This window comes from Gracilibacillus xinjiangensis (assembly GCF_042651765.1).
GTDB lineage: Bacteria > Bacillota > Bacilli > Bacillales > Amphibacillaceae > Gracilibacillus > Gracilibacillus xinjiangensis.
The window spans coordinates 576,716-692,058 of record NZ_JBHSDT010000004.1 but is presented as its reverse complement, the minus strand read 5'-3'; the positions used below and the strand labels follow the sequence as shown (position 1 = coordinate 692,058).

At 38.5% G+C, this 115,343-nt stretch carries 109 protein-coding genes and 2 pseudogenes (2 of these 111 running past the window's edge); 21 read left to right on the top strand and 90 right to left on the bottom strand.

The features are described from left to right. The 4 genes and pseudogenes from ACFOY7_RS07460 to ACFOY7_RS07445 form a co-directional block, all read right to left on the bottom strand. On the bottom strand, positions 1-357 hold the 5' portion of the coding sequence (locus tag ACFOY7_RS07460) for an immunity 22 family protein (protein WP_390250944.1). 18 nt of this gene lie to the left of the window's left edge; the window shows 357 of its 375 coding nt (coding positions 1-357); its start codon is at positions 355-357; its stop codon lies beyond the left edge, outside the window. A gap of 536 nt (positions 358-893) precedes the next feature. Further along, positions 894-1,064 (bottom strand): annotated as a pseudogene (locus ACFOY7_RS07455) (IS110 family transposase); the annotation flags it as partial. Between the two features lie 556 nt (positions 1,065-1,620). Further along, positions 1,621-2,097, bottom strand: coding sequence for a DUF600 domain-containing protein (locus ACFOY7_RS07450; protein ID WP_390250942.1), 477 nt, complete (start codon positions 2,095-2,097; stop codon positions 1,621-1,623). An 11-nt stretch (positions 2,098-2,108) separates the two neighbouring features. Beyond that, positions 2,109-2,540: a DNA/RNA non-specific endonuclease gene (locus ACFOY7_RS07445; protein WP_390250939.1), complete on the bottom strand. Its 432-nt coding sequence runs from the start codon at positions 2,538-2,540 to the stop codon at positions 2,109-2,111. Between the two features lie 291 nt (positions 2,541-2,831). Between ACFOY7_RS07445 and ACFOY7_RS07440 the strand changes: the two genes are divergently transcribed. Then, positions 2,832-2,975 (top strand): helix-turn-helix domain-containing protein, encoded by a 144-nt coding sequence (locus ACFOY7_RS07440; protein ID WP_390250937.1) that lies wholly within the window; start codon positions 2,832-2,834, stop codon positions 2,973-2,975. 334 nt (positions 2,976-3,309) lie between these two features. On the opposite strand, the gene ACFOY7_RS07435 is transcribed toward ACFOY7_RS07440, so the two are convergent. Continuing rightward, entirely contained in the window at positions 3,310-3,810 is a 501-nt protein-coding gene (locus ACFOY7_RS07435) for an SMI1/KNR4 family protein (RefSeq protein ID WP_390250935.1), read from the bottom strand. Positions 3,811-3,815: 5 nt separating this feature from the next. After that, a pseudogene (locus ACFOY7_RS07430) lies at positions 3,816-4,184 on the bottom strand (sugar-binding protein); the annotation flags it as partial. 326 nt (positions 4,185-4,510) lie between these two features. Between ACFOY7_RS07430 and ACFOY7_RS07425 the strand changes: the two are divergent. Then, positions 4,511-4,792 (top strand): hypothetical protein, encoded by a 282-nt coding sequence (locus ACFOY7_RS07425; RefSeq protein WP_390250933.1) that lies wholly within the window; start codon positions 4,511-4,513, stop codon positions 4,790-4,792. Positions 4,793-4,954: 162 nt separating this feature from the next. On the opposite strand, the gene ACFOY7_RS07420 is transcribed toward ACFOY7_RS07425, so the two are convergent. Both ACFOY7_RS07420 and ACFOY7_RS07415 read right to left on the bottom strand, forming a co-directional pair. Further along, positions 4,955-5,311, bottom strand: a complete 357-nt coding sequence (locus ACFOY7_RS07420) for a histidine kinase (protein ID WP_390250931.1) — start codon at positions 5,309-5,311, stop codon at positions 4,955-4,957. A gap of 11 nt (positions 5,312-5,322) precedes the next feature. Further along, positions 5,323-7,383, bottom strand: coding sequence for a PrsW family glutamic-type intramembrane protease (locus ACFOY7_RS07415; RefSeq protein ID WP_390250929.1), 2,061 nt, complete (start codon positions 7,381-7,383; stop codon positions 5,323-5,325). 162 nt (positions 7,384-7,545) lie between these two features. On the opposite strand from ACFOY7_RS07415, the gene ACFOY7_RS07410 reads away from it, so the two are divergent. Then, the gene (locus ACFOY7_RS07410) at positions 7,546-7,797 is read left to right on the top strand and encodes a helix-turn-helix domain-containing protein (protein ID WP_390250927.1); all 252 of its coding nucleotides are present in this window, start codon (positions 7,546-7,548) and stop codon (positions 7,795-7,797) included. Between the two features lie 17 nt (positions 7,798-7,814). After that, entirely contained in the window at positions 7,815-8,261 is a 447-nt protein-coding gene (locus ACFOY7_RS07405) for a competence protein ComK (RefSeq protein WP_390250925.1), read from the top strand. Between the two features lie 156 nt (positions 8,262-8,417). On the opposite strand, the gene ACFOY7_RS07400 is transcribed toward ACFOY7_RS07405, so the two are convergent. Both ACFOY7_RS07400 and ACFOY7_RS07395 read right to left on the bottom strand, forming a co-directional pair. Further along, positions 8,418-9,446 (bottom strand): replication protein, encoded by a 1,029-nt coding sequence (locus ACFOY7_RS07400; protein WP_390250923.1) that lies wholly within the window; start codon positions 9,444-9,446, stop codon positions 8,418-8,420. 867 nt (positions 9,447-10,313) lie between these two features. Beyond that, complete coding sequence (locus ACFOY7_RS07395) at positions 10,314-12,899, bottom strand: S-layer homology domain-containing protein (protein ID WP_390250921.1); 2,586 nt, start codon at positions 12,897-12,899, stop codon at positions 10,314-10,316. A 609-nt stretch (positions 12,900-13,508) separates the two neighbouring features. Between ACFOY7_RS07395 and ACFOY7_RS07390 the strand changes: the two genes are divergently transcribed. Both ACFOY7_RS07390 and csaB read left to right on the top strand, forming a co-directional pair. After that, positions 13,509-15,521, top strand: a complete 2,013-nt coding sequence (locus tag ACFOY7_RS07390; RefSeq protein WP_390250919.1) for a DUF5693 family protein — start codon at positions 13,509-13,511, stop codon at positions 15,519-15,521. After that, positions 15,521-16,603 (top strand): polysaccharide pyruvyl transferase CsaB, encoded by a 1,083-nt coding sequence (gene csaB, locus ACFOY7_RS07385; RefSeq protein WP_390250917.1) that lies wholly within the window; start codon positions 15,521-15,523, stop codon positions 16,601-16,603. Before ACFOY7_RS07390 ends, csaB begins: the two co-directional genes overlap by 1 nt. A gap of 318 nt (positions 16,604-16,921) precedes the next feature. Here csaB and ACFOY7_RS07380 read toward each other — a convergent pair whose 3' ends face one another. From ACFOY7_RS07380 to fabZ, 7 genes are all read right to left on the bottom strand, one after another. Next, positions 16,922-17,047 carry a hypothetical protein gene (locus ACFOY7_RS07380; RefSeq protein WP_390250915.1) on the bottom strand — a complete coding sequence of 42 codons (126 nt, stop codon included), beginning with the start codon at positions 17,045-17,047 and terminating at the stop codon, positions 16,922-16,924. A 389-nt stretch (positions 17,048-17,436) separates the two neighbouring features. Then, on the bottom strand, positions 17,437-18,486 hold the full coding sequence (locus ACFOY7_RS07375; protein ID WP_390250913.1) for a glycosyltransferase family 4 protein: 1,050 nt from the start codon (positions 18,484-18,486) through the stop codon (positions 17,437-17,439). A 287-nt stretch (positions 18,487-18,773) separates the two neighbouring features. Then, positions 18,774-21,842, bottom strand: coding sequence for an efflux RND transporter permease subunit (locus ACFOY7_RS07370; RefSeq protein ID WP_390250911.1), 3,069 nt, complete (start codon positions 21,840-21,842; stop codon positions 18,774-18,776). A 2-nt stretch (positions 21,843-21,844) separates the two neighbouring features. Then, entirely contained in the window at positions 21,845-22,705 is an 861-nt protein-coding gene (locus ACFOY7_RS07365) for an efflux RND transporter periplasmic adaptor subunit (protein WP_390250909.1), read from the bottom strand. A 23-nt stretch (positions 22,706-22,728) separates the two neighbouring features. Beyond that, the gene (locus tag ACFOY7_RS07360; RefSeq protein WP_390250907.1) at positions 22,729-23,583 is read right to left on the bottom strand and encodes a TetR/AcrR family transcriptional regulator; all 855 of its coding nucleotides are present in this window, start codon (positions 23,581-23,583) and stop codon (positions 22,729-22,731) included. Positions 23,584-23,879: 296 nt separating this feature from the next. Beyond that, positions 23,880-24,239 (bottom strand): hypothetical protein, encoded by a 360-nt coding sequence (locus ACFOY7_RS07355; protein ID WP_390250905.1) that lies wholly within the window; start codon positions 24,237-24,239, stop codon positions 23,880-23,882. A 100-nt stretch (positions 24,240-24,339) separates the two neighbouring features. Further along, positions 24,340-24,756: a 3-hydroxyacyl-ACP dehydratase FabZ gene (gene fabZ, locus ACFOY7_RS07350; RefSeq protein ID WP_390250903.1), complete on the bottom strand. Its 417-nt coding sequence runs from the start codon at positions 24,754-24,756 to the stop codon at positions 24,340-24,342. 213 nt (positions 24,757-24,969) lie between these two features. Between fabZ and ACFOY7_RS07345 the strand changes: the two genes are divergently transcribed. Then, positions 24,970-26,226 (top strand): methyl-accepting chemotaxis protein, encoded by a 1,257-nt coding sequence (locus tag ACFOY7_RS07345; RefSeq protein WP_390250901.1) that lies wholly within the window; start codon positions 24,970-24,972, stop codon positions 26,224-26,226. Positions 26,227-26,273: 47 nt separating this feature from the next. Here the strand turns inward: ACFOY7_RS07345 and ACFOY7_RS07340 are convergent, their stop codons facing one another. From ACFOY7_RS07340 to ACFOY7_RS07155, 38 genes are all read right to left on the bottom strand, one after another. Further along, positions 26,274-26,579 carry a DNA-directed RNA polymerase subunit beta gene (locus ACFOY7_RS07340; protein ID WP_390250899.1) on the bottom strand — a complete coding sequence of 102 codons (306 nt, stop codon included), beginning with the start codon at positions 26,577-26,579 and terminating at the stop codon, positions 26,274-26,276. A 24-nt stretch (positions 26,580-26,603) separates the two neighbouring features. Next, positions 26,604-27,425 carry a flagellar hook-basal body protein gene (locus ACFOY7_RS07335; protein ID WP_390250897.1) on the bottom strand — a complete coding sequence of 274 codons (822 nt, stop codon included), beginning with the start codon at positions 27,423-27,425 and terminating at the stop codon, positions 26,604-26,606. Between the two features lie 21 nt (positions 27,426-27,446). Beyond that, positions 27,447-28,274, bottom strand: coding sequence for a flagellar hook-basal body protein (locus ACFOY7_RS07330; RefSeq protein ID WP_390250895.1), 828 nt, complete (start codon positions 28,272-28,274; stop codon positions 27,447-27,449). Positions 28,275-28,341: 67 nt separating this feature from the next. Continuing rightward, positions 28,342-29,340, bottom strand: coding sequence for a rod shape-determining protein (gene mreB, locus ACFOY7_RS07325; RefSeq protein WP_390250893.1), 999 nt, complete (start codon positions 29,338-29,340; stop codon positions 28,342-28,344). A 243-nt stretch (positions 29,341-29,583) separates the two neighbouring features. Then, on the bottom strand, positions 29,584-29,886 hold the full coding sequence (spoIIID, locus tag ACFOY7_RS07320; protein ID WP_390250891.1) for a sporulation transcriptional regulator SpoIIID: 303 nt from the start codon (positions 29,884-29,886) through the stop codon (positions 29,584-29,586). 358 nt (positions 29,887-30,244) lie between these two features. After that, positions 30,245-31,276: an AimR family lysis-lysogeny pheromone receptor gene (locus ACFOY7_RS07315; RefSeq protein WP_390250889.1), complete on the bottom strand. Its 1,032-nt coding sequence runs from the start codon at positions 31,274-31,276 to the stop codon at positions 30,245-30,247. Positions 31,277-32,747: 1,471 nt separating this feature from the next. Then, a complete protein-coding gene (locus ACFOY7_RS07310) occupies positions 32,748-33,620 on the bottom strand; it encodes a peptidoglycan DD-metalloendopeptidase family protein (protein WP_390250887.1) in 873 nt (290 codons plus the stop codon). 77 nt (positions 33,621-33,697) lie between these two features. Further along, the gene (spoIID, locus tag ACFOY7_RS07305; protein WP_390250885.1) at positions 33,698-34,765 is read right to left on the bottom strand and encodes a stage II sporulation protein D; all 1,068 of its coding nucleotides are present in this window, start codon (positions 34,763-34,765) and stop codon (positions 33,698-33,700) included. 224 nt (positions 34,766-34,989) lie between these two features. Beyond that, positions 34,990-36,294, bottom strand: a complete 1,305-nt coding sequence (gene murA / locus ACFOY7_RS07300; protein WP_390250883.1) for a UDP-N-acetylglucosamine 1-carboxyvinyltransferase — start codon at positions 36,292-36,294, stop codon at positions 34,990-34,992. A 35-nt stretch (positions 36,295-36,329) separates the two neighbouring features. Continuing rightward, positions 36,330-37,028 (bottom strand): YwmB family TATA-box binding protein, encoded by a 699-nt coding sequence (locus tag ACFOY7_RS07295; protein WP_390250881.1) that lies wholly within the window; start codon positions 37,026-37,028, stop codon positions 36,330-36,332. Positions 37,029-37,152: 124 nt separating this feature from the next. Further along, positions 37,153-37,389 (bottom strand): DUF1146 family protein, encoded by a 237-nt coding sequence (locus ACFOY7_RS07290; RefSeq protein WP_390250879.1) that lies wholly within the window; start codon positions 37,387-37,389, stop codon positions 37,153-37,155. A 294-nt stretch (positions 37,390-37,683) separates the two neighbouring features. Next, positions 37,684-38,082 (bottom strand): F0F1 ATP synthase subunit epsilon, encoded by a 399-nt coding sequence (locus tag ACFOY7_RS07285; protein WP_390250877.1) that lies wholly within the window; start codon positions 38,080-38,082, stop codon positions 37,684-37,686. Positions 38,083-38,133: 51 nt separating this feature from the next. After that, a complete protein-coding gene (gene atpD, locus ACFOY7_RS07280; RefSeq protein WP_390250875.1) occupies positions 38,134-39,537 on the bottom strand; it encodes a F0F1 ATP synthase subunit beta in 1,404 nt (467 codons plus the stop codon). A 46-nt stretch (positions 39,538-39,583) separates the two neighbouring features. Beyond that, positions 39,584-40,450, bottom strand: a complete 867-nt coding sequence (locus ACFOY7_RS07275; protein ID WP_390250873.1) for a F0F1 ATP synthase subunit gamma — start codon at positions 40,448-40,450, stop codon at positions 39,584-39,586. A gap of 118 nt (positions 40,451-40,568) precedes the next feature. Beyond that, the gene (gene atpA, locus ACFOY7_RS07270) at positions 40,569-42,077 is read right to left on the bottom strand and encodes a F0F1 ATP synthase subunit alpha (RefSeq protein ID WP_390250872.1); all 1,509 of its coding nucleotides are present in this window, start codon (positions 42,075-42,077) and stop codon (positions 40,569-40,571) included. Positions 42,078-42,098: 21 nt separating this feature from the next. Next, complete coding sequence (locus ACFOY7_RS07265; RefSeq protein ID WP_390250870.1) at positions 42,099-42,641, bottom strand: F0F1 ATP synthase subunit delta; 543 nt, start codon at positions 42,639-42,641, stop codon at positions 42,099-42,101. Beyond that, a complete protein-coding gene (gene atpF, locus ACFOY7_RS07260) occupies positions 42,638-43,165 on the bottom strand; it encodes a F0F1 ATP synthase subunit B (protein WP_390250868.1) in 528 nt (175 codons plus the stop codon). Before atpF ends, ACFOY7_RS07265 begins: the two co-directional genes overlap by 4 nt. A 178-nt stretch (positions 43,166-43,343) precedes the next feature. Continuing rightward, complete coding sequence (gene atpE, locus ACFOY7_RS07255) at positions 43,344-43,556, bottom strand: F0F1 ATP synthase subunit C (protein ID WP_089742974.1); 213 nt, start codon at positions 43,554-43,556, stop codon at positions 43,344-43,346. 49 nt (positions 43,557-43,605) lie between these two features. Then, positions 43,606-44,331, bottom strand: a complete 726-nt coding sequence (atpB, locus tag ACFOY7_RS07250; protein ID WP_390250866.1) for a F0F1 ATP synthase subunit A — start codon at positions 44,329-44,331, stop codon at positions 43,606-43,608. Positions 44,332-44,341: 10 nt separating this feature from the next. Further along, positions 44,342-44,722, bottom strand: coding sequence for an ATP synthase subunit I (locus tag ACFOY7_RS07245; protein ID WP_390250864.1), 381 nt, complete (start codon positions 44,720-44,722; stop codon positions 44,342-44,344). Next, positions 44,722-44,949, bottom strand: a complete 228-nt coding sequence (locus ACFOY7_RS07240; protein ID WP_390250862.1) for an AtpZ/AtpI family protein — start codon at positions 44,947-44,949, stop codon at positions 44,722-44,724. Before ACFOY7_RS07240 ends, ACFOY7_RS07245 begins: the two co-directional genes overlap by 1 nt. A gap of 290 nt (positions 44,950-45,239) precedes the next feature. Then, positions 45,240-47,324 (bottom strand): S8 family serine peptidase, encoded by a 2,085-nt coding sequence (locus tag ACFOY7_RS07235; RefSeq protein WP_390250860.1) that lies wholly within the window; start codon positions 47,322-47,324, stop codon positions 45,240-45,242. Between the two features lie 81 nt (positions 47,325-47,405). Further along, entirely contained in the window at positions 47,406-48,545 is a 1,140-nt protein-coding gene (gene wecB / locus ACFOY7_RS07230) for a non-hydrolyzing UDP-N-acetylglucosamine 2-epimerase (protein ID WP_390250858.1), read from the bottom strand. Positions 48,546-48,565: 20 nt separating this feature from the next. Then, on the bottom strand, positions 48,566-49,195 hold the full coding sequence (gene upp, locus ACFOY7_RS07225; protein WP_390250856.1) for a uracil phosphoribosyltransferase: 630 nt from the start codon (positions 49,193-49,195) through the stop codon (positions 48,566-48,568). Beyond that, a complete protein-coding gene (locus ACFOY7_RS07220; RefSeq protein ID WP_390250854.1) occupies positions 49,195-50,211 on the bottom strand; it encodes a hypothetical protein in 1,017 nt (338 codons plus the stop codon). Before ACFOY7_RS07220 ends, upp begins: the two co-directional genes overlap by 1 nt. 52 nt (positions 50,212-50,263) lie before the next feature. Further along, a complete protein-coding gene (locus tag ACFOY7_RS07215; RefSeq protein ID WP_390250853.1) occupies positions 50,264-51,169 on the bottom strand; it encodes a nuclease-related domain-containing protein in 906 nt (301 codons plus the stop codon). 93 nt (positions 51,170-51,262) lie between these two features. After that, the gene (gene glyA, locus ACFOY7_RS07210) at positions 51,263-52,501 is read right to left on the bottom strand and encodes a serine hydroxymethyltransferase (RefSeq protein WP_390250851.1); all 1,239 of its coding nucleotides are present in this window, start codon (positions 52,499-52,501) and stop codon (positions 51,263-51,265) included. Between the two features lie 182 nt (positions 52,502-52,683). Beyond that, complete coding sequence (locus ACFOY7_RS07205; protein WP_390250849.1) at positions 52,684-53,226, bottom strand: TIGR01440 family protein; 543 nt, start codon at positions 53,224-53,226, stop codon at positions 52,684-52,686. Between the two features lie 25 nt (positions 53,227-53,251). Then, on the bottom strand, positions 53,252-53,692 hold the full coding sequence (gene rpiB / locus ACFOY7_RS07200) for a ribose 5-phosphate isomerase B (RefSeq protein WP_390250847.1): 441 nt from the start codon (positions 53,690-53,692) through the stop codon (positions 53,252-53,254). A 33-nt stretch (positions 53,693-53,725) separates the two neighbouring features. Next, positions 53,726-55,024 (bottom strand): methyl-accepting chemotaxis protein, encoded by a 1,299-nt coding sequence (locus tag ACFOY7_RS07195; RefSeq protein WP_390250845.1) that lies wholly within the window; start codon positions 55,022-55,024, stop codon positions 53,726-53,728. 25 nt (positions 55,025-55,049) lie between these two features. Further along, positions 55,050-55,613, bottom strand: a complete 564-nt coding sequence (locus tag ACFOY7_RS07190) for a low molecular weight protein arginine phosphatase (RefSeq protein WP_390250843.1) — start codon at positions 55,611-55,613, stop codon at positions 55,050-55,052. Positions 55,614-55,665: 52 nt separating this feature from the next. Next, entirely contained in the window at positions 55,666-56,211 is a 546-nt protein-coding gene (locus ACFOY7_RS07185) for a manganese efflux pump MntP (protein WP_390252058.1), read from the bottom strand. A gap of 80 nt (positions 56,212-56,291) precedes the next feature. Beyond that, positions 56,292-57,302: an L-threonylcarbamoyladenylate synthase gene (locus tag ACFOY7_RS07180; protein WP_390250841.1), complete on the bottom strand. Its 1,011-nt coding sequence runs from the start codon at positions 57,300-57,302 to the stop codon at positions 56,292-56,294. A 280-nt stretch (positions 57,303-57,582) separates the two neighbouring features. Then, the gene (locus tag ACFOY7_RS07175) at positions 57,583-58,002 is read right to left on the bottom strand and encodes a hypothetical protein (RefSeq protein WP_390250839.1); all 420 of its coding nucleotides are present in this window, start codon (positions 58,000-58,002) and stop codon (positions 57,583-57,585) included. A gap of 56 nt (positions 58,003-58,058) precedes the next feature. Then, positions 58,059-58,667 carry a stage II sporulation protein R gene (spoIIR, locus tag ACFOY7_RS07170; protein WP_390250837.1) on the bottom strand — a complete coding sequence of 203 codons (609 nt, stop codon included), beginning with the start codon at positions 58,665-58,667 and terminating at the stop codon, positions 58,059-58,061. A gap of 76 nt (positions 58,668-58,743) precedes the next feature. Beyond that, entirely contained in the window at positions 58,744-59,619 is an 876-nt protein-coding gene (prmC, locus tag ACFOY7_RS07165; RefSeq protein ID WP_390250835.1) for a peptide chain release factor N(5)-glutamine methyltransferase, read from the bottom strand. A 1-nt stretch (position 59,620) separates the two neighbouring features. Continuing rightward, complete coding sequence (gene prfA / locus ACFOY7_RS07160; RefSeq protein ID WP_390252057.1) at positions 59,621-60,691, bottom strand: peptide chain release factor 1; 1,071 nt, start codon at positions 60,689-60,691, stop codon at positions 59,621-59,623. A 798-nt stretch (positions 60,692-61,489) separates the two neighbouring features. Continuing rightward, positions 61,490-62,602 carry an SDR family oxidoreductase gene (locus ACFOY7_RS07155; protein ID WP_390250833.1) on the bottom strand — a complete coding sequence of 371 codons (1,113 nt, stop codon included), beginning with the start codon at positions 62,600-62,602 and terminating at the stop codon, positions 61,490-61,492. A gap of 162 nt (positions 62,603-62,764) precedes the next feature. On the opposite strand from ACFOY7_RS07155, the gene ACFOY7_RS07150 reads away from it, so the two are divergent. After that, positions 62,765-62,950 carry a type Z 30S ribosomal protein S14 gene (locus ACFOY7_RS07150; protein ID WP_390250831.1) on the top strand — a complete coding sequence of 62 codons (186 nt, stop codon included), beginning with the start codon at positions 62,765-62,767 and terminating at the stop codon, positions 62,948-62,950. Positions 62,951-63,024: 74 nt separating this feature from the next. Here the strand turns inward: ACFOY7_RS07150 and ACFOY7_RS07145 are convergent, their stop codons facing one another. The 9 genes from ACFOY7_RS07145 to ACFOY7_RS07105 form a co-directional block, all read right to left on the bottom strand. Next, positions 63,025-63,597: a thymidine kinase gene (locus ACFOY7_RS07145; protein ID WP_390250829.1), complete on the bottom strand. Its 573-nt coding sequence runs from the start codon at positions 63,595-63,597 to the stop codon at positions 63,025-63,027. A 248-nt stretch (positions 63,598-63,845) separates the two neighbouring features. Beyond that, positions 63,846-64,091 (bottom strand): type B 50S ribosomal protein L31, encoded by a 246-nt coding sequence (locus tag ACFOY7_RS07140; protein WP_390250827.1) that lies wholly within the window; start codon positions 64,089-64,091, stop codon positions 63,846-63,848. Positions 64,092-64,236: 145 nt separating this feature from the next. Further along, the gene (gene rho / locus ACFOY7_RS07135) at positions 64,237-65,520 is read right to left on the bottom strand and encodes a transcription termination factor Rho (protein WP_390250825.1); all 1,284 of its coding nucleotides are present in this window, start codon (positions 65,518-65,520) and stop codon (positions 64,237-64,239) included. Positions 65,521-66,040: 520 nt separating this feature from the next. Continuing rightward, on the bottom strand, positions 66,041-67,327 hold the full coding sequence (locus tag ACFOY7_RS07130) for a UDP-N-acetylglucosamine 1-carboxyvinyltransferase (RefSeq protein WP_390250823.1): 1,287 nt from the start codon (positions 67,325-67,327) through the stop codon (positions 66,041-66,043). A gap of 328 nt (positions 67,328-67,655) precedes the next feature. Next, a complete protein-coding gene (gene fba / locus ACFOY7_RS07125; protein WP_390250821.1) occupies positions 67,656-68,510 on the bottom strand; it encodes a class II fructose-1,6-bisphosphate aldolase in 855 nt (284 codons plus the stop codon). Between the two features lie 243 nt (positions 68,511-68,753). Continuing rightward, positions 68,754-69,122 (bottom strand): response regulator, encoded by a 369-nt coding sequence (locus tag ACFOY7_RS07120; RefSeq protein ID WP_390250819.1) that lies wholly within the window; start codon positions 69,120-69,122, stop codon positions 68,754-68,756. 176 nt (positions 69,123-69,298) lie between these two features. Then, complete coding sequence (locus ACFOY7_RS07115) at positions 69,299-70,897, bottom strand: CTP synthase (RefSeq protein WP_390250816.1); 1,599 nt, start codon at positions 70,895-70,897, stop codon at positions 69,299-69,301. Positions 70,898-71,165: 268 nt separating this feature from the next. Beyond that, the gene (gene rpoE / locus ACFOY7_RS07110; protein WP_390250814.1) at positions 71,166-71,714 is read right to left on the bottom strand and encodes a DNA-directed RNA polymerase subunit delta; all 549 of its coding nucleotides are present in this window, start codon (positions 71,712-71,714) and stop codon (positions 71,166-71,168) included. Positions 71,715-72,201: 487 nt separating this feature from the next. Beyond that, positions 72,202-72,789, bottom strand: a complete 588-nt coding sequence (locus ACFOY7_RS07105; protein WP_390250812.1) for a P-loop nucleotide/nucleoside kinase family protein — start codon at positions 72,787-72,789, stop codon at positions 72,202-72,204. A 146-nt stretch (positions 72,790-72,935) separates the two neighbouring features. Between ACFOY7_RS07105 and cls the strand changes: the two genes are divergently transcribed. Beyond that, a complete protein-coding gene (gene cls / locus ACFOY7_RS07100; protein WP_390250810.1) occupies positions 72,936-74,093 on the top strand; it encodes a cardiolipin synthase in 1,158 nt (385 codons plus the stop codon). Between the two features lie 161 nt (positions 74,094-74,254). Here the strand turns inward: cls and argS are convergent, their stop codons facing one another. The 5 genes from argS to speE form a co-directional block, all read right to left on the bottom strand. After that, a complete protein-coding gene (argS, locus tag ACFOY7_RS07095) occupies positions 74,255-75,922 on the bottom strand; it encodes an arginine--tRNA ligase (RefSeq protein ID WP_390250808.1) in 1,668 nt (555 codons plus the stop codon). A 16-nt stretch (positions 75,923-75,938) separates the two neighbouring features. Beyond that, on the bottom strand, positions 75,939-76,370 hold the full coding sequence (locus tag ACFOY7_RS07090; protein WP_390250806.1) for a YwiB family protein: 432 nt from the start codon (positions 76,368-76,370) through the stop codon (positions 75,939-75,941). A gap of 15 nt (positions 76,371-76,385) precedes the next feature. Further along, the gene (locus tag ACFOY7_RS07085; RefSeq protein WP_390250804.1) at positions 76,386-77,435 is read right to left on the bottom strand and encodes an AimR family lysis-lysogeny pheromone receptor; all 1,050 of its coding nucleotides are present in this window, start codon (positions 77,433-77,435) and stop codon (positions 76,386-76,388) included. A 105-nt stretch (positions 77,436-77,540) separates the two neighbouring features. Beyond that, a complete protein-coding gene (gene speB, locus ACFOY7_RS07080) occupies positions 77,541-78,416 on the bottom strand; it encodes an agmatinase (RefSeq protein WP_390250802.1) in 876 nt (291 codons plus the stop codon). 13 nt (positions 78,417-78,429) lie between these two features. After that, positions 78,430-79,260 (bottom strand): spermidine synthase, encoded by an 831-nt coding sequence (gene speE / locus ACFOY7_RS07075; protein WP_390250799.1) that lies wholly within the window; start codon positions 79,258-79,260, stop codon positions 78,430-78,432. A 170-nt stretch (positions 79,261-79,430) separates the two neighbouring features. On the opposite strand from speE, the gene ACFOY7_RS07070 reads away from it, so the two are divergent. After that, positions 79,431-81,575: a transglycosylase domain-containing protein gene (locus tag ACFOY7_RS07070; RefSeq protein WP_390250797.1), complete on the top strand. Its 2,145-nt coding sequence runs from the start codon at positions 79,431-79,433 to the stop codon at positions 81,573-81,575. 207 nt (positions 81,576-81,782) lie between these two features. Here ACFOY7_RS07070 and ACFOY7_RS07065 read toward each other — a convergent pair whose 3' ends face one another. Next, a complete protein-coding gene (locus ACFOY7_RS07065; RefSeq protein WP_390250794.1) occupies positions 81,783-82,307 on the bottom strand; it encodes a YwhD family protein in 525 nt (174 codons plus the stop codon). Between the two features lie 109 nt (positions 82,308-82,416). Between ACFOY7_RS07065 and ACFOY7_RS07060 the strand changes: the two genes are divergently transcribed. Both ACFOY7_RS07060 and ACFOY7_RS07055 read left to right on the top strand, forming a co-directional pair. Beyond that, complete coding sequence (locus ACFOY7_RS07060; protein ID WP_390250792.1) at positions 82,417-82,599, top strand: 2-hydroxymuconate tautomerase; 183 nt, start codon at positions 82,417-82,419, stop codon at positions 82,597-82,599. A gap of 90 nt (positions 82,600-82,689) precedes the next feature. Further along, on the top strand, positions 82,690-82,884 hold the full coding sequence (locus ACFOY7_RS07055) for a DUF4083 domain-containing protein (RefSeq protein ID WP_390250789.1): 195 nt from the start codon (positions 82,690-82,692) through the stop codon (positions 82,882-82,884). Between the two features lie 48 nt (positions 82,885-82,932). Here ACFOY7_RS07055 and ACFOY7_RS07050 read toward each other — a convergent pair whose 3' ends face one another. After that, complete coding sequence (locus tag ACFOY7_RS07050) at positions 82,933-83,427, bottom strand: YwgA family protein (RefSeq protein WP_390250787.1); 495 nt, start codon at positions 83,425-83,427, stop codon at positions 82,933-82,935. A gap of 18 nt (positions 83,428-83,445) precedes the next feature. After that, complete coding sequence (locus tag ACFOY7_RS07045) at positions 83,446-84,747, bottom strand: HD domain-containing protein (RefSeq protein ID WP_390250784.1); 1,302 nt, start codon at positions 84,745-84,747, stop codon at positions 83,446-83,448. 77 nt (positions 84,748-84,824) lie between these two features. Between ACFOY7_RS07045 and ACFOY7_RS07040 the strand changes: the two genes are divergently transcribed. Beyond that, positions 84,825-85,646, top strand: coding sequence for a lipoate--protein ligase family protein (locus ACFOY7_RS07040; RefSeq protein WP_390250782.1), 822 nt, complete (start codon positions 84,825-84,827; stop codon positions 85,644-85,646). Here the strand turns inward: ACFOY7_RS07040 and menC are convergent. From menC to pta, 3 genes are all read right to left on the bottom strand, one after another. Then, positions 85,639-86,751, bottom strand: coding sequence for an o-succinylbenzoate synthase (menC, locus tag ACFOY7_RS07035; RefSeq protein WP_390250779.1), 1,113 nt, complete (start codon positions 86,749-86,751; stop codon positions 85,639-85,641). The genes ACFOY7_RS07040 and menC overlap by 8 nt on opposite strands. A gap of 136 nt (positions 86,752-86,887) precedes the next feature. Continuing rightward, positions 86,888-87,838 carry an NERD domain-containing protein gene (locus ACFOY7_RS07030; RefSeq protein WP_390250776.1) on the bottom strand — a complete coding sequence of 317 codons (951 nt, stop codon included), beginning with the start codon at positions 87,836-87,838 and terminating at the stop codon, positions 86,888-86,890. 64 nt (positions 87,839-87,902) lie between these two features. After that, positions 87,903-88,874 (bottom strand): phosphate acetyltransferase, encoded by a 972-nt coding sequence (gene pta / locus ACFOY7_RS07025; RefSeq protein WP_390250774.1) that lies wholly within the window; start codon positions 88,872-88,874, stop codon positions 87,903-87,905. A gap of 215 nt (positions 88,875-89,089) precedes the next feature. Here pta and hemQ point away from each other — a divergent pair, with 215 nt between their 5' ends. The 3 genes from hemQ to ACFOY7_RS07010 all read left to right on the top strand — a co-directional run bounded on the left by hemQ (position 89,090) and on the right by ACFOY7_RS07010 (position 90,856). After that, positions 89,090-89,836: a hydrogen peroxide-dependent heme synthase gene (gene hemQ / locus ACFOY7_RS07020; RefSeq protein ID WP_390250772.1), complete on the top strand. Its 747-nt coding sequence runs from the start codon at positions 89,090-89,092 to the stop codon at positions 89,834-89,836. Positions 89,837-90,041: 205 nt separating this feature from the next. Next, positions 90,042-90,521: a spore coat protein GerQ gene (gerQ, locus tag ACFOY7_RS07015; protein WP_390250770.1), complete on the top strand. Its 480-nt coding sequence runs from the start codon at positions 90,042-90,044 to the stop codon at positions 90,519-90,521. A gap of 89 nt (positions 90,522-90,610) precedes the next feature. Continuing rightward, positions 90,611-90,856, top strand: a complete 246-nt coding sequence (locus tag ACFOY7_RS07010) for a hypothetical protein (RefSeq protein ID WP_390250768.1) — start codon at positions 90,611-90,613, stop codon at positions 90,854-90,856. On the opposite strand, the gene ACFOY7_RS07005 is transcribed toward ACFOY7_RS07010, so the two are convergent. The 3 genes from ACFOY7_RS07005 to ACFOY7_RS06995 are packed head-to-tail and all read right to left on the bottom strand — an operon-like array spanning position 90,849 to position 92,870. Beyond that, positions 90,849-91,217, bottom strand: coding sequence for a DUF423 domain-containing protein (locus ACFOY7_RS07005; protein ID WP_390250766.1), 369 nt, complete (start codon positions 91,215-91,217; stop codon positions 90,849-90,851). The two genes, ACFOY7_RS07010 and ACFOY7_RS07005, sit on opposite strands and share 8 nt — an antisense overlap. A gap of 15 nt (positions 91,218-91,232) precedes the next feature. After that, positions 91,233-91,502: a DUF5327 family protein gene (locus ACFOY7_RS07000; protein WP_390250764.1), complete on the bottom strand. Its 270-nt coding sequence runs from the start codon at positions 91,500-91,502 to the stop codon at positions 91,233-91,235. Positions 91,503-91,532: 30 nt separating this feature from the next. Beyond that, positions 91,533-92,870: a sodium-dependent transporter gene (locus ACFOY7_RS06995; protein ID WP_390250762.1), complete on the bottom strand. Its 1,338-nt coding sequence runs from the start codon at positions 92,868-92,870 to the stop codon at positions 91,533-91,535. 93 nt (positions 92,871-92,963) lie between these two features. Here ACFOY7_RS06995 and ACFOY7_RS06990 point away from each other — a divergent pair, with 93 nt between their 5' ends. After that, the gene (locus tag ACFOY7_RS06990; RefSeq protein WP_390250760.1) at positions 92,964-93,821 is read left to right on the top strand and encodes a fructosamine kinase family protein; all 858 of its coding nucleotides are present in this window, start codon (positions 92,964-92,966) and stop codon (positions 93,819-93,821) included. A 15-nt stretch (positions 93,822-93,836) separates the two neighbouring features. Here the strand turns inward: ACFOY7_RS06990 and ACFOY7_RS06985 are convergent, their stop codons facing one another. Both ACFOY7_RS06985 and ACFOY7_RS06980 read right to left on the bottom strand, forming a co-directional pair. Continuing rightward, positions 93,837-94,859 (bottom strand): acyltransferase family protein, encoded by a 1,023-nt coding sequence (locus ACFOY7_RS06985; RefSeq protein WP_390250758.1) that lies wholly within the window; start codon positions 94,857-94,859, stop codon positions 93,837-93,839. 233 nt (positions 94,860-95,092) lie between these two features. Continuing rightward, positions 95,093-96,325, bottom strand: a complete 1,233-nt coding sequence (locus ACFOY7_RS06980; protein WP_390250757.1) for an aminopeptidase — start codon at positions 96,323-96,325, stop codon at positions 95,093-95,095. A 155-nt stretch (positions 96,326-96,480) separates the two neighbouring features. On the opposite strand from ACFOY7_RS06980, the gene ACFOY7_RS06975 reads away from it, so the two are divergent. Beyond that, positions 96,481-99,534 (top strand): efflux RND transporter permease subunit, encoded by a 3,054-nt coding sequence (locus ACFOY7_RS06975; RefSeq protein ID WP_390250755.1) that lies wholly within the window; start codon positions 96,481-96,483, stop codon positions 99,532-99,534. Between the two features lie 102 nt (positions 99,535-99,636). Here ACFOY7_RS06975 and ACFOY7_RS06970 read toward each other — a convergent pair whose 3' ends face one another. From ACFOY7_RS06970 to ACFOY7_RS06955, 4 genes are all read right to left on the bottom strand, one after another. Beyond that, complete coding sequence (locus tag ACFOY7_RS06970) at positions 99,637-101,031, bottom strand: L-cystine transporter (protein WP_390250752.1); 1,395 nt, start codon at positions 101,029-101,031, stop codon at positions 99,637-99,639. Positions 101,032-101,171: 140 nt separating this feature from the next. Further along, positions 101,172-101,618, bottom strand: coding sequence for an OsmC family protein (locus ACFOY7_RS06965; protein WP_390250750.1), 447 nt, complete (start codon positions 101,616-101,618; stop codon positions 101,172-101,174). Between the two features lie 61 nt (positions 101,619-101,679). Continuing rightward, positions 101,680-102,609, bottom strand: a complete 930-nt coding sequence (locus tag ACFOY7_RS06960; protein ID WP_417398448.1) for a TerC family protein — start codon at positions 102,607-102,609, stop codon at positions 101,680-101,682. Between the two features lie 130 nt (positions 102,610-102,739). Beyond that, a complete protein-coding gene (locus ACFOY7_RS06955; protein ID WP_390250747.1) occupies positions 102,740-104,473 on the bottom strand; it encodes a phospho-sugar mutase in 1,734 nt (577 codons plus the stop codon). Between the two features lie 137 nt (positions 104,474-104,610). On the opposite strand from ACFOY7_RS06955, the gene ACFOY7_RS06950 reads away from it, so the two are divergent. Further along, complete coding sequence (locus ACFOY7_RS06950; RefSeq protein WP_390250745.1) at positions 104,611-105,693, top strand: AI-2E family transporter; 1,083 nt, start codon at positions 104,611-104,613, stop codon at positions 105,691-105,693. A 72-nt stretch (positions 105,694-105,765) separates the two neighbouring features. Here ACFOY7_RS06950 and ACFOY7_RS06945 read toward each other — a convergent pair whose 3' ends face one another. From ACFOY7_RS06945 to ACFOY7_RS06930, 4 genes are all read right to left on the bottom strand, one after another. Beyond that, positions 105,766-106,281 carry a GNAT family N-acetyltransferase gene (locus tag ACFOY7_RS06945; RefSeq protein ID WP_390250743.1) on the bottom strand — a complete coding sequence of 172 codons (516 nt, stop codon included), beginning with the start codon at positions 106,279-106,281 and terminating at the stop codon, positions 105,766-105,768. Positions 106,282-106,537: 256 nt separating this feature from the next. Next, positions 106,538-107,653, bottom strand: a complete 1,116-nt coding sequence (dctP, locus tag ACFOY7_RS06940; protein WP_390250741.1) for a TRAP transporter substrate-binding protein DctP — start codon at positions 107,651-107,653, stop codon at positions 106,538-106,540. A 105-nt stretch (positions 107,654-107,758) separates the two neighbouring features. Next, the gene (locus ACFOY7_RS06935; RefSeq protein ID WP_390250739.1) at positions 107,759-109,033 is read right to left on the bottom strand and encodes a TRAP transporter large permease; all 1,275 of its coding nucleotides are present in this window, start codon (positions 109,031-109,033) and stop codon (positions 107,759-107,761) included. Between the two features lie 35 nt (positions 109,034-109,068). After that, on the bottom strand, positions 109,069-109,638 hold the full coding sequence (locus ACFOY7_RS06930) for a TRAP transporter small permease (protein WP_390250737.1): 570 nt from the start codon (positions 109,636-109,638) through the stop codon (positions 109,069-109,071). Positions 109,639-109,978: 340 nt separating this feature from the next. Between ACFOY7_RS06930 and ACFOY7_RS06925 the strand changes: the two genes are divergently transcribed. Continuing rightward, complete coding sequence (locus tag ACFOY7_RS06925) at positions 109,979-110,155, top strand: SE1832 family protein (RefSeq protein ID WP_390250735.1); 177 nt, start codon at positions 109,979-109,981, stop codon at positions 110,153-110,155. A 25-nt stretch (positions 110,156-110,180) separates the two neighbouring features. On the opposite strand, the gene ACFOY7_RS06920 is transcribed toward ACFOY7_RS06925, so the two are convergent. Next, complete coding sequence (locus ACFOY7_RS06920; RefSeq protein WP_390250733.1) at positions 110,181-112,028, bottom strand: cation:proton antiporter; 1,848 nt, start codon at positions 112,026-112,028, stop codon at positions 110,181-110,183. 248 nt (positions 112,029-112,276) lie between these two features. Here ACFOY7_RS06920 and recQ point away from each other — a divergent pair, with 248 nt between their 5' ends. Then, on the top strand, positions 112,277-114,379 hold the full coding sequence (recQ, locus tag ACFOY7_RS06915; protein ID WP_390250731.1) for a DNA helicase RecQ: 2,103 nt from the start codon (positions 112,277-112,279) through the stop codon (positions 114,377-114,379). 131 nt (positions 114,380-114,510) lie between these two features. On the opposite strand, the gene ACFOY7_RS06910 is transcribed toward recQ, so the two are convergent. Continuing rightward, positions 114,511-115,343: the 3' portion of an aminopeptidase gene (locus ACFOY7_RS06910; RefSeq protein WP_390250729.1), read on the bottom strand. Its footprint extends 409 nt past the window's final position; the window shows 833 of its 1,242 coding nt (coding positions 410-1,242); its start codon lies beyond the right edge, outside the window; the stop codon is at positions 114,511-114,513.

The following is a 115,343-nucleotide window of genomic DNA, read 5'->3' as shown; positions in this document are numbered from 1 at the left end:
AGCAATAAAATCAAAAGCACCTGTTGAACTAATTTCATTTTTATATTCAAAATTATATATTAAAATGACTGCATTATATGATTTCTTTAGGTTTATACTTTTCTGGATTTTTGAGATGACAATTTCTTCATATGAACACCCATCTAATAATGCTGAAATATCACTACTACTATTCTTATACACCGCTTTTTCTATAGTATCCTCATCTGTTTCATCCATATCAATATTAAAATCGATAAAGAATTGGGAAGGGACAGACTCGCCATCCTCATCATACGCTAAATCAACATACTCTCTTATTGAGTCCTCACCGTTAATATTCCCTAACCAAATTGAAACCCATCCTTGTTTTTCCATTATAGTATCCTCCTACTTTAATCTTAGACCTTGTGGTAAAGACGAAACTCCACCCTCTAATCTATAATTAGCCCAATTATTAAGTCTTCTAACAAATGTATTATAGTCGCTAGAAGTATCTATTATTGCTAACAATTCATTATGTGCTTTAGTTGAGCCTAACCCTCCATGAACACCGTTTGGATTGACAAAATTTTACATCGGATATAGCTGTTCTTAAATCTTTAATCTCTTCAGCACCAATATTCCAATACTTAAATTGAGGAGCCCTCGAAACTAAGTGCCACTCATGTAAACCTCCAGGTTCTCTAAGTTGACGTTCAATTTTCTTTCTAATCTTTTTATCTTTCCAAAGTTCGTCTAGTTCACTACTTGTAAGGGAATTGAAGAATTTATTAAAATTCCCACTCTTTGCAGTTGGTATATCATCAACAGTTAATTTTGTTATATCTTTAGCATTATCTATACCCTTAGGAATATTTAATAATGTACCATATGAAAGGATGGGAGTTTATTTCAACCACCACCCAAATTGATTAACTAGCCATTGTTTTAGGTTGATCTGGCATGATATATGCCGTTTTATGTTTCATCATACCATAGATTATTCTGACTAATCTTCTCATAATGCAAAGAAGGGCTTGAGACTTGGATTTCCCTTCATTCAACTTCAGATTATAGTAAGCATAGTACACAGGATTACGAGGGATTTCACTCCCTTTTCTTGGTAAGCAAGGCTATATCCATCCCTTGCTTGTCCTTATGTAGATACTCGAATATATCCAATAACTTTCATGGTATTTCCCCCTCCGTTACGCTAATCGTAATTTGTGTAACGCTTTTTTTACGAATAGCTAGTATGATACGACCGTCTCTTGTAAAAATACAACACAATTTTTGTCTGCTCTGTTGCTAAACTAGTAACCTTCTTAAGTAACCTACCTTTTATCGCCAAGAGCTTAGTCATTTTCATTAGTTTGTGGGTTTTGCAGTATAATAAGTCTTCCTGCCACTTAAAATGTCATTTCACCTGTTTATCGCACTTCTTAAAAATCAAAATATTAAATCAATACTCCATGATGGTACTACCTTCATGAGCTATGAATTTCACAAAGCATAATCAAATGTTGCCCAAAGTTAACAATTTCTAACACAAAAAGAAAAACACCTGTTGCCTAATAAGACAAACAAGTGCTTGTAGTTAATTCTAAAACATAATTCTGAATACTGCTGAACTCTTATACTAATTAAGACATTTCCACTTCAGTAATTTCCATTTTTTACCTCTTCAAACCAAAAATTGAAAATATCATCTGGTAAAAGCTCTTCGTCATTTGAATAAACTAAATCATATCTATATTTTCCTTTTAAACTATTCTGCTTCACATTATAATGTAACTTTATCTCTGTAGGCATTTCTTTTCCATATTCTTTACATTTTTCATGAATTTTTTCTAAATTTTCAAGTCCAATATCTAAAACAGCTTCTTGCCTTTGTTCAGAGGTATCATAAATCAATGCTTTCTTACCTATCGTGCTTGTGCTATTTACTGCATCATTTAAGTTATGCTTAAAAACAAATTGACTATTTATTTTAAAAAATACGTCAAAAACATACATTTCTGGCTCATAGGAACAGTAAATGTAAATATCCTCTGCTTTATTTTCAACGTATTCTAAACAAATAGCTACCATATCTGCTTGTAATTCAGAAAAATAATCTTCAAATACTTTACTCAAGTTTATCACCCCTAATTTTTTAATCTTACTTTCTTAATAACACCATCTATATTATATTTTATTTCAAAGCTTGTCGGCCTTAATCCAGTTCCGTCATAATTGACTTTAACATTAACGGAAACCTTCTTCCCTTCTTTTATGGCTGTAACCCATTGATTTTCTAACTTCTTGTATTTACTCAAATTCACATTACTTGATTGAGATACAAGATTATCCAAATCTGGAGAACCTCCAAATCTATCAGCTGCTAGATGTCCTGCGTGGTCTCCAGGTTCTTTTCCAGGTGTATTGGACTTATGAGACAATCTATTATTACGTTTTGTTAGTTTTAAGTCATCCGCATTAAAATCAGTAAGTCTTCCTAAACCATCTGTCTTATATTGATAATTATATTCACCTGCTTGATATTTAACATTTGGTTTTAATTTACCACCTTTAACCAAATGACTACCATCCTTAATGATATCACCAGATAGCTGTCTAGTACCATTATCTATACCCTTAGTTATTTCTTAAATTATACTATATATGAGATAAGGTGACAGTTGAATAACACCGCCACCTTTACAATTAACTATAGCTTTAGTTTCTACTTGTATAGGCATGATATATGTTGTCTAATTTTTCATCATGCCATAAATGATGTTCACATGCCTTCTCATAATAGTGAAGTTGGTTTTTCAACGAGCCAAATGATTTAACAAGAACATCTCTACGCCCAACTAATGTAGAGATTGTCCAATGAGGGGGCTGCATCAGGAAGTTGTATAAAAGGGTTAGACATCGACATTAATGTAGACAGGGTTTATTTATCGACATTAGAAACGGTATGCAAAGTGTTAGTCATCGACATTCAGGAGTTAATCGAGGTGGAGTAGTCCTCACTCTAGTAATCGTTCTATGTACGCCAAAGTTGCGAAAAATTTATAATGCTATGGGAAAACAAAGGTATAGTATTTGAGAATATAGATGGTGGTAACTGATGGTTTTGTGATTACTTTTAAGAGGTAGAATACATTAATTAGGTTATCCGTTTTATAGGTTTTGTACGTACTAATATATTTCGTACAACATAATAAAGGACTTGCAAGGGTTACTCATATTCTCTGTATAAAAAATGAACTATTCGTCACTAGATAGCCCCACACCAATAAAAAAGAAACCTTGAGTGGCATGGAGCCAACCAAGGTCAATTTTTTCTAATAAAATTACTTAGTTATCAATTTCATCATATGCATCACCTAGAGAAATAAAATCATCTTTTAACCAATACCAATACTGACCTTTATTATTTAATAGTCGCTCTAGTAAATCAGTAAAGGATGTGGCTATTATTTGAGACTCACCTACAAGTCCATGACGGTCAAAAAAACTATCATAGCATTTACCTAACCTGTCTTTATGAAGGTCAATAGTTAAGTATTCATCCGTTCCATCATTACAGATAATATACCAATTAGATGAAATATCTTCTTCACATAATTCTCCCACAATTATTGGATTGGCTAATATAAACTTTTCAGGAGACACAAAATAGATTGAATATTCCTCATTTTCAAATAGAACTAAGCCACCACAGAGACTATAAAATTCTTTTAAATCATTAGGTAAAATATGCTTTGTTTCGTCAATAATGGGTAACCCAGTAGGTTCAAAGATACGACAATTTGGTAAAGTTTCTATTTGTGTGACCAACTGCTTAATCTTCTCCATCTGCTTCACTCCCGATAATTATATTTATTAAAGAAGTTATAATATTCTTGTCTGGCTGATTTGGGGACTTTTGCAGCATCAAACATTCTTTCTGTTAGTTCTTGTATTTCCCTTGGTGACACTGATTGCCATTCAACTTTACCCCCAACCTTCTTACCAGTTTTTTCATATAACCACTGTCTATAAACTGCTTTTGTAGCGTTATGTTGTTCTTTTGTTAGTGCTACTGTCGGGGTATTCCCACCTCTACTTACATAGTTTGGAACATTATGTTTAGCCCATACATCCATAACACCATGATGATTTTCTAAAGGTGAATTACTAGGTCTATATGGTACTACATCATTAGGTTTAAAAGTTTTATCTATACCCTTAGTTATTTCTTAAATTATACTATATATGAGATAAGGTGACAGTTGAATAACACCGCCACCTTTACAATTAACTATAGCTTTAGTTTCTACTTGTATAGGCATGATATATGTTGTCTAATTTTTCATCATGCCATAAATGATGTTCACATGCCTTCTCATAATAGTGAAGTTGGTTTTTCAACGAGCCAAATGATTTAACAAGAACATCTCTACGTCCAACTAATGTAGAGATTGTCCAATGAGGGGGCTGCATCAGGAAGTTGTATAAAAGGGTTAGACATCGACATTAATGTAGACAGGGTTTATTTATCGACATTAGAAACGGTATGCAAAGTGTTAGTCATCGACATTCAGGAGTTAATCGAGGTGGAGTAGCCTCTCACCATAGTCATCGTTTTATGTACGTAAAAGTTGCGAAAAATTTAAAAGGCAGGGAGAAAGCGAAGGTAAAGCATTTGAGGATGAGAATGATGGTAACTGACGATTTACAGGTTATTTATAAGAAAAGAAACAAAGTAAATGGGGTATATGTTTTAAAGGTGGTGTACGTACTAAAGAATTTGTTAAAACATCATATAGGGATTAGAAGTGTTATCTCTTTTCTCTAAATAAATAGGAGTTTATTCGGCACTGGGTAGCCCCTCATAAAAGAAACCTTGAGGTAAATAACCCTTCAAGGTAAGATAAGAAATTTTAAATCTTCGTCTTTTGTTAGACACCCTATACATTAAAAACCTCAAGAAAGTAAAAACTCTCTTGAGGTTGTTTTCTTAGTCTTCTACATCAAGTAGATAATCATAAAACTCTTCATGTAAAGCACCACTTGTTTTCAACGACTTATTGTTCTTTTCAACTACTAAATCAACTGTATATTTATCTGCTAAGTCATCTCCACCATCTACCATCACTAATATAGAGTGAATAGCACCTTTTATCAGCTCATTTAATATTTTCTCATATGCTTCTTTTTCTTCATCATTTTTTAATAAATGTTGTAATTTTTGATACTCTTCTTCATAATCAGACCAAATTAAGTCAGCATTTTCATCTAAACTTTCTAATGAAGTCTTCACCCAATAATCCTTAATAGATTTTAATTGCTCAAATAATTGCTTTTTTTCTTCCACTGCAACCCCTCCTATTTATTGTGCCAATACTTTCCGTATTTACTCTCAATAGTATTTGCAAAATCTATTATATCTTGTGAAGTAGGTGTTCTCCCTAGCTTCTTATCCCATTTACTCCATTCATTTGTTATTTTTGAATGTATTTTTGGGTCTATACCTTTTAAATGTTGTACTTCATGAATATTAATTCCTGCATTTTTCATTATTGTTTCGTATTTTTGTGGTAAAGTATGATGAACTTGCCACCTTTTAGGTAAATCTGGGAATTGTTCTAAATACAACTTTCTGTAATTATTTTTAGTAGCATTAGTAATACCCTTATTACCTTCCCCGCCACCCCCTTGATCCTCATCCACCGATGCTTTCGGTTTCCCTTCATACTGCCCGTGTCCATCCATCTTCGTCTTTTTTCCAAACTGTTGTGATTTTGACTGCAGGTTAGAGAGCCAATCGATTCCGGCTTTTCCACCTGGTATTCGACGGGAGGCAAAGTCCAAACCTAGACCGGATAATTTGATCAATAGTTCCTGGGGCGGCATTTCTTTGACATCTGCCTGTAATTGTTTAAGAAAAGATTTCGGATCTCGCAGGAAGTCGGCTATTTGCCTAGAATTTTCCAGGGTATCTTTGGCTAACATCCCTGTTCCGAAAGCCGTGAAGCCCGCTCCTAAAATACCGCCGCCTGTTGCTACAGTTAGTAACAAGGTGGCAGCCCCTGTGGTAATAATCACGCCTGTTTTCTCAAAGGATGACAAACTTCCCCACCATGCCGATAAACCATCAAATAATCCTGCTAAATAGTAGGGCTCTTCTATCGTCATACTGGTTACTGATGAAATGCAGAGTAATAGAAGGGCACTAAATCCTAACAAACGATACGCATAATGCACTTGATGGCGAAACTTCTGACGAGGTTTTTCTCGCTCCTTTAAAGCAATGGCAAATCCATACGCACGGCGTTCTCTGAGAAATAGCATCGTGGTTGCCCATTTTTTGGGACTGCGCAGGATGCTTTTTATCAGTTCTATTCCTTCCGTTAAAGGTTCCAGCAAAGTTTCATGAGGTAAAAGCGGTAAAGATAATTTATGTCTGTTCAACGTTCGATAGTCTAAGTATACGGCAAAGAGGAGGGTAAAGACAAATAACCATTTATACCCGTGCCCATTTCCTGTGAAGAAATGCAGGAGTCTTATTAACACATCAGATGTAAAAAAATCGACTTGAGCATTATAAGCAGCATGTTCGAATATCGACCATAATAATAGGAAAACGGGGACAAACCACATCCATTTTCCTAGACTGTGACGAAAATGAATGGCAAATCCGATCCCTAATGCAACAAAGCCTGTCCATACATGATGGCCTGCTGCTATCACATCACCATATGCAAAGTACCCTGGAAACAGCTCTTGAAATCCCCACGCCTTAAAGTTGTTGTGAAATAAAGAAATAAACATACCAAGCATTGATTCGCGGGAAGTTACCCACATGCGAATGACTTCCTCCATGAATTGAAAGCCTGTTCCCAATGCAAAACCAAACAGTGCATAATCCGTTAAACTTAGTTGTCGTTCCTTGCCTGTTACAAATAAAAAAATTATAAGCGGCAGCAGTTTGATTACTTCTTCTACAATCGGTCCTAATAGGACGGCACTCCATGACTCTTGTATGGAAGCAGCACCATCTGCAAAGACATAATGAAAGGACCATAACAAGCCTGCACATAATGGACCGACCAGCCAGATCCCTACAACAAAAAATCGCGCGACATGAGTCCACATGACTGTTTTACTTCTTGCAAGTATCCATACTTGCCATAATGCATAATAACTCCAGAACCATACCAGTAATGCACTGCGGCTTACCGGTAGAAACAACCAGAAAAAAATAGCTACAGGCAATAGAAGCCAGATAACCCAAATATATATTTTTCTTATTCGTTTCAGTAACAAGGCATGGCTTTCTTTCCATTGCTGGATCCGTTCCAGGCCCTGTTCATATCGTTGTATCACGTTTCCTCTCATTGTTTGCTGAATGGGAATATACCTCCTAGCATTAATTACTATCTTCATACTAGAATGGAAATAAATTGTTGTCTAGATACTATTTTCCTTATTTTTAGTTTTACTACAAAAAGGTAGTCGCAAAGACATAGGTATAATGGATTGATTATATGTTCACAATCCCCACTGCAGTTGGTGTTCTTTTCTACCTCTGCTTAAGAAAATAGAAACATGGATAATAAATCTAGTAAACACTTATCATTTAATCAAGCAATTGGCCTATATATACGACATCAACGCGAAAATCAAGGAATGACGAGAGATGATATTGCTAATGTGACTGGATTAAGCATTAATGGTATTGAGAAGATTGAGAAAGGAAAAGGGCGCCCATTCTTCTCAAGTGTGATGGCCTTATGTGAGGCGATTGGAATTGATGCGAATGAATTACAGCGGATTTACCGTGATTATCATCAATCGTGATTCAGGAAGGTAGAATAATGTATCGTATTAGTAATAACACTTTAGTCATTCTCCCTTATTATGATCTAACTTATCAGTCGAAGGTAATTGAGAAAGATAAAAAGGTGTTCATTACGGAGGCACCTCTTCGTGTTATTCGTGAAAATTGCCTTCATTACGGCTCTAGTTATGAAGGGAGGAAACAATCGGTAACTTATCATTTAGGATACACTCAAAAATTGCCAATCCCGATTCACCCAGCCACTCTAATTTATGCTTTTCCAACCCAGTCACCTGTATCTTATGATTGTATCTGGTTATTCTATCAGGGGATTCGAGGTATCCGTCCACTGGAAACCAATAGCAAGACAGCGATACAATTTATTAATGGGACTGAGTTCATCTTGGCTCAATCGTATCATACGATTCATACGCAATTCGAACGTACCGGTATGTGTAAAGTTATTTTTGATCAATTGAAGTAATTGCTAGATATGGGGAGTACATATATTTCCGTTATTTAAAACGATCCACTTTTATAAAGGGGGGATCGTTTTTATTTACTAATATCTGTACGAAAGCAATTTTTAGATGCAGTATTTTGAAATTCTTCGAGGAGTGACAGTCACCTTACTTCAACTTCACCCTTGATTCGCTAAATATTCTGCCAGCATACGATCAGATTTGGCTGCAAGTATATCTTTCTCTTCCTGTGTGGGTTCCAGCTTTTTTTGTATGTGTTCTTTTCGATAGTCTGCATACCAGTCTGGAACTATATTTTCCCTCGACGATCGCTGTTGGGTCTTTTGCTTTTTGGAATGGAACTGTTTTTCATATTGTCTGGCAGCTTCTATTGTTGTGATCCCGGCATCTTTCCAGTTGTACAAAACACTCTCGATGTAATTGACCCCTTTTGCTTCTCGTTTGGCAGCGACTTTCATTGCGGCGAGCAATAATTCATCCCCAAATTCGTCATACCATTGTCTGAGTAACTCAGAGTTAAACGGAGAATCTGTGCTGCCTTTTTGTAAATTGTTCCGGTAAAAATTCATCACCTCATGAAATCGGGCGTTATTATTATTATATTCTTTTATGTCTTTCTTCTTTACTGTCTTTAAAGATGTCTTTACGGAAGCTGAATCCTTTGCAATGACTGGGTTCCGGCTATTTTGCGATACGTGTTTTACGAAGGTGCCGATTCGTGGATTACTTACCTTTTCCTGTCGATCCGTTCGTATATTACGAGCCTTACTATTTATTGGTGTTCGCAGTTTACGAACCTTTTTAGCAGGTTCAGCGGAAGATTTGCGCTTGATATTCACAGCAATTAAATCATTAAATTGATCAGCGTCCCAGTTCGTATGTGGGGTGATTTGCCATTGATGATAATCTTTATTGATGGCAAATACCATTGTTACTTCATTCCAATCCAGCACAGCACACTCAGTTAGAAATCTTAACTCCTTTCGAATATCCTGCTTATGTATCCCAGCTAGTTCAAACTTTTTCAGTGTGGGAATAGTACAGGCTTTTTGACCTGTGCCATACGACAAGCGCCAGATAAAATAGATAATATTTAACTGTCGTTTGGAAAAATTCCGGCGTAATACCTCATTCCATAGATCATTTGCAATACGAATATACCCTTCTTCTACTTGCGGATTTGCCATTTGATTCACCTCATCCTTTAAAATAAGAAATCTTACTTCATAGGATAGGAAAAGGAAATACAATATGCATCCTGCCGTATTTAAAGGAGATTATGTGAAATTCTGTGAAATGGTAATAAAATATGGCGTTTTCTCTATGAAAATCCGTTTTTTTGTACCTTTTATATAAGTACGGGAGGAATATTACTTAAGCTTTTATTATGGTTATAAAAAGGTTCCATACAAATTTATTACATGCTCTTACTATTTTCATTGAACATAGTAATGGATCGAAAGAATTAGTCAGAGGCGCTGTTGAGGCATAGATAAGCATTCCTTGGGAATGTATTTTCTATAGATAAATTCGCTACATTTTCCCAGTGTTGATATGGAAGGGGGTTATAACTACTTGATGGATTGGATGATGAATACATTCTATCTTAAGGGTGTTTGTTGAGTAATATTGATATAACTGGAAGTACTCCTGACAGGAATTTTTTAGGATATTTATCTTATCCTTAATAATAATGGTACTCATTTATTCTCCTTGGTAGAAATTCCTGTTTTACTTTTTCTCTCGCAATGATACATAATTGCACCATTCTATAAAATTAAATATTATTAGGAATATAAGTTATACACGGAGTGTTTTTTTATCGATTGATCCTGTTGTTATTTAACCTTTTCCTTTTTGTTAAATGTAAGTTATTAGATTCTTATTAAAAAAACATACTGTTTTGAAAATAATCATGGTGATTTTATGAAACCTCATATTGGGGGAACTTGGAGATAAGCCGAAGATAAAAGAAAAGTCTCGCAAGGCTATTTGCCCTACGAGACTTTCTTGTTGAAACTCGAGATCCATATCTCTATGTTTCAAATAATTTATTAGTTTACATCAATGTTAAGTGTAGATGATGCTCTTACTGTAGCATTAGTATCGTTATCTGTTACAGTAAATACTAACTGCCCCTTGTCACCAATAGCTGTAGGACCAGAAAGAATATTGTTTGTCCAGTCAAGCGTACCAGCTAAAGCTAAGTCAGTATTTGATGGGTCTGCCAATCTAACACCAAGCTCACCTAGATACACATCATCTGCATCGAATACACCACTATCATCCGTATCTAGATATAATACTGGCGCAGCTGTAGTACCAGTTGCCGTAGTATCAATACGAACTTTTGAAGTTGTATTTTCTGATAAATTAACACCTTCAATAATAGGATCTACACCAGCAGCTGTCGATGTAACTGTAAATACATCTTCAAAAGTGATTTCTTCTCCTATATTAGAGATCGTACCACCACTGTTTTTCCACTGAATGGAAGTAATTACAGGAGCTTCTTCTTTAACTGTGATAGTTGCAGTTGCTACTTGAATTCCATCTTTCTTCAAGACGATTTGAGTAGATCCAACTTTCACACCTGTTACCTCGATTATTCCGTTTGCGTCAGGAGCTGCAACAACAGTAGCAATAGTTGGATTTGCTGATACTACTTCAAAACTAGCGATATCACCGTCACCACTGTCTAACGTACGTAAGAAGCCACCACTTTTAGTGAATTCATTTGCATTTAATTCTACAGTATTATCTCCAGCTAAGTTAGCAATACCATTTGATGAATCCGCTACTTCTAATTTATAATTATCAGCAACATTATCACTTGAAATTCTTACAGTGAATTGGCCAAGGTTTTTAAGTGTAGTTAAATCTTTAACAACTACTGTATATGAACCAGCAGCTGCATCTGTTGCAGGAGCGATTGTTACTGGTAATTTACCATCTTCTGCTGCAGCAAAATCAGCAGTTACGTTTGTTTCTCCAGTTACTTCTGATACCTCAATATTAGCTGCAGTAATATCAGTTGCCTCTACTTTTTCACCGAATTGGTCAGTGATTGCTACATTAGTTGTGAATGATGCACCTGGAGCTACAGTAGCAGTGTTAGCAGTTGCTTTAGTTGCAACACGCTCTTCGTTAACAACTGTAATTGATTTAGAATAAGTAACATTTCCAGCAGTTACAGTAATAGTTGTTTTACCTGCTTTAATAGGTGCAATCTCACCTGTAGATGCATTAATTGTTGCAACTTCAGGATTTGAAGAAGCATATGACGAGATACCAGATGTATTAATAACATCACCAGTATTAGAAACAACTTCTTTAACTGCTACAGCAGTATCTTTTGTAGAAACTATATCTTTCGTTAATTCTAAGTTACTAGTTTCAAGTACAATATTACCAATTGCAGGAGTTGCTGAACTTACTACCTTCACAGTAACTGTTTCAGACTCTGCAGTCTTACCATCTTTTGTAAGGACAGCTTTTACATTAAATGACTTATTTAATTCTGTTTCAGCTACTGTTTCATCAATTTCTCCTGTAGCAGAAGTATTAGTAGTGATTGGATTGCCCATAGCGTCTTCACCTACAAATACATCTTTGTCAGCTTGGAATTCAATCTCATATCCAAGTGAGTCAATTGTAGATAAGTCTGTAACTGTGCCATTAAGCGTTACTTGTAAGAATTGTTTATCTTTATTAGCCTCAATTGTAGGAGTTGTGATAGCTACACTTGCAAGAGTGAAAGTGTATTTCACTGTAAATTCTTGAGTACCTTCGTCTGTCTTAAGAGTTACATTGTACTCTTGACCATCTACTAAAGGTGTTTCAAGTGTTACAGTAGCTGTTTCTCCATTTGCTGAAGCGTTGAATCCTAGTACTGTGTTACCTTCTACAGTTACATCTTCAGCACTAAGTTTATCAAGGTTTTTACCAGTTACACTTAGAATTTTTGGATTGTCCGCACTTACACTATATACACCAGAGTCTAATAAACTATTTAAAAGTGTACCATACTCATAATCTGCATTTGCTAACAATCTAGCAAAGTCAGCACGTTTGATGTTTAGATCTGGAGCAAATCTGTCTACACTAACACCTTTAATAAGCTCATTAGCGAAAAGTGTTTCAACATAATCAGTATACCAAACACCCTGTGGAACATCATTGAAAGAATGGTTAGCATTAGTAATTTCGATATCATATGCCTTTACAACCATTACAGCGAACTCAGCACGAGTTAAAGTTCCAGATGGATCAAAAGTTCCGTCAGTGAAACCTTTGATGATACCTTCGTTTGCAAGTGCATTTACATACTTCGCATACCATGCATCAGAATCTACATCAGAGAATCCTGCATCAGCAGCAGAATCAACATCAAGTTCTAGTATTTTAGAAAGCATTACAGATGCTTCCGCACGAGTTACTTGGTTACCTGGTTTGAAAGAACCATCTTCGTAACCAGTGATAACACCAGCTTCAACTAGTGCAATAATTTCATCAGCTGCATAATCGTTAGGTGTTACGTCAGTTAGTGATGCAGCTGCAACAGACGGTACTACAGCAGTAGCTGCAACAGCTGCTGTGATAGATGTTGCAAATACTTTAGACTTTTTAGAAATAGCCATTTAAAAATTCCTCCTTGTATTATACAAAAATATTACTTACTTTACTCTCTGAAACTATTAACCTATGTAAAAAGAGATGAAAACAGTTTCTTAGAAAAGTAAAAATTAAGCAAAAATTTCCTTCACTAATCAGTTTACTTAGTGCACCGACTAATGTCAAGTATTTTCGCTAATTTTATAGATTAATAAGTTTACAACTTTTAACAGTTTTGAAGCGGTTGAAATATGCTGGTAAATGAACAAAAATGATTACGAAAAGATGTCATTATAGTATTTCATACCTACTCTAGATGTCAAAAGCTAAAAATATTCTAACAAAACTATTTAATAAAGTAAATAGATTTCCTCAATTATTTTCAATTTTTGCAATATTGCCTAAATGTTGACTTTGCTCTGCTACTATTTCATTACGGATTACTACATTGTTCCTCTCTTACTTGTTTTTTCTTACATTATTTTAATAGAATTTTCAATCTAAATCAACCTATCCTATTCCCTAATATATCTGTTATAATATCGTGTGAAGAGATTAAACGATAAAAGCATATCATTCTTCATTAAAACAAAGGAAAATTTACAACCTATAATAAAAGGAAAGGAAGTAACACGTTGTTTAAATTAAAAAGATGGGTATGGATTGTAACAATTATTCTTATTCTAGCTGCTATTCCTGGGATAATCGAAAGATGGGAAACGGAAACGAATAGCAATACATATAATATGATTATTCCGTTCAAAGAAATATATGAATTATCGAAAGATGAAAGTATGGATCTTGATGAAATATTAACAGAGTTACAGGAAGCTGGTTTGACGACAATATCCTTTGAACCTGATTCTTTATCCAAATGGGCTCGGCAAGATATTATAAGTAAATATGAAGTGAAAGAATTAAGAGATATTATTCGATTCCACGAGGATCCAAACGAACTTCTGGATGATGAGACAGGATTTTATATTACGGTACCGGAAGATCCTTATTATGATGGAAAAATTAAAGAGTTCTTTCAGCCAACGGAAATTACTGTCGGTTCTGAGCGACTTTATTTTATTGATGAACCAAATCAAACCGAAGATTCAGTAACAGAAGACGATCAAGAACAAGTGGTGGATAGTGAAAATCCGGAAGATGAAGCAGCATCTGAAACAGAAGGTACATTAGATTCCAATTCTGTTTATGAATCGTATCTCGGATATAATGAAGCACTAATTAATGAAGTGAAAGATTACGGCTTTGATTATGTAGTACGGATTGAGAATCAAGGACCAAGTAATGGCAAGATTATTGAAGACTTGATTCATTTGAAGGATGACCAGATTTCTACCTTATTATTCTCCGGTGATGAAGTGATTGGCTATCCTGATTCCAATAAAATGAAAAATTATACTGCACAATTAGAGCAGGCTGGTTATAATTTCTATTCGATTGAATTAGTCAACCAGTTAGGGATGCCTACCTTTGCCTATACAAATAATTTTGATTTTATCCGTCTTCATAGTATGTCTGTTGAAAAATCGATCGCAACATCTGTTGATCGTGCTGTTCGGGCTGTGAAAGAGAGAAATATTCGTTCATTATTTATTCATGTGGCAACAGATGGCGAAGCATATGAAAATCTAGAAGCGACGACGACATTTTTAAAACGGGTGCAACAGCATATGCCCGGGCAATTCAGTTTAGGGGAACCTGAACCATTTGATGAAATTAATGTACCATTATGGTCAACGATCGCTGTATTATTAGCTGGGATTGGCTTTACATTTCTTGCGTTAGAGTTTATTAAAGTGATCTGGATCCGCATTGCCGGGGTAGCTGTTACTGCTATATTAACAGTTGGGTATCTTGTTACAAATATGACCATGTTATTACAGGGATATGCATTAGGCATTGCATTATTAACCGCAATTTTTGCGACGATTCCTGTCAGGAAAGTGACTGGCGGACTGAAGCAGATTGCATGGATTTATCTAAAGTCGATTGCGATCAGTTTTGCAGGTATTGCCATTATGATTGGAATATTAAATGGCAATGAATTTATTACAGGGTTTGCTCAGTTTAGAGGTGTCATTCTAATCTATGTGGTGCCAATGGTTGTTGTTGCATTGTGGGCATTGGCAAAACCAATTGCCGGAATGTATCATAATGTGAGAAAAAGCTCTGCCTTAGAGTTAAGCAAGCTCCTCTCGAAAATTGTGAACACACAAGTAAAGTATTGGCATTTAATTGTATTAGCGATTGCAGGCGGTATTCTCTATTACTATATTACCCGAACCGGTAATGCAGGGGTTGCCTCGGATTTCGAAATCCTCTTCCGTCAGAAATTAGAAGAGTTATTATATGTACGTCCAAGAACGAAAGAATTCCTTATTGGAATCCCATTGTTTGTATTTGGTTTATATGTGATGGGACAACATGAAAAATGGGGACGGTTCTTATTAATACCTGGAAGTATTGGCTTCCTGTCGATTGTTAATACATTCTCCCATTTGCATATACCAGTCTATATTTCTTTAGTGCGTACCGTGTACAGTTTAGTGTTAGGATTTTTGCTTGGTCTGGTACTTATCTTCATTTATCGGTGGATCTATCGTAAAGTAACGACGATTATAAAGGCAGGGTGATGGCTAGAATGCATGTTGTATTATCAGGTTATTACGGTTTTAACAATGAAGGCGATGAAGCAATACTTACAGCTATCATTCAATCATTGCGTGAGATCAATCAAGGGATCGACTTGACTGTCCTGTCTAATGATCCCCGTTCTACTGCGAGCAAACATCAAGTGCAGGCAGTGAACCGCTGGAAGCTGAAAGATGTAAGTAATGCATTAAAAACAGCAGATGGATTAATCAGCGGCGGCGGCAGTCTTCTCCAGGATAAGACAAGCATGAAGTCTGTTCCCTATTATTCCGGGATCATGAGAATCGCGAAATGGCATAAAAAGCCTGTCTTCGTCTACTCTCAAGGCATTGGTCCTGTCGATCATCCGATAAGTAAATGGATCGTGAAATCTACATTGAACAAAGTGGATCAAATTACAGTGAGGGATCATGACTCGCAACAATTATTAACATCACTTGGATTAAAAAAGGATTCGATCATTGTACCAGACCCCGTATTTGGCCTTGATGCTCGGACTTTTTCAAGTAAATGGGTGGAGCGTGCCGGTATTACTGGTCCGTTTGTGACAGTAAGTGTGAGGGATTGGCCTTCTGATCAGCCGTTTAAGGAGCGAATTGCCGGGTGTTTGGACGGGCTTGTCAGTGAGGGATATTCGGTTGTGTTTGTTCCATTCCATGGTGAGGAGGATTATCAGACTTCGAAAGAGGTTGCGGGTCTGATGGATAAGGATAGTTATGTGATGACAGCAGATATCCCAATGGAAGAGAAGATTGCAGTGATTCGTGAGTCTGCCTTGCTGATTGGGATGAGACTTCATTCGCTGATCTTTGCCAGTATTGTTTATACACCGTTTGTTGCACTTAGTTATGATCCGAAAGTGGATTCTTTTGCGAAGTTGATGGATCAGCCTGTTGGCGGGCATGTGAATCATGGCAATTGGGATGAGTCTTCATTGCTTGAGATGGTGAAGCGCCAATTGGCGGAATTGGATGATGTGCAGCAGTTATTGAAGGATAGAGCTGTTATTCAGCAGGCTAAAGCTGTAGAGACTGCTGAGATGGCGATTAAGACATTTGAATAAAGTGTGGAACTATGCCGGGTCCTTTCTTGGGGCCTGGCTTTTTCATTCGATTAAGGTGTAGCTATTATTAGTTTTTCTACTGAAGTTTCTGCTAAGATAGTGATTTGCTGGCTTTGTCACAATCTTAACGCGAAATGCTTGATCACGGTAGTAAGAAGAAATCTAGTCTCTTTCTTTCTGACATTTGTACTTAATCGCACTATGAATACCAAATCTGCTTTCTCCTCTGCTAGCATTTGTACTTAATCGTAGTATGAATACCAAATCTGCTCTCTGCTCTGCTGACATTTGTACTTAATCGCACTTTTAATACTAAATCTACTTTCTTCTCTGCTGGCATTTGTACTTAATCGCACTTTTAATACCAAATCTGCTCTCTACTCTGCTGGCATTTGTACTTAATCGCACTTTTAATACCAAATCTGCTTTCTGCTCTGCTGACATTTGTACCTAATCGTACTATGAATACCAAATCTGCTCTCTCCTCTGCTGGCATTTGTACTTAATCGCACTTTTAATACTAAATCTGTTCTCTGCTCTGCTGTCATTTGTACTTAAATGCAGTATGAATACCAAATCTGCTCTCTGCTCTGCTGACATTTGTACTTAATCGCACTTTTAATACTAAATCTGCTTTCTTCTCTGCTGATATTTGTACTTAATCGCAGTATGAATACTAAATCTGCTCCTTCTCTGCTGACATTTGTACTTAATCGCAATAATAACACGAAATCCCCTTCTAAAGCTTATTGCTGAGAATCCCTTATGCTATACCTGACTCTGAATATTAAAAAAAGCCTGTGATCATTCCTAATGATCACAGGCTTTCTTATTTATGAACGTTTTTTCATATTATCTACTAATGATAGTAACGGTCGATATTTTTCACTGATTAATCCTGTTACTTCGATGATGATTTCGATCAGAATGAGTAATAAGAATAATGTTATGGCAGATCCCCATACTGTTGAGCGTGTAAAGATAATCGCCGCAGCACTGAACAGACAGCTTAATGCATATATGAAGATTACTGTTTCTTTATGAGAGAAACCTAATCGAATTAAGCAATGGTGTAAGTGATATTTGTCTGGCGCCATTAGCGGCTTACGTTGGATAGCACGACGGATAATTGCTAACATTGTATCCAGGATTGGTACACCTAAAACGATAATCGGTACCATGATGGAGAAGAATGTTACGTTTTTGAATAACCCCATAATTGATAAAACACTAATCATGTAGCCAAGGAATAATGAGCCTGTATCACCCATAAATATTTTGGCAGGGTTAAAGTTATATACTAAAAATCCTAATGTACTTCCAAGTAATAAGAAGGCAACGAATGCAACGAATGTGTTCCCCATCATTAATGCCATTCCGGAGATTGTCATTAATACAATCGATGAAACACCTGCTGCCAAGCCATCTAATCCATCTATTAAATTAACTGCATTTGTTATCCCTATAATCCAAATTATTGTAATTGGTATGGTTAAATAACCAAAATCGATTCTATCCCCAAACGGTACGATGATAAAATCCATTTGAATACCGCCAGCTACTGTAACAACAGCTGCCGCTACCTGGCCTAGCAATTTCAATTTTGCTGGTAATTGGAATAAGTCATCTAAAAATCCGACAATTGTAATAATTAACCCACCGACAATAATTGGCCATGCTTGTTCGCCGTACGGTGTAAAAATTAGGAATCCAAGAAAGAAACTAAATACGATAGCTAATCCACCCAGTCTTGGCATTACTTTCTTATGCACTTTTCGTTCGTTTGGCTGATCGACAGCACCGATACGAATAGCAAGCTTAATAACAAGTGGTGTAATAAGGACCGCTACTAAAAATGTGACGGCTAAAGCTAAAAATCCCATATGTTCCTCCTATTATTCTATTTCCTGTTAAAATATAGTATTCTCTTTTTTATTTATAATCAGCATGCACAAACCTCTGATTCATTATATATAACAATACTATAAATATCAACAGTTCTATATAACTAAAATAAAAAAATATTAGCAAACATTGGTATGTCGCCCAATTTCTTGTGTGATAAACTCTAAGCAAAAGTGTAACAGGATTGGGATTCAGACCAGGTGGTTTTATACTAGTTTAACCACCCAGTCTATCAATACTATTGGCAAAAAAATGAAACAGTCTGTTATGCTTTCTTCGTAAACATTTTTTTAATCCGTTCTGATAAGTTGTCAAAGTACGTATAAACGACTGGTATCAGTACAAGTGTGAATATACTGGAAACAGCTAAACCGAATATAACGGTAATGGCCATTGGCTGCTGTGTTTCCGCACCTTCTCCGTATCCAAGTGCTAGTGGCACCATTGCCAGGATTGTCGTTAATGTTGTCATTAGAATTGGGCGCAATCTTGTTTTACCTGCTTCCATTATTGCTTCATGACGATCGATTCCGCGTTTACGGAGGATGTTAATGTAATCAACCAGCACAATCGCATTGTTAACAACAATCCCTGCGAGCATAATCACCCCGATAAATGCGGTAATGGACAACGGCTGACCTGTAAGGAACAGTCCGCCAAATACCCCAATAACTGTTGCCGGCATGGAGAACATAATAATTAATGGATGCAGGAAATTCTCGAATTGGACAGCCATTACTGCATATACTAAGAAAATCGATAAGATGAGTGCAAGTCCCAGGTCAGTAAATGCCTCGATCATATCTTCTGCTTGCCCGCCAATACTATACGTATATTCATCACTTGGAAATTGCATGCTAGCTAAAACTTTTTCAATATCCTGTGATACACTTCCAAGATCTCTGTCAACAATCTCTGATGTAATATTGACCTGGCGTTGTTGATTGTTTCTTGTAATCGTTGCAGCACTCTGTTCCTGTTCAAAATCGGCAATTGTTAATAATGGAACCTGCATTCCCTGCTGGTTTTGGATCATCAAATTTTCTAGATCATTTATCGTCGTTCTTTCTTCTTCCGGATAAATGAGTCGAACATTGCTTTCATCCCCAGCTTCGCGATATTGCATCACCGTTTGACTTGTAAAGCCTAACTGTATCTGACTCATTACTTCCTGATAGGATAACCCATATTGTGCCGCTAATTCACGATTGACGATAATGTTCATCTCTGGCTGTGTTTCTGAAACGGATGTTGAAGGATTATATACCCCATCCACATCTTCAATTGCTGTTAACACTTGATTCGCTAATTCTTCTAACACATCATGCTCGGGTCCTGAGATCTGGATCTGAATAGGATCTCCCGAACTAATTCCGGAACCCATTGTACTTACAGTAATTTCTGCCCCTGCAATTGTTGCCAGATCGGCATCTAATTTTTGGACAACTTCATCCGTTGATTGCGTGCGTTCATCCTGCGGTACGAGCTGAATCGTATACGATCCGCTGCTGGCACCGGACATCATTGCAGAGGAAGAATCCCCACTGCCTACTGTCACATAACTAACATCAATCACATCATTGTATTCCGCTAACTTTTCATTAACCTGATCAGTTATTTGGAGAGTTTTATCCTCTGAAGTACCTGTTGGTGTTTCAACAGAGATGCTTATTTGACCTTGATCACCTTCAGGGATAAAGGCGGTACCGATGAACGGGATAAGACATAAACTTCCGATGATCGCTGCAACCGTAACAGCAATCGTTGTTTTGCGAAGTCTCAATGCTTTTGCTAACACTTTTCCATACCCATTTGATACCCGGTCAAGGAAGCGGTCAAACCAATACCTTCTACCATTGCCTTCTGTCATTTTTGATAAAAGTTTTGATGAAAGCATTGGAACTAATGTTACCGCAACAATAAGTGATGCAATTAATGAGAATGAAATCGTAATCGCTAATGGTGTGAACAACTCTGATGCAATCCCATCAACGAAGACGATTGGCAGAAATACAACTAATGTTGTCGTTGTTGAGGCGATTACTGCTGGTGCTAATTCGGACGCACCTTTTGTTGCAGCTTCTTTCAATGAATAACCTCTCTGCCTGTATGAGGCAATATTCTCCAGAATAACAATCGAACTGTCGACCATCATCCCGATACCAAGAGCCAGACCACCCATTGTTAAAATATTCAATGTCTCACCAGTAAAATACAATAGAACAAATGTGGAAATAATCGCAATCGGGATCGATACACCAATAACAATGGTTGCCCGGAAACTTTTCAAGAATAGTAACAGGACGAGCAATGCAAAAATACCACCAAAGATCATATTCTGAATAACGGAATTGATCGATTGTTTAATGAACTGAGAGGTGTCTACTACCAGCTCCAGCTCTATGTCTGATGGCAGATCTTTCTTCAGATCATCGATTGCTGAAATAATGTTGTCGGAAACTTCTACCGTATTACCATCTGATTGTTTTAAAATGCTTAAAACCACTGATTCTTCGTTGTTGACAAGGGTTGTACCATTTTTCTGAACGGTATCATGAACTGTTGCGATATCTTCTACCGAAATTTGTGCGCCTTGCGGTGTAGTTAATATTGTGCTGGCAATATCGTCAACAGAATCGAAGGAACCGTCAATTCTTAATTGTAGATCTTTATCCCCTTTTTGGATCGATCCGGCAGATGCGGATTGATTCGCTCCACCAAGTGCCTGCTGGATCAACTGTGGACTCACACCATACTGATTCATTGCAGACCGATTTAATTCAAGGTCAATAACTCTGGTTTCTCCACCCTCGATGCTGACAGAGGCAACCCCGCCTTGTCGTTCAAAATATGGCTGTATTTGATCTTCAGCAATATTTTGCAATTTTGCTACATCCGCACCTGATAAACCAACCCACATAATTGGCATTTGATTCGGGTTGAAACGTAACACACTTGGATCATTTGCTCCCTCTGGTAAGAAGGATTTTACTTGATCAACACTTTCCCTGACTTCCAACAGTGCATTATCGAGATTGGTCCCATTTTGGAACATAATAATTACAAGGGATGACCCTGATTGTGATTGTGATTGAATCGTCTCTACCCCTTCAATTGAGCTTAATGCCCCTTCGATTGGAACGGATACTAAGTTCTCCACTTCTGTTGGTGCGGCATCTGGATAACTTGTTGCAACAACGGCAATAGGCAAATCAATTTCAGGAAAGAGATCAATTGCTAAGTTCCGAACAGAGATAACACCCATTGCAATAATGGCGAGGACAATCATGATTACCCCAACCGGGCGTTTCACCGATGTATTAACAATCTTCATGATTATTCCTCCCCTATTACTTCAATTTTGCTGCCATCTGTTATGGTTAAGTGGCCACTTGTAATTACTTGTTCACCTTTTTTAAGTTCTGCTTTCACTGCGGTTGTTTCTGATTGTGTTGCCTGCACAGTTACATTTACTCTTTTCGCTTGGCCGTTTTCGATTGTAAAAACATATGTTTCATCATCTGATTCCACTAATGCTGATGTGGGAATTAATGTCGCATTTTCGACAACTGTTTCATTTAAATTAACTGTTGCAATCACACCAGCATTGTAATGGGTTGTTGCATTATCGAAGGACAAGTCTATCGAGAACAAACCGGATTCATTGGCAGTTTTCGCGACATACTCAATGGTTGCTTCATGTGTTTCTTCTTCCGCACTCTTTAAGTTTAAGACAACTTGTTCACCTTTTTTAAATAAAGGCAGTTGAACATCCGGTACTTGTAATTGAACTGTTAATTGTTCCAAATCGACAATAACAGCAAATGGCTCTTGATTAGAGACAACGGAACCTTCGTTTGCGGATAATTGGGTAACTGTTCCATCATTCGTTGCTTTAATATTGATATTCCCTTGTGGACTTTGGACAGTTGCCAGTGTGTCCCCTTCTTCTACTTCATCGCCATTGACCACTTCTAATTCTGTTACTTCACCAGCAACTGGCGGAATTACTGGTATCGTCCGGTTCGGAACTGTTCGGCCGTAAAAAGTTCGAATCATTTCAAGATTTCCTTCTGTTACTTCACCCGTCTCAACTGGTGTGACACGATCTGCCTCTCCTGTTTCTCCCTTTTTGTTTTCTGAACATGCAACTAGTGTTAATACGGTAATCATCAATATTAATAATAATCGTTTCATGCTTTTGTCCCCTCTCCATCTTTTTATAATATTTTTTTGCTTAACTGTTCACTTAATTGGCTTAATTGCTCATATTGTCTGATATGTTCTACCATCGTTTTTAAGATGATTGTCTTTGGTGCTTCTTTTGCTGCTTCCTCTTTAATAACCGTAATCGCATCAATTAATTGCTGCTTTTCTTTGTTGTTTAATGGTATTTCATCCATTTTGGCGGAAAGTTGTTCGGATAATTGTGATATTTCATCCGTTTTTCTGTTATCTGTTAATCTTGGAACATCTTCGGCAGTAAACAGCGGGGAATTCTCATCAGTCAGAATGTCCTCAACTAAGGCATCTAACCTTCTAATAATGGTTTTCGCCACAAGTTCCGGGTTAAACGTAAAATTATGTAATGCGATCCATTTAAAGTAACTATTCATTAGTCCATCGAAATTAATCGCAATATCAACAATGTAGTGGTTCACTTTATCCCCGTATATTGCACAAACCTGCTCACTCACCCAATCAAACCCTTGTTTATGTATTTGATAAATTAAGGCATCTAATTTGTCGCCAATATGGATATTGTCCCGAAAGTGAACGAGCAAATACTCTTTGTGATCACGGAATAATGTCAGTAATTCCGCAACTTGCTTTTCCAGCTGTGCGTAAGGATCTGTTGTGGTTTCCCTTACTTTTGCTAACTTTTCAAAAACAATTGTTGCGTAATAATCGAAAATGGCAATTAACAAATCATCTTTGGATTCAAAATATAAGTAAAAGGCCCCCTTTGAAACATCTGCTTTTTGAACAATTTCCTGAATCGAAGTCGCATGAAAACCTTTGTCAGCGAATAATTTCATACTTATCTCAATAATTCTTTCTTTTTTTTCATGCATGTGTAACAAGCCCCACTTTCTAATACGAATGATTCACTCATTGGTTTCACTTTTTCGGAATGACCGGTCAGTCAGTATGTGGAAAATATAACATTTTCCCGTAGTGGAAGCAAAGATTCTGATTTTGTATTGGGTCGGTCCTGTTTTTATGGTTCTTGCTCGGATGGAAACTTCAGGATTAGGATAGACTGCTGTTTTGGCTGGGTGTTCTTCCTTTAAGTCGTTCCTCAGCTGTCATCATTGGTACTCACCTCACACATGAAAAAAGCCACCTTTGAGAGGAGGCTTTTTTAGCATTATTGATTTTCATCTTTATTTTGTTGGTCTTGTTGGTTGCCTTGCTCATCTTCGCCATCTATAGCGTCTTCCATATTTTCTTCTGTTTCATTAAGACCTTCTTCGACACTGTCACCTAAACCTTCACCATTGTTATCCATGTTTCCGTCAGGCTCTTGTTGTGTCTCACCCTGATCTTGCTGATCTTGAGGTTGTCCTTGTTGTTGCCCTTCTCCTGTAGTACCATTTTCCGGAGCTTGTTCCTCTTGAGGTGCTTGTTCTTCTGTTGGTTGTTCTTCGTTATTGTTACCACCACAACCAAATAATAGACCAGCTGACAGAAGCATTACACCTAAAAATTTAACGTATTTAAATTCCATAGTAAAATCCTCCTTTCCTACATATCTTCCTTGTTAGGATAACCAACATGGAGAAAGAATATGCTTGAAAGGAGGAAATTTGTTTTCAAAAATTATGTAATTACTTTACAGCAAAAGTTATCTCTGCTTCACATGCAAGTTCTGATCCAACCATCGCAATTGCTTTTCCTTTCCCGATCGGACCTTTTATGCGGATAATTTCCACTTCCAGTGTTAACTGGTCACCAGGTTTTACTTGGCGTTTAAAACGGCATTTATCAATTCCTGCAAGAAAACCGATTTTTCCTTTGTTCTCTTCTTTACTTAAAATGGACACTGCACCAACTTGTGCAAGTGCTTCGACAATCAGGACACCAGGCATTACTGGATAATCAGGGAAATGCCCTTGGAAGAATGGCTCATTTATTGTGACATTTTTTATTCCTACAATTCTTTTCTCATCTTGTTCCTTAATTGCATCAACCAATAAAAATGGGTATCGATGCGGAATGGTTGCTTTAATCTGTTCTATATCCATTTGAATAACTCCTTCCGGTTTCTTGTATCGTGCTAGAAAAAGTATATCAAAAAGATGCTCAGAATCCTATTGTAAAATAAGCTAGATTATTTCAATTATTCCAAAAATGTTGATATAGTAATAATATGTTTTAGGACTATAGACATCATGTGTATAACCTCAGTGGTTACTATGCACTAAAAAATAAGGGGATAATCAGGAGGATTTACCAATATGAACAATAAGGTATACTTTTGGAATAGACTACAAGTACGAATGGTTTTTACATTAATCGTCGTACTATTGCTCAATTCCTTTCTATCAAATGTAATTATCGATTTAATCAGTATGACTGGTGTCGAATTAGGTATTGTGGGCATTTGGCTCAATAATTTTATGAATGTGATTACAGCAACTATCATCATTAGTGTTCTCGTACGCTATCTCATCATCCAGCCAATTAAGAATATCGAGAAAGCGATGAGAGTATTTCAAAATGGTGATTATGATGCAAGGCTAAGAATGAAGGATAATCATGAAATTGCCCAATTAAGCAGAAGAATGAATCGTCTATTTGAAAATATAGCTACCTATCACAAAACACAGCAAGAACAAATCAATCTTGTTGAAGAAAAATCAGAGGTTATTTCAAGTAAAGTAAAACAAATTACCAATGGATTAGCTAAAATTAATCAAAATCAAGAAAATCTTACTACATACTCCCAACAAAATGTTCGATCATTTGAGGAAACCACCTCTATTACAGAAAATATGAACAATGCTTTTCAAACAATTGCAAATGAATTAGAAGAGGTAACCGTCAGTTTCAAGAAAATGCGTGAGAAAGCTGAAAACAGCATTTCAAAAATAGAAAACTCTTCTGAGGTAATGAAAGGAATTGCAGCACAGTCAGATGCTACGAAGACTTCTATCACTACTTTAGCTGATGAAATTGGGAATATAAAAGACATTGTCACACTGATTAATGATATTTCCGAGCAGACAAATTTGTTAGCACTAAATGCATCCATTGAAGCAGCAAGAGCTGGGGAACATGGAAAAGGATTCTCAGTAGTGGCAGAAGAAGTCCGAAAATTAGCTGAACGCTCAGTGGAAGCAACAAATCAAATCAATGGGACCGTTGAAGGAATTTTGTCAGAAGTAGATATTATTGCATCCCAAACGGAAAACCGTGCAGAGAATATACATAAAGAAGCAAAGCAAATCTTAACAATAAATGATGGATTCACCGAAATGGTTGACCAAATTGTAGAGAATATTGAACATACCGAACAAATCAATCAACAAACACACTCGATAGCAGAATCAAGCACGGAAATTACTGCAACAATGGATAAGCTTGCGAACAATACAGAAGTAACAAACCAGCATATCATTAATATGAAGACAGCATTAAATGAACAATTAGATGATACAGAAGAAATGGAGCAAGAAATTATTTCACTAAGGAAGGCATTTGTGACAGGATAGATGATATATTTTATACAAACAGAAAGCCCAACCAACCGGTCGGGCTTTTACTTTTCGATTCGCACGAAATCTATGATATGTTGCCATGTTTCGAAGCGGAGTACGTCTAAAGGCTTGCCATCTCCAAGTATACTAAATCCGACGATTAGCCCAATGAAAAGTGCAAATAAACTTAGCACTAAAACGATTAACAATTTCAGCCATACAGGGATCAGACGACGAATATACTGTTTATCTTGCGATTTCTGACGCCGTTTTTCTCCGCTTTCAGCTGTTTTTTCTGTGCGCCTTTTTACTTCAGCACGTTTATTTGGCTTATTTTTTGGTTGTTCTGATTTAATTTCCTTAGACATTGAAATGGCTCCTTACTTCAATAACTAGCGCAGCTGATTAATTAACCCGCGCATTTGATCATGCATGGAAATGCTTTTTGCATTAAATTGGTACGCTCGTTGTGTTTGTATTAACTCTGACATCTGTTCAGATAAATCCACATTAGATGCCTCTAATGCGCCGCTTTTTACCTGAATATCCTGCTGAGCAACTTCCTGAATAATTTCCGCTTCATTATAATTTGCAAGAGAGTCTGCAGATAAACGAAACATATTGTCACCTGTTGCTTCTAACATTCTTGGACGAATGGCTTCCACGATAGTAAGTTGTCCTTCTACTTGCTGGACACCATTACGTGTTACTTCAATCTGTCCGTTTTCATTGATCTTCAAGTCCTCCATATTATCTGCTAAAATAATCGGACCATTATTCCCAATCACTGGATTGCCGTCACTTGTCACAAGCATGGACTGGCCCTCTGCCTCTGTCGGGGTCAAATAAAAATTACCAGCTCTTGTATATCTGGTTTCCTGAATCCCATTTTCCACCACACTAATTTGGAAAAGCTGATTTTCTTTCATTAACGCAACATCAAGTGCCCGGCCAGTATCCTGAAGCGAACCCTGTTTCAAATTAAGGTTGGTATGTCCCAATCTTGCCCCTGCACCTACTCGAATACCGTCTGGTGTAAGTCTCTGGTCATTTACTTCTTCTGCATTTATTTGCTGTGTCAGCAATGAAGAGAAATTTACTTCTCGATTCTTATAACCATGTGTATTTAAGTTAGCAATATTATTTCCAATTGTGTCTATTTTTTGCTGTAATTGTCCCATTGTAACAGATGCTTGAATTGACATTCTACTCATCGATGTACAGGTCCCCCTTCATTAACTTAACCTGGCAATTTCGTTCACTGCTTTATCTAAGCTTCGGTCATATGCCTGAATGACTTTTTGATTTGCTTCAAATGCTCTGTAGGCTTCCATCATTGCCGTCATTGTTTCGGATGTATCCACATTCGAATTCTCTAAATAGCCTTGCTGCACATTAAATTGCAAACCAGCTGTTGCCCTGGCATCAACTAGTGGATCAGCACCTTCCCCTAATTCAAGAAGATCGTCACCATTTTTCTGCAGCTGGTTGGCATCATTGCTGTAAGCTAATCCCAGCGGAATTTGTGCCCCGCCATCTAATTGGAGAATACCTTCTGGAGTTAGTTCAAATTCCAAACCATCTGTATTAATCGTATTGCCATTTGTATCTAACACATAAAAGCCTTGGTTTGTCGTTAAGTTGCCTTCTCCATCAACAGTGAAATTACCATTTCTCGTATAACGTACCTCTCCTTCACCGTTTTGAACAGTGAAAAAGACAGAACCATTTTCATCAGGTGTTTCCCCTTGTACTAATGCAAAATCTGTGGTCATCTCCGTTTGTTGTAATGTTCCCTGGGCGAAATCAGGAATTGTCTCTTGGACATATACCCCTGTATTAATGGCACCTATTTCTGTCATTGTTCTCACTTTGCTCTGTGTACTTGCAGGTATATTCTGATTTTCCATACGTTGAATTAAAAGCTCGGGAAATGCTCGCAATGCTGTTTGATCTTGTTTATAACCAGGTGTCAGAGCATTTGTCATATTGTTGGAAAGAACTTCCTGTTTACGCTGCTGTGCCATCATCCCGGTTGTTGCTGTATAGAATCCTCTTAACATTATTTGGACACCTCTTATTTCAATGAAATTTCGTTCTTATGTACGTTCCAGAAAGTATGTACAATAATTAAACAATTGATTTCTCTAATTTATCAATATTATCTAACATAATGCCAGTACCTTTGGCTACACAGCTCATTGGCTCTTCCGCTAATAGAACTGGTACTCTTAACTCTTCTGCTAATAACTGATCCAGTCCGTTTAATAACGCACCGCCACCTGTTAAAATAACACCTCTGTCAATGATATCTGCTGACAATTCCGGTGGTGTTTTTTCTAAAACTGTCTTAGCACTTTGAACAATAAGTGCAATGGACTCTCGTAATGCTTCTTCGACTTCTTCTGAATAGATCGTAATCGTTCTTGGCAACCCGCTCACCATATCACGTCCGCGAATATCGATTTCTTCATTGCGTGCACCTTGGAACACTGTTGCCACGTTAACCTTAATATCTTCTGCCGTTCGTTCACCAATTAATAATTTATATTTCTTTTTAACATATTGAAGAATTTCAGAATCAAATTTATCTCCAGCCATTTTGACCGATTGGGCTGTTACGATATCTCCCATTGATAATACAGCGATATCAGTAGTACCACCGCCAATATCTACAACCATATTACCACTTGGTTGAAATATATCCATTCCAGCACCGATCGCTGCGATTTTAGGCTCTTCCTCTAAATAAACCTTCTTGCCGCCAGATTTCTCAGCTGCTTCTCTAATTGCCTTTTGTTCGACTTTCGTAATGTTAGTCGGGCAACAGATTAGCATTCTCGGTTTTGATAAAAAGCCTTTTACATTAATTTTATTGATAAAATATTTTAACATCGCTTCCGTTACATCAAAATCTGCGATAACCCCATCTTTTAATGGACGAATTGCTTCAATATTACCAGGTGTACGACCAACCATTCGCCTGGCCGCTTCCCCTACCTCCAGAACTTTCCCAGTGTTACGATCCATCGCAACAACAGACGGTTCATCTAGTACGATACCTTTTCCTTTTACATGAATAAGTACATTCGCTGTACCTAAATCAATACCAATATCCCTTGAAAACATGTTATTTGATCCTCCCTGCTTACTAATTGCTTCGTATCCGTACCGTATATGTCAAAAGTCACTAATTTTCATAGTAGAACACAATGCCTCTAAATATATATAATAGCACAAAATAAAATAATTAGTTACTAATTTTGTAGAAAAAAGGAAAGAATTTTACTTTTATTCTGCTGGAATTCGTCAATTAGTGGATATATATATACATGGATAGAAGTTATGTAATAGGAGAGGATCATTTGGCTTCTATTTATTCAATAAGAGCTGATCTGTGTCTTCAGGTTTTGGAGGTTCTTTTTTCCCATGCAACTGGTACTTCATCTTCGTTGCTTCTCCACCGCGCAAATGCCTGATCGCTTTGTGGTGGCTCAGGACTTCCTTTACTTCATTCGCCAGTTCCGGGTGTATTTCCGGTAATCGTTCGGTTAAGTCTTTATGCACAGTGCTTTTGGACACACCGAATTCTTTTGCAATGACTCGAACGGTTTTCTTTGTTTCAACGATATGTTTCCCAATTTTTAATGTGCGTTCCTTAATATAATCATGCATTACACTCGCCTCCCTATGTTGTCAGTCCAAGGTGTGAACAGAGACAAGTTACTAGACGTTATATGGTTTATAGAGAAATAATGAGTAACAAAATTAGTATCAGGAGGAATTCGTTAGGTAAAATCACACATTTGCAGTAAATTCGGATATTCTCACCTTAGACAATTTGTTCATGATTTGTACCATTGTATTAGCAGAGGCTTCGCATTATGCCTATTTCCAAATAGAAAAAGGCAAGGACATTGCGCCCCTGCCTTTTTCTATCAGCCTATATCGCTAAAATCCGGATCGGCTTTTTTTCTGCTGCAAGACTTTTCAAACATATCCCACAACTCCTTATCATCTATTTTATAAACAGTTATATGCCAATCATTTCACAGGCATGCAAAGGCAATTTAGCAAAAAAGTGATCCCCCTGCTTATTCATAAAATCCTGGTAGGAACGAATAAGATATTGTTGCTTATTCGTTACAAGGCCAAGGTAGTATTTCGTGAACGGTGTGGAAGTGGGTAATCTCTCCAGAATAGCCTTGGCAGTGCGTTGATTGCCCCGTGCTATTTCTATATGAGCTTTTTCCACTGGATCATCTGTCTCTACACCATCTACTTCACCAAAATGTGCACATATGAAAGGGTAAGCATATGATGAAATGAATCGGTCAATATCCTTGTCTTGAATTGTCTTTACAATGTTACGAGCTTCTTCTATATGATAAATAGCTGAAGCGAAATCTTCGTATATATAGGTGAATGCTAAATAAATATGCAGTGTTGCTTTTTGTCTGATATGATTTGGATGCTGAAGAACAATATATGCATTTCTTCTAGCTAAAATTAATTCATTCCGTTTCCAATAATACATAAATAAAAATTGGTGAGTTCTAATGTTGAAGGATGAAGCTAGCAGAGGGTTGTCGATATCCTGAAGCAGTGGTTGTAATTTATTTAAATAATAGCCAATTCTATCATATAGATGGAGACATATATCGATATCCATCTTAATAAAATACTTTAAACATCTTAATTCCACACTGTCTGTTGGTAAAAGTTGAGCAATGTCTCTGATCATCTGTTTATTCTTGTTGCATTTAATATCTGTCATTAACTCATAATAAATGGCATACTTTTGATTCAATAAATTATCGCTTGTCCTGTTTTTCTCTATAAAATATTGCAATTCTTTCGTACACCCGTTCACATAAAATATTTCGAGTGCTAGTCGATGATCTAAATCGGATGTAGACTGCATGCAAAACTCTTTAACAAGCTCTAATACCTTCCTTTCATCATGGTTTATGCTAATCATTGTCATAAACTGATGAAGTTCTAATTGATGATTTGTTTCTAAATAGTTATCGATTATCCCGTCATATCTATTTTTAGTACTCATTTTCCTTCTCCTTTCACATTAATAAATTATTTCATAACAGGGAAATTTTGCAATAGCTTTCCTGCATATTTCGTTCGCCAAATGGTCGCCATAATCGACAAACAAAGGCAGGGTATTAGAAAAAGTGACGTTTTCCTTTAAGGAGATGTGCAAACGAAGGGGAATAATAGAACATTCAGCAGACATCATGCAAATGCTTTCAACTGAATGTAATCGAAAATAATAGATGTTTCGGAGTTTTTGAAGGGTTGCTGAAGTTGTGGGGTTTAGGACCTTTCTTAACTGCATAACTTATCGGGAGCCTGGGCGTTTTGATGGTATGACGGGTTCTTAACTGCATAACTTATCGGGAGCCTGGGCGTTTTGATGCTATGACGGGTTCTTAACTGCATAACTTAACCGGAGCCTGGGCGTTTTGATGCTATGACGGGTTCTTAACTGCATAACTTACCGGGATGCCCAGCGTTTTGATGGTATGACGGGTTCTTAACTGCATAACTTATCGGGAGCCGCAGCGTTTTGATGCTATGACGGTCTCTTAACTGCATAACTTAACGGGATCTTGGGCGTTTTGATGGTATGACGGGTTCTTAACTGCATAACTTAACTGGAGCTCGGGCGTTTTGATGCTATGACTGGTTCTTAACTGCATAACTTAACCGGAGCCTGGGCGTTTTGATGCTATGACGGGTTCTTAACTGCATAACTTACCGGGATCTTGGGCGTTTTGATGGTATGACGGGTTCTTAACTGCATAACTTATCTGGAGCTCGGGCGTTTTGATGCTATGACAGTCTCTTAACTGCAAAACTTAGCGAGAGCCTGGGCGTTTTGATGGTATGACGGGTTCTTAACTGCATAACCTACCGGGATCCCCAGCTTTGATGGTATGACGGGTTCTTAACTGCATAACTTACCGGGATCCGCAGCGTTTTGATGCTATGACGGGTTCTTAACTGCATAACTTACCGGGATCTTGGGCGTTTTGATGCTATGACGGGTTCTTAACTGCATAACTTAACCGGAGCCTGGGCGTTTTGATGCTATGACGGGTTCTTAACTGCATAACTTAACCGGAGCCTGGGCGTTTTGATGCTATGACGGGTTCTTAACTGCATAACTTACCGGGATCTTGGAACGTTTTGATGGTATGACGGGTTCTTAACTGCATAACTTATCTGGAGCTCGGGCGTTTTGATGCTATGACGGGTTCTTAACTGCAAAACTTAGCGAGAGCCTGGGCGTTTTGATGGTATGACGGGTTCTTAACTGCATAACTTAACCGGAGCTCGGGCGTTTTGATGCTATGACAGTCTCTTAACTGCAAAACTTAGCGAGAGCCTGGGCGTTTTGATGGTATGACGGTCTCTTAACTGCAAATCCCGCCTTGATCCCCAGTATTTTGATGCTAGGGCGCTCGTCTGATTAATAATAAAAAAAAAGACAAGCATAGTCACTTGTCTTTTACTTTTTATGCATTTTCCATTGAACTGGAGGATGATGGTGAATTTTCTTCTTCTGCAGCGTCATCTTCTTCTTCGCGTTCATTATCTGATTCTTCTTCTGTTTCAGAATCATCTGTTGTGTCTTCTTCTCGCTCATCTGCTGGTGCATCTTCTTCGTTTGATTCTTCAGAAGCTTCTGGTGCAATAATTTCATTAATCGGTTTATTGATGAATGATTCTGGATTTACCGGCACACCATCTTTTCGGACTTCAAAATGTACATGAACACCATTTTCCTGGCCTAAGCTGTTTTGACCAGCAGTACCTATTGTTTGTCCTTGTTTTAATTCTGCGCCTTGTTCTACTAGCACTTCGCCTAAACTAGCGTAATAGGTTGTTACACCATGTTCATGTTCCATTTTGATTACATTTCCTAATAACGGGTCATTTTTAACTTCAGTAACTGTACCTGTAAATGCCGCCATTACATCAAAAACTTGCTGATCCTCTGTAGAAATAGCAATCCCATCACTTTGCTGGTATCGATTTTGATGCAGGATTAATCCTTGTTCTTGGGTTGCTTCATCTGCAGCATAATCATAGAACTTTGTCACAATTTCAACTTGCAGATCTTCTGCTACTGGCAATTCCAATACTTCCTGTTGTTGCATTACTGGTTCTGCGTCTTCGTGATCATTTGCATCAGGACCTGATTGATTTTCTTCTAATTGATTTTTCATATCCTGTGCTAAATCAGGTACTTGGTTTGCTGCGTTTTGATACCAAAGTACACCGGAAATCAACAGTGCAGCAACAGTTAAATATAGTGCTGGAAAGAACCATTTTTTCTTAAAGATACGTTTCCAATCCTTTTTTGAAACGTTTTTGTTTTCCTCCATTATGCATCACCTCAGCAACCATTGTGATCAAATGGAGGAAAATTTATACATGAATAATATATTTTTTTTTGAAAAAACTAACTATTTGATTGTACGAGCAGTTTCGATGCTGCTTGTTCTAATGTTTCAATCGCTGTTCCTTTGTAATAATACGTAATAATATCTTGATACGTTTTTCCTTCTAATGCCATTCCATTTGCTCCATATTGACTCATCCCGACACCATGTCCATAGCCTTTTGTTGTAAAAACAAAATGATCATTTTTTCTTGTTATGGTGAAATCATTCGAGGGAAGGTTCAATTTCTCTCGTACTTCTCTTCCTGTAAATGTTTCTCCAGCAATTGTTGCTGTATCCACTCGATTGCTATCTGTTCTTGTTATTTGAAAATCTTGTACATTTGCTGATAAGTTAACCCCTAACTTCTGTTCCACTTCACTTGTCGTTAAGATAATCTGATCAAGAAACTTCGGTGACAGTTCCTCATCCCATGGACTTTCCACAATTTTTAAATATGGCAACTCATTTTGCCAGTAATCTTCCGCATTTTCTGTATACCCATTGCTTGTTGAGAAAAAGGCAGGAGTAATTGGTTCTTTATTATATGTGATGATTTCTCCTTGGGTTTCCACAACGGCTTCCGTAATTTTGTCCATTTTCCAGTGATAATCAGATCCCCAGATTTGACGGAGTTCATCATTGTTTTTAAATACTTGGTGTTGAACAGTGTCTGTTACATCTGCTTCCCCTGGTAATTGCTCCATGTTTGCCTGCATTAAATAACGTACAATGTAAGTCCTTGCAGCCAGTGCCTGTGCTTTTAATGCTTCCAGCTCGAAATCTGCAGGCATTTCTGATGCTACAACATGGACAACATAATCTTCTAAAGGAACTTCTTCCACTTCGTTACTCTCTGTCCGTAATACATTAACATGGAATGGTGATTCTAGCGTTTTTGTTGCGGCTTCTGCTGGTGCTTGTTGGTTAGTCACTGTTTCTACAGAACTAGCTGTCGTCTCACTTCCTTGAAATGGAATGACGACAATTGTTGGAATGAGAAACATAATCATTAACAATGCTGCTGCACTAATAACGATCAACAGCCTCCAATTAGTGTTGCTTGTATTCATTTTTCTTTTCGACATGTATAACCTCCTCTAATCTTTCATTCCATCTAATCTATCTATATTGTGTTAGATGAAAGATTAGAACATAGTACATGCTATATTTTTTGATAGAATGACGATGGCTTTTTCATTCTCGTGTTGATAGTAACAAATAAAGGCTCAGACGATGGATTCATTTTAATAGTTTTCCATAAAAAAAAAGAATTAGCTGCTATTCAGCTAATCCTTCTTACTCTATCGTATTATTGCACTTCTAATTTATTTAATAAAATTGGTTCAATAATTACTTGATCATTTACTCTTTCAATATCTGCGCCTAATTTCGCAAACTTTTCAGTGATATCTACATATCCTCGATCAATATGATGCAATGATGTTACTCTTGTGTGTCCATCTGCTACCAATCCTGCCAAAATAAGCGCCGCTCCTGCACGTAAATCAGTTGCAGCTACTTCTGCCCCTTGCAAGCTGACAGGACCTTCTACAATGACGCTGCGGCCTTCTATTTTAAGCTTAGCATTCATTCTGCGGAATTCTTCTACATGCATGAATCGGTTTTCGAAAACTGTTTCTGTTATCACACTTGTTCCTGTTGCACTTAACATTAATGCCATCATTTGTGATTGCATATCTGTTGGGAATCCCGGATGCGGCAATGTCTTTATATCCGTTGCTTTCAATCTTTTCGGACCGATAACACGAACTCCATTGCCTTCTTCAATAAATCGTACTCCCATTTCTTCCATTTTCGACACAACTGAGCGTAAATGGTCAATTTCTGCATTTTCAATTAATACATTTCCACCTGTAATTGCTGCAGCTACCATGAAAGTGCCCGCTTCAATCCGATCAGGAATAATTGTATGTTCTACCCCGCGTAATGTATCAACGCCATCAATTTTGATTGTTTCAGTACCGGCGCCAATAATGTGTGCACCCATTTTATTCAGGTAGTTAGCTAAGTCTACTATTTCCGGTTCCTTAGCTGCATTTTCTATCGTTGTTCTTCCTTTTGCTAAGGCTGCGGCCATCATAATATTCTCTGTGGCACCAACACTTGGCATATCTAGATAAATTTTCGCCCCTCGTAATCTACCATTTGTTGTCACTTCAACAAATCCGTTGCCGACATGGACATTTGCCCCCATTGCTTCAAAACCTTTTAAATGCAAATCAATTGGGCGTGAACCGATTGCACAACCACCTGGTAATGCCACTTTTGCATGCCCGTATCTTGCGAGCAGTGGTCCTAAAACAAGCACAGAGGCACGCATTTTTCTTACATACTCAAATGGAGCTTCTGTTAGTAATTCATTGGTTGCATCAACAGTAACTGTGTTATTTTCATATTTTACGTCTACATGCATATGTTTTAATACTTGATTGATTGTGTGTACATCTGCTAATGCAGGTACATCATGGATCGTACTTTTTCCTTCACTTGCAATTATACTGGCTGCGATGACAGGCAAAACGGCATTTTTTGCACCTTCCACTTTAACAGTGCCATTTAGTTGCCTTCCACCACGGACGATGATTTTTTCCAAGGCTCATTCTCCTCTGTAGTCCATATTCATTATTATTAATATTCAGTAACTAGGATAGGTGTTCCTATTATGAGAGTTGTTCGATTGTCTTCTGCATTTTTGACTGCGATTTGTGCATTAATAGAGTGGTTGTCAATCTCAATTTCCTGGTCCCATTTAGGGGTATGACCTGTCCATGTAGTAAAATTTGAATCTTTTAATTGCGTATATGTGGATATTTGTAATTTTTCTGTAATCTTATTAATTAAGCAAACAATATCAATAATATCATCAGTTATAGCCTCAACACAAGTAAAATTTTGAGCATTTGACGTAAATAATCCATCAGTAATCTGGCTGATTTTCGAATTATAGTCATTTCGTACTTCCTCAGACCAAGCGGATGACGCTATTTCATAGATAATTTGATATTGTTGGATACCGGTCTCCACAATAAGAATACTTTCGTTCACTCCATCATTATTCTGACCGTCAGCCACAAATTTTTTCGCACTCTCATTTTTAATCTCTTTAAACGAATACCCTTCAACATTTGTAATAAAACTATTAATATCTGGGATTTCTCTTTTTTCTCGTATAATATGACTCCAGCTTTCTAGTCCGAAACCATTTGCTTCACTCGTTTCAATCATGTCTTCCAGTTCTGTAAGTGTGTCACCTTGTCCACTTATATTTTTGTTATTCCATATAAAAATCGCTGAGAATAATATAATTGCAATGAAATAATACTTCATTTCCCGCACTCCCTTGTTTTAGTAGTAACCCTTCTGTAAAGGAAAGGTCACTCTTTAAAGAGTGTTTGCAGAAAATAAAGTATTTAAACAATCAATCGTTCGACAATTAGAGAATAGTAGATTACTAGAATATATAAATTAACTGTTGAGCCCATGATAAAAAGTCTAAGAAGAAGTTGCTGACTGTTGATCCAATCGCAATTGTTATGAAAATAATGAGCACCCTTGCTTCAAATACTTTATTCCCTCGAAATAACTGATCGAAATTTAAAGATTGCAATACTTGCCATGTGATGACAATAAAAAACAAGTGTGAAATCATTCCGACTAAACTGTCTTGCAAAAGTGTTTGTTCTAGCATATATATGATCCCTCTTTTATCTATTTATTCGATTTCTCTCCATATAATAACATACTTTCATTCCTATTCCGATTCCATTCGCTATTTCCCGGGAAATTGTCCAAGCAATCGATTCTATATGAGTTATTTATATTTATTTGCAACCGAAATCATTCTAAACAGTTTAATGCAGCATTATTTGCGGCTCCACAGTATCTCCAAAGCACATAAACACTCTCCATTTTAACAGAAGGGAAGTAATTTTAGTCCAAACCAAAGAGGCTGCCTCACCACGTGAGAGCAGCCTAATGTTTGTTATCTATTTTCTACGACGTCAATTCGATTCATTGCACGTTTAAGTGCATGTTCTGCCCTTCTGAAATCAATTTCGTCTTGTTTAGCTTGTAAGCGACGTTCTGCGCGTTCTTTGGCAGCACGTGCGCGTTCCACATCGATCTCGTCTGGACGCTCTGCTGATTGCGCAAGGATCGTTACCTTATCAGGACGAACCTCTAAGAATCCTCCACTGACAGCAATGCGTTGTGGATTAGGACCTTTTAAGCGTACAGCACTAATCGATAATGGTGCAACGAGCGGAATGTGTCCAGGTAATATACCGAGTTCTCCACTTTCTGCTTTACAGCTAACCATTTCAAATGTATCTTCCAGAACAGGGCCATCTGGAGTAACAACACTTACTGTTAGTGTATTCAACAGAACCCCTCCTAAAAGCTGGATTAAAATGGGATGAGGATCCTGTCCTCATTACGCCATTTGTTTCGCTTTTTCTACTACTTCTTCGATGCGTCCAACTAAACGGAATGCATCTTCCGGAAGGTCATCATATTTACCTTCCAGGATTTCTTTAAAGCCTTGAACCGTTTCTTTAACTGGAACATAAGAACCTGGTTGGCCTGTAAATTGCTCAGCAACGTGGAAGTTTTGAGATAAGAAGAATTGGACACGACGAGCACGAGATACTGTCAATTTATCCTCATCAGATAACTCATCCATACCTAAGATTGCAATAATATCCTGAAGCTCTTTATATTTTTGCAATGTACGCTGCACTTCACGTGCTACTTCATAGTGCTCTTCGCCAACTACTGCCGGGTCAAGTGCACGGGAAGTGGAAGCAAGCGGGTCTACTGCCGGGTAAATACCTTGCTCAGATAGTTTACGATCAAGGTTTGTTGTTGCATCTAAGTGTGCGAAAGTTGTCGCAGGCGCCGGATCCGTATAGTCATCGGCAGGTACATAAATCGCTTGGATCGATGTAACAGAACCTTTATTTGTTGAAGTAATACGTTCTTGTAATTGACCCATTTCCGTTGCAAGTGTCGGTTGGTAACCAACGGCAGATGGCATACGGCCAAGAAGTGCCGATACCTCTGAACCAGCCTGCGTAAAACGGAATATATTGTCAACAAACAGCAACACGTCTGCACCTTTCTCATCACGGAAATATTCCGCCATCGTAAGTCCAGTAAGTGCTACACGCATACGCGCACCTGGTGGTTCGTTCATTTGTCCGAAAACCATAGCAGTTTTCGAAATAACACCAGAATCTTTCATTTCATAGTAAAGGTCGTTCCCTTCACGAGTACGCTCCCCTACCCCTGCGAATACAGAGATACCGCCATGCTCTTGGGCGATGTTATTGATAAGCTCTTGGATAAGTACGGTTTTACCTACACCCGCACCACCAAACAGACCGATTTTACCACCTTTAATATATGGTGCTAATAAGTCTACTACTTTAATTCCTGTTTCTAGAATTTCTGTTTCTGTTGCAAGGTCTTCAAATTTAGGTGATTCACGGTGAATGGGATCACGGCGTACATCCGCACCGATTTCTTCATCTAAATCAATTTTCTCACCAAGTACGTTAAATACACGACCTAGTGTTACATCCCCTACTGGTACAGAAATTGGTGCACCTGTGTCGATCACCTCTGCTCCACGCTGGATACCATCTGTTGAAGACATCGCAATCGTACGTACAGCATCATCCCCTAGATGCAGCGCAACTTCTAATGCTAACTGTTGTGCTTGGCCATCTACTTGATAATTAACTGTTAACGCATTGTAAATTTCCGGAAGATGTCCATCTTCGAATTTCACATCGATAACTGGCCCAGTAACTTGAATAACGTGTCCTTTTGCCATCAAATTCCCTCCTAACTATTTATTTCATTGCCTGCCGAACATAGAATTATTCTAATGCGGATGCACCACTGACAATTTCGGTGATTTCCTGCGTAATTGCCGCTTGTCGAGCACGGTTATATTGCAATGACAAGTCAGAAATAAGCTCATCAGCATTATCTGTGGCACTTTTCATTGCAGTCATACGAGCCGCATGCTCACTCGCTTTACTATCAAGTAATGCTCCGAAAATTAAGCTTTCCGCATATTGTGGCAATAATACATTTAAAATCTCTTGTTGATTTGGTTCATATTCGTACATACTATTAGAATTACCTGCTGATTTATCAGTCAAATCAGAGAGTGGTAATAGCTTTTTCGACGTAACTTCCTGTGATATCGCACTAATAAAGTGATTATAGAAAATAACCAGTTCATCAATTTCTTCATCTATAAACAGTTGTACCGTGTCAGATGTCAAATCTTTAATATCAGCAAAGTTCGGTTGATCAGAGAGTCCTGTAATCTCATTTAACACAGGAATCCCGCGTTTTTTAAAGAAATCACGACCCATCCTGCCGACAGCAATAACTGTATATTCATCTTGAGATTGGTGACGTTTTTGAATAGTACGGTATACTTCACGAAGTACTCCACTGTTAAAAGCTCCAGCAAGCCCTCTGTCAGAGGTTATGACAAAGTAAGCTGTTTTCTTCACTTCACGTGACTGAAGCATTGGGTGTTCTGCATCTTGTGCACTGCCCGCAATACTTGAGACAACTTCTTTGATTTTATTACTGTAAGGGTCAAAAGCTTTAGCAAATTGTTCTGCTTTACTAAGCTTAGAAGCAGACACCATGTGCATAGCTTTTGTGATTTGCTTCGTCTTTTGAGTGGAATTAATCCGTGTTTTTATATCTCTAAGTGATGCCACTTTTGTTTCACCGCCCTTTCTTTCTCGCAGGTAAGTATCCGGATAGAATAGTTACCTGCATTTTATCCACTTCGCCTTATCAGCTTAGTTTCTTTAAAGGTTGACGATCGTTCATCTATTATTGAGAAATAACAAATTGTTTTTTGAATTCTTCCACTGCAGCCTTCATTTCGCTTTCTTCAGCTAGTGCTCCAGTTTCTCTGATCGTATTCAAGATATCCTTTTTGTTTTGATCTAACCAGCTAAGGAATTCATCTTCAAAACGAGTAATATCTTCAACAGGAATATCATCAAGGAAACCTTTTGTTAAAGCGAAGATGATCATTACTTGTTTTTCAACAACAAGCGGTTTGTGCAGACCCTGTTTTAATACTTCTACAGTACGAGCACCACGGTTCAGTTTCGCTTGAGTTGCTTTATCCAAATCTGACCCGAACTGTGCGAATGATTCCAGCTCACGGAATGACGCTAAGTCTAGACGAAGCGTACCGGCAACTTTCTTCATTGCTTTAATTTGTGCTGAACCCCCAACACGCGATACCGATAAACCGGCATTGATCGCTGGACGTACACCTGAGAAGAATAAATCAGATTGCAAGAAAATCTGACCATCTGTAATCGAGATTACGTTTGTTGGAATATATGCAGAAATATCCCCAGCTTGTGTTTCAACAAATGGAAGTGCTGTTAAAGAACCGCCGCCTTTTGCATCACTAAGCTTTGCAGCACGCTCGAGTAGACGAGAGTGTAAATAGAATACATCCCCTGGGAATGCCTCACGGCCTGGAGGACGACGTAATAATAAGGAAAGCTCACGATATGCGTTCGCTTGTTTTGATAAGTCATCATATACAACTAATACGTGTTTGCCATTGTACATGAACTCTTCACCCATTGATACACCTGCATATGGTGCAAGGTATTGAAGTGGTGCTGGTTCACTTGCACCGGCAGAAACAACGATTGTATAATCTAATGCTCCATATTTACGAAGTACTTCTACTGTTCCGCGAACGGTAGAATCTTTTTGTCCAATGGCAACATAAATACAAATCATATTCTGGTCTGCCTGATTTAAGATTGTATCGATTGCAACAGTTGTTTTACCAGTCTGACGGTCCCCGATAATTAACTCACGCTGACCACGACCGATAGGCACAAGTGCGTCAATCGCTTTGATACCTGTTTGCAATGGTTCATGTACTGATTTACGATCCATAACACCAGGAGCTGGTGATTCAATTGGGCGTGTTTTTGTTGTTTCGATAGGACCTTTTCCGTCAACCGGTTGTCCTAATGGATTAACTACACGGCCGATAAGCTCCTCACCTACTGGCACTTCCATAATACGACCAGTACGGCGAACTTCATCACCTTCACGAATTTCTGTGTATGGTCCAAGGATTACAATCCCGACATTTGATTCTTCCAAGTTTTGTGCCATACCCATGACACCATTTGAAAATTCTACAAGCTCACCAGACATGACGTTATCCAGCCCGTGTGCACGTGCAATACCGTCACCGATCTCGATAACTGTACCAACATCACTTACTTCGATGTCTGATTCATAGCTTTCAATTTGCTGCTTAATCAGTGCACTGATTTCTTCAGCTTTAATGCTCATGCCAATTCACCCCTATCGTCATTAATTTACTGTTGCGATTTTACGCTCTAAGCGGTCAAGTTTCCCTTTAATCGTCCCATCATATACAGTGTTGCCGATTTTAATCTTCACACCGCCGATTACGCTTGGGTCCACTTGATTCGTTATTTTTATTGCTTTTACATTTAATTTCTTCGTAAATGTTGCTTCAATTTCTTGTTTTTCCGGCTCCGTTAACGGGCGGGTAGAATAAACAGTCGCCAGTTTCGTTCCTTTTGCTTCATTAGCAAATGTTACGAACTGATCCACAACTTGTGGTACAATCGACTCTTTATGGCGGTCAACAAGTAACGAAAGTGTATGTAATACATCCTTCGAAAAGCCAGTGAACGCTTCATTCAGTAATTCTTTCTTTTTAGAAGCATCTACATTTGGATGTTGAAGGAATTTCCGGAACGGTTCATTTGATTCAAATACTTCCTTCACTATTAGTAATTCTGGTTCAAGGAAATCTAATGTTTCTTTCTCTACACCAATTTGGAAAAGCGCTTCTGCATAACGTTTTGCTACATTTGCTTTACTCATCGCTCTTCTCCTACCTCTTTAATGTAGTCACTGATCAACTGTTCCTGATCTTCAGCATTGATTTCTTTTTCAATAACTTTCGCAGCAATTTGTACAGACAATGTTGCCACTTGTGCTTGCAATGCTTCGATTGCTTTTTCTTTCTCGCGTGCGATATCTTCTTCTGCAGATTTTTTCAGACGTGCAGCGGCAGCTTCTGCTGCTTGAATAATTGCTTGTTCCTGCTGCTGACCTGCTTTTTTTGCGTCTTCAATAATCTTTTGTGCTTCCTGACGTGTTGCCTGTAATTGTTCGTTTGCTTCTTTTGCCGCTTTTTCCGCATCCGCGCGATTTTTCTCTGCTGTATCGATCTCATTTGCTATATAGTTTTCACGTTCTTCCATCTTAGTCATTAATGGACCCCACGCGAATTTCTTTAATAACCATAGTAAAATTAAAAAGCTGACAAGCGCAAATAACATATCTCCACCACGGAAACCACCGATTGATGCTTGTATGACGAGCTCACTTGCGAATAGTTGCACAGTGTTCACTCCTTCCTGTAAATAGTTTTCCATCTATTTAATGACACATTTCGTTTATTCAATAGTAGTAGATCAAACTTAAGTGGCCAGGAATTGGACACTTGTACTTTCCTTGTTTACAAAGGAATGGCGAAGATTGTCTTAGACGAACTTCGCCATTCTATCGTACAAACAGTTATTAGCTACCCATTACCATAAAGGCAATTACAACGGCGAAAATAGGAATCGCCTCTACTAACGCTACCCCGATGAACATTGTTGTTTGAAGTGCACCTCTTAATTCTGGCTGACGTGCAATCCCTTCTACTGTACGACTTACGATCATACCGTTACCTAAACCAGCACCAAGTGCCGCTAACCCAATTGCTATTGCAGCTGCTAAAGCTCCCATGTTTTGTTTCCTCCTTTAAAATGTATAAAAATAAGTGATAGAAATTATTTTAATGGTCTGAACTCACTTTATGAGACATATAAACCATTGTTAACATTGTGAAAATAAATGCTTGAATTGCCCCGATAAACAAACTGAAACCTTGCCATGCCATCATTGGAATGATAGAAACGACGGTTGTTACAGGGATGGCTATCATCGCCATTTTGGTAATAAGACCTAATAAAATTTCACCAGCAAAGATATTACCGAAGAGACGCAGACCTAATGTTAATGTATTAGTGAACTCTTCAATAATTTTAAATGGTAATAAAAACGGCACTGGTCTGACATAGTCTTTTGCGTATTCGCCAAAACCTTTCACTTTAATCCCATAATAATGCGTTAAAACAACCACCAATGTTGATAAAGTTAAAGTGATCGCCGCATCTGAGGTAGGTGATTTCCACCATAGTGTGTGGCCCCATACCCCTATTGTTATAACACCTAAGATGTTACTAACAAAAATGTAAGTAAGTAATGTTAAACCTAGTGGTAAAAATACTTTTCCTGTTTTCCAATCCATTGTGTCATTGATAATGCCTTTAACAAACTCAATGATCCATTCCATGAAATTTTGAAACCCTTTTGGCTTCATCTGCAGGTTTCTTGCTGCAAGTACACAAATAATAAATACAATTACAGAAGAAACGAATGTCATTAAGACAGTAGATAAGTTAAAGTCCAGCCATGGAATACCAAACAGATCTTCATACAGCGGTGATTCGTGATCCAATTGCTTCACCTCACTTCCCTTTGCTAGTCTTATTATTAAATAAAGCAAAATCTATCATAATAACAACATAGGTTGTCATTAATCCCAAAATTACAGCAATAAAATGGAAATATTCTTCATAGCGCATGGCAATCAATACTGCCAATGCCGCGGTTGCAAGTCTGGTAAATGTACCGATACCTGAAGCTCCTCTTCCTTCTGAAACTGCCTGTCCAAATCGGTTGATTTTACGCTGCATTACCCAAAGGTTGTAAAAACTCAATGTTGTCCCTAGGAGGAGTCCGAGGAAGATACTAGGATATGGTGTAAATCCCCAGCCTAGTACAAAAAGTGCAAGAAGGTAGAACATCCATTTACGCTGACGAGTAATCATTCTATTGTATTGGTTCATCATTCATTGTCTCCCGTAAGATCTCGTACGAAATGAATCGTTCCATATAAACCGGCTCCCAGCCCCAAAAGTAGTCCGATCACTAATAAAAGTGGTGTTGTGGAGAATTCCTTATCTAGCCATCTGCCAAACAAAAGTCCAACTAGTGGCGCACCAACAAGTTGGGAAACAATACTGCTGTAGATAGCAAAACCTTTATACGGTTTTCTTCGATCAGGTGTTGGCACAGTGATCACTCCTATGTTAGAACAAGAGCAAACAATTATGTATACCAAGGATAAGAAAAAATTATATTGTAGTGATCTTTATCGTACTACTGTAAACCTTATCATCCACACTAAATTAGCATACAATAGGCTTGCAACTGTGTCAATCCATTTTGCGGACAAAATAAAATAATATACGGACAAGATAAAAGGGACAGGCTTGCATCCCTTTTAAATCAGCCGATCTGTCTTTTTCAGACAATTTCGAATAAAATGTGACAATTAATTCGAGTCTCGAAACACCTTTATTTTCAAGGCTTTTCGACCATTACCATGGTCTGATATTGATAGGTTTCTTCCCCATTCTCCACTGTAATGTTCGCAATATATGCTCCACTCTCCGGTAAATCGTTTTGATCAAGTACCCCTTGGAATACTCCTTTTGGTACATCTTTCTCTTCTACAATAGTCTGAACAAATGCATACGTATTTGCATCATATAAATCAATTGTCACGTCACTTGCTTCTTCGACTACATACAGCTGATAGTGATATTGGCCATCCAGTAATTCAAAGTAAAATTCCAGCCCCATGGCCATCGGTGCTTTTGCTTCTTCTGTCAGCCACAGATATGGTATCTTATAATCATTTAGCTCTAAGTACCCTTGGACAAAAGCTTCTTCCGCTATATTTCCCTTTACTACCGTTTCTATCACTATTTCTTTCTTTTCATATGGTTTTAATGTAAAAGACTTCGGTAAGTAAAACCGGATGGCTTGCTGTTGATCCGGTTGATGAAAAGAGTATGTCTTTGGCTTTTTTGAAATATTTTCAACAACCATCTTATATTCACTTCTGTCAGATATGGATGTATTCTCTCCTATATTTAAAAAGGAATTGTAAATAATCGTGTCTGTTGTTAGAACATCACCCAAATCCACTTTCCCTGCACCTTGCTCGGTTGGTAAGAACCCTGGCAGAGGGTCGGCAGTAGTAAGCAATGCTGCCTTGATTTGTTCCGGTGTCCAGTCAGGATGTGCCTCCTTCAGCAATGCCGCAACACCTGCGATATGTGGTGCTGCCATACTTGTCCCATTAAAACTCGCATATCCGCCTGGAACTGTACTCATAATGCTTGCACCTGGTGCAACAATCTCTGGCTTTATCGACCAATTGACAGTAACAGGGCCTCTTGAACTGAAATCAGTGATTGTATCTACCATTTGTTCGGTTTCTAATCGCAAAAAGGTCCCCTGCTCTTGTTTCAGCCATTCACCGGCTTCTTTTGATATCGCTGCAACCGGAATCGGAATCTCTTGCTCCAAGGCCCCTTGGAAAGCCCCCTCCTCATCATTGGCAATCAATAAGGCGGAAGCTCCTCTTTTTACAGCTTGTTGTGCTAATTCGGTAAATGGAGTCTCTCCCCGTTCGGCAACAAGGATGTGATCCGCCTCTAATTCGTTCGGTGCTCTGTCGTTGTGCACCACTTGCAGATCTCGCTCAAATGACCAGGCAGGTGAACCTTGAAGTGGCAACAGCTCTATCTTTTTTCTAAGAAAGGGTTCGTATAAATAGGGTACTTCTGTTGGTGGTGTGGAGGCACCGACGGATATGACGGATTCTGCTGTTGCTGGTGATCCGATTGTCCATGGGTCCGGGCCTGTGTTGCCGCCTGCGATGACTACTGTTACACCTTGTTCTGTTGCGCGGTTGACAGCGACGGATGTTGGCCAGTCCGGACCGTTAATGGTGTTGCCTAATGATAAGTTCAGGACGTCCATCCCGTCCTTGACTGCTTGTTCAATTGCTGCCATCACTTGTACGCTTGTCCCGCTCCCGCCTGGGCCGAGTGCTCTGTATGCGTAGAGATCTGCGTCTGGAGCGACACCTTTCATCTTGCCATTTGCGCCGATAATTCCTGCAACATGGGACCCGTGGGACGTTGGGATGCCTTGTTCCGGTGTTGTTTCCATTGGATCATCATCAAAATCGACAAGATCATAGCCGCCTTTGTAGTTCTTTTGCAAATCAGGGTGGGTATAGTCGATTCCTGTGTCGATTACACCAACTTTGACTCCTTTTCCTGTGTACGGGGTGTCTTCAGGAACGATGAATGGAACACTTTCGTTAATCGATGGTGTTTCTGTCGTTGTATATGTAGTAACAGGATAGTTTTGTTTAATAATGCCTGTTTTCTCTATTTTGGATAATGTTCTGGGATCTGCTTTGATCGCAATGCCATTAAAGATGGTGTCATATATTGCTAATATTTCGACACGAGGATGATGTGTTTCTATTTGTTCAGCAATTTCATGCGGGTTCCCTTCAACTTCTATAATATAAGATACTGGATCTTGAAAAGCGGATAAAATTAGCATCACTAACCATAATCTCATCTATTTAACACTCCTTTAATGATAGTGTGTACATGAGCGAATGATTTATGATAGAAAAAAAAGCCCTGAACATGTCAGGACTTAGAATGATGATGGTTTTTCATTTGTTTGGTTAAAAAAATAGCGGATCGCATCAGCTATGCGCTCGGAGGCCCTGCCATCACCATATGGATTAGATGCGCGTGCCATCTGCCGGTGGGCTTCCTCGTCTGATAAGAGCTCATTTGCGAGAGTAAAGATGTTATCTTCATCTGTTCCTGCTAATTTTAATGTACCTGCCTCGATTCCTTCTGGCCGTTCTGTTGTATCTCTTAGAACAAGAACAGGAACACCAAGGGATGGCGCTTCTTCTTGTACACCGCCTGAATCTGTTAAAATCAGGTGTGCACGGGATGCGAAGTTATGGAAATCGACAACAGCCAGTGGCTCGATCAGTGAGATACGCGGATCGTTGCCAAGGATTTCATTCGCTGTTTCTTGAACGACAGGGTTTAAATGTACTGGATAGACAACATGAATATCCTGATGTTCATCAACAAGCCGTTTGATTGCACGGAACATCTGCTGCATGTTCTGACCAAGGTTTTCACGGCGGTGTGCTGTCATTAATACTAAGCGTTTGTCACCAACCTGGTCTAATACAGGGTGTGTGTAATCATCGCTTACTGTTGTTGAAAGTGCGTCAATTGCTGTGTTTCCTGTAATAAAGATTGTTTCCTGTTTTTTATTTTCATTGACGAGATTTTGGCTTGATTTCGTTGTTGGCGCAAAATGCAAGTCTGCCATAACACCAGTTAATTGGCGATTCATTTCTTCCGGATATGGAGAATACTTATTCCATGTCCTTAAGCCTGCTTCCACATGACCTACTGCGATCTGATTATAGTATGCAGCAAGGGATGCAGCGAATGTTGTTGTGGTATCCCCATGAACAAGCACAATATCCGGCTTCGTTTCCTGCATTACCTGGTCCAATCCTTCGAGAGCTCTTGTTGTTATTTGGGCAAGGGTTTGTCTTGCTTTCATGATATTCAGGTCATGATCTGGCGTGATGTCGAAAATTTCCAAAACTTGATCGAGCATTTCTCGGTGTTGTGCGGTAACTGTAACAATTGCTTGAAACTGCTCTGGTCGTTTTTTTAATTCAAGTACAAGTGGCGCCATTTTAATTGCTTCAGGTCTTGTCCCAAAAATCGTCATCACTTTAATTGGTTCTGACATTTCGATACTCCCCTTAGATTTTATTTTGTTCCAAACAGGCGATCTCCAGCGTCACCCAAGCCTGGAATAATATAGCCTTTTTCATTCAATTTATCATCTAATGCTGCTAAGTAAATATCAACATCGGGATGTTCTTTTTGAATCACTTCCACACCTTCTGGCGCTGCGATTAAACACATTAACTTGATGTTCGTTGCTCCACGCTTTTTAAGGGAGTGGATCGCATCGTTTGCGGAACCGCCTGTTGCAAGCATTGGATCTATCACGATAAGTTCGCGTTCTTCAATATCTGATGGCAGCTTAATATAATATTCGACAGGTTTCAATGTTTCCGGGTCTCTATAAAGCCCAACATGTCCAACTTTTGCAGCTGGGATCAGTCTAAGGATTCCGTCAACCATTCCAAGGCCCGCTCTTAAAATCGGAACAAGCCCAATTTTTTTCCCGCTAAGCACTTTCGTCTTTGCTTCCATTACAGGTGTTTCGATTGTCGTCTCTTCTAATGGTAAATCTCTCGTTATTTCAAATGCCATTAAAGCAGATACTTCATCAACTAATGCACGGAATTCTTTCGTTCCTGTGTTTTTATTTCTTATGTAGGTCAACTTATGCTGAATAAGCGGATGATCTAGCACGAATACATTGCTCATCAAATGATCTCTCCTTTTTTTGTTTTGGTTATGCTGTTGCTGTAAGTGTTCATCCTTAAAATTGTACTGAAAAAAAGAGATGGTTTCAAGTAAGAATTGATTTTTGTTGAGTTTAACCAAATTTTTTCATTCAATAGAGCTATTTTAAACTTGGGAGCTTTAATTGGATGAGTGGTATGGCATGGGAGAGGGCGGGGGGACTGAATGCCTCGAGATTCTGTTTCCCTCCCAGCCATGGTAGTGAAAGCATGGCTGAATGCCTCGAGATTCTGCTTTCCTCCCAGCCATGTTAGTGAAAGCTTGGCTGAATGCCTCGAGATTCTGCTTTCTTCCCAGCCATGGCGGTGAAAGCTTGGCTGAATGCCTTGAGCTTCTGCTTTCCTCCTAGCCATGTTAGTGAAAGCTTGGCTGAATGCCTCGAGCTTCTGCCTTCTTCCCAGCCATGGCGGTGAAAGCATGGCTGAATGCCTCGAGATTCTGCTTTCCTCCAAGCCACGGCATTGAAAGCATGGCTGAATACCTTGAGCTTCTGCTTTCCTCCTAGCCATGTTAGTGAAAGCTTGGCTGAATGCCTCGAGCTTCTGCTTTCTTCCCAGCCATGGCGGTGAAAGCTTGGCTGAATACTTTGAGCTTCTGGTTCCCTCCCAGCCATGGTAGTGAAAGCTTGGCTGAATGCCTCGAGATTCTGCTTTCCTCCCAGCCATGGCACTGAAAGCTTGACTGAATGCCTCGAGCTTCTGCTTTCTTCCCAGCCATGGCGGTGAAAGCTTGGCTGAATACTTTGAGCTTCTGGTTCCCTCCCAGCCATGGTAGTGAAAGCTTGGCTGAATGCCTCGAGATTCTGCCTTCCTCCCAGCCATGGCATTGAATGCATGGCTGAATGCCTGGAGATTCTGTTTCCCTCCAAGCCATGGCACTGAAAGCATGGCTGAATGTCTCGAGATTCCGCTTTCTTCCCAGCCATGGCGGTGAAAGCATGGCTGAATGCCTCGAGATTCTGTTTCCCTCCAAGCCATGTTAGTGAAAGCATGGCTGAATGCCTGCATCTATGAGTATATCCTGATTAGGTTACTCATAATAAGTCAAATTCCCATGAGGTTTTTTTATTAAGTTTGTGTCTAAGACTCGGTAAATTCTCCGTTTATCGATAGGAACACCACACCATTCATGAATTTTATTCGTTGTTATTTTTTCATTTGGGAATAGCAATTGGAATTCCCTCACGCTCCGCATAATGGAAGTCTGGATTGATTCAGACTTTCCGCATTTCCGGCATAGGCATTTGTATTTACTAAGGTCAAGCGCAAATGAGTGACAATCGGCACAATACATTCCTTTCTTCAATTGATTAAAACCAAAATCCGGTAGTTGAGAATATGGCGACTTTTCGATATGGGCTGATGTTAGAAGAGTTGCAAGACGATTTTCATTAGTCGTAATTGGCGATGTCAACTGGTTAAATTGCTTAAGATATCCGGTTATCTGTGTGGGGTAAATAATGGGTTTGTCAAGGGGTGCCTGATACAGGGTAAAAGCGGGGTTAACAAAAACAACATAGGCGAAGATTGGCAGTTTGTAACTCCAAGAATGCAGCAATTGGCGCAGCAATGATTCATTTTTTTCGAGTTGGAGCATGGGGTTGTTTCTTTCTTCTTTTGATTTTAAATAGAGTTTACCAGCATCATAATAATGATCGCCTTCAAAATTTTTCACTTCAAACAGAAATATTTTTTCTGCAAGAAGCATAAGGGAATCAATTTGAAAAATATTATTTCTTTGTTTCAGCAACAAGTCATTGATGACAAGGCAATCAGCGGTCACTTCCTCCATCCATGAATCAAATAAAAGTTCTCCCTCATAGCCTTTTTTTAGGCCACTGAAATACTGCTTGTCCTTCTCAGAAAGTCCATTTCGAACATGCAATGATTCGAACATCAGGTATTCATCGGATTTCTGTCTTGCTTTACTAATCAATCTATCACACCCTTTCTGCATCCATTTTATTCCACACTCTATCTTCCGGTCAATAGAAAAAATCCTCTTGCCAAAAGCAAGAGGATCACCTGTTTATCTTTGATACAAAGGGAATTTCGCTGTTAATGCTGCAACACGCCCGCGTGCTCCTTCTAGCGCTGCTTCATCTTCATGGTTTTTCAATGTAAATGCAATGATTTTCGCTACTTCTTCCATTTCTTCCTCACCGAATCCACGTGAAGTAACTGCTGCTGTACCGACACGCACACCACTTGTTACAAATGGGCTTTCCGGATCGAATGGGATAGTGTTTTTGTTTGTTGTGATGCCTACTTCATCTAATGCCGCTTCTGCATCTTTACCTGTTAAGTTCAATCCGCGGACATCAAGAAGTAATAAGTGATTTTCCGTTCCGCCAGATACGATACGGATACCTTCTGATTGAAGAACTTCACCAAAACGTTTTGCATTTTTAATAATATTTTGACCGTATTCTTTGAAAGATGGTTGTAATGCTTCTTTAAGAGCAACAGCTTTTGCTGCAATAACGTGCATTAACGGGCCACCTTGCATTCCAGGGAATACTGTTTTGTCAATTTGTTTACCGAACTCTTCTTTACATAAAATCATACCACCACGAGGTCCGCGCAATGTCTTATGTGTTGTTGTTGTAACAAAATGGGCATGTGGTACTGGATCTGGATGTAAACCTGTTGCAACAAGACCAGCAATATGCGCCATATCCACCATTAAATATGCGCCAACTTCATCAGCGATTTCACGGAATTTTGCGAAATCAATTTGGCGAGGGTATGCACTGGCACCAGCCACGATCAATTTCGGTTTTACTTCTTTCGCTTTTTCCAAAACAACATCATAATCGATTTGTTCTGTTTCTTCATTGACACCATAGTCAACAAAATTGAACAGCTTTCCGCTAAAGTTAACAGGGCTGCCGTGTGTCAAGTGCCCACCATGGCTTAGGTTCATACCAAGTACCGTATCACCAGGTTCCAAAACAGTAAAGTATACTGCCATATTAGCTTGAGCGCCCGAGTGTGGCTGAACATTCACATACTCAGCACCGAACAATTCTTTCGCACGATTACGAGCTAAATCTTCTGCTACATCCACATGCTCACAGCCACCATAATAACGACGTCCCGGGTAACCTTCTGCATATTTGTTTGTTAAAACAGAACCTTGTGCTTCCATTACCGCTTCCGATACGAAGTTTTCAGATGCGATCAATTCGATTTTATCATTTTGGCGTTTTCTTTCATCTTCCATCGATTGAAAAAGTTCCGGATCAAAGTTTTTCAAGTGTTTCATTATTTGCTTCCCCCTAAACCATTTTGGTGTATTGCTTTCCTCTTTAATATTCGTTATTTCCATAATGTAATACTAAAATAACATGATCCCCAGAAAAATTCTAGACTTTTTTACGAATAAAAAACAAAAAATATGCACCTTCATTCGTAATTAGCATAAAAAGGTGCATATTTCCATTACTATTAACAGTAACTAGCTCTTGGTCCACCAATCAATTTAGGCCTTGTTTTTGCATTATTCACTCTGGCATGACCAACATAACGCTGCTTTAACCGGAGAGGGATAGCCACTTGTTTCAAATGCATACCGATCATTGTCTCCCCAATGTCCATACCTGCATCTGCCTCGATTGCTTCCACAACAACAGGTTCACTCAAATGCTTATAGGCATATGCAGCCATTGAGCCACCAGCTTTTCGTACAGGTACAACAGTGACTTGGTCAAGCCTATGTTCTCGCATTACCTGTTTTTCTAAAACAATGGCTCTGTTTAAATGCTCGCAGCACTGAAATGCTAGTGCAACACCTGTTTTCTCCTGTAACCGCCGGAGTTGCTTGAAAATCATTTCAGCAATCTCTTCACTGCCAGCTGTACCGATGTGCTCACCCGCAACTTCACTTGTCGAACAACCAATTACAAACAGGTCACCTTCTGAAAGGAGATCAAGCGTTAACCACTCATCAACAATCTGCTTTAAGTCTTCTGCCCATTTTTCTAATTGCATCGATCAACTTCCTCTCTCCAGCTGCTTATTTGCTTTCATAGTCTGCTAGTTTACCGATACGATTTGCGTGGCGGCCGCCTTGGAATTCTGTTCCTAACCATGTTTGCACAATCTCTCTTGCAAGCCCCGGTCCGATTACTCGCTCACCCATTGCAAGCATATTGGAATCATTGTGCTCGCGAGTCGCTTTTGCACTAAACACATCATGTACTAATGCGGCACGAACCCCTTTCACTTTGTTAGCAGCAATCGACATTCCGATACCTGTCCCGCAAATTAGAATACCGCGATCAAATTCACCATTTGCCACACGTTCCGCTGCAGGAATTCCATAGTCCGGATAATCTACAGAGTCTGTACAATTACAACCGATATCTTCAAACTCAATGTTTAATTCTTCTAATAATGAAGCAATTTCTTTTGATAAATTAATGCCACCATGGTCTGATGCTAGAATCACTTTCATTGTATTATCTCCTTTTTTCGAAAAAAGTATCGTTTAGCCTAGCTTAAATTGCTCCATTTGAATTTTCAAGTTTTGTGCTTGTTTTTCGAGCCCGATTGCCAAATTTTCTAAATTTTCAGCAAAGTCTGCTTGCTCTTCCATTGTTGCCTGGATCTCTTCAGTACTTGCCGATGTTTCTTCTGCAATTGCCGCAACATTCTGGGATTTAGCCTGAGCTGATTCTATTTCTCTTAACTGATTATCAACTAAACTGGAGATTTCCTTAATAGCATCTGCCACACTATGAATGGAACCGGACATGTTTTCCAACACTTCTGTTGTTTCCTGGCCTTTTGTCATTTCATTACGTGTCTGGTCCACTTGTTCCTGAATATTTCCTACGACATGTTCGACATCTTTTTGCATGCCTTTGATTAAATCTGAAATACTTTGTACCGCTTGTGAGCTTTGATCCGCCAATTTTCGCACTTCTTCCGCAACAACCGCAAAACCTTTTCCTTCTTCACCTGCCCTTGAGGCCTCAATGGATGCATTTAGTGCTAATAAATTCGTTTGTTCACTAATATCTCCAACCAGTGAAATAACATTCTCGACCTCTTTTGCCTTTTGGGAAAGGCGATTTACGTCATCTAATGCATTTTCCTGATTTTCTGCAATATGGAGAATTCCTTGGACAAGTCCATTGATTATTTGGTTCGATTCTGATAGCTGCTTCACCATCTCATTGGATTTCGCTTGTGACTCATCCGCTTTTTCATCTACCTTTGATGCAAGGCGTGTGGAGTTATCAACAGACTCTGCGGTTTGCTGAATTGCTTCAGATGTTTCTTCCGCACCTTGGGAAATTTGTCCGATAGTATCTTCCAATGCTTCTGCCTGCTGTTTCGAACGCGAGGCTGCTTCTTTCATTTTATGGACAGATTCCGTCGTCTCTGATGCATGTTTCCCGATATCTGTCAGAACCTTTTTTAGATGATCAACCATTAATTGAAAGGAGATCGTCAATGCACCTATTTCGTCATTCGTTGTTCTTGGCGGTTCGAAATCCTGATTCAGGTCACCTTCTGCCACTTTTTTCGCAATATCTTTCAGCTTAACTAATGGTTTTGTAATAAACCCTGCCGCGACAAAGGCTAGTACACCTGACCAGAATATTCCCAGAAGCAATACAGCTAACACGTACCATACTTCTGATATTGGAATGACCGGTGTAATGATTGATTGCAAAAAGTAAATAAATACCGCACTTGTGGTGTATGTAACGATTGCTAGAATGGTTGTAAAAATGACTAACTTTAATCGCAGACTTACTCCTTTGCTCTGTTTCCCCATCTTCACGCCTCCCGAATATGACAAATTAACTATCTATATTCTCCAACTTTTCGACTAATATATCAAGGTGTTTTTCTAATTCGTCACATGTTTTTTGGTAAATAGAGACGTTTGACCCAAATGGATCTGAAATATCGGTATCACTAATTTTTTCTTCTAATTGTTCGATTTTATCCATAATGAATAGCCGTTCCTCCGTATCGGCACCCAATTTTACTTCTTCCAATTTGGCATATGCTTGTTTCAATTGTTGCCATATTGACTCAAATGCAGGGTTCGTAAACTCTTTTAATGTAAAAATACGCTCACCACGTTCTGGAAACATATGTTTCAGACTGTCTCTGTGTCCAGCAGTCATTGTTAAAATTAAATCAGCCCACTCCATCAACTCATGGTTCACCTGTTTTGACTGATGATTAAGGGATATACCCTTGTCCCGCAATACTTCCATTGTTGCTTCAGATGCCGGGAATCCATCTGCCGCCATGATCCCAGCTGATTTCACCTCATGGTTTGTCTTATGTTTTAACATCGCTTCAGCCATTGGGCTTCTGCATGTATTTCCTGTACAAATAAATAAAATTCTCATCGATTCGTCATGCCTCCATCATATATTCTCATTTAAGCATATCATATATCGATCAGAATAGAATATTCAAGCCAAATCCGAACAGGATACAGCCACCCAGTATTTCACTGTATGTTCCAAGTAAATGGTGTGTTTTCCTGCCAATCAGTAAGGCTGTCCAAGTTAAAACAGCGCTGAATATGCCAAACAAACTAATGGCAAGGACTGTAGCTAACCCTGATAATCCTAAGGAAAGCCCTACAGAAAAACTGTCAAGACTAACAGTAAATGCAAAGACAAACAGTCCGAAACCCACTGGTGCTAATAATTGATTTTCTTTGTTCAGAATAGTGTTTAAAATCATCTGAATGCCAATCGCGCATAATAGCAGTCCTGCACCTAATATGGCAATCCCTTCAATTTTATTCGAAATGTATGTACCGAGAATTAATCCAATAAAGGGCATAAGGATATGAAAAACTCCTACTGTAAGCCCGATAATAAAAATCCTTTTTAACCGGATTGCTTGCATTCCAATTCCTAACCCTACTGAAAAGGCATCCATTCCTAATGCAAACGCCATAATTACAATGGAGAATAAATCTCCTAACGGTAACATTGCCACAATTAAATAGCCCCCTTCGCTGGACATGCATCTTCTTTCTATGCATATGCATTCCGCAAGGGGGATATGTGTAACTATTTATCGCTGATTTGATCTGTAGCTGCCTTCGTTAATCGGTTCATAATTGCTTGGCCAATGCCTCTGTCAGGAAAGGTTTCTGCTAATATAATATCCACATCTGCTTTTTTGAAAAATCGTAAAGCTTCATATAAATTACCTGCAATTTCGTTTAAGTCGTCCCTTGATCCACATCGGTACAGGTTGTTTGTTTCAATACAGCTTGCTAATTCATCACTTGCAATCACCGCAACTTTTTTTCCTTCATTTGTGAAATGATTTATTTGCTGTTGAAAAAACAGAGGATCCCCATTAATTAAATACATTGGTGCTTCCGGTTCGTAATGATTATATTTCATTCCAGGCGCTTTCGGTTTATCCGTTTCCTGCTTGACTGGTTTTTCTACAATCCCAGTTATTGCTTCAATTTCTTCTGCTGTCACACCGCCAGGTCTTAATATCACAGGAGTCTTCCCCGTGCCGTCAACAACAGTTGATTCCAAACCAACCCCTGTTGCTCCACCATCAATAATTCCAGCTATTCTACCTGTCAGATCTTCCGCAACATGGTTAGCTTTCGTCGGACTTGGCTTCCCGGAAATATTGGCACTAGGTGCAGCGATCGGAAGTCCTGTCTCTTGAACAAAAGCACGTCCAATCGGATGGTTCGGGATCCTTATCGCGATAGTCTCCAAACCTGCTGTCACTGTTGGTGCAATCTTTCCATTGCTTTTCAGAATAATCGTAAAAGGCCCTGGCATAAAGTTGTCGATCATTTTTTCTGCAAGCGGCGGGATTTCTGTAACTAACTCTTTGATTTGGCTTTTATCTGCCACATGGACGATCAGCGGATTGTCAGAAGGCCTTCCTTTTGCTTGGTATATTTTCTGTACTGCTTCTTCATTGGTTGCATCAGCACCAAGTCCATAAACCGTTTCTGTTGGAAAGGCGATTAGCTCTCCTCGTTTAACTTGTTCAGCCGCTTCCTGTAATGCTTGTTGATCCGAACTGTATCTTTTTGTTTCCATTTCTATCCCTCGATTTTAATATGTTCTAGTGCTTATTATGGATGGATTTCTGTGAATGTGCAAGTTTCTATGAAAGATCGATGGATGTGGGCAGAGTTATTACTCTTCGTAGCAAATGAGGGATTTTCTTCATTTTCAATGTCTTTTTCGTGTTTTGGCATTGAAAACCCTCTAAATGCCTTTTCCCTCCCCGTGCAAATTTATTAAAATAAAAAACTGTGGATATCTTCGATCTTATCCACAGTTTTTTATTTTTTATTCACATCCACTTAATATCTTGTTAATAAGTGCTGCATTTATCCACAATTAATGTGTTGTTTATCCACCAGGTTCCTTCTAAAATATTGCTCGGTCCATGTTTTGCTTGTTGATAACCTAATTGACTTAGTAAATCATTGACAGCATCTGATTTACTGTGAATAAATAATTGATTTGCACCATAGTTTGTTGTCAGCTGTTCCGCTGATTGGATAATCATCATTGGTAATGTAATTGGTGCACCTTGCTTAATAACGAATGCTCTTAACCAGTAACTGACCTTATCAACAGGAAAGAGGGCAAAGAAAGCAATTACTTCTTGTTTATCATAGAGGAAATACCCATATTGCTTCATTTCTGTTTCGTTAATTAATGCAGTTTCCGAACCGAAGAAGTCAGTAAAAGCTTTGTCTGATAGCGAATTAGTTGCTTGTAAATTCAAAATCTATCACCTCTATTAAAATATATATACTATATTCTATGAAACAAAGGATAGATTTATGCTAATGACCGAAACCATTCCAAAAAGAAAAATGTATATTTTACTTCTTCTTCCTCTTCCGGTCCCATTTCTTTTTCTTCCGCCTCTTCTTCTGCTGCTTCTACTGTTGTCCCAAAGGAAAAATCCAGAAAACACAATGGAGGGAAGACAACACACCACCAATTAGAACCTTCCCCTTCCCCTAGTGTTACCAAAATCGCTTCATATTCCCCTTCCGGATATAAATAATCTCCATATAATTTCGTTGGGAATGTTACATTTTTACTGTATTCCACTGTATAGGACTGTTTCGCATCCTGACTCACTAACACGTTATCCACAATGGCCTCAATGTCGGTGATTCGCGAAGCAATCAACGAACGGGCTTCCTCGATATCATCCATCTGTTCCACCCATTTTGTTACCTCTTCATTGATCGCATCCCGCACCATATGTTTTAATGCTTGATCTTGTTCCTGATCACTGTTTGCAAGAATACGAAGGCGGATCGCATCATCCGGTATAACCTGCATAGAGGTGTTCATCGATTCCGAACTGGATATTTTTTGTGGAAAAAAACCTATTATTAAAAAAATTAGGACAGCCAATAAAAAAAGTTTTCGCATCATCATTTCCCCCTGTAACTTAATCTTTCTTAGTCACAGTGTGGACAACTACGAAAACTTTTAAACAATTAATCAATTATTTTTTGTTTTCTACTTCTGCGAGTACCACACGATCCTTGCCATTAATGTCTTTTAACACTTGAACATTACTATTTGGAAAAGTATTGTGGATAAGTGCTGATACAGACTCGCCTTGTTGGTAACCAATTTCAAATGCCACCATTGCTTTATCTTTCAAAACATATTTCGCTTGTTTCACTACAGTGTCGTATGCCAATAATCCATTGTTTTCTGCAAAGAGCGCTAACTCTGGATCGAAGTTTTTTACCGTATCATCCATCTGTTCGATCTCTTTGCGGTCAATATATGGTGGATTAGATACAAGGACATCTAATTTTATGCCATGATCAATCAATGGTGTTAAGAAATCACCTTGAAAAAATTCGATGGAGGCATGTAAGCTGCCCGCATTTTCTTTCGCTATGTTTAAGGCCAAATCGGAAATGTCTGTTGCATACAGCTTATCCACACGATTCCCTAACTCTAAAGCTAATGTAATCGCAATAATTCCACTGCCTGTTCCCACATCGGCACAGGTAAGATTTTTTATCTCCTTACTCTCAACCGCTTTGATCACATGGTCAACTAATTCCTCTGTTTCAGGTCTTGGGATAAGCACATTGGAATTAACTTTAAATGTTCGGCCGAAGAAAATTTCTTCACCGGTTAAATGCTGAACAGGGATTCCAGTCAGTGCATGTTGTTCGATTTTTGCCTTATAGGAGCTGAACGTTTCTGACGTCATCTTATCGCGTAAGCTGCTGATTAGTTGAGCCTTTGTCAGGTTTAACTCCTTTATTATCAGGATCTCTGCAACTTTGGGCTCACGGGATGCGTTTTCTAAAAAAGAAGAAGCCCATTTCAGAGCTTCGTAAATAGTCGGTGCTGTCATATTATTCCCCGATTTGTTCCATTTTGTGTGCTTGTTCTTCAATAATCAGTGCATCAATCACTTCTGAGAGCTTTCCTTCAAGGATCTGGTCAAGCTTCTGGATTGTCAGTCCGATGCGGTGATCTGTGACACGGTTTTGCGGGAAATTGTATGTGCGGATACGTTCAGAACGGTCTCCTGTACCTACTGCTGATTTCCTTGTCTGGTCATATTCCGCTTGTGCTTCCTGTTGGAACTTATCATAAATTCTGGCACGAAGTACTTTCATTGCTTTTTCTTTGTTCTTAATTTGTGATTTTTCGTCCTGGATCGATACAACAATTCCTGTAGGCATGTGTGTTAAACGTACTGCAGACATTGTTGTATTAACACTTTGTCCACCTGGTCCGCTTGATGCAAATGTATCGACACGGATATCTTTTTCATGAATGTCTACTTCCACTTCTTCCGCTTCCGGCATAACAACAACTGTTGCTGTTGATGTATGGATACGGCCGCCTGATTCCGTTTCCGGAACACGCTGTACACGGTGGGCGCCATTTTCGAATTTGAGCTTGGAATAGGCACCATTTCCACTAATCATAAATACGATCTCTTTATACCCGCCAACACCTGTTGTGCTTGAATCCATGACATCGATCTTCCAGCCTTCAGATTCTGCAAAACGGGAATACATACGGAAAAGGTCTCCAGCAAATAGTGCTGCTTCGTCACCGCCTGCTGCACCGCGAACTTCCATAATAACGTTTTTGTCATCATTCGGATCTTTTGGTAATAATAATACTTTTAATTTAGCTTCCAGTTCTTCTTTTTGTTCCGAAAGTTCGGTGATTTCCATTTTGGCCATTTCACGCATTTCCTCATCCAGATCATCTTCCAGCATAGCTTTGGCATCATCTAATTGTGCGGTAATATCTTTATATTCACGATATGCAGTGATCACATCTTGCAAATCGGATTGTTCTTTGGAATATTCACGTAACTTCTTGGAATCATTTATTACTTCCGGATCACTCAATAGTTCATTTAACTTATCATAACGCGCTTCTAACGATTCTAATCGATCTAACACGTTCTCCACCTCTTTCTCATCTTCAGACAGTAAGTACATTATATTATAGGAAAGGGAATCGCGTCAAAGAACTCTTTCATTTATGTAAAAGTTCTCTAATCCATGGCTGATCATTTTATATGATAATCTAATTGCCTCCAGGGTTTCTTTTCATTGGCTTTTTGGCATTTAGAATGCTCTTTAATGCCTACGAAGTTTCTTTTCATTGGCTTCTTGGCATTCAGAATGCCTTTCAATGCCTACGGAACTTCTTTTCATTGGCTTTTTGGCATTCAGAATGCGTTTCAATGCCTACGGAACTTCTTTTCATTGGCTTTTTGGCATTCAGAATGCGTTTCAATGCCTACGGAATTTCTTTTCATTGGCTTCTTGGCATTCAGAATGCGTTTCAATGCCTACGGAGTTTCTTTTCATTGGCTTCTTGGCATTTAGAATGCGTTTCAATGCCTACGGAGTTTCTTTTCATTGGCTTCTTGGCATTCAGAATGCCTTTCAATGCCTACGGAGTTTCTTTTCATTGGCTTCTTGGCATTCAGAATGCCTTTCAATGCCTACGGAGTTTCTTTTCATTGGCTTCTTGGCATTCAGAATGCGTTTCAATGCCTACGGAACTTCTTTTCATTGGCTTTTTGGCATTTACATCACTCCTAAATGCCTCCAACTCTTCTTTTCCTTACATCTTGGCATTTACACTGCTTTATAATGTACATCAGAAAGACCGAACGAATTCGAATGATTAGTAAATAATCGAATTGTTCGGTCTTTTATCATGACAGTATTTCCCTGTCAGGTTTATCTCTAACGATTTATTTTCTTCTTCTTCATTGATGAACAAGCTAATGCTGCCCCGCCTACAAGCGCTAGTGTGAGCATAGGACGTTTACTTGCTTTCACATACATACTGTTAGAACGCATCCATCCATGATTTGTTCCTCTTTCATGCAGACCATACCCTTTGTGATACAGGGAACTCTCTTCCGTAGAATTAGATGGTCTATTGTCATGCTGTGTAGGGTATAGATACCATTCTGCCAGTTTATCCGTAAATCTAGGGAACAGTGCACCAACAAGTTCGAACAATTTAGCCTGTGACCCGATATACATATCTCTTTTCGGATTTGCTGCAGCATACAGGATGGATTCTGCCACAGCATCTGGTGGATAGATCATCCCTTTGTGTGTCGGCTGTTTATCTAAATAGCTTCTGGCATGTTCATTATATGGTGTATCTATTCTGCCGGGATGAATTAATGTAACAGATACAGGCGCATTCTCTTTCTCAAGTTCCATCCTTAAATTATCTGTCCATCCATGTACCGCAAATTTGGAAGCTGAATAGGTAGATTGAAGAACGGTTCCTCGGCCGCCAAAGAGACTTCCCACATTAATCAAGGCACCAGGGACTCCTCTTTCTTTAAAATGTTCTACGGCAGCTTTCGATCCATATACAACCCCCCAAAAGTTTGTTTCAAACATACGCTGCATATCTTCTGTACTAACATCCATTGCATGTCCATAGATCGATACACCCGCATTGTTTACCCATGTATCAAATCTACCATACTCACTTTTTGCTGCTTCTGCTAGATTTTTTACATCTTCTTCCTTCCCTACATCTGCCTTAACATAGATAGCGGAATGTCCTTCTTCTCGTAATTCTTCCACCAGTTGTTGCAATGCTTCCCCATTTCTTGCTGCCAGAACCAGTTTAGCTCCTTGCGCTGCAGCCTTTCTTGCCGTAACTAATCCTATCCCGCTCGATGCACCAGTGATGACAATCACTTGATCTTTGATTTCCTTCAACTTGATATTTCTCTTCCTATTCGTTTTTGTATTCTCTAGTTCTGTTGTAGAAGTCTTCCCTGCTTTTGTTAGATTCTGGCTATTTTGTTTCAACTGATTTTGTACCATAGAATCTCTCCCTTTTCGATGTTTTATTCTACAACCCACCATTGAATAATGATAAATTGAATTCCATTATTTACATTCCCTCTTTTTATAAAATTATGCTAGATTTTTCGTGAAACTATGTTATAATACTCATCCAACAATTTATTATAAGGAGGTTGTCGCATGGCAAGGAAAGCTTTAGTTATTAAACATCAAAAGCCTCAAAAATTTCAAGTTCGTGAATACACTCGTTGTAAACAGTGCGGCAGACCACATAGTGTTATAAAAAAATTCCAATTATGTCGAATCTGTCTTCGCGAATTTGCATATAAAGGGCAAATTCCTGGATTAAAAAAAGCAAGCTGGTAAAATAATTTATCAATTTTTATATATTCAAAAAAGCCTTGGTAATTACCAGGGCTTTTTTTATGTAAATCCAGAAGTTATAGTGGTGGATTTGCGTGACATTTCCGACATACTGGATAATAGGTATCATTGCCGCCGATATGAATTTGTTCTCCAGTATATACAGGCTTACCTTCTTCATTTACACGTAAATTCATCATAGCTTTTTTCTCACAAAACCAGCATATTGTTTTCATTTCCTCAATCTTATCTGCATAAAGCAGGAAGTACTTACTTCCTTCAAATAATTCATTTCGAAAATCATTCTTTAGACCAAATCCCATTACAGGAATGTCTAATTCATCCACAATCTTTGTTAATTCGAGCACATGATGTTTGTATAAAAACTGTGCTTCATCTACAAGGACACAATACGGCTTCTGTTTACTATTTTGAACAACCTCAAACAGGTTGGTTTCTTCAAAGATTGGCAGTGCCTTTTGACGGAGTCCAATACGACTGGACACATAGCCGATCTCATCACGGTCATCCATTCCTGACGTAAAAATCAAAACAGGTTTGTTCTGCTCCTCATAGTTGTGCGCTACCTTTAATATTTCAATTGATTTCCCACTATTCATTGCACCATACTTAAAATACAATTGTGCCAATTTTTCCTTTCCCCTCTCTCCATTCCACACACATTTTTACATTATAAAGGGTATGAATGAAAAATTACAGTCCAAAGTTACTTTTATCCTTACTAGAAAAGAAAGTTTTATACATACAGGCTTGGTAAAGTTTTATGCTCTGTAGGTGTTTTAACTCTTTCCCATTAAAAAACAGGCAAATCTCATAGGATTTGCCTGTTTTGATCGGATATTGTATCCCGTTAGTGTTTGTTCTAGAAAAATATACCTTAGCCAAGGTTGTATTTTTTCTTGAAACGATCCACACGTCCACCGACTTTATCAGCTTTTTGCTTACCAGTATAGAACGGGTGTGAAGCTGAGCTGATCTCTACACGGATTAATGGGTAAGAATTACCATCTTCCCACTCAATTGTTTCGTCAGATGTTTTTGTAGATCCGCCTAGAAATTTGTAGTCAGAGCTTGTATCAAGAAATACAACTTTATGGTATTCCGGATGAATGCCTTGTTTCATGTCTGTCCACTCCTTTTGCCCTGAATCCTTAAGAAACAGAGTTTAATTAATGCGATAAACGCATTTTTTCATACAGATGAATTATATCAATCTAGCCAATGGAATGCAAGAGGTAATTAAATATATTTATAATTACAGAATATACTTATTTCTTCGCAGTTCCTTTTCGTTTCATCTCACTTTCCAGCACTCCAAGAAATTCTTCGTTGTTTTTCGTTGAACGAAGCTTACGTAAGAAGCGTTCTAAGAAATCTGGGGAGTCTTGCATACTTTTACGAATTGCCCACATTTTATCCAGATGCGGTTTGGATAATAACAGTTCTTCTTTTCTCGTACTTGAACGCAGAATATCAATGGCAGGGAATATACGGCGTTGGGCTAAATTACGATCAAGATGTAATTCCATATTCCCTGTCCCTTTAAACTCTTCATAAATGACATCATCCATACGTGAGCCTGTTTCGACTAAGGCTGTAGCTAAAATGGTAAAACTTCCGCCATCTTCAATATTACGTGCTGCACCAAAGAAACGTTTCGGGCGGTGGAATGCTGCCGGGTCAATACCACCTGACAGTGTACGGCCACTTGGCGGGATGACTAGGTTATAGGCACGGGCAAGTCTTGTAATGCTATCCATTAATACGACAACATCCTTCTTGTGCTCCACAAGGCGCATTGCTCTTTCCAGTACCAATTCTGCCACTTTAATATGATTTTCAGGAACTTCATCAAATGTCGAACTTACTACATCAACATTTTCTGCTACAGATCGTTCAATATCTGTTACTTCCTCAGGTCTTTCATCAACTAATAAAATAATTAATTTCGTGTTTGGATGATTTGCAGCAATACTGTTTGCAATTTGCTTTATCAGCATCGTCTTCCCTGCTTTTGGCGGGGCAACAATCAATCCACGTTGACCGTAACCTACCGGTGTCAGCAAGTCCATAATTCTTGTTGAAATTTGCTTCGTTTCTGTTTCTAAATTCATTAGACGATCAGGATATAATGGCGTTAATGCAGGGAAATGCACTCGTTCCTTGGCCGCTTCCGGATCTTCACCGTTTACTGCATCCACATGCAGCAATCCATAATAACGCTCATTTTCTTTTGGTGGGCGAACTTTCCCAGATACCTTGTCCCCATTACGTAAATCAAAACGGCGAATCTGAGAGGCAGAAATATAAATATCTTCCGCACTAGGTGAATAGTTTATTGGACGTAAGAAACCAAATCCTTCTGTCGGGATAATTTCTAAAATACCATCCATAAATAGATAGCCGCTTTTCTCTGCTTGTGCTTTTAAAATGGCGAAAATTAATTCTTTTTTTGTTAATTTTGCATAATAAGACACTTTAAATTCCCTTGCTTTCGCATAAAGGTCTTTTAATGTCATCTGTTCTAATTCCGATATCGTTACTTCACTCACAAAATCACCACACCTATATTTATTTAAATTTATCTATAAAACGGTTCCATCCTCAACTTTTACCTAAATGATAAAAACTGGATAAATCATTGATTATACCCATATAATAAGGAACCTGGTATATCATTTATTTTCATTCTACTTTCTTTATTGGTCTAACAATGCTTGGAAACTCAAAAAAGGAGTACCGAGATTATTGGATTAATCTCAAGAAGAGTATGAGATGGAAGCTAATATTCACCTTCATGTAAGGAAAGCGATGAATCATTTTATGTGGATATATATCCTTATTATATACTACATGGTTCGGGTTAGATATTCAACAAATATCTTAAAAAATTCATTCACCCATCTTCCTGGTGAAAAAAAACTACTTGAAACAGACCATTTTTCTCTAACCTTAGGAGAATAGGAGGCTGTGCTACATTGGAATCACACACACGAAAAAAATGCTGGTTTATGCCCTATCCCTTTTCCCGAAAAAAATCACCCTCATAGCGAAAATGAAGGTGATTTACCATCACATATTTTGCACTTGTTTCATTTCTGACTCTGACATATCTTCACGCCAAATATTCGCACCAAGGCAGGATAATTTCTCAGTTATTTGTGAGTAGCCGCGATCAATATGTTCTAACCCTGTTATTTCCGTAATTCCTTTTGCCATCAACCCTGCAACAATTAGAGCCGCACCTGCTCTTAAATCACTTGCTTTTACTTTTGCCCCTTCTAATTGGACAGGACCTGTTACAATGGCAGATCCGCCTTCGACTTTAATTTGACCATTCATTCTTCTTAATTCATCGATATGTTTAAAACGCGCTTGATAGATTGTATCTGTGACAACACTGGTACCTTCCGCTTTGGTTAACAGGGAGGTAAACGGCTGCTGCAGATCTGTCGGAAATCCGGGGTGAACAAGTGTCTTAATATCAACACTTTTCAATGGACCGCCTCGATGAACAAGTAATTGTTCTTCCCCTTCTTCGATTTGCACACCCATCTCCCTTAACTTTGCCAACAGTGGCTCTAAGTGCTGTGGTATAACATTATCAATGAGAACTTTTTCCCCTTGAGCTGCTGCCATAATCGTGTAGGTTCCTGCCTCAATTCTGTCAGGAATAATTGTATGCATACATCCCGTAAGTTCCTGGACGCCCTCAATCCGGATCACGTCAGTACCTGCGCCTTTGATCTTGGCACCCATACTTGTAAGTAATGTTGCCACATCAATAATTTCCGGCTCTCTCGCAGCATTCTCGATAATTGTCTTTCCTTTGGCTTTAACGGCTGCCAGCATAATATTAATAGTTGCACCAACACTGACAACGTCTAAGTAAATACGGGCACCTTTTAATTCATCTGCACGTAAATAGATCGCACCTTGTTCATTTGTAACCTTTGCACCAAGTGCTTCAAATCCCTTGATATGCTGGTCAATGGGACGTGGACCTAAATAACATCCGCCAGGCAATCCGATAACAGCTTCTTTAAATCGACCAAGCATTGCTCCCATAAAATAATAAGAAGCCCGCAATTTCTTTACACGTCCGTTCGGTAATGGCATTGCTGTCATATGCTCCGGATCGATATGTAGTGTTTGTCCACGCTTTTCTACTGTCCCGCCGATTTCTTCTAATAAATGACTTAAAGTATCCACATCCGAGATATCAGGTAACCCTTCAATAATAACTTTGGAGTCGGCTAAAATGGAAGCTGGCAATAAAGCAACCGCACTATTTTTCGCACCACTTATTCTCACTTTTCCATTTAATAAGTGTCCACCCTCGATAAGCAACTTTTGCATCCACAATCCCTCTCTTTTCAAAGGTAATTACATTAACGATCATTTCGTTCGTCATATTTTCCATCTATAGTTTATACTTCTTTGCCAAATTCATGCAATTTATCCTTCAAATAATACAATCATAATTATTATAACTCAAGTAACATTAGAATAACACCAATAGTTTTTTTACATATGGAAAGCACAGGACAAATATGACGAATGGAATAAAAGGAATGATGTTAAATCACAATAGTTGTGATAGGAACAGAATCAATTATGATTCAAAAAACTCTTATAATATAAAAAAACTGCACCTAATTAACTCAGGAGCAGTTTTACTATATTCTTATGCTTTATTTGAAGAACCGAATTCACGCATTTTACCGATTACTGTATCTTTAATCGCATCACGGCTTGGTCCTAAGTATTTACGCGGGTCAATCATGTTTGGATTTGCTGCTAATACTTCGCGAACTACTTTTGTCTGTTGAATTTGGTTTTCCGTGTTTACATTGATTTTAGAAGTACCGTAAGAGATAGCTTTTTGGATATCTTTTAACGGGATACCAGTTCCACCGTGAAGTACTAGTGGTACACCTGCAACTGTATTGATTTCTTCCATTTCTTTAAAGCCTAAGTTCGGCTCCCCTTGATAAGAACCGTGTACAGAACCTAATGCTGGTGCAAGACAATCAATTCCAGTACGTTCAACCAGCTCTTTACATTCGTTCGTGTCGGCATACATGATACCACCAGTTACACCGTCTTCCTCGCCACCTACTGTTCCAAGTTCTGCTTCAACAGATACACCATGGAAATGTGCAAGTTCTACTACTTTAGAAGTTACCGCAACATTTTCATCAAACGGATCATGTGAAGCATCAATCATTACAGAAGTGAAACCTGCATGAATTGCTTTCGCACACGCTTCAAAGCTTGAACCGTGATCTAAGTGGATTGCTACAGGCACTGTTGTACCTTGTGCTTCCATTGTTGCTTTAACCATTGCTACGACAACATTGAAACCACCCATGTATTTCCCAGCACCTTCAGATACACCAAGAATTACCGGAGATTTTTCTTCTTCTGCTGCTTGAAGAATTGCTTGTACATATTCTAAGTTGTTGATGTTAAATTGACCGACAGCATAACCATTTTTGTTTGCATTAATAAGCATATCTTTCATTGATTCTAATGCCATTTGTGTTTCCTCCTTTAAGGTATGTATTAGAAAACTTAGCTTATCGACAAGTATTTATCGCGAAGCCTCGCTTCATTTTTACTACCTGAACTGGTAGTATAGAGAATATTCGTATAACAACCGATCAGCTTTGATTGATTGCATCCATTAATAGAATACCAATTACTAACGAAAGGTGCAACAATACAAAACGAAGAAAGCGGTTGCTAGGTAAAATTTCTGCAATATTTTTGCTTAATCTAATTATTTTTTCCCATCTATGATATCTTTTACCATTATTCTTATCTCATTCAATTGAAATGGTTTCCCTATCACAGCATTTACAATGGCATAATGCTTCATCTTCTCTTCCGCCCGTTCAGGTAAACCACTCATTACAATAATCGGTATTTCTATTTCCTTTTCTACTAATTGTTTTACTAAAGCGTGTCCATCAATAATTGGCAGTTTATAATCCAGCATGATAAGATCTGGTTGAGCTGCATCAATTTTATCTAACGCTTCTTGACCATTCATGGCTAATTCCACTTGGTATCCTTCCTGGGTTATTACTTCTTCTAGCAGCAGTCGAATTCCTATTTGATCATCAACAACTAGCACTGTTTTCGACATAGTATGTAGCCCTCTCTTTCATTATGTAAAAATATATATTTTATCTATTTCGCTATATTTAGCGAAAATTCCTGCAAAAAACGGAAAACTTTTAGTAAGAAATGCCTACCAATCTAGGGGGGATTAAAAGAAAAACAGCGGTATAAATGCTTATACCGCTGTTATTGATTATTATTTTATTTTTCTACTGTTGCACCAATGAACCCTTTAAACAATTGTTGTGGTCTTGTTGGTCGGGATTTAAATTCCGGGTGAAATTGTGATGCAATAAACCAAGGGTGATCTGCAATCTCAATTGTTTCTACAAGCTTCTCGTCAGGACTTGTTCCAGAGAAAATAAATCCGTTCTCTTCCATTTGCTGACGATATTGATTATTAAATTCAAAACGGTGGCGATGACGTTCGTAAACAATATCTTCATTTTCATACACTTCTTTTGTCTTTGTACCATCTTTCAGGCGGCAAGGATAGATACCAAGTCTTAACGTACCACCCATATCGGAAATGTCTTTTTGTTCTGGAAGCAAATCGATAATTGGGTATTTTGTTAATGGATCGATTTCTGCAGAATGGGCACCATCTAATCCTAATACATTACGAGCAAACTCCACTGTTGCAAGTTGCATACCTAAGCAAATGCCAAAGAAAGGAACTCTGTTCTCTCGCGCAAAGCGGATTGCTTCAATCTTCCCTTCAATACCACGATCACCAAATCCGCCTGGTACTAATATTCCATCAACATCAGCTAATTCCTTTTCAACATTATCACTGGATAGTTTCTCCGCATTTACCCACTTCACTTCTACATCTGCATCATGTGCGAAGCCTGCATGTTTTAAGGCTTCTACAACAGAAATATAAGCATCTGGCAGTTCCACATACTTTCCGACTAATCCAATCGTCACTTTTTTCGACAGGTTTAATACACGCTCCACTAACTCATTCCATTCCGTCATATCCGCTTGTCCGCACTCAAGACCGAAGTGGTCACATGTTAATTGGTCCAGGTTTTGTTCCTGCATTGCCAACGGGACATGGTAAAGTGTATCAGCATCACCGGACTCAATAACAGCCTTCTCATCAATATCACAGAAAAGGGCAATCTTTTCTTTCATTTCTTGACTGATTTGATGTTCTGTTCTTAAAACAATAACGTCTGGTTGAATACCTAATGAACGTAATTCTTTCACACTGTGTTGTGTTGGTTTTGTTTTTAATTCACCTGCTGCTTGAATATATGGAACTAACGTACAATGAATGTACATAACATTTTCCCGGCCAATATCACTTTTAATTTGTCTTATTGCTTCAATGAATGGGAGGGATTCGATATCTCCGACAGTACCGCCGATTTCTGTTATTACAATATCTGCATTCGTTTGCTTTCCAGCTTGGAATACTTTATCTTTAATTTCATTTGTAATATGCGGAATTACTTGGACCGTTCCACCTAAGTAATCTCCACGACGTTCTTTTTTGATGACAGTGGAATAAATTTTACCTGTCGTAATATTGCTGTATTGGTTTAAATTAATATCGATGAATCGCTCGTAGTGTCCAAGATCTAAATCCGTTTCCGCTCCATCATCTGTTACGAAAACCTCTCCATGCTGATATGGACTCATCGTTCCAGGATCCACATTAATATATGGATCGAATTTCTGAATCGTTACTTTTAATCCTCTATTTTTCAGCAAACGCCCTAAGGATGCTGCTGTAATCCCTTTTCCAATGGAAGACACAACACCACCAGTTACAAAGATATATTTAGTCACACTAATCCCTCTTTCTTTTTTAGTAGCTTTTTTTTATAATTAGCTTCCTATGGAAAAACATACGAAGCGGTAAGGCTTTGATTTCGAATAATAAAAGTCAGTAGAATTTCGTTTTACTAATATTATCATCCATAACATATGATAAATTCAGCATAAAAATAAAAAAGCGCTCCCCTTGTAGCAGGGGAACGCTATATTATCCATTAAATTATGGAGCCCAAGTAAAATTGTACTCAGATCAGATTAGAAAGTCAAGTATGATTTCTCGTTAATTTTCATCGTCCTCTTCCACATCTTCCTCATCGAACTCTTCATCATCAAACTCTTCTTCAACTTCTGTATCTGCAATCTCTTCGTCATCATCAAAATTGAAATCTTCTTCATCATCGGTATCTTCTATATCAAGATCTTCATCATCAAAACTTGTAATATCTTCATCAAGTAAATCATCATCTTCATCTAAAACATCTTCGTCTACCAGATCATCCACAGCAGCTTTTTTCGTTGCTTTTTTCTTTTTCTTCTTTTTCTTAGGTGCTGTTGTAATGTCCTCATCGATTTCTTCCACAGGGTACCAACGTTTTAGTCCCCAAAGATTCGACCCTTTTGTCATAAAACGCCCATCAATATTTAAATCGGTATAAAATTGAACAAGCATCGCGTCTTTTTCATCTTCTTTGAAACCTTTCAATGTTCCAACTCGATCAAAAATTTCGCGAAAATCCATTCCTTTATTTTCTTCTTCTAATATTAATGCCGCAATATCGATCATCGCCATTTCTTCGATTCTTTCCTGGGATAATTCTTTCAAACTCACGAGTTAGCACTCCTTTATCGTAATATCTATTTCAATTAACATATGTAAGCATCTGTACTACCATAACATTATATGGTTTCCCAACACGAAATGCAACAAAGAAAAGCGAAGCGGACCGTTCAGAAACGTAAGACTTGGACTGAGGCGTAGGAGATAAAGGCGACACGGCGACGAAGGAGCCGATGTCAACTTATCGTACAGAGCCGAGGGAAAGGCTATAGTTTCTGGTCCACTGAGCTAGACAACAAAGAAAAGCGAAGCGGACCGTCTTGCCCCGACAAGCATAAGCGAAACCATGACGTGTCGGTCTTTGACACATAATGGGATCGCTTATGACCTCGAGGGGCAGGTCCACTGAGCTAGACAACAAAGAAAAGCGAAGCGGACCGTTTTGCCCCGACATGCAGCTGTTATATGCCCCATAATTAAAGTGAATTATATAGGGCAATTCTTCCACCCTAACATACAGAGACATTCCAGCGTAATTTTACTGATTAATGAATGAAACTAAACTTTCCACTTTTTCTTCTGTTAACTCACCAGAATTATCGAAAACTAGTATATTATCTTGCGGGATATCCCAATTTATTGTAGGAATGAAGTCAACCCTTGTTTCATATTGGTCCCAGTTCTCCAGTTTCCATGTATCTCTGACCGTTCCACGCTCTTCGATTCTTTCACGCTGCTGCTCAATATCTTGTAATGTTACTACAACTACTTTTACATCAATGTCCGCTTTTGTTTTTCCACTTGCTGTAATCACTTCCTCAATCCACTCTTTATTCTTTAATTCTGCAGTAAATGGAGAGATCATAAATACATTCTGTCCAACTCTTAAATTTTCAATACAAATATCTTTCGTCGTATCATACTCTAAGTCACGTAAGTTTTCTTTATAAAACGCTGAATCCCGATCATTAGGATCCAAATTGTTCATTTCCAGAAAACGCTCTACAAAACGGCCTCCAACTGTATCGCGATCAAGAAATGCACAAGGAATTTCTGCAGCAACTTTCTCAGCTACTGTTGTTTTTCCCGTTCCAGCTACTCCAACATAAAATACTAACTTTTGCATTCTACCACCTCTATTAATTAACTAGTATGTATCCTTTTATTATGTTAACCGATTCCAATAAAAAACGCACGGAAAAATATTTAGCCGCCCTATTATAGATTTTCTCCTTTTCGGGAATGGTAATAGTACAGAAATGAGGAATGACGATGGTATATATTCTCTGCCTTTTTATCATTATAATTATCCTTATCTTACTCGATTACCAACTCGGAAAGAAAATAACACAATCTAAAAGATGCAGTAAAGAATGGACAACATCCACGGACAGCATTGATGTCTTTGGTGATGGCCAGCAATTGTTCGACCAGATGATGGCAGATATCCTGCATGCCAGGAAATCAATTGATCTGCAATTTTTTATTGTTCGAAATGACAAAATCAGTAATCAGTTTTACTCCTTACTTGCAAAGAAACAAGCAGAAGGTGTCAAAGTAAGGTTATTAACAGATTGGATTGGGAGCCTCCGATTTAAGAGAAAGTGGGTAAAACAGCAATTTCATTTTAAAAAAGCCAATTCACCAAAATTCCCACTCTTTTATCATATTCAGCAAAGAAATCACCGGAAAATTATGATCATCGATGAAGAGATTGCATATACTGGCGGTTTCAATCTTGGTGATGAGTATGTAGGGAAAGATCTAAAGCTCGGGAAATGGCGTGATTATCATGTCCGTTTAACAGGAGATGTTGTTGACATATTAAACCATATCTTTGCAAAAGATTGGAATGGCAGTAAGACTGTTATCCCGAAGAAGAATACAGACGGTGATCTTATTAATGTAATCACAACAGAAGCTCATTTTCTCGAAAATCATATGGTGAATTTATTGAACAGTGCAAAAGAAACGATTGAAATTGGGTCACCCTACTTTATCCCAACAAAGAAGGTACTTACTGCCATACTTGAGGCAAGAAAGCGTGGTGTTCGTGTGACCCTTCTGATTCCCGAAAAGGGGGACCACCTGTTAACAAAAGCTGGAGCAATGCCCTATTTGCAAACCGTTCACAAGTGTGGTGTAAAGATATTCTTATATGTGGATGGCTTTTTCCACGGGAAAGTACTATTTATCGACAAGAAAATATGTGATGTTGGTACAAGTAATTTTGATCAGCGAAGTTTCTTATTAAACCAGGAAGTAAATTTGATTATTCGGAATGACCATCCTTTATATAAGGAAATGCGAAGGTTATATGAAGACGACATGAAGCAAAGCAAAATTTTCACTATATATTGGATAAAGCAACAACCTCTCTGGATGAAGACACTGACCTTTTTCACCAGATTCATAAGGCCGTTGCTTTAATCAACCGATATATTTAAGTGGTATTCACTAATTATTCTTTTACGTACCACATGCATCCATTTCATTAATAACAAATAAGCCAGTGCCCATATATTCCTGAGCACTGGCTTTTTTCATATGTGACCATCATCGAAAAGCAGCCATAATCAAACCCAAGGCTTTTACATACTTTCCGGTGCTTGAACTCCGATAAGCTTCATCCCATTTGCTAACGTAATGCGAACAGCTTCCATTAAGGCAAGTCTTGCTTTCGTTTCATCCAGGTTATCTTCATTAATAACTTTTTCTGCATTATAAAAGCTGTGTAAACTTGAAGCAAGGTCAAAAATATATTGCGGAATTCTATGCGGCATACGATTTACCGCTGCATCTGCTACCACTTGGGTGAATTCACCTAGTTTCTTTAATAAATCTTCCGCTTTTTCGGACTGTAACAGACTTGCATTATACTCCGCATAATCAATATTTTTCTCTCTTGCCTGCTTAAGCATTGTACAAATACGTGCATGGGCATATTGAACATAGTAAACAGGATTATCATTGGATTGAGATTTTGCTAAATCCATATCAAAGTCTAAGTGAGAGTCAGCGGAACGCATGATGAAGAAATAACGCATCGCATCAATACCGACTTCCTCCATTAATTCGCGTAAAGTGACAGCCTTGCCTGTACGTTTACTCATCTTTACCTTTTCACCATTTTCAAACAAGTTAACCATCTGGATAATTTCCACTTCTAATGTGTCGGCATCATACCCTAATGCCTGAATTGCTGCACGCATACGTGGAATATAGCCATGGTGATCAGCTCCCCAGATGTTAATTAGCTTATCAAATCCACGGTCCAATTTGTTTTTGTGATAAGCGATATCTGGTGATAAGTAAGTATAAGAACCATCTTGTTTGATCAGCACACGATCTTTGTCATCATCAAAGTCTGTTGTACGGAACCACGTCGCCCCATCTTTTTCATAAATAAAGCCTTTTTCACGTAAAAGCTCAATCGCAGGAACAATCTTGTTCTCTTCATATAAAGATGTTTCAGAGAACCAATGATCAAATGTTACGCGAAACTGCTCTAAATCTTTTGCCAGTTTCGCCAATTCATATTTCAAACCATACTCACGGAAAAATGCATGCTTTTCTGTTGGTGCTTTGTTCAACAATTCTTCTCCATGCTCTTTCGCTAATTGCTTTCCAACCTCGATAATATCGGCACCATGGTAACCATCTTCAGGCATTGGGAAATCTTTGCCTAATGCCTGGTTATAACGTGCTTCTACAGATAATGCTAAATTATTGATTTGGTTTCCCGCATCATTAATGTAGTATTCACGGGAAACATCATAGCCGGCTTTATCGAGAATGTTACATAGACTATCACCGACAGATGCACCGCGGGCATGTCCCAAATGAAGATCACCCGTTGGATTTGCTGAAACAAATTCTACTTGGATTTTTTCTCCTTTTCCTGTATCTGAAGAGCCATAGTCTTCTTGCTGCTCTAAAATAGTTGGAATTAGGTTCGTTAAATAGTTGTTGTCCATAAAGAAATTAATGAATCCAGGACCAGCGATTTCGACCTCTTTAATCGATGCTTTAGAGTTGTCCAATTTTGCAACAATGTCATCTGCTATTTGACGCGGCGCTTTCTTCGCTACACGAGCTAACTGCATGGCAACATTTGTAGCATAATCCCCATGTGCTTTTTCTTTTGGCTGCTCCAGGATAATTTCAGGAATTTCTTCTTCTTTCGCTAACCCTGCATCAAGCACTGCCTGTTTGATTGCTTGCTTTAATTTCTCCTGCATCTCTTGCATGACATTCATAAATAAAATACCTCCATTATTTTTGTCTTTTCATCGTAATTGTGAGTCGATGCCTTCTCGGTTTATCTCCATTTAAACTTGTCGTATAACTGATAAACAATTTCCCTTGTTTCTGGTTTTCAGGCGGCTGGTAGGTAATTTGGTCAGTGGTTGTTTCCATATGTATGGTGCCGAATTCATGACGATATACATTTTCTGTTATATTTTTTTTAATAAATTTTTGGTGCATGGAAACTGCCCCAGATCTTTTGACACTAACACTGTCAGGTTTGATGGTAATAAATGAATGAATTTTCTCTTGATTTTCGTTATATTCACTAAATGTCAATATGGTTGTCGAATCTTTTTCCAAAAGCTGGCCATGTTCTTCTACTACTGTTACATCTTTTTTACCTGAATCATTTATTTCCATCGTCATTTTTAACAAAATCGGACTCTTTACTGTCATACGTTCATCATCCTTTTACTGGTCAAGTGCATTTAATGCGTGAAGGGGTAATCTCGCATAGAAGTAATCATTACGTTCATCAATAAAACGCCTGTAAGCAGTAAGCAGCAGCTGCCTGTCTTTTTTTGCTTTACCTAAATAATATTGCTGAAATGGTGTAGGGGATCGGAATTGCTCGAGTATTTTAATACAAGCCCGATGATCACCCTTCGCTAAAGCTTGGTGGGCTTGTTCTGCCATATCTTCTGTATGAATTCCATCTGTCAATTGATAGTGGGACGATATAAACGGAATAGTGTAATTCTTTATTCCGTATATTGCACGCTCATCCTCGATATTGCGGGCAAGCCCGATAGCAAAGCTGGCATGTTGTATTGCCTGGTCATAACTTTCAAATAAATAGGTTTGGGCCAAAATGTTGTGAAGCTCCATTTTCTTTCGTTGATTATTTGTATCTGCTAATAATTTGTAGCCATACTTCCTTGCTAAAATCACTTCATTTCGTTTCCAATGGTAAATAAGGAGTAACTCAGCTAATCTTGCTTCAAATAATTCTTTTAATAAAGGATCATGTAAACGTTCGATACTCTGAATAATTCGTTCCTTATATGTTCCGATTTTGCCATATTGATGCATGTCAAAATAGCAATAGATATGCATTACGTTTTTTAATATAAGAAAAGCATCATCATCAGATGATGACTTTACGCGATTTATTTCTTCCAGATAACGCATCGGCGCATCTGGTTTTAATTGCTTTTTGGGCAAGGTCTTCCGATCATACATTAATTGATAACAAATGGCCCTGCTCCGGTTAGAAATATTGATTGATGTCCGGTTTTTCCCAATTAAGGAAAGTAACTCATCAAAGCATCCGTTGGCATATAAATATTCCATTGCTACCCGCTGGTTATCTTCATTTTGACAATTCAGCGAAATATGACGCATGGATTCCAGTTCGTCCGGTCTTCCTTTAAGTTGCTGATAGACAACATAAAATGGCATTTCCACATCACTTTTTAAAAATCGCTCGCAAATATGATTGCTCGCCCATTCTTGTCTCATACGATAATATCCCCTATTTTCTTTTCTTTGTAACAACCATATTCTATCATAATTTATAAAAGAGTTGCACGGCTCGTCCAGAAAATAAGGGACCTGACTATCTGCTTACTTCTTTACCCATCCTAATAGTATCTCCCGGATAAATTTACTTGCTGCAATTGGCGTTTTCTCTGTCGGGTCATATACCGGTGCGACTTCAACAAGGTCTGCACCAACTACTTTTACATCAGACTTTGCGATTAAGTGGATAGCTTCTAGGAGCTCTTTAGAAGAAATCCCCCCTGCCTCTGCTGTTCCTGTTCCAGGGGCAAATGCCGGATCAAGTACATCGATATCAATGGTGACATACACTGGACGGCCTGCTAACTTAGGCAAAACTTCTGCTAGCGGTTTAGCTACTTCATATCTTGCCATATACATGCCGCTTTCCTTCGCATATTGAAACTCTTCACGCATCCCTGAACGAATACCAAAAGAATAGACATTTTCTGCACCATAATTCTCACAAACTTTGCGAATTGGTGTCGAGTGGGAGAGAACTTCTCCTTCATATTCGACACGTAAATCTGCATGTGCATCTATATGGATGACAGCCATGTCGGGATATTTCTCATACATTGCTTGTAATACAGGCCAGCTAACAAGATGTTCGCCACCCAATCCTAACGGAAATTTGTCTTTTGCAATGATTTGACGAACATAATCACGAATCATATCTATGCTGCGCTCTGCACTTCCAAACGGGAGGGGAATATCTCCTGCATCAAAATAGTTCACTTCTTCTAAATGGCGGTCTAGATATGGACTGTACTCTTCTAAACCAATCGATGCTTCGCGAATCCGGTTCGGTCCAAAACGGGATCCAGGTCTAAAACTTACCGTCCAATCCATTGGCATTCCATAAATAATCGCATCTGCATCTTCATGGGTGTTACGTGACATAATGAAAACTTTTCCTGAATAGGCTTCATCAAAGCGCATGCTTCTTCCCCCCTTATTTCTTTGTCAGGTCTTCTACAAATTTAGGTAATGCAAAGCTAGCAAAGTGTAATGATTTCGTATAATATTTTGTATCTAATTCAAAGAATCGGTCTTCTTTTACTTTCAGCGGGTCATGAATTTTACTGCCTAATGTAAATGTCCATAAACCACTTGGATATGTGGGGATGTTCGCCGTATAAAGTCTTGTTACAGGGAAAATCTCTGCAACATCATGAAATACTTGTTGAATCAAGTCTGCCTTAAACCATGGATTGTCTGTTTGTGCAACAAGTATCCCGTCATCCTTGAGCGCATTTGAAATTCCTGCATAGAAGCCTTTTGTAAATAAGTTGACAGCAGGCCCAACTGGTTCTGTCGAGTCGACCATGATAACATCATAGGCTTTTTCGCTTTCTGCAATATGCATAAAACCGTCCGCTACACGTACTTCGACACGCGGGTCATCTAACTTCCCTGCAATGGATGGTAAGTATTTCTTCGAGTATTCAATTACTTTTCCATCAATATCTACTAACACAGCTTTTTCTACAGATTTATGTTTTAATACTTCACGAATAACTCCACCGTCTCCTCCTCCAACAACAAGCACATGTTTCGGGTTCGGATGGGTAAATAGCGGGACGTGTGCCACCATCTCATGGTATACGAATTCATCCTTCTCTGTTGTCATAACCATATCATCCAGTAACAACATATTGCCCCACTCAGCTGTTTCTACCATGTCCAGTTTTTGAAAGTCTGTCTGTTCCGTATGATATGTACGGTCAATCTTCATTGTTATACCGAAATTTTCTGTCTGTTTTTCCGTGAACCATAATCCCATCTTTATCTTCTCCTGTCTATATGAATCATTTATAGATTATTTTATATAGTGTAAACAATACTATTCTAGAGATTTTCTGTAAAAAATCAAGTATTTCTTTCAGTCATGTTTATTATGCCAGTTTTTTTCCCATAATACGAATTAGAAGCAGAAAATGGGGGGGAAATGGCATGCAAAGAAGAAGACGAAGAAAAAGAAAAAAAATAAGAAGATTGATAAAACTATCTCTTTTTCTAATTTTCTTATGCGGTTCTTTTACAGTTTTCCTGCTAGGTGCTAGTTTTGTATTAGGTCCTCCTTCCTTAGAACGCGGACAGAATACGATATATTACAGTGTGAATGGTAATGTAATTGGTGAAGAATATGGAAAAGAAAAAAGGTATTGGGTACCTCTTGATCAAATTGATGATAAATTAGAAAAAGCGACAATATGGACAGAAGATCAAAAGTTCTATGATCATTTCGGCTTTGACTTTAAACGATTGGCTGGCGCAATTATAAAGGATATCCAGACAATGTCATTGAAAGAAGGAGCAAGTACGATTACACAGCAATATGCCAGAAACCTCTTCCTTTCTCATGAAAAAACATGGAAACGGAAAATTTATGAAGCTTTTTATACGATTCGGTTAGAAATGTTTTATGACAAAGAGGATCTGCTGGAAGGCTATTTAAACACGATTTATTATGGACATGGCGCTTACGGTATTCAGGCAGCAAGCAGGTATTACTTCGACAAACCCGCTTCTGAATTAACATGGGCAGAAGCTAGTATGCTTGCGGGGATTCCGAAAGGACCATCAATCTATTCTCCATTCCATAATTATGAAAAGGCAAAAGAACGACAATCCATTATTTTAAAAAATTTGCATGAGAAGAATGTGATTGATGAACAGACCTATCAATCTGCATTAAACGAAGAGCTCATTTTTTCAGACGATAGAATGATCGTCAAGAATAGTGTTGCCCCATACTTTCTGGATATAGTCGAACAGGAATTGCAAGATTTATTGGAAGTAGATATAGAGACAATAAGATCTGGTGGATATCAAGTCTATACTACATTGAATGAAGACCAGCAGCTTGCATTACAAACATCTGCAGAATCCACCATCACGAACAGTGAAATTCAAGTTAGTGCAATGGCAATGGATCCTGCATCTGGTGCCATCACTGCATTAATTGGCGGTCAGAATTACGAAGAATCATCCTATAATCGAGCCGTCCAGGCAAAACGTATGCCAGGATCCTCGTTCAAGCCATTCCTCTATTATGCCGCATTAGAAAATGGTATGACATCTGCAACAACTTTAATGAGTAAACCGACAACTTTTGCCCTGGAAAATGGGGAAAGCTATCAACCGAGTAATTTTAACAATTATTATGCCAATGAACCTATTACAATGGCGCAAGCAATGGCATTGTCTGATAATGTTTTTGCTGTGAAAACCAATTTATATGTCACACCGGAACGGTTTGTGCGAACAGCAAAAGAGAAATTCGGCATTGATAGTGCACTGGAACCTGTTGCTTCCCTAGCACTCGGGACAGAGGTAGTCAGCATGAAAGAAATGGTTTCCGCCTATAGTGTTATTGCAAATGGCGGAAAGGCTGTGGAGGAATATACGATTAACAAAGTAACAGATTCTCAAGGGAATGTTCTTTATGACAGAGCAGAAAAAGAGAAAAAAGAAGAAAGTGATGGTTTTCTCTTTTTTTCCAATCATATGGATAATGAGCAGGTATTACGCGAAGACCTTACCTATATATTAGCTGATATGATGAAAGGTATGTTTAAACAAGAATTAAATGGCTATATGAGTGTAACAGGTGCTTCGATCTCTAATCAATTAACCCATGAATATGCCGGCAAGTCTGGTACAACTAATTCTGACAGCTGGATGATCGGCTTTTCCCCTTCCGTAACAGCAGGTGTATGGATCGGATATGATGACAATAGGGAAATGACGAAAACAGCGGAACATGAATTCGCCAAAAATATTTGGGCAAACTTTATGGAAAAAGCACATGAAAACATTCCTGTCACCCATATGGTTCGTCCTGATAACATTGTAGAAGCAACGATTGACCTTAATACAGGCTTATTAGCAGCAGATGGCTGTGAACATACGTATCCCATGCTTTTCGTTAAAGGTACAGAGCCGAAAAAGCAATGCACCCTTCATTTAGAGGAATATCCACAAATTGATGAAGACATTATTGATGCAGAAGAAGTAAACACAGATGATCCGTTTATAGAAAAATGGTGGCAATGGCTGTGGCTAGGAGAAGACTCTCCTTCGGATACAGAATAATCGTTCAGATGCTCTATCCCGATTAATAGGGAGAAACAGCCTGCATACAATAGAAAAGATTACACCATGAAAAAAAGCCGGGCATATGCCCGGCCTTTTTCCAGTCCTAGCAACATAAGAGTTACCATGTGAGTTTATTTTAATAAATTAATAGCATACTGGACAAGCAAAATAGCAATTTGTCAGAAATTGTTCACAAAATGTTCATCATTCTGGTAAAACTTGTTTTAACTCATCCGGTGAGTTCTCCCACATTTCCGGTTTGTATTCGCGAAGAAACTCTCCCAATAAATTTCTCGATTTCTCATCCATATGTTCAACAATATAGTGACCTTTCATCGATTTGTCCATATGGTTTACATGTTCTGGCATTGATTTGTATGCACGCTTTATTGAGCGGTCGACACGGATTTCACTTCCAGCTACACCATGATAATAAGGTCCATTCTCCCCTCGTTCCACTGTCACCCAGACAATCCAGTACAATTTGCCATTTGGAACCTCTTCTTTATTTGGAAGAAACTTCACACGTCTCTCCACCTCACTTCTTGCATGCATTGCACCCATATCAACAAATGCTCTGTCTTCATTTGGATCAATGATAACTGGCGAGATATTTTCTAAACTGATCGACCCTACACCATAACCGCCATGACCATCTGTGGAATCATCTTTCATTATTGTAAAAGGATTAGACTTCTTTTTATTTTTGTCATTCTGTTGTTCACTCATGCGTATACCTCCTGCTTCATTTACTCGTACCCATATTGTAGCATTTTGTTTTCTTAATTTCACATTTGCAGTACAATTAGAGGTATATTCCCACAAAGGAGTGATACATATGCCTTATGTAACTATTCAGATGCTAGAAGGACGTTCAGATGAACAAAGAAAAGCATTAATTGAAAAAGTAACAGATGCAGTTGTGGAAACAACTGGTGCAACACGTGAGAAAGTTGTTGTATTCGTGGAAGATATCGACAAACGCAATTACGGTGTTGGCGGAAAAAGGTTAGTTGATTAATGCTTTTGGTCAGAACAAAAATTATTCTGTTCTGACCATTACCATCAAATTCCCATTTATGGTATTATGTAGAAAAGGATGTGATTAACAATGTTTCTGGAACTGTATGCTTCCATTGGCGGGTTTCGAATTGGTGATATGCTCTTTGCCTTAATCAGCTTTATTGCATTCCTCACATTCATTGTGATCTTCATTGTCGCACTGTCCCGGAAATTTGGGAGAAAAGAACAATTGCAACGTATAGAAGATAAGCTTGATCAGGTAATACAAGAAAAAGGACGATAGCAACCCATCCATTAATATCGGGAGCTATCGTCTTTTTCTGTTGCATTACTAATTGCTTAATGTATGAATAAATTGCCATGCTTCCTGCATATCTTCTTGTGTATAGTTCGATTTTTTCTTTACCTCTTGCACTTTCGCTTCCACTTCCTCTTTCGACAAATCTTCAAAATACAGCATTGTTGCTACTAACTCCAGGAAACGGGAGCTTCTTTCTTTCATTTGGTTAACTACTTCATCAACGTCCGGCATTTGTGCAGGAGAATGGGTTAAAAAATCCTCCCCTTGTTCTGTTACTTGATAACGATATTGATAATAATTACTCTTTTGTTCTTTAATTTCAGACACGAATCCTAAGTTCGTCAATTCTTCCATCCGTAAACTTAACTCTTCTGAATACGGACCGTAAAAGTGAAAGGTATACTTCTCTTCAAAAGGATAGCCAAGCTTTTTCATAATATAAATAATCTTCTGCAGCTTTTTCCGTCCAACAATCCCGGCAGATGAAGCAATCACCTTGACTAATTTCGCATGATTGTCTAACAATGATAACACCCCTATTTTCTATTCTGATTGATATAGTATTTCAAAGATTCTCTTTTTCTCCGGACGATCATCACTTAATTGCAGGATAACATCTCGAGGATAATATAATTTGTGATCTGTTCTTTTCTTACCAGAAATTGCTTCCACAATATCCGATTGTCTGGAAAGTTCACGTAATTCCCGATTCGGCAAAAGTAAATGAATCGGTAACCGCTCTTCTTCTTCTCCTGGTCTGTAAAAATCGTATGGCAAGTCTGAAGAAGAATCTACCACTAAATAATAATCAGGATCTAAACCAATTTTATTAAATAATTGATATAATTCCATCCATTCTTTCATTTGTAAATTTGGATTAAACTCCACATATTTAAATAGTTTCCGATTAATAAAACGGTAGGCAAGATCTCTTAAAAGCAAATCATCTTCCTCTGCCCACATTTGAAAATAATAGTATACCACTGCTTCATCCAAACGTATATAATCATCTAATGAAACTTTCTCTTCAAAGAAAGAAATGAAATGCGTCGGCTCCATTTTAAATGTGTAGCCATCTTCATATAATGCTTTTACCCGATGCAGTATCTTTGTCAGAATAACCTCAGCACTTCTTGTCACAGGATGAAAATATACTTGCCAGTACATCTGGTAGCGGCTCATAATATAATCTTCCACAGCATGCATACCAGATTCCTTTATCACTACTTGGTCCTCGTATGGCCGCATTACTCGTAATATTCGCTCCATATCAAAATGGCCGTAACTCACCCCTGTAAAATATGCATCCCGCTGCAGGTAATCCATCCGGTCGGCATCAATTTGACTGGAGATAAGGCTGACAACAAGCTTGTCCTTATACGTTTTATTAATAACATCCGCAACTTTTTGAGGGAATTCTGGTCCAACACGCAATAATACCTGATTAACTTCCGTATCCCCCAGAATAATTGCCTTTGTATAATCTTCATGATCCAATTTAAACACTTTCTCAAATGAATGGGAAAATGGACCATGCCCTAGATCATGAAGCAATGCGGCACATAAACATAATAAACGTTCTTCCTTATTCCAATTGGATCTGTCTGCAAAATTGATAAGAATACGTCTCACAATTTCATATACCCCTAATGAATGATTGAATCGGCTATGTTCTGCACCGTGAAAGGTTAAATTGCTTGTCCCAAGCTGCTTGATCCTTCTCAGTCTTTGAAACTCTTTAGTACCAATCAAATCCCAAATAACACGGTCCCTTACATGTACATAGCGGTGGACAGGGTCTTTGAATACTTTCTCCTCATGTAACTTTTCATCTTTATATGCCATGACAAATACCTTCCTCTTTTTTCTTAGTATTAGTATAATATAAATCTAAGGGAAAGAAAAATGGACGGGGGAGCAAAATGAAAGATTGGCATCATTTTTTTGACGGGAAAGAGATCCGGATGATTGATCATAGTGATCCTGCTATACTCGGAACAGCAATGGCTTCTTTTGCGGTGGATGATACGTTGTGTGAAAGTATTGGCCGAACGGATGATACGGCAGCGATCAGATTCTGGGTGCATGATCATACGGTTGTACTTGGAATTCTTGACAGTCGCTTGCCGAATATTGCGGAGGCTGTTGCTTTTTTAGAAAAAGAGGGGTTTGATGTGGTTGTCCGGAATTCTGGCGGGCTTGCGGTTGTGCTTGATGGTGGTGTGTTGAACTTCTCGCTGATTCTGCCTGATTCGAGTGAGATGGGAATCCATTCCGGTTATGAGTTAATGACAGCATTTGTGCAGGAGATGTACCATGATGTAACAGATCAGATTGAGGCATTTGAGGTTGCTGGTTCGTATTGTCCAGGAGACTATGATTTGAGTATTGGCGGGAAAAAATTTGCCGGGATTTCGCAACGCCGGGTGAAGAATGGGATTGCTGTACAGATCTATCTATGTATTGAGGGAAATGGACAAGCCCGTGCTGATTTCGTACGTCAATTCTATTTGCATGGTCAGGCGATTAAAGATACACGGTTTGATTATCCGGTTGTAGATCCTGAGACGATGCGGTCATTGGCTGATTTGACTGGCGCTCCACTAACTGTTGCGGATGCGAAAGAGCGCGTGTTAGCACTGATTGGCAAATGGTATGAGCTGGATATAACAGAAGAGGAGCTGCCTGTTTTTGAGAAGAGGATGAAACAGATGGTCGAGCGAAACGAAAAAGCATTCAAGTAATCGGAATGCTTTTTCGTTCTGTCCGGTAAAATTGAAGCGCTTCCTCATCTATATCGTACCCGATTCCTGGTTTATCCGGTAATGTAATGATGCCATTGTTTATTTCGACCTCCGGATTAATGATATCTTGATGCCAGTATCGATTGGATGCACCTGGATCTGCCGGGAGGGTAAAGTTTGGTAATGTTGCGAGCGCAAGACTTTGTGCTCTCCCGACTCCTGCTTCCAGCATCCCGCCACACCATACTTGGATATTGTTTTCCGCACATAAATCGTGAATCCGCTTTGCCTGGCTGAATCCTCCTGCTTTTCCTAATTTCACACTAATGATTTGACAACTATGGAGGGCGATTGCTGTTTTCACATCAGATAATGTATGGATGCTTTCATCAAGGCAGATTGGTGTTCTTATTTCTTTTTGTAAAATAGCATGATCCACAAAATCGTCATGGGCCAAAGGCTGCTCAATCATCATTAAATCAAACTGATCAAACTGCTTGATATGATCGAGATCGTCTAATGTGTATGCAGAATTAGCATCTGCCATCAACAGAATGTCGGGAAATTCACTGCGGACAGCATCTAATATTTGCAGATCCCTTCCTGGCTTTATCTTCAGCTTTATTCGTTTATAGCCATGATCAATCTCCCGCTGTATTGCTTCAATCAATGTCGGGATATCCTCTTTCATCCCTATTGCTGCTCCTACTGGGACTTGCGAGTTCGTCCCGCCGATCGCCTTATATAATGGTACGTCATGCTGCTTGGCGTACAAATCCCAAATCGCACCTTCCACTGCCGCTTTCGCCATCTGATGCCGCCGGACGGGCTGACATCTTTTGATAAAAGAAGATGGGTGGTCGAATGGTGTGGCCAGGATCGGGGCAAGCTCGTGTTCCATTATGTAGCGTACGGTTGTTGTGGTCTCCTCTGTATACCATGGTGTGTCAAATGCGACGGTCTCGCCATAGCCGCGGTTACCTGCCTGATCTACGAGTTCAATAATATAGAAGTCTTTCTCATCGATCGTTCTCCGGCTGTTCGTAAACGGGTGCTTCAGCGGCATTTTCATCCGATGCATGATAAGCTGCTCGATTTGGATCATAGTTGGCGCACCTCCTTTGGTGATAATCCGGTCGTTCAGTCTGGTTTTCCGGTCATTACAAGAGATAATCCGGTCGTCTGACAGCATTTTCCGGTCGTTAGACTTAATTATCCGGTCATGCTCGTCACTAATCCGGTCATCGCATCCTATCCATCAAATCACTATGCTGATAATACGCGCCTTTAGTTCTGCCAATTTTAATAAAAGGTTCTTTTGCGAGTAATTTTTTCATCATATCGGCAGAATCCACTTGTAAAAATTCTCTCGCTAATTGATTAGTAATCCGGTTTCCTGTTAACAGAGCAAGTTCAAAAAGGTGAGCGAGATGGGCATCACTGCTTCGTACCCCGCACCTGTTGCATTCCCACCGTCTCCGCTTACGAATCATTGTGTATTGCAAACAGCTGGGACAGTATACCCCTTTCATTAAATCTTCCCACAAAATCTGATATTTTTCTAGTATATCAATTGTTGCCTCTTCGTGATTAGACTTGAGAAATTCAATTATCCGCTCCATTTCCTCGATAGAAAGAACTGGTGAGAATTGCTTTGTTATCTTTTGCAAATAGGATGGAAGTGCCATGCTTGTTAAGATTTGCGAATGGTCAGGATAATCGTGGAGCAGCAGTCGTGCCTTGGGGTGCACGAAAACACATGCTGTAATAATTGGGGGAAGTCTGAATCGATGCTTAAGAAGAATTCGACGCAATTGTGCTGCTTGTATATTCACTTGCAGCAACGGATCCGGAAAAACGTCCTTACTCTCATCCGTTTCCCGAAAAAGTTGATGGGCTTGATGATCAAAATATAGGGAACCAGTAATATTCTTGATTTCTAACAACAATATAAATCGATTGGTAACAATGAGTCTGTCGATTTGAAAATTCTGCCTATCTCTCATACGTAATCCTTTCAATAGATGAAAGTCATCTAATCCAGCGACATCCACATAATAATCGATCGAGTTTTCACCATAATTCCCGGCTTCGAACAATCCATAGTGATCATAAATTCTGCTGTACAAGGGATGGGCTTTAGGGAGATGTGCTAAGAGGGCTTCATATTGCAGTTGCTTTACGGGGATCAAATGATGGACTCCTTTCCCTTTTTTATGCTGATTATACCACAAAAAAACACAGCGAGTATAAAACTCACTGTGCTTGTGCCGCTGTAATCAGGGCTAATTTGTAGGCATCATCTGCACTGCAGCCACGAGATAAATCATTAACTGGTTTGTTCAATCCTTGTAAGATCGGACCTACCGCATCGAATCCACCTAAACGCTGAGCGATTTTGTAACCAATATTTCCTGCTTCAAGACTTGGGAAAACAAACACATTCGTATCACCTTTGATCACAGAATCTGGCGCTTTTTTCTCTGCGACAGATGGGACAATTGCTGCATCAAATTGGAATTCTCCATCTACAACAAGATCTGGCGCGAAGGTTTTCGCTGCAGTAACTGCTTCGGCAACTTTTTCTGTCTCTGGTGATTTAGCAGAACCTTTTGTTGAAAAACTTAACATTGCCACACGCGGCTCCATATTAAACAATTGTGCTGTTTCTGCACTTGATACAGCAATTTCTGCTAGATCCTGGCTGTCTGGAGAGATATTAATTGCACAATCTGCAAAAACATACTTTTCTTCTCCACGTACCATAATGAAAACACCAGACGTCTTTTTCACGCCTTCTTTTGTTTTAATGATTTGCAATGCTGGTCTTACCGTATCTGCAGTAGAGTGTGCTGCCCCACTTACTAAGCCATCTGCTTTGCCCATATATACAAGCATTGTTCCAAAATAGTTTTCATCCAGTAAAAACTTGCGAGCCTCTTCATCTGTCGCTTTTCCTTTTCGGCGCTCAACAAACGCTGTTACCATTTGTTCAAAATCTCCATAAGCAGCTGGATTAATTATGGTAACACCTGAAATATCCAATCCTAATTCCGTTGCTCTCTGTTCTATTTTACCGTCCTCACCGACTAATACAGGTTGCACTAAACCTTCCTGAGATAAACGGCTTGCCGCTTCCAGTATTCTCTCATCCAAACCTTCAGGAAATACGATCTTTCTTGAGCTTCCAGTTAAACTATTCTTCACATCAGTAAATAAATCGCTCATTGACAAACCCTCCAAATTTTTCATCTGTATTATATACTACGCCATTTTGTGTAATAATAAAAGCAAAAGCTTAAATGAATGCGTTTTAGCATAAAATTTTTTTCTTTGTTCAAATTTTTGACAAACTTAGCCGATTTCCGTCAACCTATCTTGTGCGTATTTTTCCCCAATTATGTTATATTAAACGTAAGATACATGGAAAAGGAGAGATCATCATGCCAGAAGCAGTAGAAACAATGGATGGTTGGTATTGTTTACACGATCTTCGAACAATTGATTGGCCAAAATGGAAACAAGCAACAGAGCAGGAACGTGAACAAGCAGTGAAAGAATTGCAAGATATGCTTACTTCATGGGAAGATGTCGCTGAAGCTCGGGAAGGAAGCCATGCCTTCTATTCCATTATGGGGCAGAAAGCTGATATCCTGCTAATGATCTTAAGACCAACAATGAAAGAATTAGGTGAAATCGAGCTTCGTTTTAATAAATCCAAATTTGCTGAATTCACTAAACCAAGCTATTCTTACGTATCTGTTGTGGAATTGTCGAAATATATGTCTAAAGAAGGCGAAAATCCCGAAGAAAACCCGGGTGTCCGCGCACGATTAAAACCAAAATTACCGAACTGGGAACATATCTGTTTCTACCCAATGGACAAGCGTCGTGAGGGGAATGATAACTGGTACATGCTCCCATTTGCAGAACGCCGGGAATTAATGTATGAGCACAGTCTTACAGGCCGCAAATACGCAGGCCAAGTAAAACAAATCATTACAGGTTCGATGGGATTCGATGATTGGGAATGGAGTGTAACCCTATTCGCCAAAGACGTCCTTCAATTGAAGAAAATCGTCTACGAAATGCGCTTTGATGTTGTTAGTGCACGTTACGGTGAATTCGGCCCATTTTATGTCGGCAATCTATTACCAACAGAGGAAATACCAGCATTTTTATACATTTAAAAAAGTATCAGCAAAGCACACGTTATCTGCGTGTGTTTTTTTGTTGCTTATAAACACATCTGGTTCTCCTGAAAATCCCACACACCATTTATCAAAACACTCAGCTAATTTTTCATGCATGAATGTTATATTCTGCGCATAAATATGACTAGTAGGAAAATGGAAAAGCACGATCATTTTTGGAACAAGAGAGGAGATTGAGAAGATGAGTCAAGAGCAAAACCAAGTGAGACACCAACAAGGAGCTGGAATGACATATAATCCACAGAGCTATTATGGCATGGGTACACAAGGCGGGTATCAACAGCCATATTACCAGACACAACCACAGATGCCGATGCAAAGTCCATTACAAGGTCAAATGCAAGCCCAGCCAAATGTATCTGATGTTCCTGGTATGTTACCTGTCGAGCAGTCTTATATTGAGAACATTCTCCGCCTGAACAAAGGGAAGCGTGCAACAGTTTATATGACGTTTGAAAACAATGAGCGCTGGAATGCAAAAGTCTTTAAAGGAATTATCGAAGCAGCAGGCCGTGACCATATTATCCTGAGTGACCCTGAAACAAACAAACGTTACATTTTACTTATGGTCTACTTAGATTATATTACATTTGATGAAGAAATTGAGTATGACTATCCGTTTAACCAGCAGCAGCAAATGGTGAATTTTTCCCCGCGCTAACCAGAACGTTGAATTATTACTTAATTAAAACAGAAAAAAGCACAAGTTTTCCCTTGTGCTTTTCCTTTATTTATTGGAGGCGAGAAACGATGAAGCAAAAAGCTGCAATAAGTGATATAGAAACATCCCTGTTAATCATTGCACTCTCCATCCTCTTCGTTGGATGGCAAACACAATCTGCTCCTATCATTTACTGCTCATTTCTTTTTATCTCAACGGTACTTCTATTAGAAGCAATACAGGCCTACAAAAAGAAGGACAACTATTCCTTCTCCATGCAATTCCTGCGCGGGATCGGTATTTTAATTGTTGCTGCTTTCTTTATCTTTAAATAAATTTAATGACCGCATATCCTAATAATACCCAGCCAATTAAGAAAGCAAGTCCACCGATTGGTGTGATCATGGCAAATGTTTTGATCGCAGTTGTTGAATAAATATAAAGACTGCCTGAGAATAATAGAATTCCGGCAAAAAAGAACCAGCCTGCAGAAGTGATACTTGCTGCAGTTATTTTTTGCATTAGAAGACCTGCAGCAAGTAATGCTACTGTATGGAACATTTGATATTGTACTGCTTTTTCCCATGTCGCAAGCATTTTCTCTGACAGTCTGCCTTCAAGCCCATGTGCACCAAATGCACCTAATGCCACTGCAAGAAACCCATTAATAATTCCCAACAATAAGAATATCTTCATTTTTATCGACTCCCCTTAAAAATCGAGTAAAGAACCACCAGTATCTTCGTCCAGCTCCACTTTTTCTGTTTGCTTGATCGGTTTGTTTCCAACCATTTGGCGCCATTCATTCTCTGTAATCTGGTTAACGGAACTACTTTTGTTTCCTTGTTGTTCCCCACTATCTAACAATAAGTCAGCCAATGTTTGAACAGCCTTTGCATGCTCTCGTGTTTTTCCGTTTTGTAATGCTTGTTCACATTCCAGGATAATCTTTTTTAAAATTTGCTTATCTGTAATTGCCATTCTCCATTCCTCCTGATTATTTACTATCCATTATACATTTACTAGTTCATTTAAGAAAATAATTAGGATAAGGATTGGGGCAACAAACTTGATGAGCATATACCAGGCATCGCCAATTTTGCTATTAGATAAATCTGATGCATGCAGTGCATCGCTTTTGTTAAAATACCAGCCAACTAATAATGCCATCGATAGCCCGCAAACCGGCATCAGGATGTTCGAAGCAATATAATCCATGGAATCGAGAATGTTCCTGTCACCAATTGGTGTAATTCCACTCCACTTGCCCATTCCTAATGATACGGTCACACCGGAAATAAAGACAACAAAACTGACTAGCAAAGAAGCTGATTTCCGCGGCATTTTCGCTGCACGCATTAAATAGGCTACAGGGACCTCCAGTAAAGAAATAGAGGAAGAAATTGCAGCAAAACATAATGCTGTAAAGAATATAATTGCAATAACATGCCCAAAACTCATCTGATAAAAGATTTCCGGTAATGTGATGAAAACAAGTGTCGGACCTGAACTAGGGTCAATACCAAAAGCAAAAACCGCCGGAAAAATAACCACACCGGAAATGACAGCAAATAATGTGTCCATCACACCAATCCCTGCAACCGCACCTGGAAGTTTTTGCGATTTGGATAAATAGCTCCCATATGTCATCATTGTACCAATACCTAGACTAAGTGAGAAAAATGCCTGTCCCATTGCGGAGAAGTAAACAGTCGGATCTTTTAAGACAGACCAATCCGGCTGAAACAAAAAGGCAAGTCCATCAACAGCGCCAGGAAGTGTTACAGAATATACTGCTAACCCTACCATTAATAATGCTAATACTGGCATCAATATTTTGTTAGCAAGCTCTATTCCGTTTTTAACCCCGACTAATACAATCAGCATGGTAATAATCATAAATAACCCATGCCAGAATATTGGTCCATAATCTTCGGTTATAAATGCATCAAATGTTGCTCCATAGCCTTCCGCAGGCATTTGTACCAAGTCACCTGTCAGGTAGCCCCATAAATAATAAAGCGACCAGCCTGCTACAACACTATAGAAGCTCAAAATTAACAGTGTTGCCAGAACACCAAAATAACCAACCATAAACCAAGGTTTTCCTGGGACAAGTTTTTTATAAGAACCGACGATGTCCTGCTGAGCCTTCCTGCCAATACTAACTTCCACTAACAATAGCGGAATTCCAATTACCAGAACACTTATCATATATAAAACAAGAAATGCTCCTCCACCATTTTCACCAGCTACATAGGAAAAACGCCAAATGTTCCCTAAACCAACAGCAGACCCCATTGCAGCTAACATAAATCCAAGTCGAGAAGCCCAATGTTCTCTTTGCATAATTTATTTACACCTCTTTCTCTCAAACGTTGCCTATTATACATGAAAATTTCGCATACGTCATGCTATACTTTGTGCAAAGGAGTGAAAACAATGCAAGCAAGGCTTAAGAAGATTGGTGACAATACGAATATAAAGGAAATGAAACCGGTCTCGGGTGGTGATATTAACCAGGCGTTTTATGTTAGAACAGAAACAAGAGAATATTTTGTGAAAAAGAACCAGGATGTCCCTGCCGATTTCTTTCAAAAAGAAGCAGAAGGATTGGAACATATTCGGAGGACAAATACGATACGTGTTCCCAAAGTATATTCTTACGATAACGTCTCATTTGGTGAAGAAAAGTATCTAATCATGGAATGGATCGAAGGGGAAAAATCTAAAGCTACCGGGCATTTGTTAGGCGAGCAGTTAGCACAACTTCACTTAACTGAAACATCCCCACAATATGGCATGCATGGGTCAACATTTGTCGGTGAAATAACGCAACCGAATGACTTTTATGATGATTGGCTCACCTATTACAGAGAGAAACGTTTGCAGCCCCAACTGGAAATAGGCATCAACAAAGGGACGATAACAATGGAGCGCCGGGAACATTTCGAGAAGCTGTTACAGAGAATTGATCAATATATTCCTAAATATCCTCGTGTTTCCCTTCTGCATGGTGATTTATGGGGAGGAAACTGGATTACGGGTCATAATGGTCTGCCATATTTGATCGATCCATCTATCGTCTATGGTGATCATGCATTTGAAATTGCCTTCACTGAACTGTTCGGAGGATTCCCTTCCGATTTTTATAAAAGCTATCAGCACTTCTATCCACTGCCAGACTATTATGACGAAATCAAACCACTTTATCAATTATTCTACTTGCTTCTCCATCTCAATCTATTTGGTGAAAGCTATGGTGCTTCCGTTGATCATATACTTAGAAGATACACGTAAAGAAAAGTCATCAACTTATGATGACTTTTCTTTATAGGTGTATTGTTTCTCTCTTTCATCTAACCATATCTGTAATCTGTCTGCTTTTCCTTCAACCATTGGCTCGGTAAAAGTAATGACCCATTTGGATGATAGAAACCAAACAATCGCTACAGAAATAACCGCTAAACCGATCGTATCTAGATTGTGATCCAATTGAAGTAAGTTCGCTTGACGTGCATATTGAATAATGATTCCATGAAGTAAATAAACGTACATCGTCTGCTGGCCGAGATGGGTAAAGGAATAACTTTTCCTTGGCACTAATGTTAACAGTGCAAAGACCATGATAATTGCCAGCATATATAGAGCTATGCGCACAAGTCCTCCATAAACCGCCATATCCAGCCCTTTATAGGAAACAGATCCGAATAACCATTGAGCTGAAATTTCAGGAGTTACATAGCTTACTAGAAAGACAGTCAATAAAATAATCGCTGAACCCCACCTGACAGCATCCCTTTTCCAATAGAAAATCTGTTCTTTCTTTATCCAGTAACCAATAAGGAAAAATGGAAAAAAGACAAATGTTCTCGATAAACTAAACGGTTCTCCGATAAATGGAACATATCCAATTAGAATTCCAACAGTAAAAGCGATAGAAATACCTGCAATCGGCGGGAGTTTCTTATAAAAAATCAATAATAAATGCCAACTGAATAAACTAACCAAAAACCATAATCCCCAGTGAGGATCAAAAAGACTAGAATCCCAATCACTTCTTCCTATTACGAGAAAGTATACAGAATAGAAAATATGAAATAAGAAATAAGGAAACAGTATTCTTTTAGCTAATTTCAACAGGTACCCTTTGTCACTGGCCCCTTTAGCAAAGAAGCCGCTGATTAGAATGAATACAGGCATATGCACTAAGTAAATCGTTTGATACAGTGCATTTATTACAGCAATATCTTGTTTCAATGGCTGAATCAAATGACCAAACACAACAAGGAAAATAAAAAGGAGTTTGGCATTATCAAAATACGCTTCTCGTTGCATCTTCTCGCTCTCCCTTTTTTTATCATGATGCCATCCGGTTTAATAGAATGGAAGATAACATCCCGACTAAATTACATTAACTCTCTTTCCTCATACCCGGAATCAATCATGATAAAAACAGAATATGGAGATTGTTATTCGATTGTAAGCGCTGCGTAAATGGATTGTAACAATAATACGATTTGTTTCCTTGCCATTTTATCTTCTGTGTTTGTCAGCTTCGCCTGATTAGTTTACCATTTTACTGCCCATGTCCCATTACGGAATATTGCTTCCCTTTCACCAGAAGCTGTTATACCATCGATATTCATTTTCTCTGATCCAATCATAAAGTCTTCATGGACGATACTGTCATTTACACCCTGTGCATCCATCGTCTCTTCATCCATATTTGAGCCACCCGCAATATTTGTCGGATATGCCTTACCAAGCGCAATATGGCAAGAAGCATTTTCATCAAACAATGTGTTAAAGAAAATAATATCCGCTTGCGATACTGGCGATTCATGTGGTACAAGAGCCACTTCACCTAAACGGGAAGCACCATCTTCGTCTGCTTCCAGCAGGTTTTTTAAAGCATCTTCTCCTTTTTCACATGTATAGTCGACTACTTTTCCGTCTTTAAAGGTTAGGGTGAAGTTTTCAATTAATTTCCCTTGAAAGCTTAATGGTTTCGTACTTGTTACCGTACCATTTACTTCATATTTATGCGGCATTGTAAAAACTTCTTCTGTCGGGATATTCGGATTAAAAATCACACCATCTGCTGCTGTCGCTGATCCGCCATGCCAAATATGCCCTTTCGGCAACCCAATCGTTAAATCCGTTCCTTCTGCTGTAAAATGAAGCTTTGCATATTTCTTTTCATTTAAGTATTCGCGTGCATTTTTCAATGTTTGGTTATGTTCTTCCCATGCTTTAATTGGATCTTCTTTATCTATGCGGGCAATTCGGAAAATCTCCTGCCATAACTTTTCTTTCGCATCATCAGGGGCATGTTCCGGGAATATCTTAACAGCCCACTCCTTTGTTGGATATCCAACGATAGACCAGCGGGCACGGTCATTCATCATATAATCGCGATATTCTTTCAATGCTGTTGAACTTGCTTTCGTTACTGCTGACATCCTTTTTCCATCAATATCTTGTAATAGATCGGGATTTTCCCCATATATGTTTAGTACAGCATAGCCGTCTTTCACCATACTTGTCATCGCGTCTTTGCGCCATTCGGGGAAAGTTTCTAAAACATCCATTGGTGCATGTTTCATTTTTAAATAGGAGAGTTCATCGTCCTTCCATTCTACATGGACATTTTTCGCACCCATTTCATAAGCCTTTTTCACGACAATACGAACGAATCCGATTGCCTCAATAGGCGCCTGGAGGAGTAAACCCTGTCCTTCTTGTAAATTTACACCTGTTTGTAAAGCTAAATCTGCATACTTTTCTAATTGTTTTATCATTTTATATTCCTCCTTCTGTATTCAGAATAATTTTTCTAATAGAGATGTCAAGGGTAATGCTCTGTCCAAACGATGTTATCACATGGAATATTTGTTGCTTAACAGGGTATAGAAGAAGATAATAATACTATAGATAATAGGAAAGAGGTGGATGAATGGAAACGTTATTTAAATATAAAAAAATAATCTGGATTTTCCTTGTATTACTTATTACAATCGGAATATTTACATACATACAAATACCAAAAAGGGACATACCAGAAATCAGTCAGAATATCGCATCTGTTTCAACCGTTTATCCTGGCGCAAACCCTGAAGTTGTGGAACAAATGGTTACAAATCCATTGGAAGAAGAACTACTTGAAATAGCGGGAATAGATCAAGTAACTTCTGCATCCACCAACGGCTTCTCCACTGTAACTATTACGTTAGATAATAGCAGGGATGCGGACACTGTATACTCAACCATAAGACAACGTGTGCAAAATGTACAAAAAAAGTTTCCTGATGAAGTAATGATCCCGGAAGTCACCACAGATTTAGTTAATTCGAGTGTTGCTACCTATCATCTATTGAGTGATGACCGTTCTGCTCTTCTTTCATTACGTGAAGAAATCAAGGAATGGGAAGAGTCATTAACAGAAACGAATGGAGTAGATAGTGTAGAAATAAAAGGATTACCAGAACAAAAAGTAGTTATTTCCCTTGATGGGGAACGGTTAGAAGAGGAAAGAATTCAGCCTGATCAAGTGATCGAAGCCATTTCCGCAGAGTTTAGCCCTGCAGCACTCGGTACAGACTCTACAAATGACCAAAATTACTTACTGAATCTTTCTGAACCAGATGATATGGAAAAGTTACGTAGTCTATTCCTTCCATCAAGTGAAGACAACCATTCCATTTACTTATCAGAGATTAGTACGATATCAGCAGAATCAGAACCACTCACAGACATTATTACATACGGAAACGAACCAGCTGTATCCATAACTGTTTATGCTGAGGATGGAGTCAATGTAACGAGCTTACAAAATCAAATAAACCAAAAAGTTGCGTTGCTTTCTGAAAATTTACCAGACAATGTCTTTGTTGATCAGTTTTATTCCCAAAGCAATATTATTAAAGAGGTATATAACAGCTTATTAGTATCTCTAGCGATATCGTTCATTGCAGTCATTGTCATTATGGTATTAGGCCTGCCAATTTCTTCAGCTATTGTAGTTGGCTTAGCAATTCCTATATCCATTATCATTGGGTTAATTCCACTGCCTTACAGTGGTGTTGACCTGAACCAGATTTCCATTATCGGTATTATTGTGGCAATTGGTATTCTTGTTGATGATGCCATTGTCGTCAATGACAATATAACGAGAAGATACCAGCTTGGGGACAATCCTTTAGATGGGGCAAAACGAGGCGTGAAAGAAGTAGGGATTTCCATCATTACTTCCACCCTGCTGATTGTCTTTAGTTTTTTTCCATTAACATTCCTGTCAGGCAGTAATGGGGAATTTATCAGAGCATTGCCAATTGCTTTAATGAGTACAATCATTGCTTCCACCATTATTGCGTTAACAGTGATACCAACCATTCAATACACGAGACAACTTAAGCTGCAGCGAACGAAAAAGCGCAGAGTAGGTCTTCTAACAGGGCTGTTTCGCTGGCTGGAAAGTTTTTATTCTGATGTTGTCATACCTGTAATGATCAAAAAACCATGGTTGTCAGTAATTAGCGGCACAATTGTTTGTATCTTATTACTTTCTTTAGCTGTAAAAGTACCCTTTGAATTTTTCCCTGCTGCAGATCGGGAAGAGGTAACCTTATCATTAACTTTAGATGAAGGAACGAAAATAGAGGACACCGATGAGCAACTCTATGCCATTGAATCATATATCCTCGATCATGAGGAATATGTAACAGAAGCTGCTCGCTATACTGGCAGCGGGGTACCGAATATCTTTAATTCCAGCTTAACAAGATCAGGTGAGCATACAGGACAAATCGTTTTTCGTGTAAATCGAGATAAATACTCTGCATCACAGTTTATCGAAGACTATGAATCCGAGCTTCGTGAGAAGTTTTCTAATGGAGAGATCTTTTTAGAGACAATTATTTCAGGCCCTCCTCCATCTCCAAGTCTGGAAGTAAAAATACAAGGGCCGGAACTTGAAGTACTGCTCGATTCATCAACGAAACTGCTGGAAAAGTTAAATGCGTTGGAATCGGTTGAATTGGCAACAGCCAATACCGGTTCCGGTCAACCTGTCCAGACTTATGAAATAGACAGAGACTTCTTAGCCGAAAACGGGATATCTGTTAACCAAGTTAAGAAAACATTGCAATTAGCGAATACAGGGTTTCCAATAAATGAAATGGACCTTGGCGGAGATCGTGTCCCATTGGAATTAAAAATAGATGAAGGAACCGAGAACGGGATAGGGCTGGATCAGTTATCGACGGTTGCTGTCTCTGATGAAGGGATGCCGGAAATTTATCGTTTTGATCAGTTTATAACGGTAAATACAGAAGAACAGATTGCCGCAATTACTCATCTGAACGGAAAAAGAACGGTGACAATATCTGTATATGAAAATGATTCATCAGCTGATTTTGCTAACGATACAGAAAGCATTTTGGCGGAAATAAAGAATGGGCTTCCTTCAGACTACCAATTGATAAAGGATGGCGAGTCAAGTGCAGAGTCGGATTTCTTTGCAGAAGTTGCTAAGCTTTTCATCATTGTCCTGTTTTTAATCTATGTAACATTAGCAATACAGTTTAATTCACTATTAACACCATTACTTATTACAGGCACTGTTTTCCTTGCTGTCACAGGGGCTGTCATTGGACTCTTTATTAGCGGCCAGCCACTTAGTTTCTTAGCAGTACTGGGAATTGTCTCCTTATCAGGTATTGTTGTACGTAATTCGATATTAATTATCGAATTTATTGAACAAAATAAGAAAAAAGATGCGATATCAATCAATGATGCCATTTATGCTGCGGGGAGAGCCAGGTTGCGTCCAATCATTTTAACGACATTAACGTCTATTGCCGCATTAGCACCAATTATCTTTACTGGTGATGTCCTGTTTAAGCCGTTAGCAGTATCTATTGTAGCAGGCCTGATTTTCTCCACTACCTTAACATTACTGCTCCTGCCTGCTTTTTACTTAACGATGGAGAAAGTAAAGAGACGCCAGTAAAAGACCTTTCTTCCCTCTGGAAGCATATGGGGAAAGGCAAAAAGGCAAATAAACCGAACGATTTAATCGTTCGGTTTATTTTAAATTATTTATTTCTGTTTATTATAACGCAATATCTTTATTAATTGCTTCTTTATCATTATATCTTTTGATATTTAATTTCTTCATTATTTTCGAAGTTACTGTACCTGACAGAATCGAGTCATTCACATTTAATGCTGTCCGGCCCATATCGATCAATGGCTCTACTGTGATAAGCAGACCTGCTAATGCAACAGGTAAATTCATTGATGAAAGGACAATCAGTGCAGCAAATGTAGCTCCACCACCGACACCAGCAACCCCAAATGAACTGATACCAATGATTACTACTAATGAAAGTAAGAAACCAGGTGATAATGGATCAATCCCTTGTGTTGGTGCGATCATTACAGCTAACATTGCAGGGTAAATACCTGCACACCCATTCTGTCCAATTGTTGCACCAAATGATGCCGCCATGTTCGCTGTACCACTATGCACACCAAGGCTCTCTTTCTGTACTTGGATAGTAAGTGGAATCGTACCAGCACTGGATCTTGATGTAAAGGCAAAACCTAATACCGGCAGTACCTTGCGTACATAAGTGAGAGGATTCAAGCCAAATAGCGCCAAAATAATTAAATGAATAATAAACATTGTAATTAACGCAACATAGGATGCACCGACAAATTTACCTAATTCGACAATTCCTCCGATATTTGTTTGTGCTACTGTATTCGCCATTAAACCAAGAATACCATATGGTGTTAATCGAAGAATAAGTGTTACAATTCGCATAACTACTGCGTAAACGGCATTAACCATTTCCACAAATTTCTCCGCTTGTTCTGGTTGCTTTCTTCTTAGTCCAAGTACAGCAATCCCGACAATAATCGAAAAGATAACTACAGCAATCGTTGATGTAGCACGCTCTCCTGTCATATCTAAGAATGGGTTAGATGGGATAAACTCCAGAATCTTCTGTGGTGTGGACATACCTTCAACAGTGCCTAGCCTTTCTTCTAACGCCAGGCCTCGTTCTTGTTCTGCCTGCCCCATTTCAATTTGGTCTGCATTCAAATCAAAAATCGTAGCACTTGTAACACCAACCAATGCAGCAATCATTGCTGTTGCTACCAATGTACCAATAATCCATGCTGACATCTTTCCTAATTCGGAAGATTTCTCCAAGTTAATAATGGATTGAATGATTGATACTAAAATTAGCGGAATAACAATCATCATTAGTAAACGAACATACCCGCGGCCTAAGATGTTAAACCAATCTGTTGTTACTGTAACTATATTAGAATCTGCTGAATAGACGATTTGTAAAAATGCTCCTAATAAAATACCTAAACCTAAACCAGCAAAAACTCTCTTACTAAATGATATATACTTCTTTTGCATGTAAAATAATATACCTATAAATGCAAGCATAATAACAATATTAACTAATATCCATAATGTCTCCATTTAAAACTTCCTCCTTTAATCCGATAGAAATACTTTGAATATGTTACTCTCATTCTATGCTTTTGTCAACAGAGATGTTTACCTTACATAATTTAACTCAAAAAAAACGCCTGGGTAATTTACTTTACCCAAGCTTTGATTTATTCAAACGACAGATCTTCTTCTAATTCAATTGCTACATTTCCTTTTATTGCTCTTGAGATCATACAAGAGGACTCGGCAGCATGTACGATCTTCTTCAATTGTTGCATATCTTTTTCTGTTGCATCATGCTTCAGTCTCACTAGTGGCTGATGGATAATTTTTAGATAGGTATATATACCGTTGGTTACATCAACTTCTCCTTTTGATTGTAAAGAAATATGTGCTAACGGTAATCTAGCCCGCTCGATCATCGCTGCCACTGTAATAAGATAACATGTAGCTGCAGCCCCCAGAAGCATTTCATCAGGATTTGTTCCAATGCCGGGACCATCCATTTCAGGCGGAATAGAAATCTCTGTTTTTAAGTTTCCTGCTTCTATCCTGCCAACCTCATTTCTGCCACCTTGCCATGATGCCTTTAATTCAAATGTATGAATTGCCATAATATCACCCTTTCAGATTTCAATTGTAAAAAAGATGATATTGAGAAGCAACTACCTGCACTTATGATGCATTTACTTCTTCTTTTTTCGGACCAGACAGAAACCATCCAGCAACAGCAATTGCAACTAATACAATATAGAACGTTAACTTCCAAGCCAATGAGTGTGCGAAATCATGGTCTAAAATGTGCAAGTCTTCATGTGCAAGAACACTTACAGCTAGTTTTACACCTACCCAGCCGACAATGGCAAATGCAGCTATTTCAAGTCCTGGTCGATCATGTAGTAATTTAACGAAAACATTCGCTGCGAAACGCATAATAATTAAACCAATTAATCCACCAGCAAACACTACGATAAATTGTCCAGTATCCAAGCTTCCGATATTCCCCAATCCAGTTGGCGGCAGAGCTACAGCTAATGCCACAGCTGCAAGGATAGAATCGACTGCAAACGCTAAATCTGCAAATTCTACTTTAAGTACGGTCATCCAAAAGCCGCTTCCGGATTTTTCTTTTACACCTTCAGCTGCATCTTCTTCTTTTGGTTTTTTCAGCAGTTTGTCATACAAGTGCTTTCCTGAGATAAATAATAAGTATATTGCCCCGATTGCTTGCACTTGCCAAACATCAACAAGAAAGGAAATAACAAATAAAGACCCGAAACGCAGAACAAATGCACCTGCCAGACCATAAAATAATGCTTTTTTCCGTTGATCATCCGGAAGGTGTTTAACCATAATTGCTAATACTAATGCATTATCAGCTGCTAATATACCCTCCAAACCAATTAATACTAATAAGACCCAGCCATACTCTAAAAGCAATTCCACGCTACTTACATCTCCTTCTTTATAAAATGACCCATCAAGTGATAAAAGACGCAAAAAAGCGAGACCTTTACCACAAGTGGTAAAGGTCTCGCTAACAACGTCTAAGTTGCCAATTATGCCGGAGGAAAAATCCTCGAATTGACGACATAAATTGTACAGCTACTCCCCTTTATGTATGCTCTAACTATAAGCTTTTCTGAATACTTTGTCAATAAGCAGAAAAGAACCTTTTACCACCTGTATAACCATAGGTTCGGCAAAGGCTCTCTTATTTATACTTTTACAAAAGTCAAATTAGCATATTTTCGTTTACGATCTGATTAATTCTCTGTTCGACTTCTTTCTGGATGGTACGAAGCAGTCTTTCACTTGCTTCTGCACTAGTTGTTTTTACACCAAAGTAACTCTTAATTTTAGGTTCTGTACCTGATGGGCGGAAACACACCCATGCCTCATCTTCCAGAATAAATTTCATTACATTTTCTTTTGGGAGCAGGATATCTTCTGTAAGATCTTCAACTAATCGTTTTCTCAGGCTTGATTGATAGTCTTCCACTGCCTGTACTCTTAGTCCGCCTAATGTCGTAAATGGATTCTCTCTAATATTTTCCATGATCTTCTCAATTTGCTCTGCGCCGTCTTTCCCTTTCAGTGTAAGTGACTTCATTCCTTCTAAATAATAGCCATGTTTAGCATACAATGTATTCAATGCTTGTAACAATGTTTTCCCTTGTTTCTTCCAGCTATTCGCCATCTCACATGCTGCTATCGCTGCCTGAACAGCATCTTTATCACGTACAAAGGAACCAATTAAATAACCATAACTTTCCTCATAACCAAACAGGAATCGCTCGTCTGATGTCTCAAACTGTTTAATTTTCTCACCAATAAACTTAAAACCTGTCAGTGTATCGATTGTATGGACACCATAATAGGAAGCCACTGCCCGCCCCATTTCGGTAGTTACAATCGTTTTTATTAACTGACCATTTTTCCTCTCCTGTTCGTCTAAGCAGGACAATGTATAATCTAATAATAATGTCCCTAATTGATTACCTGTTAATACCTGATAGTCGCCATTATCATTTTTCACGGCAATCCCTAATCTATCTGCATCTGGATCTGTCCCGATCAAAATATCTGCATTCACTTCTCTGCCAAGGTCTATTGCCATTTCAAACGCTTGATGTTCTTCTGGATTTGGGGATGAAACAGTGGAAAATTCCGGGTCAGGCTTTGCTTGTTCTCTCACTACATGCACTTTATCAAAACCAACTTGCTCCAGCCCTTGCATGACCAGATCATGTGCTGTTCCATGCAGCGGTGTGAAAACAATCGTTAAATCATTATCATTGTTATCTTGTTTTTGAATGGTTTTTAATGCATGTAAATAAGCACGATCTACTTTTTCTCCGATCCATTCCAGTAAACCGCTATTCTCTAGCTCAATCTGTTCTTTCACAACGATTTCCAGTTCATTATCAATCTGGTTCACTCTATCTATAATAGCTGCAGCCTCTTTTAAAGGTACTTGCCCGCCATCTTCATTATATACTTTAAATCCATTATATTCTGGCGGATTATGACTTGCTGTAATCATAATTCCTGTTGCTGCATGCAAATAACGCACAGCAAAGGATAGCAGTGGTGTTGGTCTTAATGATTCAAAAACGTATGACCTGATACCATGTGCACCGAATACTTTTGCCGCTTCAACAGCAAATTCTTTTGACATATAGCGAGAATCATAGGCTATGGCAACACCACGCTCTTTAGCGTGAGCAACATTTTCCTCTATGTATATACTTAAACCTTCTACCGCTTTACGAACCGTATATATATTCATCCGGTTTGTCCCAGGTCCAAGTATTCCTCTCATACCACCTGTTCCAAAAGATAAATTTTTATAAAAAGAATCTTCCAATTCTTTTTCGTTATCGGCTACTTTTTTTAGCTGGTCTAATAGTTTTTCATCCAATGTTGCAAAAGACGTCCATTTTTTTAACGTATCCTGCCATGACATACAGCAATCCCTCCCGAACTTTATTAAAATATCTTATTATCTATCTTAACATAATATAGCTTTTGGTTCATAGCTTATTATCTTATAATTATGGTAGAATATAGATAATAATACATACAAAAAAAGGTGTGATGTAGTTGTTTGAAAAAAAGGGTATTCGCTTCTTAATTACTTCTATTTTAATTTTCACGTTAATTTATTTAATATCTAAAACCAGATTTATTTTTGAACCTGTCGGGGCTTATTTAGGTGCAATTGCTGTACCTATCATTGGAGCAGGTGTGATCTTCTACATTACGAACCCTGTTGTCAATTGGTTAGAGAAAAAGAAAGTACCTAGAATAATTGGTACATTTATCGCGTTTCTGGTAATTTTATTAGTCATCACGCTTGTAGTTTTATTTATTGCACCTATTGTCCAGGAACAATTCACAAAATTTGTGAACAATATTCCGAAAATGGTAGACAGTGCGGAGCAGCTTATTGAGTTATGGCAAGATAATCAAAACATTATCCCACCGCAATTTGAGAGCACCTTTCAAAATATGATAGATAATTTGAGTACATATGCGGAGGCAATCACAACAGGGATTATTGGGGTCATTGGTCAGATTTTCAGTTTCGTTTTTGCTTTCTTCTTAATTCCCTTTTTCTTATTCTTCATGTTGAAAGATGGTTATAAGTTCGTTCCTTTTATTTCTCAATTCTTGAGTCGTCATAAAGCAAGCAGCTTTCGAAAACTGGCAACAAGTATTAATCACACATTAGCTTCCTTTATTCAAGGACAATTTATTGTTAGCGTCTGTGTCGGGATCATGTTATACATTGGTTATATTATTATTGGGTTGGAATATTCCCTATCCCTTGCATTGTTTGCAGTCGTAATGAATTTCATCCCATTTTTGGGCCCTTTCCTATCTGCTATTCCTGCAGTAATTGTTGGTTTATTCCAGGACCCGTTAACTGGTGTCTGGGCAGCTGTTGTCATGTTTATTGCACAGCAAATTGAAAGTAACTTTATTTCACCGAATGTGATGGGGCGTGCACTATCCTTACATCCACTTACTGTTATCACATTAATTTTAGCTGCGGGAGGTATTGCCGGGTTTTTAGGTTTACTATTCATCATTCCAGCATATGCAGTTATCAAAACAATTATTGGTCATTTTTATCAAGAATGGAAAAGGAAACAGCCAGAAGAAGATCCGGATTTGATATAGCGGAGTTTATCTATTAACCTGAAATAAGAATCCATTTTCATTGATGATGGATTCTTATTAGGTTAATAACCTTTATAGTGTTTTAACCATAATATAATTTTCCTGTTCTTCATCACCAATAAAATAGGAGTATTTCCCCCTCGTTTCAAATCCCATATTCTTATGGAAATCTAACGCATTTTTATTTTTTTGCCATACACCTAACCATACTTCTTTTTTATCTATCTCTTTTGCAATGTTTATACCTGTTTGAAGAAGCATCTTACCTAATCCCTTCTCCTGAAATACACTTTTCACATATATTCGTTCAATTTCGAGTGCGTCATCACTTACATGATATGTCTGGGCATCATTCACATTGACTTTTAGATAGCCGGCTAATACTTGATTTACATATAAAAATAGGAAGGTGGAATTTTCATTAGACAGTTCTGTTTTTAGTTGGTCTAAATTAAACGCTAATTCTAAATATTCATTCATATTCTCAGGAGTATTCAAATGACTGTAAGTTTCACTATACGTTTCTGTACCTATAACTTGTAAAGCGTGCAAATCTTCCAACGTACATTTTCTTATTTCTGTTTTCACTATATCCTCTCCCTTTTGAAATGATTAGAGAACCCGTAAGAAACCAACGGATCAATGTAATGATATTCCAAAGGATTACCATATACTTACACCCACCTAGTATAAGTATATTTTTTTCATGGGAAAGAGTCAATGAAAACGAATTCAAGATAATTTGGTATTTTACTGGATTATTCAAGGAATTCAAAACTTTTCATCCTGTTCTCATTTAATAAGAAAATCCCTCAGCAGTGCTAAGGGATTTGTCAATTATCTGTTACTCACCAGTTACTTCGGCGATTTCTTCTTTTAGTTTATCATAAATAGCAGGATCAATACCTTCCGTTAATTCACCATTTCTATATTGCTCATGAACTGGTTCTGCCACTTCTTTAAATGCAGCGATTTGTTCCTCCGTTAATTCAATAATTTCTGTCGGATTCTCTGTATCAGCTTTAATCGCTTCTAAACCAGCTTCATTTTGTGCTTTTTGTTCTTCAAATACCCATTCTTGCATTTCTGCAACTGTTTCATCAATTAATTGTTTTTCATTATCAGCTAAACCATTGTACCAATCTGTATTAACTGTTGTCATTGCCACATAGTTGTTATGGTTAGAAATGGTTAACGTATCTTGTACTTCATAGAAACTTGCCGAGTTAATAAAGAATACCGGGTTTTCCTGGGCATCAACTGTTTCACGATCTAATGCTGTGTATAATTCACCCCAGCTGATTGACTGTACTGTTGCACCATATGCAGCATAAGTCTCACGCATTAATGGCGATTCCTGTACACGTGTGTTTAAACCTTCCCAGTCAGATGGTTTTTCAATCCCTACATTACTAGTCCAAGCCGTTGCACCTTCTGTCCAATATGAAAGTGGTGTAATGTTATGTTCTTCATACTTGGCACGTAAATCTGTATTTAATGCTTCACTATTTGTTAATACTTCCTGCGTTTGTTCAGGATCTGCCGGGAAGAAATAGTGTAATGAGAAAATTTGACCATCTGGAACTTGACCACCTGTGAAACCTGGTGACATAATCGCTAATTGCATACCACCTTGCTGCAGTAATTGCGCCTGGTCCACCTCACTGCCCAGCGCACCATATTCATATGGTTGAACAGTAATGGCACCACCTGTTTTTTCTTCAATACGTTTTGCAAATTCTTCTGCATATTCATACTGAACTTCACCATCCAGCTCTTCTGTAACAAAGCCCCACTCTGCTTCTTCAAAGTCTCCAGATGCTTCTTCACCGCCATCTGTATCTTCAGAACCAGTATCTTCTGTACCTGTGTCTTCACCTTCATTGCCGCCTGTACCTTCTTCACTATCTCCTCCACCACAAGCTGCCAATAAAAAGCTAAGTGTTAAGATAGAGATCAACAATAGTAAATACTTTTTGTTAAAAATGATAATTACCCCCTAAATTTTTTAATAATCAATTTATGTTAAGTGACCAAAAGCGTATTTTGAGCCACTTAAATAACGTTATTGAACAAGAAATAGCGATAGTTCCGGAAATAGTATGAGTGCCACACCAATAAGCAGTAACATTACAATGTATGGTGGCGTACTCTTAATTACTTCTAAATACGGCTTTTTAAACACCGCACTTGCGGTAAATATGTCGACACCAAATGGTGGTGTTGCTGAACCAAGCGCTGCCTGGAATGTTACAATAATTCCTAAATGGATTAAATCTACACCTGCTGCCTCTGCTGCCGGAGCAAAGATTGGCGTCAAAATTAAAATAACAACAATTGGATCAACAAACATACAGCCAACAAAGAAGAAAATACTTACCATTAATAAGACATACACCGCACTAGGATCTGTCCCCAGAACTGCTTCGGTAATTTGTTGTGGAATTCTAGCAAAACCTAATACCCATGTGAACAATTGGCCACCAGCTACCAATATAAAAACAGCCGATGTTACTAATCCTGTGGATAGTGCAATGCTAGGAATTCTTTTCCACGGTATCGTTTTAAATATCATTACTTCTAAAATAATCGCATATAATACCGAAATACCTGATGCTTCAACTGGTGTGAAATATCCTAAGTAAATACCTCCTATAATGATTATAGGAAAACCTAACGGTAATAATGCTTTCCTGAAATAAGTTAATCGCTCCGACCAGCTGACACGTTCAGCTAGCGGAATATTTTTTATTTTTGCATAAATAATGCTGTATAATGCAAATGACAAGAATACGATTAATCCTGGAATAATACCTGCAATAAATAGATCCCCAACAGATACACCTGAACCTGCAGCCAATGCATAGATGATCATTCCAATACTTGGTGGTACGAGTAATGCCACATCACTGGAATTTATGATCAATGCCATTGCACTTGAATCTTTATAACCAATTTTCAGTAAACGTTCCCGCATTGGCCGGCCAATTGCTACAACCGTTGCTTGCGTCGAACCTGAAATGGCACCAAACAGTGTACATGCTGCAGCAGTTGTCACAGCATAACCCCCACGGATATGCCCTACAAATGATCCAATAAAATCTAATAAACGATTAGAGGTTTTCCCTGATGTCATAATATCAGCCGCAAATATAAATAGTGGGACACATAATAATACTGGTGACTCGATCCCTGTTAATAACTGACCCATCAATAAATCCATGTTAACCGCTGGATTGAAAATGACCATTATTACAACAGGTGCTAATATTAGTGGTATCATCATGGGGAAATTTAACAAGAGTAAAACAACCATAATGGCTAATAATGTTGTTAGCATAATAATTTACCTTTCTACGATTTGATCATTTCCAATTAAACGGATATGTCTTCCAACTTCACTTCTTTATCTTTGGTATCATTATAATCTACTGCATCAATACCTAAATAAACTTTATCTTTTGCTTTTGCAGTAAAATTCACATAGGTATTACGAATAAATTGAATGCCAGCAACAAAAAACCCGATTGGTATAAATACTGACATGAAGTATCTTGGCACCTGTAAAGAAGTTGTAATTGCGCCTGTGTTATATTCAAACATGACATAACTGTACGTATAGTATGCCATTACAAACATGAAGATCGCTGTAACAAAATTAATAACAATCATCATTACTTTGCGGACTTTAAATGGAGCAAAATCATAAAAAGCGGACATACTAATATGTCGTCCTTTCCTTGCTGCATAACCTATTCCCATAAATGTCGCGATGACAATTGCAAATTTACTCACTTCATACGCAAAGAAAAATGCGCCTGAGTTAAAAATTTCGCGTGCAATTACATTTCCTACAATCATGATAGAGATTAATATAATCGCAAAGCTTAAGATAAACTCTTCTAACTTCATAACAACTTTGTCAATCAATCGAAAAACTTTCATGCTGCTCTCTCCCCCTTCTATATAAAAAAATAATGCCGCTCGAAAAATTTTGTTATTTTAAATGTTACAGAATTGTTTCAAACTTCACAAATTTACTATACCCTGATTTGTATGAATTAAACGACATATTACCCACTGATAAAAAAATGGAAGCTGATCGTGGATATATCTTAGCAAATGCTTAAAAATAATCCATAATCCTCAAAATCTGATAGGTTTTATCAATTTTTAACAATAAATTCATTTATTTTACATTTAAGTTTAACTTGCGTAGTTAATTTATTTTCGCTAGTCTTTTAGTAAAGAGTAATATTGCTCATCAAAAATAGAGGTGAAGAGAATGAACCGTAAAGAGATAGAAGATAAGATCGAAGAACTTAAATCTGATCATACGAGATTATCTGCAGACATGGAGAAACTTGTATATGTCAAAGGAAAAACCGAGATTACCGATAAAGAGTTAGAACGGATTGAGAAGGAGATTGCAGAATTAAGGAAGAAATTACAAACAATGTAAACAAACCGAAAAAGCTAGCAACATATTAGTTGCTAGCTTTCTTGTTTTCTTCTAATTTTTCTTTTATTTTATTAAATTCTTTGCTTGGCGGCGTTAAACTGACGATAGTATCTCCAGCTGATGCTGTTGTTTCATTACCTTCAGCAAAAAATTCAATCTGTTTGGAATGTTTTAAAACAAATAATAAGACAGTTTCTTTATGCTTGTTGCGCAAATATTCTTCACAGGTATATTGTTCTGTTATAGACGTTTTACGTAAAACATATCCGGCTTTCAATTTATATTTTAATTCCTCAATTCCCTCTGGCGGTGTGAATAGTTCCTTTCCGCCAATTGTATTGTCAATATTCTCTAAATGGTCACCACTGCGGGTTTGACGAGGCAACCTGAAAACATTCTTCCGTCCGAATCCAGGAATACATGTCGAACAAACCAGTGCATTATAAGAATCATATTCTGTCGCACTGATTAAATAATCATATGGCGTAAAATCAATGGTATATTCCATCTGCTCTGACAATACTTCGCCATGTGTATGATTAATACCTGCCCTTCTAGCCCTGTGAAGTCGATCCCAAGATGAATCCACTACGATGACAGGTATCTTCAATTCTTCCATCACTTTCGCTAAGGCAACAGAAAATCGGTTGGAACCAACAATGATTGCACCAGGTTTCCCTTGTGAAGAAAGATTCAATTTCTTTGCTATCCATCCAATGGAAAAACCGTGGACACATACTGTTGAAAATACTAAGGCAAAAGTGAGCGATGTGACGAGGGATGCTCCTTCAAACCCTTCATCCTCTAACACATTAGCAAAATAGCTCGCTACCGTTAATGCAACAATACCTCGTGGCGCAATCCAGCCAACTAAGGTCTTTTCCTGTAAAGATAAACCTGATTTGATTGTTGATAGGAATATAGATACGGGTCTGACAACAAATAGCATCAACAACACATAGCCAATAATTTCAGGACGGAATACATCCATTAAAGTATCCACTGTTAAAGAAGATGTTAACAGAATAAAAACAGTGGATATTAACAGGATAGAAATGTTCTCTTTAAAATGACGCATGTCTTTAATAGAAGAGATTCCCATATTAGCTAAAGTCATCCCCATTGCTGTTACGGCTAACAACCCTGTTTCATGCTTTACTTCATCTGCAATGGTAAAACAAGTAATAACAGCACCAAACATTGCCGGGGACTTCAAAAACTCTGGGATATGTCCGGTTTCGAACGCCCAGCCAATTACTTTCCCAAAGATATAACCAAGGACAACAGCAAACAATGATGCTAATAAGAAAAGAAGTAATGCGGACGCATCTCGTGAATCTGCTGATAGAAACATGATGATTTCAAAAGCAAATACGGCTAGTAATGCGCCAAACGGGTCAACAATAATCCCTTCCCATTTTAAAATTTTTGCTGGGACCGGTTTTAATTTTGACTGTCTTAGTAATGGCAAAATGACTGTTGGACCAGTCACGATAAAGATACCGCCAATAACGAAGGCCACAGCCCAAGACAATCCTGCTACATAATGTGCTGTTAAAGAACCAAGAATCCAGGCTAAAAAAGCTCCCCATGTAACGATCCGAAACACTGGTTTCCCTAAGCCTTTTACTTCTTTGAAATTCAGGTTTAAACTTCCTTCAAATAATATAATTGCAACAGCAATAGATATAAATGGCCGATAGAGATCACCAAACGCTTGTTCAGGATTAATTATTCCCAGAATTGGGCCTGCTAATAAACCGGCAATGGACATGACAACAATTGCTGGCAATTGAAATTTCCAGGCAATCCATTGTGAACCTATCCCTAATATTCCGATTATCATAAAAATTAATAATAATGAATCCACCATATCAATGAATCCCTCCTTCATCCTTTCATTTATCTATATTCTAAGCATTAATTTTTAGAGTATTACGTTTTTATAGATTAAAGGTTTTTTCCGTTATGTGCAATAATAATGTTATGATTAGAAAAACTTATATTTTCAGTTCTGCTCGCACTGTCATAAACTTCACACTAACAGCAGATAAAACATGCATTCTAGTATAAGGAAAAACAAACGATTAACAAAAGATTCTGTAATAAAGGAAGAGATAAATGTCATTAAATAAAGCAAGAGATGTATTGAAAACATACTTTGGCTATGAAGATTTCCGCAAAGGACAGGCCACAGTAATTGAACAAACAATGGAAGAGATAAACTCGCTTGCCATTATGCCTACAGGCGGTGGGAAATCGATCTGTTACCAAGTTCCGGGACTGATTTCACAAGGAATAACCCTAGTTATTTCTCCTTTGATTTCCTTGATGAAGGATCAAGTGGATGCCCTGACATCCCTTGGTATCACTGCAACGTTTATCAATAGTTCATTGTCCAATGAAGAACAACGGGAAAGGTTAAATGCTCTTCGCCAAGGAAGGTATAAATTCATCTATGTTGCTCCTGAACGCTTTGATTCAGACGGGTTCCTCCGTACATTAGATTCTATTCCCTTATCGATTATAGCTTTCGATGAAGCACATTGTATTTCCCAATGGGGGCATGATTTCAGGCCAAGTTACAGAACTGTAGTCAATCGAGTGAAACAGCTGAGCAATATCCCTACATTGATGGGATTAACGGCAACAGCAACAGATGAAGTGATTCGTGACTTACAGCAATTATTGAATGTGAGAAATGAGCATATTGTAAAAACTGGGTTTGCCAGGGATAATTTAACCTTCAAAATCGTGAAGGGCCAAAGCCGTTCGGCATATATTGAAGAATTCGTGCGTCTCAGCAAGGATGAACCTGGGATTATCTATGCCATTACAAGAAAACAGGTCGACCAGTTACATTTTTCCTTAAAGGAAAAAGGGTTGAATGTCAGTAAGTATCATGCCGGGATGAGTGAGATTGCACGTAAGGAAGCACAAAATGCTTTCATTCAGGATGATACAACAGTGATGGTAGCTACGAACGCATTTGGGATGGGAATTGATAAGTCGAATGTTCGATATGTCATTCATTATGCGTTACCGAAGAATCTGGAGAGTTATTATCAGGAAGCTGGGCGTGCAGGGCGCGACGGGGCGCCAAGTGATTGTATTTTATTATTCTCCGGGCAGGATATTCAAACACAGAAATATTTAATTGAACAGTCAGAAATGGTGGAGGAAAAGAAAAGACAAGAATATGGCAAGCTGCAGGCAATGATTAATTATTGTCATACCAACCAGTGCTTACAGCAATTTGTATTGGATTATTTTAATGACGACACAGATGCAGAAGATTGCGGGAAATGCTCGAATTGTATCGATGAGACAGAGAAGGTAGATCAGACAAAGGAAGCACAAATGGTGCTATCTTGTGTGAAAAGGATGGGCGAGAGGTTTGGTGCAAGTATTACAGCGAAAGTTTTGAAAGGTTCTAATGATAAGAAGGTTAAGCAGTTTGGGTTTGACCGTTTGTCTACATACGGTTTGCTTTCCCATTACACGGAGAAGGATTTAATTCAGTTTATTCACTTTTTGGTTGCTGAAAATTATTTAGTCTCTGAAGAAGGGCGTTTTCCTGTTTTACGATTAGGTAAACGTGCCGTTGATGTATTAAAGGGAACAGCACAAGTTATGGTGCAAGTCGCAAAAGTTGAGAAAAGGGAAACCACAGATTATGATGGGACGTTGTTTGAAAAGTTACGTGCCTTACGCAAAGAATTAGCAGATTCACAAGGAGTACCGCCATATGTTGTTTTTACTGATAAATCATTAACAGAAATGGCCAGGGTGATGCCGCAATCGAAAAATGCGATGCTTTTAATCCATGGTGTTGGTGAGAAAAAGTTTGAGCAATTCGGGGAACAATTTTTGGAAGTGGTGGTGCAATTTGCTGGAGAAAAACTAAAAGAGACGAATGATAAACGCCCCAGTTATCTCACTAGCTATGAACTGTTTGTTGAACAGAAGCATGAAATTAATGAAATTGCGAATACTCGTAAAATCGCCGAAAATACCGTTTTCCAGCATCTGATGCAAGCAGGGAAGGAGGGCATGGATCTGGACTGGTCCCGTTTAGTGTCTGAGGAGACAGAAGATCAGGTGATGGCTGTCTATGACGAAGTTGAAGAACCGGGATTAAAAATATTGAAAGAGAAATTGCCTGAAGAGTACTCTTATGAAGTGATTCGGGCAGCATTAATTAAGAATGGAAAATGGGATTGAAATGGGAAGCATGCGGCAAGAATGAGGCTACTTCCGGCAAACACGGCGCTCTTCTTGCAGGTCAGGCCCACCTTCTCTGCCAGTTGAAAAGAGTCTAGCGTCCATTACTCGCTAGACTTTTCCCTTTATTATTATTCATTAAAATCGATTGCCCATGCACCTTGTCTAAAGACAGGTTCAAGGTTGCCATCAGCTGTCTCTCCATCAATATCCAATTCAGCGGATCCAATCATAAAATCAACATGTGTCAAACTGTCATTAATGCCATGTTTATCTAATTCCTCGTCACTCATATCTGATCCACCTTCCACATTTGTTGGATAGGCTTTTCCTAATGCAATATGACATGATGCATTCTCATCAAATAGTGTATTATAGAAAATTAACCCTGACTGAGAAATTGGTGATGCATGCGGTACTAATGCTAATTCACCCAACCGGGTTGCTCCTTCATCTGTTTCCAGCAAATGCTTCAATGTTTCATAGCCTTTATCTGCATGGAAATCTACTACTTTTCCATCTTTGAATGTTAAACTGAATCCATCAATCATATTTCCGCCGTATACGAGTGGCTTTGTTGCTGTTACTTTACCGTTTACGCCATATTTATGAGGTACCGTAAAGACTTCTTCTGTTGGCATGTTAGGATTAAAAGTCACACCATTAGTAGTTTCCGCTGATCCGCCTTTCCAAATATGTCCTTCTGGCAGCTCAAAGCGAATGTCTGTACCTTCTGATTTGAAAACTAAAGCACGATAAGCTTTTTTGTTTAAAAATGTTCTAGCCTGATGTAATAATTGGTTATGCTTCTCCCATGCCGCAACAGGATCGGCTTGGTCAACACGGACAATGTTGAAAATGGAATCCCATAAGCTTTCCACCGCATCCTCTTTCGATTTCTCTGGAAAGATTTTTTGCGCCCAATCACCTGTCGGAATCGAGATAATTGACCATGCAATACGAT

Excerpts from the sequence above, each read along its gene's own strand:
- ACFOY7_RS07435 (WP_390250935.1), bottom strand. The coding sequence starts at position 3,810 with ATGGAGAAGATTAAGCAGTTGGTCACACAAATAGAAACTTTACCAAAT.
- ACFOY7_RS07425 (WP_390250933.1), top strand. The coding sequence starts at position 4,511 with ATGCAAAGTGTTAGTCATCGACATTCAGGAGTTAATCGAGGTGGAGTA.
- ACFOY7_RS07415 (WP_390250929.1), bottom strand. The coding sequence starts at position 7,383 with ATGAAGATAGTAATTAATGCTAGGAGGTATATTCCCATTCAGCAAACA.
- ACFOY7_RS07410 (WP_390250927.1), top strand. The coding sequence starts at position 7,546 with ATGGATAATAAATCTAGTAAACACTTATCATTTAATCAAGCAATTGGC.
- ACFOY7_RS07405 (WP_390250925.1), top strand. The coding sequence starts at position 7,815 with ATGTATCGTATTAGTAATAACACTTTAGTCATTCTCCCTTATTATGAT.
- ACFOY7_RS07400 (WP_390250923.1), bottom strand. The coding sequence starts at position 9,446 with ATGGCAAATCCGCAAGTAGAAGAAGGGTATATTCGTATTGCAAATGAT.
- ACFOY7_RS07395 (WP_390250921.1), bottom strand. The coding sequence starts at position 12,899 with ATGGCTATTTCTAAAAAGTCTAAAGTATTTGCAACATCTATCACAGCA.
- csaB (WP_390250917.1), top strand. The coding sequence starts at position 15,521 with ATGGCTAGAATGCATGTTGTATTATCAGGTTATTACGGTTTTAACAAT.
- ACFOY7_RS07380 (WP_390250915.1), bottom strand. The coding sequence starts at position 17,047 with ATGTCAGCAGAGCAGAAAGCAGATTTGGTATTAAAAGTGCGATTAAGT.
- ACFOY7_RS07375 (WP_390250913.1), bottom strand. The coding sequence starts at position 18,486 with ATGGGATTTTTAGCTTTAGCCGTCACATTTTTAGTAGCGGTCCTTATT.
- ACFOY7_RS07370 (WP_390250911.1), bottom strand. The coding sequence starts at position 21,842 with ATGAAGATTGTTAATACATCGGTGAAACGCCCGGTTGGGGTAATCATG.
- ACFOY7_RS07365 (WP_390250909.1), bottom strand. The coding sequence starts at position 22,705 with ATGAAACGATTATTATTAATATTGATGATTACCGTATTAACACTAGTT.
- ACFOY7_RS07360 (WP_390250907.1), bottom strand. The coding sequence starts at position 23,583 with ATGCATGAAAAAAAAGAAAGAATTATTGAGATAAGTATGAAATTATTC.
- ACFOY7_RS07355 (WP_390250905.1), bottom strand. The coding sequence starts at position 24,239 with ATGGAATTTAAATACGTTAAATTTTTAGGTGTAATGCTTCTGTCAGCT.
- fabZ (WP_390250903.1), bottom strand. The coding sequence starts at position 24,756 with ATGGATATAGAACAGATTAAAGCAACCATTCCGCATCGATACCCATTT.
- ACFOY7_RS07345 (WP_390250901.1), top strand. The coding sequence starts at position 24,970 with ATGAACAATAAGGTATACTTTTGGAATAGACTACAAGTACGAATGGTT.
- ACFOY7_RS07340 (WP_390250899.1), bottom strand. The coding sequence starts at position 26,579 with ATGTCTAAGGAAATTAAATCAGAACAACCAAAAAATAAGCCAAATAAA.
- ACFOY7_RS07335 (WP_390250897.1), bottom strand. The coding sequence starts at position 27,425 with ATGAGTAGAATGTCAATTCAAGCATCTGTTACAATGGGACAATTACAG.
- ACFOY7_RS07330 (WP_390250895.1), bottom strand. The coding sequence starts at position 28,274 with ATGTTAAGAGGATTCTATACAGCAACAACCGGGATGATGGCACAGCAG.
- mreB (WP_390250893.1), bottom strand. The coding sequence starts at position 29,340 with ATGTTTTCAAGGGATATTGGTATTGATTTAGGTACAGCGAATGTACTT.
- spoIIID (WP_390250891.1), bottom strand. The coding sequence starts at position 29,886 with ATGCATGATTATATTAAGGAACGCACATTAAAAATTGGGAAACATATC.
- ACFOY7_RS07315 (WP_390250889.1), bottom strand. The coding sequence starts at position 31,276 with ATGAGTACTAAAAATAGATATGACGGGATAATCGATAACTATTTAGAA.
- ACFOY7_RS07310 (WP_390250887.1), bottom strand. The coding sequence starts at position 33,620 with ATGGAGGAAAACAAAAACGTTTCAAAAAAGGATTGGAAACGTATCTTT.
- spoIID (WP_390250885.1), bottom strand. The coding sequence starts at position 34,765 with ATGTCGAAAAGAAAAATGAATACAAGCAACACTAATTGGAGGCTGTTG.
- ACFOY7_RS07295 (WP_390250881.1), bottom strand. The coding sequence starts at position 37,028 with ATGAAGTATTATTTCATTGCAATTATATTATTCTCAGCGATTTTTATA.
- ACFOY7_RS07290 (WP_390250879.1), bottom strand. The coding sequence starts at position 37,389 with ATGCTAGAACAAACACTTTTGCAAGACAGTTTAGTCGGAATGATTTCA.
- atpD (WP_390250875.1), bottom strand. The coding sequence starts at position 39,537 with ATGGCAAAAGGACACGTTATTCAAGTTACTGGGCCAGTTATCGATGTG.
- atpA (WP_390250872.1), bottom strand. The coding sequence starts at position 42,077 with ATGAGCATTAAAGCTGAAGAAATCAGTGCACTGATTAAGCAGCAAATT.
- ACFOY7_RS07265 (WP_390250870.1), bottom strand. The coding sequence starts at position 42,641 with ATGAGTAAAGCAAATGTAGCAAAACGTTATGCAGAAGCGCTTTTCCAA.
- atpE (WP_089742974.1), bottom strand. The coding sequence starts at position 43,556 with ATGGGAGCTTTAGCAGCTGCAATAGCAATTGGGTTAGCGGCACTTGGT.
- ACFOY7_RS07245 (WP_390250864.1), bottom strand. The coding sequence starts at position 44,722 with ATGAACCAATACAATAGAATGATTACTCGTCAGCGTAAATGGATGTTC.
- ACFOY7_RS07235 (WP_390250860.1), bottom strand. The coding sequence starts at position 47,324 with ATGAGATTATGGTTAGTGATGCTAATTTTATCCGCTTTTCAAGATCCA.
- wecB (WP_390250858.1), bottom strand. The coding sequence starts at position 48,545 with ATGTCAGAACCAATTAAAGTGATGACGATTTTTGGGACAAGACCTGAA.
- upp (WP_390250856.1), bottom strand. The coding sequence starts at position 49,195 with ATGAGCAATGTATTCGTGCTAGATCATCCGCTTATTCAGCATAAGTTG.
- ACFOY7_RS07220 (WP_390250854.1), bottom strand. The coding sequence starts at position 50,211 with ATGGCTTGGAGGGAAACAGAATCTCGAGGCATTCAGCCATGCTTTCAC.
- glyA (WP_390250851.1), bottom strand. The coding sequence starts at position 52,501 with ATGAAACACTTGAAAAACTTTGATCCGGAACTTTTTCAATCGATGGAA.
- ACFOY7_RS07205 (WP_390250849.1), bottom strand. The coding sequence starts at position 53,226 with ATGCAATTAGAAAAATGGGCAGAAGACTTAAAGCAGATTGTTGATGAG.
- rpiB (WP_390250847.1), bottom strand. The coding sequence starts at position 53,692 with ATGAAAGTGATTCTAGCATCAGACCATGGTGGCATTAATTTATCAAAA.
- ACFOY7_RS07195 (WP_390250845.1), bottom strand. The coding sequence starts at position 55,024 with ATGGGGAAACAGAGCAAAGGAGTAAGTCTGCGATTAAAGTTAGTCATT.
- ACFOY7_RS07190 (WP_390250843.1), bottom strand. The coding sequence starts at position 55,613 with ATGAGAATTTTATTTATTTGTACAGGAAATACATGCAGAAGCCCAATG.
- ACFOY7_RS07185 (WP_390252058.1), bottom strand. The coding sequence starts at position 56,211 with ATGTTACCGTTAGGAGATTTATTCTCCATTGTAATTATGGCGTTTGCA.
- ACFOY7_RS07180 (WP_390250841.1), bottom strand. The coding sequence starts at position 57,302 with ATGGAAACAAAAAGATACAGTTCGGATCAACAAGCATTACAGGAAGCG.
- spoIIR (WP_390250837.1), bottom strand. The coding sequence starts at position 58,667 with ATGCGAAAACTTTTTTTATTGGCTGTCCTAATTTTTTTAATAATAGGT.
- prmC (WP_390250835.1), bottom strand. The coding sequence starts at position 59,619 with ATGACAGCACCGACTATTTACGAAGCTCTGAAATGGGCTTCTTCTTTT.
- ACFOY7_RS07155 (WP_390250833.1), bottom strand. The coding sequence starts at position 62,602 with ATGGTACAAAATCAGTTGAAACAAAATAGCCAGAATCTAACAAAAGCA.
- ACFOY7_RS07150 (WP_390250831.1), top strand. The coding sequence starts at position 62,765 with ATGGCAAGGAAAGCTTTAGTTATTAAACATCAAAAGCCTCAAAAATTT.
- ACFOY7_RS07140 (WP_390250827.1), bottom strand. The coding sequence starts at position 64,091 with ATGAAACAAGGCATTCATCCGGAATACCATAAAGTTGTATTTCTTGAT.
- ACFOY7_RS07130 (WP_390250823.1), bottom strand. The coding sequence starts at position 67,327 with ATGCAAAAGTTGCTTATCGAGGGTGGACACTTATTAAATGGAAAAGTG.
- fba (WP_390250821.1), bottom strand. The coding sequence starts at position 68,510 with ATGGCATTAGAATCAATGAAAGATATGCTTATTAATGCAAACAAAAAT.
- ACFOY7_RS07120 (WP_390250819.1), bottom strand. The coding sequence starts at position 69,122 with ATGTCGAAAACAGTGCTAGTTGTTGATGATCAAATAGGAATTCGACTG.
- ACFOY7_RS07105 (WP_390250812.1), bottom strand. The coding sequence starts at position 72,789 with ATGCAAAAGTTAGTATTTTATGTTGGAGTAGCTGGAACGGGAAAAACA.
- cls (WP_390250810.1), top strand. The coding sequence starts at position 72,936 with ATGGTATATATTCTCTGCCTTTTTATCATTATAATTATCCTTATCTTA.
- argS (WP_390250808.1), bottom strand. The coding sequence starts at position 75,922 with ATGAATGTCATGCAAGAGATGCAGGAGAAATTAAAGCAAGCAATCAAA.
- ACFOY7_RS07090 (WP_390250806.1), bottom strand. The coding sequence starts at position 76,370 with ATGACAGTAAAGAGTCCGATTTTGTTAAAAATGACGATGGAAATAAAT.
- ACFOY7_RS07085 (WP_390250804.1), bottom strand. The coding sequence starts at position 77,435 with ATGAGACAAGAATGGGCGAGCAATCATATTTGCGAGCGATTTTTAAAA.
- speB (WP_390250802.1), bottom strand. The coding sequence starts at position 78,416 with ATGCGCTTTGATGAAGCCTATTCAGGAAAAGTTTTCATTATGTCACGT.
- speE (WP_390250799.1), bottom strand. The coding sequence starts at position 79,260 with ATGGGATTATGGTTCACGGAAAAACAGACAGAAAATTTCGGTATAACA.
- ACFOY7_RS07070 (WP_390250797.1), top strand. The coding sequence starts at position 79,431 with ATGCAAAGAAGAAGACGAAGAAAAAGAAAAAAAATAAGAAGATTGATA.
- ACFOY7_RS07065 (WP_390250794.1), bottom strand. The coding sequence starts at position 82,307 with ATGAGTGAACAACAGAATGACAAAAATAAAAAGAAGTCTAATCCTTTT.
- ACFOY7_RS07060 (WP_390250792.1), top strand. The coding sequence starts at position 82,417 with ATGCCTTATGTAACTATTCAGATGCTAGAAGGACGTTCAGATGAACAA.
- ACFOY7_RS07055 (WP_390250789.1), top strand. The coding sequence starts at position 82,690 with ATGTTTCTGGAACTGTATGCTTCCATTGGCGGGTTTCGAATTGGTGAT.
- ACFOY7_RS07045 (WP_390250784.1), bottom strand. The coding sequence starts at position 84,747 with ATGGCATATAAAGATGAAAAGTTACATGAGGAGAAAGTATTCAAAGAC.
- ACFOY7_RS07040 (WP_390250782.1), top strand. The coding sequence starts at position 84,825 with ATGAAAGATTGGCATCATTTTTTTGACGGGAAAGAGATCCGGATGATT.
- menC (WP_390250779.1), bottom strand. The coding sequence starts at position 86,751 with ATGATCCAAATCGAGCAGCTTATCATGCATCGGATGAAAATGCCGCTG.
- pta (WP_390250774.1), bottom strand. The coding sequence starts at position 88,874 with ATGAGCGATTTATTTACTGATGTGAAGAATAGTTTAACTGGAAGCTCA.
- hemQ (WP_390250772.1), top strand. The coding sequence starts at position 89,090 with ATGCCAGAAGCAGTAGAAACAATGGATGGTTGGTATTGTTTACACGAT.
- gerQ (WP_390250770.1), top strand. The coding sequence starts at position 90,042 with ATGAGTCAAGAGCAAAACCAAGTGAGACACCAACAAGGAGCTGGAATG.
- ACFOY7_RS07010 (WP_390250768.1), top strand. The coding sequence starts at position 90,611 with ATGAAGCAAAAAGCTGCAATAAGTGATATAGAAACATCCCTGTTAATC.
- ACFOY7_RS07005 (WP_390250766.1), bottom strand. The coding sequence starts at position 91,217 with ATGAAGATATTCTTATTGTTGGGAATTATTAATGGGTTTCTTGCAGTG.
- ACFOY7_RS07000 (WP_390250764.1), bottom strand. The coding sequence starts at position 91,502 with ATGGCAATTACAGATAAGCAAATTTTAAAAAAGATTATCCTGGAATGT.
- ACFOY7_RS06995 (WP_390250762.1), bottom strand. The coding sequence starts at position 92,870 with ATGCAAAGAGAACATTGGGCTTCTCGACTTGGATTTATGTTAGCTGCA.
- ACFOY7_RS06990 (WP_390250760.1), top strand. The coding sequence starts at position 92,964 with ATGCAAGCAAGGCTTAAGAAGATTGGTGACAATACGAATATAAAGGAA.
- ACFOY7_RS06985 (WP_390250758.1), bottom strand. The coding sequence starts at position 94,859 with ATGCAACGAGAAGCGTATTTTGATAATGCCAAACTCCTTTTTATTTTC.
- ACFOY7_RS06980 (WP_390250757.1), bottom strand. The coding sequence starts at position 96,325 with ATGATAAAACAATTAGAAAAGTATGCAGATTTAGCTTTACAAACAGGT.
- ACFOY7_RS06975 (WP_390250755.1), top strand. The coding sequence starts at position 96,481 with ATGGAAACGTTATTTAAATATAAAAAAATAATCTGGATTTTCCTTGTA.
- ACFOY7_RS06970 (WP_390250752.1), bottom strand. The coding sequence starts at position 101,031 with ATGGAGACATTATGGATATTAGTTAATATTGTTATTATGCTTGCATTT.
- ACFOY7_RS06965 (WP_390250750.1), bottom strand. The coding sequence starts at position 101,618 with ATGGCAATTCATACATTTGAATTAAAGGCATCATGGCAAGGTGGCAGA.
- ACFOY7_RS06955 (WP_390250747.1), bottom strand. The coding sequence starts at position 104,473 with ATGTCATGGCAGGATACGTTAAAAAAATGGACGTCTTTTGCAACATTG.
- ACFOY7_RS06935 (WP_390250739.1), bottom strand. The coding sequence starts at position 109,033 with ATGCTAACAACATTATTAGCCATTATGGTTGTTTTACTCTTGTTAAAT.
- ACFOY7_RS06930 (WP_390250737.1), bottom strand. The coding sequence starts at position 109,638 with ATGAAAGTTTTTCGATTGATTGACAAAGTTGTTATGAAGTTAGAAGAG.
- ACFOY7_RS06925 (WP_390250735.1), top strand. The coding sequence starts at position 109,979 with ATGAACCGTAAAGAGATAGAAGATAAGATCGAAGAACTTAAATCTGAT.
- ACFOY7_RS06920 (WP_390250733.1), bottom strand. The coding sequence starts at position 112,028 with ATGGTGGATTCATTATTATTAATTTTTATGATAATCGGAATATTAGGG.
- recQ (WP_390250731.1), top strand. The coding sequence starts at position 112,277 with ATGTCATTAAATAAAGCAAGAGATGTATTGAAAACATACTTTGGCTAT.